This is a genomic window from Vibrio sp. TH_r3 (assembly GCF_033101115.1).
In the GTDB taxonomy this organism is placed as follows: domain Bacteria; phylum Pseudomonadota; class Gammaproteobacteria; order Enterobacterales; family Vibrionaceae; genus Vibrio.
The window spans coordinates 1-115343 of the sequence record NZ_JAWMPW010000003.1; the positions used below are offsets into that span (position 1 = coordinate 1).

Here is a 115343-nt window from a genome sequence, read left to right on the forward strand (position 1 = left end):
AAGTTGTTTTCGTGCGGTCGTCATGGTGATCCTCATGCGTTTTGTACCACGATAACAAGATGGGTCTTGAAAGAAAGTTGAACGTGTATAAATTGAACAAGCTTGACAGAAACTCAGTCGTTTTCTCATACTATTTGGTGTGTGTCCTTGTTCTAAAGCTTTGTTTTATCCAGGCTAGGGGGTTTGGCTCGACATCGAATGGGATATCCGATATAAATATCCAACTATATCAATGAGTATTTACTCTAGGTTGATTTTTCATGTACTTGAGTTGTTTTCAGTCGGTACTGAAATAATTAATTCAAGCAGAACATCGAGTAGCAAATAACTACTAGAGTAAATAACGGACTATAAACTATCAGGTTATTATGGAATCAGACTATCTCGCTATCAACCTTCGCCTTTTATGCAGTTATGTCGGAAGCGTTGCAGAGTGTTGCCGCAAGATAGAAATTAATCGGCAGCAATTTTCTAAGTATCTTAATGGCAATACTCAACCTTCAATGCAGAGTTTACGCAAAATTTGTCACTATTTTGGTGTCGACACTGAAGAAATTTATCTTGATCCTGAACAGTTTAAAGCCCTGATATCGAGTAAAAGAAGCGCGCTTCTTCCTCATGGTGTTGTTGATAATTCTCCGCAAGGCGAACGATACTCTCAGCATTTGAAGAACATGATTCATCAATCTAGCGATTCTTTGCAACGCTACCTTGGCGATTACTACTACTATTATATGTCGCCTTCCTATGATGGATATATCAGTAAAGGTTTTGCTCGTATAAGCATGAAAGATGGTATTGGTTATTCTCATTTCTATGAAAGAGCCAGTCCTGAGCAAGCGATGTTGGAAAGTTATGAAATTGGCAAATTCGTTGGTATGGTTTTTTTACTTGGTGAGCGGATTCAAATAGTAGATTACAGTGTTCATTGTCAACGAGCTGTGTCGCAAACGATTCTTTACGGAGCAACCAAGGGTAATGTTGAGCTGTTATCTGGTTTAACAATGGGTATTCAAGGTAGAAGTTCGAGGATACCGTTTACTTCTAGAGTCGTATTTGAAAAGCTAAACGATCGAACTTCATTAAGGCATAAGCTGAAAGGTGTGAAACTGCTAAAAATTGACAGTAAAGATGTTTCTTCGGCTGTATTATCTCGACTCACTTCAGATAGCAGTATCCATAATGCCCATATTTTTACCGCGGCAGAGAATTTTTAACTTATAACTTCTAGCCATTAAGGTGCGAGTAAATAACCACTGCGGATAGTATTGTTACCTGCAATATTTCCAACTAACATTCCTGCTGTTGCTGTACGACGGTTGGTTCGTGAATACACTCGTCCTGCTTGTGTTACTTTAATTAACTCGATCTGATCAGTGATCGGGTTAATCACTTCAGCAAAAACTTGGCCGGCTTCTACCCATTGGCCTGGTTGTACTTTCAATACCAGTAAACCGCCTTGAGAGGTAGTAGGAGTTTCAACAGATGAAAGGTCGCTACTTGGCGCTTGGTCTTTTGGCAGTTGCACATCATTGCCAGAAAGAATACCGAGTGTTTGCAGATACTGTAAAATAGCCGAGCTGTCTGTGTCTGCATAATCATCAGTGACGTCACCTTGACCCCGTAATTCAATCGTCGCTCCAATAGATCCTTGAGGTACTTGGTTGCCAAACTGGTTGTGGAGGCGTTGCCAAACTCTATCAAGGCTAGAATCAAATGGTTCGCCACCGGTATCATCGGCCAACAAGTTAACATTACAGTCCATAAGTCGAGCCAAGGGTTCAATCGCTGGCCAAGAATAATACGTGCTGTAAATGTGTAGCATGGCCTCAAAATCGCAATGTAAATCGAGCACAACGTCAGCGTCGCAGCTTAAAGATTGCAGTGTTTTTTGCAGTGAATGCAACTCGGTTTTAACTGGCCACTGCTCTAACGCATTGTTAATTTCTTGGCGAATAAGATGTTTATTTGCTTCAAGATCATCGCTTAATTTATTTTCTACAGCTGTGCTCACTGTGGAAAAGGTATCGTAATAACCTCGATTAAAATTTTGACCGTGTTCTAGTTCGTATCGACCTAGCTGTACATCCATCAAATGTTGGTTCTGGCCAATAGGATTCGCTACTGGAACCAGAACCACTTCACCAACGAGCAATTGTTGAGATTCGAGTCTTTTCAATTGTTGTTTTAGTTTCCAAACAACTAGCATACCTGGTAGTTCATCCGCATGGAGCGAAGCTTGAATATAGGCTTTCTTTCCTTGTCCTGTAGGTCCAAAATGGAAGCTATCCAGATAGCGCTGTGTCCCAATAACAGGTGAAATTAGAGGGGTTTGTTTATGTTGCATGGGCAATCTCGTTGTATGTTAAGTATTTGATCTAAAAAGAGCATTATTTTTTGTACAACACTAAATCGCCAAAGTACTTACGCTGAATTTTGTCGAATGTTCCATTGGCTCGGATTCTTGCTAATCCTTCATTCATAAAGTTTTCCATTTCTTTATCATTTTTACGAATGGCCACAGCTGAATCCGCAGGTAACAGCGCATCTTCGACTTTTAGGTTGGTAAAATCGCTGTGTTTTCCATCTTGGATAAAGGTGAATTGTGCTTGAATCATGTCTTGGAAAGAGGCATCGATACGGCCGTTAAGAAGATCGATGTAGATTGAATCTTGATCTTGATAGGTTTTTACTTCAACGCCATGGCTACCAAAACGTTCGCTAACGTATTCTTCTTGCATAGTACCCATTTGGACACCGACAACTTTTCCTTTTAATGCTTCAACTGTCGCGTCAAGGTTTGCGTCTGTACGGCTTAGCATTGAAGAGTACCCTGTCCAAACAATGTCGGAAAAGTTAACTTGTTTACGACGCTTTTCGGTAATACCGAGTGATGAAAATACTATATCAAATTTACGACCTTTCAGTCCGAGAATTAAGCCGTCAAAATTGAAAGATTCCCACTCACATTTTCTATTCATTTCTGCGCAGATAGCATTACCAATATCAACTTCAAACCCTACGATTTCACCGTCAGCAGTGACTGATTCGAAAGGAGGATAAGTTGCGTCGGTAGCAATTCTAATAGGTTTGTTGTTGGCTAATGCTGTTGTTGATAACAAAGAGGACAACACAACAAGTAATAAACGAGTTCGTTTCATTATTTCTTCCATGATTAAGTAAATGGTCAGTTAAGTATGCACTTTCACTTTATCGTACAGCCGATGATGAAGTCTATGCGTGCTCTGCATACAAAACGCAGCTAGTTGTTCTTTTCTAGCATCAACTAGCGTCACATTAATGCAGAAGCGCGAGTTTTTATGTAATGAACGTATTGAATTTGTGTTTGAAAACAAAGGGCGATGCCCTTTGTTCGAGATTGGATATTGTGTTGGAAGCAGATTATTACAATAAACGGAAGTTAGAATGGCACTAAATCGGGGTCTTTTGCTAAACCGCATTGTCCAGTTAAATTGGTCAGTAAAGTTACGTCATTACTGTCTAATTCAAAGTCGAAAATATCCATATTGGAGTGCATTCTCTCAACCGTTACACTTTTAGGAAGAGGCAAGAAGCCCATTTGTAAACTCCATTTTAGTGCTATTTGAGCTGGGTTTTTCTGATATTTATCAGCAATCTGTTTTATGACTTCATTTTCAAAGATCAAGCCTTGAGCTAACGGACTATAGGCTTCTAACAACATGTCATGTTTACGGCAAACTTCAACGGTTTCATTATCAACGTCGCCTGGACACAGTCTTATTTGATTAACTGAGGGTAAAATAGTTGCGGTTTTTAGTAGTTCAGCAATATGATGAGACCGAAAATTACTGATACCGATCGCTTTGATTTTTCCTTGAGCATAATAGGATTCTAGCGCTCTCCATACTTCACTATTCCTATGTTGCCATTGATCTCTAAATCTTTGGGGGCTTGGCCAGTGGATCAGCACCAAATCAAGATAATCGAGGCCGAGATGAGATAATGATTCATCTAACGAGTTGATAGTGTTGTCAAATCCATTAATTGAGTTCGCTATTTTAGTGGTAATAAATAACTCTTCACGCGCTACGTTGGCAAGTTTAATCGCTGTGCCAACGCTTTTTTCATTTCGGTAGCTTTGCGCGGTGTCGATATGTCGATAACCTAATTGAATTGCCTTGGTTATGGCTTGAGCGCCAGATTCATCATCAGGTGTTTGAAAGGTTCCATATCCCAATTTTGGTATTTCGATATGGTTGTTTAACGTGTAAGTTTTACTCATGTAACCAATACCTCTATTTGTGCTCATTAACGATTTTAGTTGACATCACGTTAACATATTATTCATTTAGAAGTGAGTTGTTTGGTACAGTTATAGAAGTGGATCATGAAAGTAAACCACGTAAGGCGTAACTAAATCGTAATCATATAAACAACTGAATATTATGTATTATTGTTCATTTAGAAACTGAATAGCACTTTTGCTATCAATAACTCCCACATAGTTACCTTCGTCATCAATCACTGTCCATGGAAAAGCCAGATTGTTGCGTATTTTCTCATGGATCTCGCCATCATTAATGCTTTCATGTACTAGTTTTAACTTCGTATCCATCATTGCACTGGCACTTTTGGTTAGTGAACGATAATCTTGCATGGTTTCTCTATCCGTTCCAAGTGATGGTGTGGCGTGCAAATTGTATTGTTCGCGGGTTACAATCCCTACGCATTTTTTATCGACCACGACAGGTAAGACAGTAAAATCGCTAGTATCGAACAGCTCTTTAATCTCGTGCAAAGTGTTACGTGGAGATAACATTGGAGGGTAACTAATCAATTCTACCTCGACGACATCTAGGTCGACTAAGTCTTTGATTTTGCTTTTCATATTGATATCTGAAGATAATTGCTCGATTGGCATCGGTTTTTCAAAGTAAAACCCTTGTAAATAATCTACTCGAAGTTCTTTTAATATATTCACTTCTTGAATGCTTTCGACACCTTCAGCCACGACTTTAACGTCAAGAGTATGAGCAAGGTGGGTGATCATTTTCACAATATAATAGTTATTCGAACCAATAGTCAGGTTGGTAATAAAGTCTCTATCTATTTTAAGTAAATCGAAGTTACCATCTTTAAGATAAGAAAATGAAGAATAGCCTGTCCCAAAATCATCTATGGCCACATTTAACCCTTTTTTCCTTAATTTAAACAGTAAATTACTGTCTTTTTGTTCACTATTAAAATAGGCACTTTCTGTTAATTCGACTGTTACGAAAGGAAGATGATGAATATGTTTTTTAAACACGAACATCAAATCGTTGAATAATCCTTTAATAGGCTTATCAGAGTTTAATGACACGTTAATGGTAATTTCGACATCGGGGCCAAATAGTTCGACTAATTTATCTCGGCTACTTAAGGCTTTATCTGCCATAGTGAGATCTAAAGCGGAAATAAGGCCAAGATCTTCTGCTACCTGAATCATATCTTGAGTATTCAGTATTTGATCATCTTGTCCTTTAAATCGACACAGGGCTTCTAGTTTTTTTACTTCCCAAGATTGGGTGCAAATGATTGGCTGAAAGAACACTTCAATTGTTTTATTTTCTACCGCGTCTCGAATTATCTGTTCTTGGATTTCTCGAGTTTTGGCTTTTTCATGTAAAGCGCGGTTAAAAAAACAAATATTGGTGTTGTTAGACGAATGCTTTTCATACATTGCTTGCAGTGAATGTGATAATAGTCTTCGTTCGTTATTTGCATCCATGCCAAGTACCGAAACGCCAATGGTACAGTCACCCATTTTTTTAAATACTACATTATCAACTCTTTGTTTTATGGTGTTGAACTGTTTGCGTATCGCTTCAAATATAGAAAGAGAATGAGGTTTATCCTTACTTCGTGAATAGGTAATCGCAATACTAAATACCGATTTTTTTAAAAAACCTGCTGAATAATCATTTTCATGGTAGGCCAAGGCACTGGCTAATTGCTTTTTGTGCTCGAATTCTTGTGATTTTTCAAAATTTGGCACAAATGAAACAACCATTAACCCTTGAGTTTCATCTAAATTTTTTAGAGTATCTTGCAAGTTTATAGAGAACTCTTCTTCTCCGGGTAATTGTGTTAGTAGTTCAATTCCTCCATGCTCTACGCCAGCAACTCGATACAGTTTATTGGACAGATCTTGTGTCATGCTTAAGTAGTATGTGTTGTTTCTAATAGAAACAATTTTTTGTATGAGTAACTCTTGTGGCGAGATATTACCCGATTTAGATTTACTTAAAATTAATCCGGACCAAGAACCTTGACTATGGATTTTTTTCCACATGTCTTGGAAGAAAACAGTGCCATGTTTATTGGCGTTGAAAATAGACGTTTTTTTGCCAACTAATTCGTCGATTCGATAGCCAGAAATTTTTTCAAATAACGTGTTACAAGCAATAATCCGTGTTTCGTCATCGGTAATGAGAACGCCGTGATGTTTATTTTCAAATAACTGATGAAAAAATGACGATAAGTCTTCTTGTGTTGGTGATAAAAACAGAGGCATCAATACGCCTGCTATAAGGTTTCCCGACATTTGTTTTATAGTGAGAACACTTAAACTAACGGAAGCGTTATCGGTAGAGATGAATACTTTAATTGGTTCTGGATCTTGTCCACCCAATATTTTCTTTAACATGCCGACAATGGATTTTTTATCTTGTTCTGAAAACAAATCTAAAAATTCGTCAATATTGCTTATATCGTTAGCCATCAGAAGCACTTCTTTCAATGCATCATTGTCAATACTGAATACATTGGAGCCAGTGTGCCAAGTAAAAGAAATTTCTCTTTTATGACGAAAACCTACAAGTTTGTCGGTAGTAAGGTTAGTGTTTGACACCTTTCCGCTCCATTTAAGCTATTGATATACATTATATTGTATATTATATAACTAATTAATATACAAGGAATAATATAAGTTCTATAGAACTATCTTAATAAACAAGAACCCAGTGTTAAGTGTAGAGCGTTGGCTATAATCTTGTAAAGTACAGGTAAAAACAATATTCAATTTGATGCTTTTTTAATCTTGATGCACCTAACAAAAATATGATTTTATCTGTAATGATCTGCTAACTATTGATTTTACACAATATTGAATAATAACAAATTAATAACCTTACTTTGACAACAATAAAATAATGTCAAAAGGAAGCTCATATGAATAAAAACCACCTTCTTGCATCATTGCGGGCACTGGTCTGTTTTGCGCTTCGTAAATGAAGTTAAAAGTCAATCAACCTGACAATTAAGTGAGGTGAGTAATGTTTGGCGAGCATGGGCCACACGAACTTGGTTTAGCGCACTCGGCAACCAAATGAGATGATGATGAATATCGTGGGTAGCAACTGGAGAAGGTATCTCAACAATCTCTTTTTTGGCTATTGACTCTCGGCATAAAAATTCAGGGATAACCGACCAACCAAAACCTTGAATTAATAACTTACGAAGGGCGCGTAAATCTTTACTGACCAGTGATGGAACAAGATGCTCCGCGCTTATTTTATTTTTTACCAACCAACGTTCGATTAAAGTAAGCTCTAAATTGTAAGCCAACATCGGCTCAGCTCTTATCGCTTTGGCAAAATTGCTGGCCGAAGTTAGTCTCTCAGCCACAGCAGGAGAAGCAACTGGTAGCACTCGGCTAGTGTATATTTTTTCGCTTTTTAAGCGGCTATCTACAATCGGATGTGCCGATACCCCTAAATCACAATGTCCTTCGAGCAACATGCTCGTGACTAAGTCAACATCGCCAGAATGCATTCGAACTTTCAATCCCGATTGGAATAGAGGTAATAATTTTTCAGTCAGTACCTCAGAAAGAAAACCTGCGTCACCAACAATTTGCAATACACCCGAAATATTCATCGATCGCGCTCTAACTGATGCTAGTGCTGCTTCGGCTGCATCCAGTTTGTCTCCGATATCCGTAGCTAATTCGTTAGCAATAGCAGTGGGTTTTACCCCAGATGGCGAGCGTAAAAATAGTGGACGACCAATGACGACTTCAAGACCTGAAATATGTTGAGATACAGCAGGTTGAGTTAAGTTTAATGAACGAGCCGCACTGCTTATAGAACGTTGACGATACACTTCAATAAAAGTTCGTAATCGAGATAGGGACATACTCTAACCATAAAATTATTTATACCCTATGCAAATTAGCATTATTACCTTTTAAAATCTAACTACATCATTATGTTGCCGAAAATAACATATTGTGTGTTTTATAAATTAAGAGTTTGTTATCTGTGTTGCTCATAAGTCATTCGAATTCAAATATGTAAAGGTGTACACATAATTACGGTGCTTAACATTGGCGATTAAGGTGCTTGGTTTGAATGAGTGTAGGCATGCTTTTTGGTCAACAAACGTGTGTATAAAAAGCGATGTGTTATGGATGGACTGATAATGAAATTTTCGGAGTGCTTCATTCATTATAGTCGTTATTGAATCAGGCTGTTGAGAACAGATAGTGATGAATAAATTGATAAAGGGTTTCTATGAAACGTGACATATACGCGTATTTCACCACGATTGTATTGATTGCAGCGGTTGGTTTTAGCGTTTTTTTGGTGGTAAGTGATAACCGTATTCCATTCACTACCCAAGCAACGTTGAAAACGACTGCTATCGAAGTAACGCCAGAAGTGAGTGGTTACATTAAAACTATTTTTGTCGCCGAAGGGGACAAAGTGTCTGCTGGTACGCCATTGATACAGCTTGATCCAACGGACTATGAGATAAACAAGCAAAAAATGGATGCTGGAGTATTAAAATCGAAAGCGCAGTGGCAGTTAGCTAAACGGCATTTAACGAGACTGCAAGCGTTGTATAAGTCTAAATCGGTGAGTAAAGAAGTACTCGATGATGCAGAGAGCGCAGTGCAAGATGCATACAGTTCTTTACTTATTCAACAAGCAGAACAAAAGAAAGCTCAGAGAGATCTAGACAAAACGCTTATTATCGCAAAACAAGCAGGAATAGTAACCAATTTGTCTTATCGAGTCGGAATGTATGTTACTTCAACCTCGCCTGTGATTTATGTGATTGATCAAAACAGTTTTTGGTTGGCGGCTGATTTTACTGAGAAGGGACTGTCCTCGTTAAGTGCCAATCGGCAAGTGAATATAGTTTTCGATGCCGATCCAATGACAGTACATCAGGGCCATATAGTTTCGGTTGATTCAGCCATTCTCTCGGGCGTATCGCAGACTAACCAGTTAGCTCAGGTTGACGATGAAACTCGATGGATCAGACCACAACAAAAGATACGCGTACGAATTTCGCCCGATATAGAACCAGGTACGTTTGTTGCGGGTAGCAGAGCCAGTGTTATGGTTCGTGATAACTATGCGATCTCCGATACTTGGATGACGATGTTAAGCTGGATGAGATATATCTACTAATGTATGAATTGAGCCGCAAGACACTGATTATTGTATCGTGTCTCATGTTGAGTAAGATCTTACATTTAAGCATTGGTGTTTATATTGTTCTGTTCGCTATTATTTTAGCGAACATGAGTTACTCCAAGCATATTCCAGATTTAATTAAACTGCTTATTCCATCGATAACCGCAGCAATTGGCGCCGCGTTTTTCAATGAATTTTTTTCCACTCATCCGTTTATTATTTGGACGGGATGTATGCTCTATTTTGATCACGTTCGTCGACGTGCAATAACTAATATGCATATCCGTCAAGCTACGTTACCGTTGTTTATGATTATCTTTGTGACCACGTATCACAATAGTAGTGATTATAGCTTGTTGGTGCCTACTTTTATCAGGGACATATTGGTTAATACTTTGGTTGCGGTTTTAATAACCAGTTTTATCAACCACATCATGCCTATAAGAGCTAAGGTGATTAAACCGACAATTGTTTTCCAACCTGTTACTGGAGCCGATAGATTAAAACTGTTGTTACTGGTCGGGGGCGGTTTGGCGTTTATTATGATCAACGAAGTGACGAGTGCGGTATTTTGTTTAGTGCCATTAGTAACGTCTGCTATGCAGTCTACGCATAGAGAAATGAAGAACCACTCACTCGAAAAAATATTGTCACAAACTGGCGGATGTAGTTTGGCGATGATAGTGTCTATGATCTATTCAGGTACAGAAATTAGTTTGTTTAACTACTTTATTATTTCGTTTGTATTGGTTTATGTGCTGTTGTTTTTGGCCCATTACTCAGAAGTAAAAGAACGCGCCATTCATGCTGATGCCCTAATGGGTTTTCTTATTCCATACCAATTATATGTAGCGGGTAATTCCAGCACGTTTGGATTGAATTCTATTGCTCTGCGAGCAGTGGAACTGTTCATTGTATTAGTTATTATCTATGTTGTAGCGCATTGGCTTGATTTATTAGGAAAAACACCATCAGCTGAAAGTCAATAATCTCTACTATATGAACCCCACTTACTGCCTGATATAAGGTAGTATGTTATCCATTGGTGAAAAAGTCATTTTCACAGTAATAGACGACACATCAAAACATAAAGGGAGCATATGTTAGATAAACGCAAATTTTTTATTGGTGGTGAATGGGTAGAACCACTAAAACCGAATGATTACGATGTCATTGACCCAACCACCGAGCAGCCTTGTGCGGTCATTTCTATGGGCAGTAGTGAGGATATTCATCGCGCAGTTTCCGCGGCCAAAGATGCCTTTCGTGACTATAGCCAATTGAGCGTTGCGGATCGTTTGTTATTGCTTGAACGTTTGCTTAGTATCTATCAGCGTCGTTATGACGAGATGGTGCACATCATCACTCTTGAGCTTGGTGCACCCACTACTATGTGTGCAGAACAACAAGCGCATACGGGTATTGGTCATTTACAAGGTTTTATCGATGGGTTGCGTCAGTTAAAAAGCAGAGAGAACCTAGCGAATGGCGATATATTATGCCGAGAACCCATTGGAGTTTGTGGTTTGATTACACCGTGGAACTGGCCTGTAAATCAAATGGCTCTTAAAATTCTGCCAGCGTTGGCCACCGGCTGCACCTGTGTGTTAAAGCCGAGTGAATTAACGCCTCTCAGTGCTATGCTTTATGCAGAAATGATCGATGAAGCAGGGTTTCCAGCCGGTAGCTTTAATTTGGTCAACGGTGATGGGATCAATGTAGGCTCGGCTCTTACTGGACACAAAGATGTTGATATGATCTCTTTCACTGGTTCAACGAGGGCTGGGGTAGCAATTAGCAAAAATGCAGCCAATACGGTTAAGAGAGTGACATTAGAATTAGGTGGAAAATCGCCTAACGTGCTGTTTGAAGATGCCGACCTTGAGACCAGTGTAACAAGAGGTGTGTTGACTTGTTTTAACAACACCGGTCAATCTTGCGATGCCCCAACTCGCATGTTGATTCAACGTTCAGTTTATCAACAGGCGGTTGCTATAGCCAAAGCGGTGGCGGCCGAAGTAGCAGTCGGAGACCCGAAACAAGAGGGCGACCATATTGGACCGTTAGTTAGTCAAACGCAATTTGATCAAGTACAAAGCATGATTGAAGTGGGGGTATCTGAAGGAGCGACGCTTTTGGTTGGAGGAACAGGAAAACCCGAAGGTTATGAAACAGGGTATTTTGTTAAACCGACCGTTTTCGCAAATGTGAACAATAGCATGCGCATTGCGCGTGAAGAAATTTTTGGACCAGTATTGGTTTTAATTCCGTTTGATGATGAATCACAAGCTATTGATCTTGCGAATGATAGCGATTATGGATTGGCAGCTTACATAGAAACACAAGATAAACAGCGTGCAGAAAGAGTGGCCGCGCGTTTACGAGCGGGAATGGTCCATATTAATGGTGGCGAGTTACGTTATGGCAGTCCATTTGGTGGCTATAAGCAGTCTGGTATTGGCAGAGAAGGTGGCTTGATTGGCCTTGAGGATTTCATGCAAGTGAAAACTCTGCATTACCCTGACTAAAATCCAGAAGAATAATCAACTGAACACATGGTATTTTCAAATTATTTATCAGAGACAATTATTATGACAAACGACTGTCCGGAAATGTCCTTTCCAAATAAAATTTTCCGAGGTTCTCAATCGTTGGACCAATTAACAAGTATTGCTGAGAAATTAGGCAAACGGGCGTTTATTCTTGGTGGTAATAGAGCATTGCAAGCAGCACTACCGTTGATGAATAAAGGCTTAGAAACGATTGATGTTGTTCAAAGTGTGAATTATGGTGGGGAATGCAGTCAAAATAATATCGATGTACTGACCGGCTTAATTGAGCAACATGAGGTTGACTTTATTATTGCAGTCGGTGGAGGAAAAGCGTTAGATACCGGCAAATTAGTGGCCGAACAAGTTGGGCTTCCCATTGTCACTATTCCTACCATTGCGGCGACTTGCGCAGCAATCGCCACGGTGTCGATCTTGTATGATAACGATGGACAGTATCTGGATTTTTGCATGTTAAAAAATGCGCCAGATTGTGTCATTCTTGACCCTCAACTTATCGCTAAAGCCCCTGTAAAATGGTTATCGGCTGGGTTAGGGGATACGTTGGCCAAGTTGTATGAATATAGAGTGGTATCGAGCAATAATCCGGCGTCCAGTTTAAACATGTCAGCATTTAGCAATAGCCAATTGTGTTTCGATGTAATTTCTCGATTTGGTCCAGATGCGTATCGCAGTGTGCTAGAAGGTGAGACTTCTTTTGCTCTGGAACAAGCCATGGATGCGATTTTTATTTATGCAGGGTTCACTTCTATCATGGGTGTGGGCAGCCATGTGGCGGCGGCACATGGTTTGTATAATGGTTTTACCATCAATGATAAAACGCGTCACTTTGGGCATGGTTTGTTAGTTGGTTATGGCAATCTGTGCTTGTTAGCACTGGAAAATAGGGACGATAGTGAGATACTTGAAGCTATCCAACTAGCGAAAACATGTGGTGTTCCAGTGACCCTATCAGAAATCGCAGAGTTAAGTGAGACTGAACTGAATCAGATTATTGATGCCGCAATTGAGACGTCAGATATACAAGACATGCCTTTTGTTGTCACCAGACAAGATATGTTGCTGGCAATAAAACGTGTCGATACGCTTGCTTACAGCGTATTGATGGCTGAGTAAAAGCGATATTTAGAATAAAAAGCCAGCAGAAATAGTGACTCCTGCTGGTTTTTTCAATAAACGTTTATTAACCAAATCTTTCTAGAGTTAATAGTTAATAGTTAATAGTTAAGAGTTAAAAGCTAAGCCTGGTTTCTTCAGATATATAAATGAGAGAAGGACCATCAATAGATTTTGCTTTTAGCAGAGTGTCAGTCATATTTTCGGCATTAGGCTGATAAACCACCCAACCACATGCTTTTGCGACTTGTGCTAGATCCGGCGTATAGATATCAACGCCACTCAAGGGAATATCTTTATCTTGCATATAGTCTTTTATTTCGCCGTAGCCATTATTATCATGTAGCAGCATAACCACTTTCGCTTTGCTTTCCATGGCAGACGCCAGTTCACCCAGACAGAATTGTAATCCTCCGTCACCGGTAATAGCGATAACATGTTCTTCGCTCGCAATACTCGCACCAATTGCCGCTGGTAAACCATAGCCTAACGTACCAAACCCAGTAGCAGAGCAAAAATAACCGCCAGGACGACTTGCTTCGTAGCCCATAATTGCGGAATAGGTAATTTGGGTAGAGTCACCCACCACTGGCGAATTAGGAAAGTGTTCGCGTACGATTTCCAGTAGCCGTAAATCACCTTGAGCCGAGGCAGGAAAAGCGTCCCTATCTCCACGAGCTTGTGCGGCTCGATGTTGGCCATTATTTGGTTTTCGTTCCGATAATGTTTCTATTAGACTCATGACAGTCTCTGCTGCATCAGCGGTAATTCCGACATCGGAGGTTAGGTTTCTATTTAGCTGCGTTGGGTCAATATCGACTCGAATTAACGTGCCTGTTATTTTAAATCCACCATCATCACACCAATCATAATCCGTCGGGCCCATTTCGGTACCTAACGCTAATACCACATCGGCGTTACGCACCAATTCACGTGTTTGCGGGTAAGATGGCGAGATAGGCACCGCTAATGGATGCTTGATAGGCATCAAACCTCTAGCATTGGTGGTCATAACAACGGGCGCATCCAATTTTTCGGCTAACAGACGTAAATTAGATTGTTTCGCGCCTCCTCCGGCTAAAATAACAGGTGAACTGGCTTGATGTAACAGTTCTATCGCCTTGTTAAGTGGAGCTTTGGCTGGAGCGGAAGGCATTAATAGCGGCTTTGTTGCCAGAGGTAAGTCGGCTACTTTTTCGAGTAAAACATCCAATGGAATCTCGATATGAACCGGTCGCGGACGGCCACATTGAAAAATGGCAAAGGCATCGTCGAGTGCTTTCTCCAACTCAGCTGGATGATGCACTGTTCGGCTAAATGCGGCGACGCCGGAAACCAATTCACTTTGATTAGGCAGCTCATGTAGCCAGCCTTCTCCCGAGCCCATTTTTCCATGTGCGTTTACGCTTGATATAACCAGCATTGGAATCGAATCGGCGTACGCTTGTCCCATGGCGGTAAGAATATTGGTCATGCCAGGCCCTGAAATAATAAAGCAAGCCGCGGGTTTTCCGCTCGAACGCGCATATCCATCGGCCATAAATCCAGCCCCCTGTTCATGACGCGGCGTAATATGACGAAGCCCACTCTGTGGTAATCCTCGATACATCTCAACGGTATGAACGCCAGGAATCCCAAATACGCTGTCGATACCGCGTTCAACCAATAATGCGGGCAAGCGTGCGCCTAATGTTACATATTTTTGTGCCATTTTTTCCCTTTACAAGAAGCGAAACGACTCGTAAATAAACAAATACGAATCAGTTGTGTCTGTTATTTGTCCTTAAATTGATCAAATGTTTACATTTCACCACGATGATTACCACTCATAAGAGAAACTGTGATTGATAATCCTATTATTAGAATTGAAATGATTTTATTTACAAAAACAGTTTAATTACCTTGAGCCTGATTTTATTTTTACAAACGCTATTTTAAAAAAGCACCTTACTATACATCAATCTAAAAAGTAAAAGCAGATAAGTTACCCGAGCCGAATAATAAATTTAGTTTGAACAAAAATAATTTGAGCTCTAACATTCTGCTCTGTAATATAACCGAGAAATTGTAATATATGGATATTAAAAGGAATAACTATGAAAAGGACAGTACCTGTACTTGCGCTGTTAGCCAGTTTTGGCGCTCAAGCAGAAGAGTGTGGCAGTGTGACCATCGCAGATATGAACTGGAACTCAGCCAGTTTAATTGCCAATATTGATCGATTTATACTCGAACACGGTTTTGATTGTGACGCTGAAATCATTCCAGGTGATAATGTACCAACCACCACTTCTATGATTGAGAAAGGCAAGCCAGATATCGCACCAGAAGCATGGACAAATGCGATAAAAGATTCGATTGATGCAGGGGTAGAAGAAGGACGTATTAAGCTAGTAGGTAAAGCTTTATTGGAAGGGGGGCAAGAGGGTTTTTGGGTTCCCGGTTTCTTAGTTGAGCAATACCCAGAATTAAGCACAATCGAAGGTGTTAAGCAGCATCCTGAATTGTTCCCTCATCCAGAAAAACCAGACGTTGGTGCGTTATACGGTTGTCCTGCGGGTTGGCGGTGTCAGACAACTAATAGCCAATTGTTTATTGCTCTTGGCTTAGAAGAAGCTGGATTTGAACTTGTTGATCCTGGCTCAAGTGCGGGCTTATCAGGTTCACTGACCAAAGCACTTGAAAGAGAACAAGGTTGGTTTGGTTACTATTGGACACCAACGCCAGTGATGGGTAAGTACAATATGGTCAATGTTGATTTTGGTACTGGTATTGATGAAGACGAGTACTTTAACTGTTTGACTCAAGAAGATTGTGAAAACCCTAAAGCGTCTATGTATCCTCGATCGCCTGCTTATACCATCGTGACAACGTCATTTTCTCAGAGTCATCCGACGGTAGAAAAGTACTTGGCTAAGCGTGGCTTTACCACCAAGGATTTGAGTAAATTACTGGCATGGATGGAAGATGAACAAGCGGGTGCAGAAGATGCTATGTACTATTTCCTCAACAATTATCCTGAAATATGGAAACAGTGGTTATCTGAATCGGTAGCAGAAAAAGTGTCCAACCAGCTATAACTATTATTGGTAATTAACGCTAGCTATTGAAAAACAAACCGTTCAGGTGAAATAAAAGGGTAATGTTTCCATTACCCTTTTTTAGTTATTTATGGTTATCTTTGTTAGCCATAAGACTTACATCGCGGCTTTCTTCGCTTCTTGGATCCACGCATCAAACTGTGCTTGGTGAGCTTTAATCCAACCATTGGCGTGCGATTCAATATCACTACTTGAATTATGTCCTTTGCTCATCATTAAGTTTTGAGCACTCACATCATTAATGTTCATTTTCATAATTTCAAACAGTTTTGCTGCCGCTGGGTTTTCTTCAGCAAATTTCTTATTGGCAACAATTCGCATGGTATTCATTTCAAAGCCATAGTTCTTGCCGTTTGAAAGCGTTGTATCCACGTCTTTACGATCGCCCGGTAATGAAGAGTATGGAACTTCGAGCCATACCACGTCTTTGCCTGGGACTAATACACCACTAACCCAGTACGGTGTCCAAGTATAATATAAGATCGACTCGCCTTTCTTATAGCGAGAAATGGTATCGGCGATAATAGCTGCATAGTTACCTTGATTGTGCGTGATGGTGCTTTCTAGATCAAACTCAGCAAGTTGATGCTCAATAACACCTTCACAACCCCAGCCAGGGTTACAGCCAGTTAAATCCGCTTTACCATCGTCATTAGCGTCGAATAATTTAGCTAACTCAGGATCTTTTAGTTGACCAATGTTGGTAATCCCATATTGCTCAGCGGTCTTTTTATCAATTAGGTACCCTTGAGCTGCACCACTGATATAGGTACCTTTACGATAGAATTTTTCATCACCACCCGCTGCTACGTATTTGTCTTCGTGCAATGGAGCCCAGTTAACTGCTAGGTAGGTTGCATCGCCAGCAGCGATAGAGGTGTAACCGACGTTATAATCAACTTCTTTGGTTGGGTTAACATCGTAACCCAATTGCTCTAGCGCTTTATTGATAACAAGGGTTTGGAACGTTTCTTCTGCTACAGTAGACTGAATAGGCTGAATTGAAATACCTTCTCCAGGAAGTTTTTCTGCTAAAACTTGTGATGAAAATAACGTACTCATCACTATCCCTGTAACCAGTTTCTTCCGCGAAAGGTTCATTGTTTTTCTCCTGTGTTGTTCAGTTGAGATGTATTTGATTTAGGTTTAAGACGTAATAATAGCGAGACAGGTCCATGCTGATACCAATGAGTTTTATTGTCTGCTAACTTATCTCCGAGTGCTTGAGTGACTCGGTCTAGTAGAATGGCTAAAATAACAATGCCAACACCACCAATAGCAGCAAGCCCCATGTCTAGGCGACCAATTCCTCGTAATACCATTTGGCCTAAGCCACCTACCGCGATCATCGAGGCGATTACCACCATAGAAAGTGACAGCATAAGCGTTTGGTTTACCCCTGCCATAATGGTTGGCATCGCCAACGGCAGTTGAATTCGATACAGCATTTGCTTTGAACTTGCGCCGAACGAGTGTCCTGCCTCGATAAGTTCTTCCGGTACTTGCTGAATACCTAAAATTGTTAAACGAACCACGGGAGGAAGCGCAAATATAATGGTTACGACTACGCCAGGAACATTACCAATACCGAATAACATCACAATTGGAACTAAATAAACAAAGGCTGGCGTGGTTTGCATGGCATCGAGCATTGGTCGTACGATTCTGGCGGCATTTCTACTGCGTGCAAGCCAAATACCCATGGGGAGACCAATCAATAAACAGAAAAATACTGAGGTCATGACTAGAGCAAGAGTGGTCATCGCTTGTGACCATGCGCCGATTAAACCGATGACGAGCATAGAGACAAAGGCGGAGATGCCTAATTTTAACCCGGCAAACTGCCACACAATAAGGAACAACAGCATCAACATTAATGGGGCCGGAGTAGACACAAGTGTTGTTTCAAATGATGTTAAAATAAGATCAACAGGGACGCGAATTGCCTGAAAAATAGGACGTCCATGCTCGACCAACCAATTTAGGCTGGATTCAACCCAATTATCTAATGGAATAACGGCATCATTAAAAGGCGACATCCAATCAAAGCTGGCGGCTTCAACTGGTGCATCGTTCAGCCATGCTGAACCAGAATCAACGGTTTCTGGGGTGGCGGTGGCCCATGGATCACTGGCTGGTTGTTCTGTCGTAGCCCATGGGTCACTATCTGCTTGTTCTGAACTAGCCCAAGGGTCGTTATTTGATGTTTCTGAAGACATGTTTTATTCCCTGTCGAGTACTTGTAGTAAACGTGTTTTTGAAATTACGCCGTAATAGTTATTCTGATCATCGATGACCGGAACTGGACAAGGGCTGTCCGCGACGTTAGAAATGAGATCATTAACTAACATTTCTGGGTTAATAGAGGTGACGCCCTCTAATTGAGCGCTGATCAGGGAGCGCTTTTCTTTATAAGCCTGTTGCAATGATTCTATTGAAACCACACCAGAGAATTTGTTTGACTTATCAACAACAACCCCATACTCGTAATCGGTATCAATGAGCATTTGTAATGCTGAAGCGGGTCCGTCATGCTCTGATTTTTTAAACACTACACCCGGACGTTTTTTAGCCACATCTTTTGCGGTTAAAACGGTCGATACATCAACGCCTTTAAAAAATGAGCTAACATAATCGTTGGCAGGCTTGTGTAATATTTCGTCTGGTGTACCTACTTGGACAACATTCCCTCCTTGCATAATGGCGATTCGATCACCAATACGCATGGCTTCATCTAAATCATGAGAAATGAAAACAATAGTCCGTTTATCATCATTTTGTAGGCGAATAAGTTCGTCTTGCATCTCTGTTCTTATTAACGGATCTAATGCTGAAAATGCTTCGTCCATTAACAAAATATCAGGGTCACAGGCTAAGGCTCTAGCTAAGCCAACACGTTGTTTCATTCCTCCAGACAGTTCATCCGGAAAAGAGTCACTGTGTGTGCCCAAGCCTACGCGCTCTAGCGCAGATAATGCGGTTGCAGAACGCTGTTCTTTTTCGACATGAGCAAGTTCTAAACCAAATGCGGCATTCTCCAGTACCGTCATATGCGGCATCAATGCGAAATTCTGGAAAACCATGGAAATATTGTCTCGGCGAACTTGGCGCAGTTCAGTGTCGGATATGCTAGCAATGTCGTTACCACGTAATAACACACTGCCTCTTGTTGGTTCAATCAAGCGGTTTAGCAACCTGACTAAGGTTGATTTGCCTGAGCCAGATAAGCCCATAATAACGAATATTTCGCCTTCATTAATGGTGAGAGAGACATCGTTAACCCCTACAGTTAACCCTGTTTTCTCAAAAATTTGGTCTTTATCAAAATTTTTTTCTAGTAGGGGAAACGCCATATCTGGCTTCTCTCCAAAAACCTTGTAGAGATTTTTTACTTCTAATATTGGTGACATCCAACGCTTCCTTATGCGTACTTATTTCACATATTGATTTGATGTGTAATTATTCGTACTCTAACGATATTTGTTTGAATGTTCAAGCTGTGAATTGTGGTTTAAGTATGTCGTTCTATATAATTTTATTTAAATACAATTAGTTACTGTTAATATTTCAAGTAGAGTTTTTACGTAATATTTATACTAATTAATATTATGGTTAGATATCAAACAGATTTATATGACTAGTAAGTGACGTTAGAGTGAACGTTTAAGGAATTAATTGTTAGAAAAAAATAACGCTAGCAATATAATTTAGCGGCTAGCGTTATGGAGGACAAAATGTTTTATGTGGAGGTTGATTTGAGAAAAATGTTACAAAAATTTAGACTTTAGGTAATTAACATAAGGAGTGATGTCTTCTGAATCTATTCCCATTGATGTTAATAGTTGCTTTCTCGTTTTGCTGCGGCCATGGTTCCATATTTGTTGAGTGAGTTCATCCTTCAACGGATGAATATTTCCTTGTTTGACGGCTTGAGTAATATCTGGCTGATGGTTATTGAGCGAATTCATTACTTGAGCTGCGGTAATATTACCGATGGTGTAAGTTGGGAATGAACCGATATAGCCTGTTGACCAATGTATATCTTGCAACACACCAAGCCCATCGTTAGGGACTTGAATACCTAAGTCACTCTCTATCGATTCGTTCCATAGCGCAGGTAAATCGGCAACCTCTATGCTGCCTTCCATTAACGCCATTTCTAGTCGAACTCTCAGCATAATATGCAGATCGTAGGTTAATTCATCCGATTCGACACGAATCAGGCTAGGCTTGGAATGGTTAATCGCTTTGACAAATTCCTCTTTGGATACATCGCCTAGTTGACTGGAGAAATAGCTTTGCAACAGATCATAATGATTGTCCCAAAAACCTTGTGAGCGTCCAACGTGGTTTTCAAATAGGCGAGATTGACTTTCATGCATGCTGAAACTGGTCCCACCAACGGCATAAAGACCACGTAAATCAGTCGTAAATATACTGCGCGTGAAGTTAGGTGAAATGCCCATTTCATACATAGCATGACCGATTTCATGTAAGGTACCGAAAATCGATGATGGTAGAAAATTCTCAGACCAGCGTGAGGTTACTCGAACATCTTCACGGGTAAAGCTAATTTCAAATGGGTGATTAGCGGTGTCAATGCGTCCGTGGTTTAGGTCGTAACCAAGAATATTGGCCAACTCGTGAGAAAAGGCTTTTTGAGATTCAACGGGAAAATGTCGCGTTAAAAAATCGGTTCTAGGTGCATCAGCGGCATGATTTTTTTTAATGATTGGTAATAATGCTGAACGTAAATTGTCAAATTTTTTACTGATACTTGCTGAGGTTTCTTCCGGCTCATATAACGATAGCATGGGATCATACGGGTGCGCAGCGTCAAATTGTGCCGATAGCTCTCGGCTCATTTTTACCGTATTTTGCAAGTGGGGTTGAAAATGCGCAAAATCGGATTTTTGTCGGGCTTCTTGCCACGCTTGGCCACTAATTGCGGATTGTTCCGCCTGCTTCATAAGTAATTCAAGAGGAATTCTTTTGTGGTATTCGATGGCATCTACCACCTCTTGTGCTGCTTTAGTTTCTAGTTCAGAAGCCGAAGTGGCAAGGATATTATGGGCTTGTTCTTCCAAATAAGGGTCGATGATTTTTTCTCGGGCTATCGCTTGTAAACTAGCGATTTGATTGCCTCGAGTTGCCGCGCCTCCTTTGGGCATTATCACACGACTATCCCAAGTCAGTAAGTTGACACTACATAAAATATCGTTAATCGTGGCGACGCGTTGGGTAAAGTTGTTCATGTTCATCCTGATTATTTATTAAGTACGTGACATGCGAATCGACGGCCATCAACCGTCGTGGTTTCTGGGTACTGTTTCGAGCATATAGGTTGCGCAATTGGGCAACGCGGGTGAAACGCACAACCGCTTGGCGGAGAAAGAGGAGAAGGAATTTCTCCAATCACCGGATTAAACTCGCCTTTTTCTTTGCCTAGTTCTGGAATTGCACTGTAAAGCGCTTGAGAATAGGGATGATAACGTTGTTTGTGCAGATCTTCTGAGCCAGCAAGTTCCACCATTCTACCCAAATACATAATCGCGACACGGTCACAAACATGCCGTACCACTGATAAATCGTGACTAATAAAAATCGCGGTCAAATTCAGTTTTTTGCGTAAGTCCATAAATAGATTCAGTACTTGTGCTTGAATCGATACATCTAAAGACGCCACCGCTTCGTCAAACACTAGAATATCGGGTTCCATCGCCAAAGCACGAGCAATGGCGATTCGCTGTCTTTGCCCGCCAGAAAATTGATGAGGGAATCGATTGGCGTAGGAAGGGTTTAAACCAACCTGTTGCAATAGTTCTTGGACTCGGTTTGCCGCATCACTTTTGTGTATGATGCCATTTTTTACTGGACCTTCACTGATTTGTTCACCAATACGCATTCTAGGGTTTAAGCTCGCAAACGGATCTTGGTGAATCATTTGTACTTTGGTGGTGGCTTTTACTACTCGGCCATCGCGAAATTGAGCGACTGGTTGACCGTTTAACGTTACGTTGCCATCAGAAGGCGTGTAAATACCGGAAATAATACGACCAAGTGTTGACTTACCGCAGCCCGATTCACCAACGATACCGAGAACTTCGCCTTTTTTAACTTCGACTGATATTTGCGATACCGCATGAACCGTGTCATTTAATGGTTGTTTGGTGATTCGACTGACTAATCGGTCGATGGCATTACTGGGTAACGTAAATCGTTTCGATACGTTATCAATTTTTAATATGATGTCTTCCATGATATCTCTCCTGACTCAGTTAATGACGTGATGGCAGCGAATATAGCCCTGTGCAGAAGTCTGTGCTGCTGGCTGAGTATTACACTGATCAGAAGCCAGGTGGCATCGTGGTTTAAAGGCGCATCCTTCAGGTAAATTGGCTAAAGAAGGTGCAGAGCCTGGAATTTGCGGTATTTTGCTGCCGGGTTCATGTAGGCTAGGAACAGATGCTAATAGCCCTTGAGTGTATGGATGTTGTGGGTTGTTGATAATATCGCGTGTATCGCCAGATTCGACAATTTGACCCGCATACATGACTGATACTTTATCTGCTAGCGACGACACGACAGAAAGATCGTGCGATACCCATACAATGGCCGTATTGGTTTCATCGGCTAAGCGACGTACTTCCGATAAAATTTGACCTTGAATGGACACATCTAATGCGGTGGTTGGTTCATCAGCAATAATCACTGCAGGCTCGTGCAACAAAGCGATGGCGATAGCTACTCGTTGTCGCATTCCGCCCGATAGTTCATGAGGGTACGCATCTAATCGCTCTTTTGCTGCAGGAATACCTACAATTTCAAGTACTTCTTGTGCGCGTGCTAAAGCTTGTTTTTTTGACATCTTTTTGTGGACTTGAATCGCCATGGTCATCTGTTTACCAATTTTTAAAACTGGATTTAACGTCATCATGGGATCTTGGAAAACCATCGAAATGTGTTTTCCTCGCATTTTTCGAACTTCTGCTGCCGACATAGCAAGCAAATCAATGCCATTGACCAGTACTTGTCCGTGAGTAATTTCACCGGGTGATTCAATTAGATTTAAGATCGAAAAGCCAGTAACGCTTTTACCTGAACCACTTTCTCCAACCAAACCCATAATTTCACCCGGTTGAACGGAAAAGCTGACATTATTCACTGCTGTGACGTTCCCTTCCGAGGTATTAAAGCAGGTGGTTAATTCTTTTACTTCCAATGCATGTTGCATTACTTTGCTCTCCTTGGGTCGAGAATATGTCTAACATGATCAGCAACCAAATTGATTGCTATGATAATTATCATTAGCGCAATACCAGGGAAAATAGATAACCAGTAGCGATTGGTATGAATATATTTAAAGCCATTTGATATCAATGAACCAAGAGAAGGTTCAGTGATAGGGAGACCGACACCTAAAAACGATAGTGTTGCTTCCAATGCTATCGCACCGGCAATTTGTACCGTCGCTACTACAATTAACGGAGGTAAAATATTAGGCAGCATGTGTTTGAACAAAATATAGTTGTCAGGCAATGGCGTAGAGCGTGCGGCTTCAATGTAATCTTTGCCTCTTTCTGCTTTGGCTGCACCATGAGTTGTCCTTGCAAAGTAGGCATACTGAGCGATCACAAGTGCGGTTATAATTTGGAAAATTCCTTGTCCCAATGCGGAAACCAAAACCAAGGCAAGTAACATAGCAGGCAAGGCCAACTGAAGATCGACAATACGCATTAATATAGCTTCTACGCGACCACCGAAATAGGCAGCAGTTAAGCCAATTAATATTCCTATGCTTAATGCAATGATTCCAGATGTTAGTCCGATAGAAAAACTGGTTTTTAAACCGTAAAAAATAGCCGAAAGCATGTCTCTGCCGACATTGTCGGTACCTAGAACATGGTAATACCCACCGGTGCCTATTTTTCCTGGTTGCAGAAAAGCGTCGAACCAGTTTAGGTTGGCCAAATCATATGGGTCTTGAGGTGCAATGAAAGAAGAGCCAAAGGCAAGGAACATTAATACAACGATTAATACTAGAGCACTTACCGCTAGCTTTGATTTGGCAAATTCTTTCCAAAAGGCTTTAAGCTGTTTAGTTCTTGATGATTCAGCAGAGGCTTCGCTTGAAACAGTACTGGTTTGAGAGTCAATTTTAGTAGCATTCATGATTAACTTTTCCCTTTTAATCTAATTCTTGGGTCTAATTGCGCCTGAATGATGTCTACAATCAAGTTGATTAAGACAAATAAAATGACGACAAAAACAAGGTAAGAAACCATAACGGGTCTATCGAGCTGTTGAATTGAATCAATAATTAACTTACCGACACCAGGCCATGTAAATACGCTTTCAGTCACAACCGCGAAAGCTAATGTAGAGCCGAGTTCTAAGCCAAAAACGGTAACAATAGGAACGGAGATATTTTTAAGAATATGCTGCGAAACGATTTGAAAATCTGACAAGCCTTGAGCACGGGCAAATTTGACATAGTCGGAGCGCATTGCCTCAATCATGCCTGTTCTTGCAAGTCGAATAAGTAACCCTGTTTTAAATAAAGAGAGATTGATTGCTGGCAAGATAACGTGTGACCAGCCGTTGCCAGTGAAGAGCGATGAAGAGAAACCTAGAAATTCACCAATTTCGCCTCTGCCTCCAGAGGGTAAAATACCTAAGCTAACGGCGAAGGTCATGATTAAAAGCATGCCTATCCAGAAAGTAGGGACAGAGAACCCGATGACAGAAAATGCCATAATACACTGAGCTGATTTGGAATCCGGTTTGTAACCTGCCCACAATCCCGCTGGTATACCAATAAATATCGCAATAAGAACAGAGACAAATACCAGTTCGACAGTTGCACCTAGGCGAGAAAAAACCAGTTCAGTCACAGGAATGTTATAGATCATAGACGAACCGAGATCGCCGTTAAACACGTTACCTACGAAAATAAAATATTGATGCCAAAGAGGTAAATCAAAACCATATTGCTTAATCAGTTGCTCTCTGATTTCCTGTGTCGCGCCAGGATCAATCATAACGTCAATTGGGTTACCAATTGCGTAAACACCAACAAAAACGATGACGGACATTGTAAATACAACACCGATGGCTTGAAACAGACGCATGATTAAAAAGCTAAACATATTAAAATCACTCCATTGAATATGTTAAAGCCATACAACGATTGAGTTGTATGGCTTTGGCTTATAATAATTATTTAGAGGTAATATCGTACGCCAATGTTTCTTGGTCTATACGTGGAGCAAAAGAGAATTTGCCTTTCTTCGCTGCCCATACCACTTGTAAATTGATAGTTGGAATAAGCGCACGATCTTCCATCGCAACAAAAGAAGCTTGTTCATATAAAGCTTTACGCTTATCGCTATCTAACTCGTTAGCACCTTGGGTGAATAAGTCATCAAATTCTGAATTTGAATAACCAGTTCGGTTGAAGTTACCGAATCCTTGTTCTGGATCTTTGGTATGTACCAGTGCGCCATAGGTATAAGCTGCTTCGCCTGTAATTGTGCCCCAAGCAGACATTTGCATGGTGTATTCTTCTCTCGCGGCCGCTGGGAAGAAAACCGTACCATTTAATGCTTGTGCATTAACCGTCAAGCCAAGTCGAGACCACATCTGTGCTAACGCTTCACAAATAACTGCATCGCCAGGAACTCGGTTATTGGTACATGTGAAATCAACTTCGAAACCATTCGGGTAGCCAGCTTCGGCAAGCAATTCTTTTGCTTGTTCGATATCGTATTGCTTTTCACCTAATTCATCAGAATAACCAAAGAAACCTTCTGGCATCAGCTGATTAGCTGGACGACCGAGGCCTTCCATTACAATATCAACTAGAATGTCACGGCTGATCGCTAGATCAAGTGCTTTTCTAACACGTAGATCTTGCAGTGGGTTACCTTCGACTTCTTTACCATCCACTTTAATTGGTTGTGGTTCTTCATCTTTTACTGATGGCGCAATATTTAAAATATAAACAGAATCACCAACAACGGTATCCCATTTTGGCTGTCCTTTAAGAGCCAGATAATCAGAAGCAGGTACGTAGTTAATAAGGTCAACTGAACCTGATTGAAGTGCCGCTACACGCGCAGCGTCGTCTGGTATCTCTTTACGGATAACCGTTTTCCATTCAGGTGCTTTACCCCAATAATCGTCATTTCTTTCTAAAACCAATGACCCTTTTGGCTGCCAAGAAACAAATTTGTAAGGGCCGGTGCCAATTGCTTTCTCTCCGCTATTAAAGTCAGCGTTACGAGCTTTATCACCCGTTTCAGAAGGGACAACAAAAAGACGAGTGAAATCGTTAGGTAAAGAAGGAGCAATGACCTTAGTCGTGATATGAATTGTGTAATCATCAATGATATCAACTTTGTCTACGTACTTAGTGTAAAGCGTCATTGACATCGGGCCAGTCGCGTAAGAAATCCTCTCGATAGAGAATTTTATATCTTCAGCGGTTAAATCGGTTCCATCATGAAACTTAACGCCTTGACGTATTTTAAATTCCCATACTTTCGGGCTAATTACCTGCCAACTTTCTGCTAACCCTGGTTGTAATTGTAACTTGTCATCAACACTGACAATCGTTTCATAAATGTGTTTGAGTGCCTCAGCTTGGGTACCCAATGTTGACCAATGGGGATCAATAGAATCAGGTCCAGCGCGAAGTCCCAATACTAACTCACTGTCTGCTGCGTAAGCACTGGTACCAGCTAAAGACAAAGCACACAAGATGCTAGCTGAGACTAATTTCAAGCTTTTGTTACATATCATATTACACTTCCTTTTGATTATTGATAATTAAGTCCATATATCGTCACACCACATGTAACAATATTATCCTTGATTGAGCAAGTGCAAAGTAATTTATTTAAATTTATATTTTGTTTAATATTTAGACTTTAATTTTTTAATTAAGCTTTAATTAACGAGTATAAAGTATTTAAATCTATTATATTCTAGTTATTTGGATTTATTATTGTTATTTTATTGTTTTTTAAAATTAATTTTATGTTAAATTTTTACATATTTGTTTGATTTTTACGCTTGTCATTAGTAATAATGTTACTGTTAAGATAACAATTTTACCTGTTGGGTAACAATATAACGTACGAATGTTGATTTGCTTCATGGTGAGATTACTCTGTTATTGTATACTTCATGATAACAATTTGGATTTTTCGGCATCTATTAGACGCAGTGCTATTTATTAGATTAAGTGTTAGTTGTTAGATGTGTTGCCACTTACTAGATTAAGCCGTAATGATTAGATTAGATGATACATACAACAGAATCACATCTGTGTGACTTAGGATTCATATGAAACATTTAGAAAATACAATGGATTTAATTGACTCGATTGACTCGCAACTAGAAGTGCCGTTATCCGTACAGCTCAGAGGTGTCATTGAATATGGTATTACTTCTGGTGAATTAAAGCCGGGTTGCAAATTGCCGACCATTCGTATGATCGCCAGTCGAACTGGTATGTCACCTGTGACGGTTAGTAATGTGTTCGCCAAGTTAAAGACAATTGGTTTACTTGAATCAAAAGTCGGCGCTGGGACTTATGTTGCAAATTACAAGATAGAGGCTGATCAAAACGCCTTGCTAGAGATTGATAAAAAGATTGAAGAATTACTTAAATTAGCTAAGAAAGCGGATATTGAACCACATGTTATTTCGACTCGATTGTTTCTAATGATGAAAGCCAATCCTAAAATAAACATTATGATTTTAGGCATCTTTCCCAAGCAAACACAATATTATTTAGATGTAATTAAAGACCATATTTGTAATGAGCAGATCGTCTTTCATAGCAGCACAGTCGATCAAGCGAAAAATAATCAAGAAGCCTGTATTAACTACGTTCTTGGCCCTATTAATGTTAATCAGCAAGCAAAAGATATGTGGCCAAATGCAGAGTTTATTGCATTTAACTTGATCCCAAATCAACAAACTCGCATTGCTTTAGCGTCAATTGACAGCAATGCAAAAGTGACCGTGGCTTCGTATTTCTCAAGTTTTATCAGTTTTCTAAAAACGAATATGAAAAAATTTGCCCCTCACGTTAATGACATCAATTTCGTGCATCACGTTCCGGGAGAGCTCACCAATAAATCTCACGGTTGTGACGTGCTTATTTATTCTACGGGTGTTGATATCACTCAAGAAAAGTTATCTAAAAATGTTGTTCATTTTGAATATCAATATGTACCCGATATGAATGATTTAAATAAACAACTCCACTCAAGAATGATTTTATAAAAATATAGTAAAGGACTCTTATATGCTAGTTTCGCAATCGAATTGGATGCAAATTGAACAATATTTAGAAAACAATGATGTGTGCATATTGCCGCTTGGTAGTACCGAACAACATGCTTATCTAAGCCTGTCGGTCGATTCTATTCTGTCAGAAAAAGTGGCGCAAGATGCAGCTGAACCTCTAGGTATTCCAGTGTTTCCCGCCATACCTTACGGGATAACGCCTTATTTTATGGATTTCCCAGGCACTGTTTCTCTTAAATTGCAAACCTATGCGGCACTAGTTAATGACGTATTAGAAAGCTTATATAAAGTCGGTTTTAGAAAAATTCTTATCATAAACGGGCATGGTGGAAACACGCCAGTTATGCCAGTAACAATGGAATTTATGGAAAGTCACAGCGACGCCACTATTCGATTTCATGATTGGTGGAAAGCACCAAAAGCACTCGCGTGCATTAAAGAAATTGACCCAATTGCCAGTCACGCAAGTTGGATGGAAAACTTCCCATGGACACGGTTAGAAGGCGTAGAAATGCCTGATGAACAAAAGCCTTATGTGGATTTTTCTAAGTTGCGCGACCGTGATTCAGCAGGAGTACGTAAGCTTATTGGTGATGGTAATTATGGCGGATACTATCAACTTAGTGATGAAAATATGGACAAGCTTTGGGCTGTTGCCGTGGATGAAGCACGCGAATTGTTAACCGGAGATTGGAAATGAACAACCAACAACCGATATTAATTTGGGGCGCTGGCGCAATTGGCGGGGTACTCGCCGCATATTTAGCTCGTGCTGGTAAAGAAGTGCATGTAGTTGATATTGTTGAAGAACATGTGGAAAAAATAAACGCACAAGGACTTGATATTCAAGGTCCAGTTGATGCGTTTAACCAACCATTGAAAGCGTTTTTGCCTTCACAACTTAGTCAGAAATACGATTGCATTATTTTGGCGGTTAAAGCCCATCATACTGACGGTGCTGTTGATATGTTAACGCCTTTTTTGTCAGAAAACGGCTTTGTCGTGTCGGCGCAAAATGGCTTGAATGAGCATGTTATTGCCAAAAAAATCGGGGCAGAAAAGACATTAGGCTGCTTTGTTAATTTTGGTGCTGATTGGCTTGAACCTGGCGTTATTTTGTACGGTAATCGAGCGGCGATTGCGATAGGTGAGCTAGATGGTTCGATTAGCCAACGTGCAACAGATGTACACGCTTTATTCTCAATTTTAGAACCTGATTCGGTTTTAACCGACAATATCTGGGGCTATTTGTGGGGCAAGCTAGGCTATGGATCACTGCTAATCTGTACCGCGTTGACACCCGATTCGATGTCAGATGCTATGGCGAAAGAGGCGCATTATGAAGCGTATGCATCATTGGGCCATGAAGTTATGGTACTCGCTAAAGCACTTGGTATTAAGCCTATGAGTTTTAATGGTTTTGAGTGTGATGCATTTTTAAGTAAAGATCCCATCGCTGTACAACAATCATTAGACCGGATGGTTGTTCACAATCGTAAAACGGCAAAGACACACTCAGGTATTTGGCGTGATTTAGCGATAAGAAAACGTAAAACAGAGGTGGATGCGCAAATACAATCCGTTATTGACCAAGGAGAACGTTTGAACATCCCAACCCCCGCTTTATCGAGTTTAGTTTCTCTTATTAATGCTATAGAAAACGGTCATCGTGAACAAAATTCTGAGTTAGTCGATGAACTGATTTTGACTCTAAATCACTAAGGAATGGTGAAATGATTTTTGATTTTTCAGGGAAGACCTTTATCGTCTCTGGTGCAGCGCAAGGTATTGGCGCTGCGACCGCGCGAAGTTTACAGCAAGCAGGCGCAACGGTTGTTTGTTTGGATAGAGACGGCGAAGGATTAAAGCAATACGCAGAACATTTATCGGTAAACTCATCATCTACAACCCCATCATCTTTAACTCCAGAGTTTGATTGCTACACCGTTGAATTAAGTGAGCAAAGCGAAGTAAAAAAACTGGTCAAAAAACTGTATGAAAAATACGCAATAATCGATGGTTTCGTGAATGCGGCTGGTGGAGTGTGTGGTCAAGTAGGTCAACCATTAGAAAATGTTGAAGCGAAAGCATGGCAAGCTATTTTTGATGCAAATTTACATACCGCATTATGGATGTGTCAGGCATTAACGCCTCAAATGAAAGTGGCTGGTAAAGGCGCGATTGTGACGATTTCTTCTGGAGCAGGTTTGAGGCCAAGTTTGACCGGTATTCAGGCGTATACCTCGGCAAAACATGCTCTTATTGGTTTTACCAAACAGTTAGCTCAAGAGCTTGGGCCTCATGGAATTTGGGTGAACTGCATTGCACCAGGTTTTGTATTATCTAATCCTTCTACATTAAAGCAATGGCAAGTATTAGGAACAGAAAAACAGCAAGGCATGATAGACAATATCAATATGCGTCGTTTAGGTTCGGGACAAGATATTGCCAACTCGGTGTTGTTTTTGCTGTCCGAACAAGCAAATTGGATCAGTGGCCAAGTTTTATCTGTTGATGGAGGTCATCGATGAGTGAAGCACATGAATGGGACGATCCAACATGGCAGGGATTAGTTAATCAAGTCCGTGCTGGTCGTTCATTACTTCCAAGAAAATGGCCTAATGGTGCCAAATGTGCCGTCGCAATAAGTTTTGACAGTGACCATGAAACCAATGAATTGAGAGACGGAGCAAAATCGGTATCTCGTTTAAGCTGGGGAGAATACGGTTCAAGAAAAGGCATTCCTCGTATTCGGTCTGTATTGCAGCAATATAACGCCAAAGCGACATTTTTTGTTCCTGCTGTGTCCGCATTAATCCATCCGCAAGAGCAGATTGAATTACATGCAGAAGGCCATGAAATAGCGCTTCATGGGTGGATTCACGAAAAAAACACCGAGCTAGACTATGTGACCGAAAAAGCGTTACTTATGAAAGCATCAGATACACTTACCGATCTGATAGGCAAAAGGCCGGTTGGAATGAGAACGCCATCATGGGATTACAGCAAAAATACCTTACAAATTGCCCGTGAAATGGGGTTGCTGTACGACAGTTCTTTATTTGCAGACGATGATCCATACGAAATTATACATAACGGTGAAAACACCGGGATCGTCGAATTACCTGTTGAATGGATAAGAGATGATGCACCGTATTTTTTAATGAATCGTTTTGGTGCTCAGCGTCCTTATACTGCACCCACTGATGTATTGGATATTTTTACACGAGAGTTTGAAGGTGCTTACGCTGAGGGCGGATTATTCCTACTAACCATGCATCCTCATATCATTGGTTACCGCTCTCGTATTTTTATCTTGCAGCAACTACTGGACAACATCACATCAAAGGGCGATTGCTGGATAGCAACGCATGAAGATATTGCTAATTACTGTTTAAACGAGCACAAATAAGGGAATAATAATGACATACGCATTAGCGATTCATGGTGGTGCTGGCACAATTGATAGAGCACAGTTAACACCAGAACTTGAAAAACAATATATTGAAGGACTACAAAAAGCGATAGAAGCGGGAGAAACGATTCTAAAAAATAATGGAACAGCAATGGATGCTGTATGTGCTTCGGTTTGTGCACTTGAAGACCACCCTCTATTTAATGCGGGCAGAGGTGCGGTATTTACCAGCGATGGGACCCATGAAATGGACGCGGCTGTGATGGACGGGAAAGACCAGAATGTTGGTGCCATCGCCGGTGTTTGTGGCCCGAAAAATCCTATTTTATTGGCTAGGAAAGTGATGGAACAAACAGATCACGCTTTTATTATTGGTGATTCATTACATGATATAGCGCAGAGCAACCAACTAGTAATGAAACCTAGTGACTATTTCTTTACCCAAAAACGTTGGGATGCACTGCAAGAAACCTTGCTACTACAAAAGCAGGGTAAGGTGTCCGATGATCCTGCAGTACGTCACGGAACAGTAGGCGCGGTTGCATTGGATAAAGATGGCAATGTAGCAGCAGCGACATCAACCGGTGGAATGACCGGAAAACTGCCTGGTCGTGTAGGTGACAGCCCCGTAATTGGTGGTGGAACATTTGCTAGTAATGGTACTTGTGCGGTTTCGGCGACAGGTTATGGCGAGATTTTTATGCGCTTTACTGCGGCGGCGGATGTTTCATCACGAATGCGCTTTTTGGGTGAGGATCTAGGTTCAGCAGCAACCCATGTGGTCATGGAAGAATTGCTACCTAATGACGGCACTGGTGGTCTAATTGCCGTAGATAACAAAGGTAATATTTCTATGCCATTTAATTCTTCTGGGATGTACCGAGGTTCAGTGAGTTCAAAAAGTGACATGATGGTTGCTATATTTTGATAGTTTGTGGTTGGATTCAAAATAATAAAAATTAAAAAACTTCACTTTAAGAGAGGCGAGTAATATCCTATTCGATCACGAAAGTAATTGATCGAATCGCTAAAATTTTTGCTCAATAAACGTTCATTTTAAAAGATAAGTGAACGTTTATGCTTATATTTAAGTCTGTATTTATAATTATTTTATATAGTTAATTTGTAAACAGAGAAAACCTATGCCAGACCACAAGCACCTTTCTAACGTTTTTGTCCAAACTTTAGAACAATCGATTGACGGCGTTATTGTTATTAATTCTAAAAATATCATTATTTTATACAATAATTCGGCTGAACGTCTTTGGGGCTTTTCTAAGCAGGAGGTTATTGGCAAAAATGTTAAAGTGCTTGTTCCCGATCATATAAAACCGAATCACGACAATTTTGTGAACGCCAATAGAAAAACTGGCGTGAATAAGATAGTTGGCACTAGTCGAGATATTCAAATAGTACGAAAGGATGGCTCTTTGCGTTGGGGGGCCTTCTCTATTTCTAAAGTAGAAGTAGATGGGGAGATCCTTTACACCTCATTTGTAAAAGATGTCACCGAGTTAGTTGAACAAAGAAAACGAATAGAATTACTTTCTCTTGTAACCGATAAAACTGACAACGCTATTTTTATCACTGATCAGGACTGGAAACTTACTTACATCAACCAAGGATTTAAAACGATCTTTGGTTATGATGAAAGTGAAGTGATAGGGCGTTCTCCCATTGACATCCTTGCTTATCATTTTGACTCAAACAAAGTGGTTAAGATAAGAGAAAACCTTATTTTGGGGAAAGCAATTAATAGTGAAGAACGCATTACCACTAAAGATGGAAGAGAATTGTGGTGTTCAGTTATGGCTAACGCAGTGTTTGATAGCTCCGGTAAATTCTCTCATGTAGTGACTATTTTATCCGATATTACCGCGACAAAATTATATGAAGTTCTTCATGCTCATATTTTAAACGCCATTGCTCGAGATGAAGCCTTAGCGGTCATTATGGAAGAAGCTTGCCAAGAGGCGATTAAAATTAGTCACGGTATTATTCCGGCAATTTTCAAAGCGGATGAAGAGGGTAAATTACACCTTCTAGCCTGTTCTGGGTTGTCCGTCCAACATACCATTGAACTGCAAGATATAAATAAATCAGCTGAGCTCGGGAGTATTGGTACCTGTTGTAGCGAAGAGACTCTGGGTTCTGAATTTGGAAGGCGGAAGGAAGCCACGTGGTGTGAGTTTACCGATGTGACTTACTGTTCCGAAATCCAAAGTTGTTGGTCGACGTCGATAAAAGGAAAAAACGGTGAAATTATAGGAGTCATAGCATTTTATCGTAGAGATAACCAAAAACCTAGCGATATTGATTATACATTGGCAGATGTGCTTACGCCTGTTTGTGGGCTTGCTATTGAACGAGAAAGTCATCGACAAAGCATACGACAACTGGCCTATTATGACAGCTTAACCCATTTACCTAATCGCAGTTTATTGCATGCAGAAGCGGAGCAGGCAATTAACGTAGCTGCACAAAATAAATGTAAATTAGCCGTTCTATTTTTGGACCTTGATAGACTGAAATACATTAACGATACTTATGGGCATCCTGCTGGTGATGCGTTTTTGCAGGAAATCGCGGCAAGAATAAGCAGGAAATGCGAAAACAGCGATTTTTGTGGCAGATTGTCTGGTGATGAATTTGTCATTGTTGCGCAAAACAAAAGCATGGATGCATTAAATAACTTTATCGAAGAGCTAAGGCTAGCGATAGCGGCATCATACAAGGTTGAGAATACTCAAATCTATCCGTCGACAAGTATTGGTGTCAGTATTTATCCAGATGATGGTAACGATATAGGCACGTTGATTCATCGCGCTGATATGGCAATGTATCAAGCAAAAGCATTAGGCAAAGGGCGTTTTGCCTTTTTCAGCCATGAGCTTAATAAATTGGCTCAAGATCGACAAGAATTAGAAGAAGAATTAGAAAAAGCAATACAAGGCAATCAACTAGAATTTGTATATCAACCACAAGTTAAAATGCAAGATGGAAGCTTGCATGGTGTGGAAGCTCTTGCCCGATGGGTACACCCTAAGCTTGGTTTTGTCTCTCCGGCAACATTTATTCCATTGGCGGAAGAGTGTGGACTGATTGGTGCATTAACCTACTGGGCATTAAAATCCGCTTGTAAACAGATGTCTATTTGGCGAAGTAAAGGCGTTCAAGTGCCATCTGTATCCGTTAATTTATCACCGTTAAATTTTCACAATAAAGAATTGTGTCATTTAATTATGGCTGAATTAGGCGCTAATAATTTGCAACCTTCAGATTTGATTTTAGAGCTGACAGAAGGCGTATTTTTAGATACCAATCCCAACACGATGAAAACGCTGTATGAAATCCATGACAAAGGAGTTTGTTTTTCAATTGATGATTTTGGTACGGGTTATTCTAGTTTAAGTTATCTAAGAAGCATTCCGATTAAAGAACTGAAATTAGATAAGAGTTTTGTTACAGACATAGAATCTAGCACGACTAGTCAAGCTCTCAGTCAGGCGGTTATTCAAATAGGTGAAAGTCTTAATTTGGATGTAGTCGCAGAAGGTATTGAAACCGAATCTCAATACAATATTTTAAAAGAGCAGGGGTATCATGTCGCGCAGGGGTATCTATTCTCTAAACCACTTAAGCCTTCTGAAATAGAGACATGGTTAAATAATAGAGTTTAATTATAAACCAATAGCAGTGGCTGAGTGAGAGGGGGAAATATCGTGATTCAAACCTATATCTACAAAAAGCAGGTAAAAATTAGGTGATTTACGCGACAGTTTCCGTATATTTCTAATTATTCTTGTCTACTGTCAAAACTGCTCATACACGCACACTATTAATAAAACTAATGATTAAAGCTATGTGGTAAATAATCGTAACATATTGTTAATTATTTAGACTTTAGTAAAACGAATTGCGTCCCAACTTCTATTTTTTAGTATTTATGCTGTCAATGAAGGTGGTTAGATTGCGAAACAGCATGTATATTAAATGAAAGAAAATCTTATAGAACTAAAATTTGTATAATAAATGGTCAGTGGCGAGGTTTTTATGGAAGATAGTTGTCTCTTTATATCCGAGTCAGCGAGTGATGCTAGTATTGACACATCAGTTATATCATGGAAAGTATTGAGTGTTGAAGATGATCTGAATTATCAGCAATCATTACTTTATGGTTTGTCTGACTTGGTTGTTCATGGGAAACCTGTTGAGATATTAACCGCAAACTCTGCAGCTTCAGCAGCAGAAATGTTGGTAAAACATGATGATATCGCTGTTATTTTACTCGATGTTGTCATGGAGCGAGATGACGCGGGGTTACGGTTGGTTGATACTATTCGTAATGTGCAAGGTAATGAGGCGGTTCGGATTATTTTATTAACTGGGCAACCTGGTTCGGCGCCACGCCAATCTGTGATGCAAGAATATGACATCGATGAATATTGGAATAAAGCTGAAGTTGATCATGACCATTTAAGTACGATCGTTACCGCTAATTTACGTACTTGGCAAACACTACGCGAACTGAAACAGAGTTACTTGGGATTGCAGATGGTAGTGGATGCAGCCCGGAGTTTAAGTAGCAAATACGATTTTGATTCTTTTACCCAAGTTGTACTCGCTGAAATTGGACGAGTGATTGGGGCGAATTCCAAAGGGATAGTTTGTGTTATTCAACATATTAATGAGACGTCAAGTGTTATAAAACAAGCTAGGATCGTAGCGGCAAGTGGCAGTTCAGTCAATCTAGTGGGCCAAGACTTCGATATAGAATCGCAGGGGACATTTGGTGACATTTGTAAGAAAGCTCTACAATTACGCGAGCACCAATTTGGCGACAAATTTTCTGCACTCTACTTTAATGGTGATGGTAAATTAGCCGAACATTTCCTGATACTTGTTAATAACGATACGCCTCTCTCTCCTTTTCACATCAACTTACTAAATTTATTCAGCGAAAATATTAATAGTGGTTTTACAAAAATCTCACTTATTAGCCGCCTTAACCAACTTGCATACCAAGATAGTGTTTTAAAAATACACAATCGTAATTGGTTGCAAAGAGAATTGGCTAACATGACGGATGAGGATAAAAAGAACAGCGAACTATTGATTCTTAATTTAAATCACTTTTCTTCTAATGTGCTTGTGTTTGGTGAAGAGCATGCGGTTGATATTATTAAACAATTGTACCTAACTATTCAAAACATGAGTTCTGAGAATAGCTTTATTGCTCGAATTAGGACCGATGCTTTTGTTATCCTATGTACCAAAGGAGAATCGCTTGATAGAAAAGCACTGAAAGCTTTAATTGAACAGCCTGTGATAGTTAGAGATGTTGCCCATAACCTTGAGATCAATATTGCTCGGATGGATATGCAGCTACTTATTGGCATTCCGCATGAAAAAATCCTTTATCTTGGCTTAAGCTTATTGCAAAAAGCGCAACAAGAGTGCATTTCTATTATTGACTACCACCCTGATCATTTTATTGATATTACGGCAGAATCATTATTAATGAATGAGTTGCGTGAAGCTCTTGGTAAGCATGAGTTGTTTATCGTCCTTCAACCAAAAATTGATCTTGCGACAGATACGGTTGTTGGGTTCGAAGCTCTATTGCGCTGGATGAAACAAGGCCAATTGATTTCTCCCGAAGTATTTGTTCCCGTGGCAGAGCAGTCGGGGTTGATTAACCAGTTGGACAGTTTTGTGTTTGAGCAAACACTAGAAGCAATTGATAAGCTAAAAGAGTTAGGTTACGAATATCCAATATCGTTTAATACCACTTGTTCAGACCTCAGAGATCAGGCATATCTTGATAAAATTATCTGTGCGATAAAAGAAAAAAGAGTGGATCCCGCTCTACTTGAACTTGAAATAACCGAATCACAAGCAATGCTAGATTATGAGCAGATGAACCCTATATTGATGAAATTGAGAGCGTTAGGCTTAAATATTGGATTAGACGATTTTGGTACGGGGTATTCTTCACTGTCGCACGTTTCTCGCTTGGCCGCGACATGCATAAAAATAGACCGTAGTTTCGTGATGAATATTGAAATGGATGAAGCGAGTTCTCACGTTGTCGATATGATAATGAAGTTAGCCGATCAGTTTGGTTTTACTGTTATAGCGGAAGGAATAGAAACACAACAGCAGAAAGATATTTTAATTCAGCGTGGTTGCCGATATGGACAAGGATATTTATTTGCCAAACCAATGCCATTGCATGATGTAATTGTATGGCTAGATAATTACAACCTATCAGTTGACTAATCGTGTATGAAAGATATTAGCAAGCTTCCTAGAGTATGGTTAGGTAAATTCACAGCTGTGCTTATCGGATTGATTACGTTAACTATAGTTTCTGGAAGTGTCTTTTATCAATATCGATTAGATTTATTACTTACACCAACCAAGTTTGAACATGAAGCAATTCTTAATGATAGTTTAGCGACGTTTAATCGTGCGTTAGGCGACATGGGTAATAGTATTACTTGGTTATATAAAACGCCCACAGTTACTCAAGAGCTTGAACAAGATAGTGATCAGCTACATTTTAATACTGCCAAGTTAGCACAGATATTTGCCGTGTATGGTGAAAGCGTCGGTTCCCTGTTGCAAGTACGTTGGCTTGATAATAAGGGACAAGAAAAAGTGCGAGTAGATGTAAAAAACGGACAGAGTACAGTTGTCTCTGAACGATTTTTGCAAAATAAGATGACCCGTTACTATTTTAAAGAAACTATGAATACACCGTATCCGATGGTTTACTTCTCTCCAATTGATCTTAATATTGAAAATGAAGTTATCCAGACCCCTTACCAACCGACTATTCGTGTGGGTTTGCAGACAGGCAATGGCGATTCAATGCGTAAAGGTGCACTTATTCTAAATTATGACCTTATTAATTTATTCAATCAATTTCGCCACATTCACCGTGGTCAAACTCAATTAGAAATTATAGACCAATCCGGCTTTTGGTTGTTAAACCCCGATAAGAATAAAGAGTGGGGAGGTGATATTGAACAATATGCAAATAACTTATCGGTGATTGATCTTAAGCTTTGGCAGCATACGCAAGAAAAACATGAATCAAACGCTGTTCTTATCGATAACCAACTAATAAGTTATCGCCGTACTGATATAACCAGCGATAATAGTCAAAATAATGCCATTTTATTTATGGCTTTAACGCCGCCAAGTGTCATTAAAGATATAACTCGCTCTGCGTTTTACCAAACACTAATATTGGTTTGTTGTATTATTTCTATTGGTGGCTTTATTCTTTATCGTGATATGAAGTTTCAGCTGACTTTATTTAGTCTAAATAAACAACTAATTGCTGATAAAAATCAATTAAAAATTAATAACCAAAAGATGACAGAGTTATTAGAGCAGCAGCACCAACTTCAAGCAGATCTAGTCAAATCGGAAAAACTATCGGCATTAGGAATGATGGTTGCTGGTGTCGCTCATGAGTTAAACACGCCCATTGGTGCATCAATATTAGTCGTGTCAAAACAATGCAATAGTCTTAATAGCCTGCAAGAAAAATTAAACTCTGGATTAAAAAAATCAACCTTACACCAATATATACAAAATAATGCTGTTGGACTCGATTTGCTTGATACCAATTTAAAGCGAGCGGCTGAACTGATTCGTAGTTTTAAGCGTTTAGCGATTGATAGAGCGAAAGATGATGTGATCTCTTTTGAATTGGAGCAAGTCGTTGATGATTTAATTCGCTCTTTGTTTCATGAAGCAAAAACACAGCAAGTAGAGATAGTTTCACAAATAGAAAAAGACTTAACTCTTACCAGTCACCCTGGTGTGTTGTCACAAGTTCTGCAAAATTTAGTTATTAATTCACTTACCCATGCATTTAAAGCCAACCTAGGAGGAGAGATAACCATTTGTGCAAAAATGGTTCAGAATAACTTCGTTGAAATTGACTTTACAGATGATGGTCGTGGCATATCGACTGATATACTACCCAAAATATTCGAGCCATTTGTTACAACCAATCGTTCAAATGGTAATACCGGTCTTGGATTACATTTTGTGTCCCAATGGGTAGATAAGTCATTGCAGGGCACAATAAGTGTCGAGTCAAAATTAAATCATGGAACTAAATTTAAATTAGTCATTCCGCTAGATATTTCACCAATACTGCCTTCTGACTAAATAAAATAATTAGACGCTATGAGTTTTTCCGTATGATTATATCAACTTTGAGAATAAATTTGGGAAATGTGATTTATTTATTACTATTATGTCTTTATTCTAGTAATTTTGATTAATGGAAAACTTTAATAATTCCCTATGGTTAGAGTGGTTTTTCTTTATGCGTCAGGGAGTTTTATCAAAAGTCGTAAGGAATTATGAAAATTCAACAGCACTTCAAAAAACGTTACCTTAGTTATTGGCTACCTCTCTTGGTGGGCATTGTCACTACCCTGTTGGTAGCGTGGGTGCTTCATTTTCAAAATGAATATCAAATAAAACTTTACACAAATAATCTTGCCAATAATACTGAAAAATTAATCGCTGAGCGCTTCCAGCATTTTGAATATGGGTTGCGAGGCGCTCGCGGTACTATCGTCGCGGTAGGTACAGAAAACGTTACTCGCAAGCAGTTCGAAAATTATATTTATAGTCGTAATATCGAACAAGAATTTCCCGGAGCAATAGGATTCGGTTTCATACGGCGTGTTTCTCCAAGTCAACAATCTGCTTTTATAAACAACGCCCGTGAAGATGGCGCTCCTGATTTCAATATTCGATTTTTAACTCCACACGACACCGATCGGTTTGTCATACAGTATATTTATCCTCTTGATAAGAATAGGCAAGCAGTGGGGCTTGATATAGGCTCTGAAATAAATAGGCGTTCTGCTGCTTTATCTGCGGCGAGGGATGATGCACCGTACTTAACCGCACCGATTACATTAGTTCAAGCCAACAAAAAACCCCGTAAAGGTACATTAGTTCTGTTACCTATTTATGCTGATAACGTTCTTCTGAATACTGATGAAGCGAGAGAAAAAGCAGTGGTAGGTTGGTCTTATGCGCCTTTGGTTATCGATGGCGTGTTAGATGGTCTTGGTAGTTTGAATGATGATGCTTTTATTACTTTAACTAATAAAACAGAAAAAGATCCTTTTTATCAATCAACAAGCACAGCACTGGGTTACTCATTTAATCATACGGTTGTACGTGAAGTATTTATCTTAGGGCAACACTGGAAGATGGAAATATCACCTTCCAATCAAATGCTTAATCAAATAAGGCCATGGAATATTGGTGTTGCGGTTGTTGTCTGCTTAGGCATGACCTTTGTTACACTACTGACTATTAACTTCTTCAGAGCTAACCGATTAACTGACGATGAAAAACAGCATGAAAAAATTTATCAATTCAGCACTCAGAGCTTGTTGATATTTTTTGCTACGCCTAGATTCAAGCAGATGCACAGACTAGTTTTACTGTTTTTTACGTTAATTCTGGGGGTTTCATGTTGGTTAATTGTAAAAAGTCATTTTGTAGAAATAAATGATGATCTCTCAAAAAGTGATGAGTCAGTGGTTTCTGAGTTGAATAATGTTGTCAGTAAGTATCGGAAAGACGTGCTCTTCTTAGCGAACTCTTCTGCTATACATGTTTTAGAAAAATTAGAAACTGATACTGAGTTAACACTAAATAGTAAACTCGAATCACAGGTCGTAGATCAACTCGAATCTATCAAATCACAACAAAATGATGAGTCATTGAACCATTGGAATGAACGGTTGGCTGATATTTTTGAAGCATATATGTTGTCTAATATCAACGTTTATCAAGTTCGTTTTATCGAAGCTAATGGCAACTGGATGGAGCGAGTCAAAATACAGCGTGTAGGTGACGACCTTGAAATGATGACGGGAGACAAACTGCAATCTAAAGCCAGCGAAGCGTATATAACGTCAACGGTTCTGGCCGGCAAGGGAAATGTTTTTACATCTGACATGACATTGAATAGAGAGTATGGAAAAATTGAACGCCCTAGTCGACCAATGTGGCGTTTTTCTACTCCTGTTTTTCTTTCTAATGGTGATGTGTTTGGTATTGTTATTATAAATGTTGATGCCAGCAGTATTTTACAGTTGCTAGAGCAAAATATAACTATAAACACGAACTTGTATATGACTAACAGTGAAGGGGACTTTTTACTTCATACTAATAAATCTAGAGCATTCACTTTTGAATACGATAATCCTCATCGCTGGCAAGATGAGTTTCACCTATTGCCTTTATTTAAACATATAAAATTTTCTGACATTAACGGTTATTCTGGTGATACCGGTAATGTATTTGCAAAACACAGTATTTTTTCTTTTCAAGAAAATACGAGCGATCGCTTTTTTAATATATACAGCACCACTTCTTTATTTTTAGTTGCTCGGCATATCGCTATGCAACTAGGTGTTATTCTAGCGGTACTTCTTTTTGTCAGCTTAATCAATATAGTTATACAATATTGGCTTTGGTTAAACGATATTATTACTCAAAAAGATAGCTTGAATGCACAGCGAGAAGAGCAGAGGAATAAAGAATTTAAGCGGTTTAAAGGTTTATTAGAATCAGCACCAGATGCAACCATTGTGGTTGATGAGCATGCCATTATTCAAATGGTTAATGTTCAAGCGGAGAAACTTTTTGGATATAAGCGCAGTGAATTAGAAGGCGAGTCTATTGATAAATTGCTTCCTATCCAAAAGAAAGCGCTATACATAAAACAGTTAATAGAATACATACAGCAACCGCAGCAACACAGCGGGTCGAATAGAATTAAGGTTTCGGTCTGCGGTGTTAATGGAAGGCCCTTTCCCGCGGAAGTGAATTTTAGTTCGGCTGACTTGGACGGTACGTTGCTAGTGAATATTTCGGTTAGCGATATAACAGAAAGGTTAGAACAAGAAGAACAGCTTAATATTGCGTTACGTGATGCAGAATCTGCAACGGAAGCAAAAAGTGCATTTTTAGCTAATACAAGTCATGAAATTAGAACCCCATTAAATGCCATTATTGGTTTAGGCTATTTACTAGCGGAAGAGCAACTTACTTATTCACAACAACAACTTGTGGCTAAAATTCAAATTTCAGGCAAGTCTTTACTCGGTATAGTAAATGATGTTTTGGACCTTGCTAAAATAGAAGCAAATGAAATGCAGCTTGATGAAATTCTGATGGATCTACCGGATTTTTTCGACGAAGTATCTCTAGTTTTTACCAGTCAAGCTGAAGAGAAAAATCTGCAATTTAAGCTAGATATTGATCCAAACTTGCCAGAAAAAGTCATAGCAGATAGCGTTCGCTTGCAACAAATTCTCTCAAACCTTCTGAGTAATGCACTAAAATTCACCTCGAAAGGGAGTGTTTCTCTTGCGGTTAAGGTAATACCAGATATCGATGTATCCACTGCGCACGGTAGTGTAGTGGAAGAATATGTAAGCATTCGCATTTCAGTGACCGATACAGGTATTGGCATACCAGAAGAAGTACAAGCCCGCCTATTTAAACCCTTTGTGCAAGCGGATAATAGTACCGCACGTAAATATGGTGGTACGGGGTTAGGTCTTTCAATTGTGTATCAATTAGTTGACTTGATGGGCGGAAAACTTGGCGTTGAGAGTGAGGATAACGTAGTTCAAAATGTAGTGAGGGATAGCGGGGATAACGCTTATAGTAGTGATGACAAGAGTTACGATGGCAGGGATTACGAGGACAGGGGTTACGAGGACAGAGGATATGAGGACAGTGTTGGAAGCACATTTTGGGTAGAATTACCGCTTAAAATTCAGACATCTAAACAGTTGGAGTTGGAAGGACAAACAACCCATGTTCAAAAATTATTTGTCTTAATTGCTGAAGATGAGTCGAATACTCAAAGCCCGTTGCAATCTATGGCCCATGCGCTTGGTTGGCGATCTCAGAACGTTCGCACCTGTGACGACTTGACCGAAATCTATACTTCACGCAGAAATAGCAAACTTAGACCTCCCGATGTATTAATAGTTAATTGCGATGGTTCTATTGACGAGCGTTTATCCACACTCAGAACTGTTGCTTCTGAAACCGGACGTCAAAATTTTTCCGCTGTTCTGATGGTGTTAGATAATCCTCAACGTAAAGCAGAGGTAGAGGCACAAGATCAAGAACAATGGATTACTGGGTTCCTTACTCAGCCACTCAATTCATCTTCATTATTTAATGCGGTAAACGACGCAGTTGCTAAGCATTCAGGAAACTCTAAACGTGTATTAGAGTCAACTCGTACCGAAGCTGTCGATGTCCAATGGTTAGCTGATATGCAGATATTGGTGGTTGACGACCATGCTATAAACTTAATGGTGATTAGTAATATCTTGGAGAAGAATGGCGCAAGTGTGCAAAAAGCAAATAGCGGTGAAGAAGCCTTATCTTTACTCGCTAGCTCTTCAGCTTATTTTGATGCGGTATTAATGGATATTCAAATGCCTGGCATTGATGGCCTAGAAACGACTCAACGCATTCGACATGATTTAGGTCTGACCTCTTTACCCGTGATAGCACTTACTGCAGGAGCACTATTGGAAGAACGAAACCGTGCGTTTGATGCTGGCATGAATGACTTTATTACTAAACCGATTACGCCATCGGAAGTGATTAATGTGTTGCGAAAATTGGTTGGAAGCCACAAAGATAACGCCGATTTAAATTTACCTGCAGAAGAATTAGCGTCAGGAATAAATGAGTGGCCAAATATAATTGGACTGAATATCAATAGAGCTAAAGAAATGTTGCTTTATGATAAGTCATTGTTTTTGAGAACATTAGATACCTTAGTGTCCGATTACTCTGATCTAGCAGTAAGGCCTAAACGTAGCATAGATTATCCGGAGTCCAAGGAATTACGTTTACAAATTGCCTCGCAAGCCCATAAACTCCGCAGTGTTTCCGGCACAGTTGGCGCAGAAAAAATACAACAGTTAGCAGAGCAAGCTGAAAATGCTTTGCGTACAGAGGATAAACCAGCGTATAAAATCTTAGATGAATTGGCGTCGGAATTACAAACGCTCGACATCAATTGTTCTGATATTTTGAAAGCATGGCAACAAGAACAACTCGATATAATGGACACATTATCGAAGCGCGATATGGTGCCACTTGACATTGAAACGGTATCGCATATTTTAGGGTTGTTAGAGGTGCAGGATATGAGCGCTTTGGATGAATTTAATCAATATAGTGGTTCCTTTAGAGAAGCTATAGAAGATGAGCACTTTTTCGAGCTCCAGGATAGCCTGATAAAGCTTAATTATAAGAAAGCTATTGTTATCCTTTCTTCTCTTAAAACCAGCATGATGGCAAGATAATCATATGATTAATATAAATAGTGAACTTGCGGATATTTTAATTGTAGATGACGATAGATCGGTTGTTATCGCGCTTAATAAAGCATTACAGCCAATAGGTCGAATTCGATTCGCTTCTGATGCCAATCAAGCCTTCGAAATGATTGCTCAAAGTCCTCCAGATTTGATTTTACTCGACGTAGAGCTTCCTGACATCAATGGATTGGAAGTGTGTTCTATTTTAAAACAACGCAGAAAAACAAAGGATATTCCAGTGTTGTTTATTACCAGTCATACTGAAATCGACTTTGAAGAGAAAGTTTTCGATGTCGGAGCTGCTGACTATATTGTTAAGCCATTAAACCCAGTTGTGGTGCTTGCCCGAGTTCAAACTCATTTGAATTATCAACGAGCTATTACTTTACTTACTAATCTTGCGAGTACTGATAGCATGACCGGTCTAGCCAATCGCAGAGCTTTTGATGAGCGGCTATGTACCGAGTTCAAACGTTGTAAACGTGATAAAAGTGCGTTGACTGTAGCAATTTTAGATATCGATCAGTTCAAAAAATATAATGATCACTTTGGTCATCTAGAAGGCGATGAGTGTATTCGCATAATCGCATCAACGCTAGAAAAGCATGTTCGCAGGCCTGCCGACTTTGTTGCAAGATATGGTGGAGAAGAGTTTGCTTTAATTCTGCCCAATATAGATTCCAATGGTGCACAGGTTTTTCTTAACGAATTATTGAAAAGTATTACGGATTTGAGCATTGTTCATGCTCCTAGCTCTATTTATGATGTGGTTACCATTTCTATAGGCTTTAGTTCTTGTTTGTGCTGCAGTGATGAACTGGATATTAAATCATTTGATGGCTGGGCATTGGTAGACTCTGCTGATTCTGCTTTATATGAGTCTAAGCAAAACGGTCGAAATAAAGTAACCTATAAACCGGTTACAATCGATTTGGTAACCGATTAATTAAACGTCATCTTATTTAAATAGAGGCATACGGAACGCCTATTCTATTAATAAAACCCATATGTATTATTCTTATTAAATCAGTTATTTTAATTAGAGATTAAAATTATTAATTTTACTTATGTGATGAGGCATTTTATCGTAGTTACACTCCAGCAACAAATAAAGCATAGTAACGATAAAACACTTAAATCACAGGATAATAATGATGGCTGCAATTACAGACTTAGATATTTTATTAAAATCTATGTCACCAGAACTTATTGATGGAAACTACGTTTTTTGCACGGTTAATGGTCCATTATCCGATTATCTAGCAATGGAACCGATTGCCACGTTTCGTGAACAAGAAGGATTAACATTGGTTGTTAAGGAAGAAGTGGCGACTGCAGGTCAGTTAGAGTTTGATGCCGTGTTCAGCTTAATTACCCTTTCGGTGCATTCCAGCTTAGAGGCGGTGGGTCTGACGGCTGCATTTGCAAACAAACTATCTTCATACGGTATCAGTGCCAATGTTATTGCAGGTTATTACCATGACCATATTTTTGTGCAAAAAGACAAAACAGAGCAAGCTATGAGTGCACTAAAAGAGTTTGCTTAGTTTTGACTGCCGGTTTAGCAACGTTTAACCAAGTAGGCGGCTTGACAATACAAGCTATTAGCTATTCACAATAGCTAATAGCGCTTTCAGATACGATTATTTCTAATCAGTGCTCTTTTGATGTTTTTACACATTTTACCGAAGGTATATAAATCAGCAAAGGTAGGAGATATACCTCTGTTTATTTGATGTTGCCAATAGCCGATTTCGGAATCGACCATTTCCATCAGTTTTTTTGGGCAACCGATGCAGGTATTGTCTGGACCGCATTTGAAGGTATCTTCTCGATAAAGCGGAAATTCAATTTTTACCGCATCTATAATCTGCTGCATTGCGGTTATTCTATCTGGCTTTTTAGACATCACAACTCCTCTGAGCGACCGAACTTCATGTATCAATGTTCGTTATTATATTCGCCTTTAAATAAAAAAATCTATCCCTCCAAATAGTTAGCTGTTCACGCTAAGAGTATGTTTGTTATTATTCAGTGAATAGATGAGTCATTAGCTCTGTGCCCATAGAATAGTTGTGCCCGTATAGCTAGATAGCTATAGTAGGCAACTTATTTCACAAATATAAGAGCTGATAAGTGAGACATTGCGCTTGATCACCTTAGTAACTTAGTTGGGAATTCATCATGGTAAAAACGCGCATTTTAATCTCTGACTCCACAAATCCTTGGTTCAATTTAGCAGTTGAAGATACCATTTTTCGTTCCATGCCTGCGGATCAACGCGTGCTGTTTTTGTGGCGTAATGCTGATACGGTTGTCATTGGTCGCGCTCAGAATCCATGGCGTGAATGTAAAACCGAACAGATGGAACAAGATCAAGTTAAACTTGCACGCCGTCAAACTGGCGGTGGCGCCGTATTTCATGATTTAGGTAACACTAATTTTACTTTTATGGCAGGCAAGCCAGAGTATGACAAAGTTATTTCTACCGATATTGTGTTACGAGGTTTAGCCAAACTAGGTATTAACGGTGTCGCTAATGGACGCAATGACTTAGTGTTGGAAGACGAGGCCGGTATTCGCAAATTTTCGGGGTCTGCTTACCGGGAAACACTTGATCGCGGCTTTCATCACGGAACCTTACTACTTAGTGCTGATTTAAATCGTCTTGGTGATTATTTGAATCCAGATGAAAAAAAATTAAAAGCAAAAGGGATCACATCAGTTAAATCACGCGTCATTAACCTCGACACGGTTAAGCCTGACATCAACCATTCTCAGGTATGCGAGGCGATAATGGCCGCGTATCTTGAGCATTATCAAGCCTCTGTTGAAATTGAACATATTTCTCCAGAACATTTTTATGATCTGCCTGGGTTTGAGGAGAAATTTGCCTCGCAAAGCAGCTGGGATTGGAATTTTGGCCAAACACCACCGTTTACTCACAAGATTGATGAACGGTTTACTTGGGGGGGAGTGGAGATATTGCTGGATGTTAAAAAAGGCACAATTGAACAAGCCAATATTTTCAGTGATATGCTTGACCCTTATCCTATGGAGCAGTTAGCTGAACAATTAATTAGCACTCAATATAAGAAAAATGAAATTGAATCTTGCATCGATAAGTTAGCTGGAACACTGCCTCAGTATCAAGAGCAGCTTGGTGATGTTAAGCATTGGTTTATTGGGCAAGTTGATTAACAAGGCAAGTTTGATCAGTAAGACAAGCGATTTACAGGTAAGTTGATTAACAACATATGGTGAGTTTTTATAATTAATGACTATGAAAGCAAATTATTCTCTTGATGATTTACGTTGTTTCTGCGCTATAGCGAAACTCGGTAGTTTTAAAAAAGCCGCCGCATGCCTTAATATGCCGTTGTCGACGTTGAGTCGTCGAATACAGCAATTAGAGAGTGATTTGCAACTGAGATTACTCAATAGAGATGCACATAGAGTGACTCTCACGCATATTGGTAACCAGTATTACCACCGCTCTTTTGCTTTATTCGATGAACTAGGAAAAATAGGCCAGCAGCTGCATCATGAAAAACATCAACTAAAAGGTAAAATTAGAATAACGGCACCGATATATTTTGGTCAGCAATTCCTAAAATCTATTTTTTACGATTTCTTATTACAATATCCAGAAATACAATTGGATTTACGTTTTTCCAATAACCTAATAGATATTGAAGAGCAAGAAATTGATATCGCGTTCAGAATCAGGAATCGAAAGTTAGAGAATTGGGTTATTCGCCAACTGAAGTACACCCGCAACATATTATGTAGCCATCCCGATCTATGTTTAGACCATGTACAGCACCCTAACCAGTTGCACGGTGTTGAAAAAGTCGTTTGTGAGAAACTACTACCCTGGCAATTAGAAAATTGCACCACCGGAGAAACTTATAATTACCAGCCGCAGCAGCATATTAGGTTAGAGATCGATGAAGTTCTAATGATGACTCAAGCCGTTGCAACAGGGATTGGTATTAGTTACATACCCGATTACTTAGCGTTACCTAGGATTGAAAAAGGGGAGCTTAAACGCGTTTTGCCTGAATGGCAAAGTGCTGAACAGTCGTTTGCAATGCTTTATCGAGACCGAGAAAACCTGCCACTTCGAGTAAAATTGTTAGTTGAATATGTACTGCAGAGATTATCCTAACCCACTGCAGTACCTATTTATTGCTATCATAACGTTTATAGCTAATCTTATGTTTATAATTAACAACCTTGTTTCGAGTTAATTAGTGGAATTACTGGCTTAAACGTAATATGACGATACCGATCAGCGCAGCAGTTAAGCCAATCACCTCTTGGCGACTAAATGCGTCTTTCAGAACAACTCGAGTATACAATAAGATAATAAGAATATTCATTGCCGAAATAGCAGACACTAAGCCTGTTGTACCAAGTGAAAACGCCGATAGGATAGCGACCATACCTGCGACATTGGAAAGGCCTACAACCATTCCACAACCAAATGTCTTAGTATCTGACCAACGGGGGCGGGAATCGTGAATATTACTGGTGTTTAATTTCCTTTTTTGTAACCAGTTAATTGCAAATAATAGACTACCAAAACCAAACATAAGCGTTAACGTAGCAAAAGTATCGGCCTCAAGTCGTGTCGATTGCTTGCCCAATAAGTCATTAAACGCAAAGAAAAGTGCCGCAAGTAATCCCCATTGAGCGCCCTGTAAATTACGAAACGAAATGTCATTAGAATAACGTATTGTGTATAGCCCAACAAAAATAATACTAAAGCCGACTAGTTGTTGAGTGGTGAGCGTTTCGTCCCAAAACATAAAGGCCAGTAATACGACAAATAATGGTGGTAACCCGGATAGAATACTAATAAGAGAGGCTTTACCAACAGAGAAACCCTTGTGTAAAGCAGAATTCGCCGAAAAAGAAGCGAAGCCCATGGCGAGCCCAACAATAACATCGGACCATGTATACCATTGTTGATTGAGCAGATACATTCCAATGGCACTACAAATAAAGCCGACAAAAAACACACCAAATAACATCAGATTACGGTCTAGATTTTTTTGTGATGTCCATTGATACATTATTCCTCTTGCACCAAAGAACAAAGCAGCTAACAGAGCATATACAATCCACATAATTAATTACTATTCCTTATATTAACGTTGCAGTTGAATCAATAGCTTAGATGATTAGTACTATTATTCTGCAAAACAGAACCGCTAGTATATTTTATTTAACAACATAAGAAACCGCCGTAAATGGGATAACTAATACCAATAATGGGATTAATGTTAGTTTCTGTAAAAAATGAATCGCAGTGCTGAGAAATAGTCACGGTTTGAAGAGTTTTCTCACTTCGTCAATAGCGAGGGTAATGTTATAGTACGGCGATGTAAAAAGGATAAACTTAAACAGTTCGCAGATGGAATTTAATAGACGCGATTTATTTGGTTGAGACTAGGATTCGAATAATGAAATATTTAGTAACAGGAGCCGCAGGCTTTATTGGTAGTGCAGTTGTTGAACAGTTAACAGCACAAAATCATGACGTTGTCGGCATTGATAATTTAAATGATTATTATGATGTAAACCTAAAAACAGCTCGGTTAGCAAGAATAGAACACGCAAATTTTCGTTTTATTCAAACCGATATTGCTGATAGACAAGCGATGGAAGCCTTGTTTAGCGATGAAAAATTTGACCGTGTTATACACTTGGCTGCTCAGGCTGGTGTACGTTATTCAATAGAAAATCCACATGCTTATGCCGATTCCAATCTGGTTGGTCATCTGAATATACTGGAAGGTTGTCGTCAAAATAAAGTGGGTCATTTAGTTTATGCCTCATCCAGTTCAGTTTATGGTTTGAATGGTAAGACGCCATTTGCGACCACAGATACGGTTGATCACCCTGTTTCTCTTTATGCTGCTACTAAGAAATCGAATGAACTCATGGCGCATAGCTATGCTCATTTGTATGATATCCCGACTACTGGTTTAAGATTCTTTACCGTTTATGGTTCTTGGGGACGCCCAGATATGGCACCATTTATCTTTACTAAGAAAATACTGGATGGTGACACGATTGATATCAACAACAATGGCGATATGTGGCGAGACTTCACTCATGTTGACGATATTGTGCAGGGCGTAGTTCGTATAGCGGATGTCTTACCTACTCGCGATCCGTCATGGACAGTCGAAACAGGCTCACCAGCAACCAGTTCTGCTCCCTATGCGGTATACAATATTGGTCACGGTTCGCCTATTCGATTAATGGACTTTGTTAAAGCTATCGAAGATGAGTTAGGTATTGAAGCGAAAAAGAACTTCCGCGAAATGCAACCCGGTGATGTTTACCAAACGTATGCCGATACAGATGATTTGTTTCAAGCATGCGGCTACAAGCCTAGCGTGACAGTCAGTGAAGGTGTAGCAGAGTTTATTTCATGGTATCGAGATTTTTATAATAAATAACGAGTTAGTCAATATAGTAATCCACGATATAATGATTACTGGATAATATAAAGATGACATTCTACATCAAGTTAAGCTATGCTTATTGATGCTCATAAAGAGTTAATTAAGTTGCGTATAAGGATATAAATTATGAAAAAAACGTTATTAGTTATGGCTGTTCTTGCTGCTGCTCCTTTTTCTAACGTGGCGCTAGCTGATCAAGATATTGGTTGTGGTCTAGGTTCTATGGTGTTTGCTGGCCAAGAAGGTAAAGTATTTAAAGTACTTGGTGCAACCACTAACGGTACATCTGGTAACCAAACCTTTGGTATCACATTTGGTACTCTAGGTTGTGATGGCACAGGCCCAGTGACCTCTTCAGAAAAACTAGCGATGTTTATCGATGGCAACATGGATAATTTAGCTCGTGATATGGCAAAAGGTGAAGGCGAAACATTGTCTACGTTAGCCGCTGTATGGGGTATTGAAGAAGCGGATAAATCTGAATTCAACGCTGTTGTACAACAAAATTTCTCTGAAGTGTTTAAATCAGAAAATGTGACTTCTGATGAAGTTCTTGTTAACTTAAACACACTGATCGCTAACGATTCAGTACTTGCTGACTACCGTATTTAATAAAACGATTTTAGTACTTTTAATCTTTGTTGATCACATCAGTATGTTAAGTGCTCCAACGGGGCACTTTTTCTTTTGTTTATTTTTGATATAAATGAACATAATATAGAAAACTTCAATAAACCATCACGGTATATCATGATATCTTCGCTTTTTGGCCGCCTTGTTTCATTGTGTTTTTTACTACCATTTTCTGTTTCTGCTTTCAGTGCTTCTGTCACTACTATTTCTGTTTCTAATACGTCTGAGATTAACGCGCCTAAGGTATTTGACCACAACAAACAAAACATTGAACAGTTAGCCAATCACTCTTACTGGTTGAAGTTAAACCACTACTTGGATAAACCGATTCGTGGGCCAGTAAGTACCATTCAACAAGGCGATTTTTTTCTTGCTGCGAATGGGAAAACATCACCTTATTCTGAACTCGTTGCCAGCATCGAAGCGTTATACCATCCCGATATTGACATCGCGACTGCAGCGCAGTGTAAATATCCTGCCCGTTATACTTGGCTAGAATCGCTACAGGGCAGGCAAGCGCAACTTAACTGTCCCGAATTAGAAGAGTGGCGTGATGTGATTGATCCTGAAGGATTAACACTGGTGTTTCCTACCGCTTTTATGAATAACCCTTCTTCAATGTTTGGCCATACATTATTACGTGTTGACGCCAGAGATCAAACTCGTCATAAAGAGTTGGTCGCCTTTGCCATTAATTTTGCTGCCGAACCCGAAACACAAGATAACCCCGCTTTATTTGCAATAAAAGGCTTAATCGGCAGCTATCCGGGGCGGTTTTCGGTTGTACCATATTATCGAAAAGTTCGTGAATATAACGATATGGAATCGAGAGATATTTGGGAATACAAACTCAACTTGTCTCAAGAGGAGGTAACTCGAATATTGCTGCATTTGTGGGAGTTACAAAGCGCTGAGTTTGATTACTATTTTCTTGATGAAAACTGTTCTTACCAACTGCTTGCGTTACTAGAATTAGCCAATGATGACTTATCACTTATCAGTGACTTTCCTTTGCAAGCAATACCGTCTGATACGGTAGACACGTTAGCCAATAATAATCTTTTACATGTGCCGAAGTACCGAGCTGCATTTGGTACACGTTTATTACATCAAGCAAATCAAATTGAACCAAGTCTTTTTGATGCGGTAGTGCAGGCAAAAACAGGTGAGTATCCAAAAGCTGAAAAGTATACACCGAGCGAACAAGCCGCAATTCTTGAATTAGCGTACGAATGGCTCAATTTTGAATTGTACGACCAAGCATTAGCACGAGATCCTGCAGCCAAACAACTGACACAGTTGTTGATACAACGTAGTAAAATTAATGTCCCATCTCCATTTTCATCGGTGCCGGTTCCGGAAGTCTCTCCCGAAAAAGGGCACGGTTCCGCTCGGGTTGGTCTGGGCTTGCAAACGAATAAACAGATAGCAGACAAAGCAACATTTGAATGGCGCGCGGCTTACCATGATCTTTTTGATTCGCAAGCCGGCTTTATTCCCGGAGCGCAAATTAGCTTCCTAGATACTCAGTTGAGTCTTGATAAAAATGATGAAACTCGTCTTGATAAGCTTTATTTATTGGATGCAATGGCACTTGCACCCAGTAATCAGGTGTTCGATAGTTTGGCTTGGAATATACGTACTGGATTTGATCGCCGTCTTACCGATGATAAGCAAGCCGGACGAATCTTTGTCCAAGGTGGCACAGGAAAAGCTTGGGGACGTTCCGATGGCTTACACCTTTACACCTTGTTCTCAAGTGAGATCAGCCATGGTGAACTGACAGATTATGATATTACGCTAGGCCTAGGTGTCGAAGCGGGAATACTGTACCAAATGACTCATGATCACCGTATTGGGTTGCAAGGCAACTATTTATCTTTATTCGATTCAAAGGTAAAGCAGGACACGGCAATGACTGCTACTTGGCAATGGACTTTGAATCGACAGGTCGCGATTCGTAATCAAGTTCAATACCAACATTGGTATAAAGAGGATATTTCCGCCAAATTTACCGCTTATTTCTATTATTAAGTGGTCGGTTTGTACTTTCATAATAAATTATTTTATCGGTGAGCATTTTAAATCTGCGTTAACTAGATTTAAAGTGTGATTAAAATCACATAAGTATTAGGTTTGGTCAATTGATGCCTGATACATGCATTAAGATACATAAATTCAATTGTAATATTAATTTTATCAATGACTCATACTCGACTTACCTGGCTACTTGTTAGCTTAATTTTATGTGGTTTTATTATTACCAGTTTTGTGAGTTATCAGGTTGCACACGAAACATTAGAAGAGCAAATAAAGCAAGACTCTCTGCCTCTCACTAGCGATAATATCTATTCAGAAATACAACAAGATCTTATACGGCCAATTTTTATTTCTTCCTTGATGGCTCAGGATACGTTTGTCCGAGATTGGACGTTATCAGGTGAAGTCACTACCGACAAAATCGTTCAATATCTCAACGAAATAAAGCAACAATACGGAACCGTAACCAGCTTTTTTGTGTCGGATAAAACCCGAAATTATTACCATTATAGTGGTATTTTGAAGCAAGTTTCGCAAGACGATCCTGATGACGCTTGGTACTTCCGAGTAAAGTCACAGGATCCTGGAATAGAATACGAAGTGAATATTGATCAAGATACCGCCAACAGAAATGATATTGTGGTTTTTGTGAACTACCGAGTGTACGATTTTCAGCGTCGATTTATGGGAGTGATTGGTGTCGGTCTTAGCTCAAATGCTGTTGCGGGGATTATTGAAAAATATAAGAAACGCTATAATAGAGAAATTTATTTTATCAATGAATTGGGCGAAGTGACGCTGCATGGCTCGCAACCATTTAGTTTTAACACTATTCAAGAAAAAGAGGGATTGCGATCGCTGGCAACACAGATTCTTACTACACCCAGTATGAGTGGCTCTTATTCTGCTGAAGGCGATGAGTTTTATATTAGTAGTCGCTGGGTAGAAGAGTTTCAGTGGTATATTATGGTTCAGCAAAAAGATACCTTCGATAAACGCAGCTTTATTACCACGTTGTTAAAAGATTTTTCTTTAAGTATTGCGGTCGCATTTCTTGTTTTATTGGTGATCCATTATAGTGTCAAAGGCTATCAGACTCGGCTAGTTAAGATGGCTCATACCGATAAATTGACAGGTATATCTAATCGTCAAGCATTTGATGATATTGTGGTTAAAGAATCTAAATTGAGCAACCAATCGGGCAAACCACTGTCAATTGCGCTGCTGGATATAGACCATTTTAAATCGGTTAATGATAGTTACGGTCACCAAATTGGTGATCATGTACTACAGCGTGTTGCTCACGCTTGTCAATCACAACTAGAAGGTCTTGGCCATATTTGTCGCTGGGGAGGAGAAGAGTTTATTATTCTTTTGCCCGATTGTAATGTAGAGCAAGCTATCACAAGCTTAGAAAAACTCAGACTAACAATAGAAAATCAATCGGTTAAGCCAAAGGTTACCGTGAGCATTGGAGTGGTAGAGCGGCTAGGAAATGAAAATATAGATTCATTGGTGCATCGGGCAGATATTGCCATGTATCAAGCGAAAAAGAATGGACGTAATCAGATTTTCAGTGACAATGGCTAAGTGTATCTTAAATATCGACCAACAGCAGGGTGAGGGAAATTATGTTAAAAGTGTTAGCGCTTGATTTAGATGGAACAATATTAAATAGCGATCATAAGATCCACCCTGATGTTAAAGCCGCGATCATCGAAGTAAAACAATCTTGCCATGTTGTACTAGTGACAGGACGCCATCACACCGCGGTTAAGCCGTATCATGCAGAATTGAATTTAGATACGCCGGTAATCTGCTGTAATGGCACCTATATTTATGATTTCGTTAATGATGAAATCGTTTCCCAAAACGCTGTACCACATAACATAGCCAAACAGTTTCTAGAATTAGCTGAACGTAATCAAATGAAAGTGGTGCTATATGATACACATTCCATGGTGTATTCACGTATTAATTCACCGGATTATATTGGTGCCATGCAACGTTGGGCAGAGAATTTTTCGACGCAAATGCAACCCATGATCCGACCAGCCGAATCGCTACAGCAACAAATTGACGCCGCTGAGTATGTTTGGAAATTCGTGATTGAAGGCGAACCAGAAGCGATAGAGCTTATGCAGCAGTCCGAGCTCGTTACTGAGCATTTTTCGGGTGAAAAATCATGGTCAAATAGAGTGGATTTTGCTTTAAAAGGCAATAATAAAGGAATACGTTTAGCTGAATACATCGGTCAAATTGGTTATCAACCGAATCAAGTTATGGCGGTAGGCGATAATCACAATGATATTTCGATGCTAAAGCTCGCTGGATTAGGTGTCGCAATGAAAAACGCGGATGACGCAGTAAAAAATATCGCTGATTTAGTCTGTGATAGTGATAATAATCAAGGTGGTTTGGCGGATCTTATCCGTGACAGACTCAAGTGATTTTTGGAAGAATTAGGGATGAGTTCAACCGAAATTACTACTCAACAACATGAACATACAAGCAAGGAGCTAAGTTATGCGTGATTCAATTTGTGATGTGCCCGGAATTAAGGTTGGACACGCTCAAGACGACATAGGTGGAACAGGATGCACCGTTATTCTGCCAGATAATGCCGCCGTTTGTGGCGTGGATGTCGCTGGTGGAGGTCCCGGAACGCGAGAAACCGATGCACTCAACCCCGTCAATTTAATTCAAGGAGTGCATGCCGTGTATCTTGGTGGTGGCAGTGCTTATGGGCTGGCCGGGGCAGACGGTGTAATGGCATGGTGTGAAGAAAACGGCAGAGGTTATGATGTGGGCGTGGGGGTTGTTCCCATTGTTCCTAGTGCCGTGCTTTTTGATTTGCCAGTTGCGGATTATCACGCTAGACCAGATAAGAGCATGGGGTATCAAGCCTGTGTAAATGCTAAAACTGACGAAACTCGTTGTGGCAATGTAGGAGCAGGAACGGGGGCGTCGGTCGGTAAAACGAAAGGCATGGATCTGGCGATGAAAGGTGGGTTAGGGACCGCGAGTATGACCTGCAATGGCATTGTTATCGGCGCGATTGTGGCAGTAAATAGTGTAGGTGATGTTATTAACCCTATGTCTGGAGAGATTATTGCCGGTGTATTGAACGACGATAAATCAGGGTTTGCAGGAGCAATGAATGTTTATAAACAATTGCTCGGTAGTGGCGATGAATCTAAGGTCACTGCATCTAATACAACCATCGGTGCCATCGCAACCAATGCTTCTTTGACCAAAGCTCAAGCCACCAAAGTATCTATGATGGCGCATGATGGTTTTGCTCGTGTGATTAATCCTATCCATACGTTACACGATGGCGACACCATATTTACTTTGTCGACTGGGGATAAAAAAGCTGATGTTTCTATGCTAGGCGCATTGGCTGCTGAAGTCATGGCTACTGCGGTCATTAGAGCGGTAAAAGCGGCAGAAACACGCTATGGAATTAAGGGCTTAGGCTAGGGTTTTATAGTTGGGTGAGTGTTAACTTATTAATTGGCTGTTTATTATTTTAAGCGACAAATCATTCTAGATATTGATTAATGATAGAGTACGGATTTTACATAGCTTAATTGTTATAAATAGCGAACAGGTTGATAAGTTAACACTCACGGTTTTATGCACGGTTTATGGTCGCGCTTTGGTTTAACGTATGCTGATTAGAGCTCTGGCCAATTAGTGATAGCTCCGCGCCAGTTTTCATACGCTTTTGCTAGCGCAATTACTTTTAAATCTTCAAATTTTGCGGCAACAATTTGTAAGCCTATCGGCATTCCACTTTTCGAAAAGCCACAATTAATAGAAGCAGCGGGTTGTTCTCCCATGTTCCAAGGCATAGTGAAAGCAATATGTTCAAATGGCTTTTGTGGATCATTGGTAGGGGACGCCCAATCGGCTGGATAAGAAACATTCGGGTTAACAGGGGATAAAACTGCGTCAACTTGAGTAAAAATATCGGCACAAGTGTTACGCATTTCCATGGTGCCATCGAAGCCTTTCACGACATCAAGAGGGTTGGCATCGCCACCAGTTTTTGCCCACTCATAAATATAAGGTAGGATAAGTTTCCGTTTCTGCTCAGGTAACCCTAGCATGGTATTCCAGAACCGAGCTCGCCAAAATACGTCTAACCCATCAAGCTGTTCGCGTTTTAATATTGGACCTAACTCAATAATTTCCGCACCCTCGGCTTCAAATTGCTTGGCGGCTTGAATGACCGCTGCTTTTACTTCTGGTTCTGGGTCTATGCCACAGCCTGCATCTAGAATTAAACCAATTTTCATACCGCGCACATCTGCCGCTGGAACGTTCCATTGTAAATTCTCATACTTAACAGAAGTGGCATCGCGATGATCAGGACGAGAAATGGTTGGCATAACCATGATGGCATCATCAACCGTACGCGTCATTGGGCCTGCTGAACGGCCAGTATAATAAGGATAAATTGGGATACGACCTAATGTTGGCTTAAAGCCAAATAAGCCAGTCCAACCTGCTGGTAGGCGCACCGAACCGCCGATATCTGTCCCGATGTGTAATGGGCCTAATCCTGCGGCTGCGGCTGAGGCTGCGCCGGCCGACGACCCTCCGGGATTTTGAGTTAAGTCCCATGGGTTGCGGCTTAAATGGTGAAAGGTGGATAGTCCTGAAGAAAGCATGCCGTAGTCTGGGCAGGTCGTTTTAGCAAAAATAATGGCGCCATCTTCTTTTAAACGAGCGGCGGTGGGAGCATCTTCGCTTGCAGGAGTTTTATCACTGGCAGCCGTGCCTAAAGGAATAGGGTCGCCTTTAGTGGCGATGAGCTCTTTTACCGTTACTGGAACGCCATCTAATGGGCCAACTGTTTGTCCTTTGTGCCAACGAATGGTCGACTCTTCTGCTTGCTGTAAGGCTTGTTCTGGTTTAAAAGCGTACAGCGAGCATATTTTAGGTTCGATTTTTTCAACTTGGTTTACTAACCAATGCATGTACTCTGATGGACTAGTACTGCCATCTTCATAAGCTTGTACAAGAGCGCGAGTATTGAGTTTAGAGAAATCAGTCATATTTTTAACATCCATATTAAATTAAATAACTTGGCGACCTTTTCGGCCTATGGTATCCAACGTTAACTCAGCAGAAAGAAGACGTTTGGTGTAATCTTTGCTTGGATTATCCAGTACTTGCCTAACGGGACCTGCTTCTACGATTTTGCCTGATTGCATTACCGCAACACTGTCACAAATTGCATCGACTACGCCAATATTGTGCGTGATAAACAGCACAGAAATACCGTGGGTATCGCGCATCTTCAGAATCAATTTAAGTATCTGTGCTTGAACGGTAAGATCGAGTGCCGAAGTCGCTTCATCTGCAACCAATAATTTAGGTTTGGTGATGAGTGCTCGGGCTATTGCGATACGTTGACGCTGTCCACCAGAAAATTCGTGTGGATATTTGTCCATGTCCGCAGCCGATAAGCCAACCTCTTCCAGTAAAACACCCACTCGTTCACGTAACGCTTTTCCTTTAGGTGCGTTTTTTTCTAGGTGCAAAGGCTCTGCAACTATTCGGCCTATTTTATGCCGAGGGTTGAGTGAGCCGTAAGGATCTTGAAAGACCATTTGAAAGTTGGCTCGCATGCGACGTAAATGGGCGGCTCGTTGAGTGAAGATATCCCAATTTTCGAACAAAATGTTGCCCTCAGTGGGTTTATCTAAAGCCATTACAATACGGGCTAAAGTTGATTTCCCCGATCCACTTTCGCCGACCACACCTAAGATTTCGCCTTTATTAATCGACAAGTTGACATCATTTACCGCTTTAACTGTGGTATTGCCAAGCTTGAATTCTCGTGTGAGACCAATGATCTCTAGTAATTTTGAGCTCATATTTTGTCTCCTTAATTGGCGGATTCTGCTGTGAAGTCACTACGAACAGAGTCACTACGAACCCGTCTAGGTTGTGCATCGATTAATTTACGTGTGTACGCATGGCTTGGTTGACGCAATATCTGTTCAGTCTCTCCTTGTTCTATCTCATCGCCTCGATACATCACTAGCGTTCGATCGGCAATGCGGGCGATTACCCCTAAATCGTGAGAAATTAAGATCAATGCGATACCGAGTTTACTAACCAAATCGTCTAGAATATCGAGGACTTCTGCTTGGACTGTCACGTCTAGTGCTGTAGTTGGTTCATCGGCGATAAGTAAATCTGGTTCCAGTGCCAGTGCAATAGCGATCCCGACACGTTGTCGTTGGCCCCCTGACATTTCATGCGGATAAGAATGAGCTTTTCGCTTTGCATCAGGAATCTTAACCATTTCTAGTAGTCGAATAACTTCAGCATTGGCCTCTGAGCGACTAATATTACGATGCAGTCTCAATCCTTCTGCTATCTGACTGCCAATTTTCATTGCTGGATTTAATGCGGTCATCGGTTCTTGGAAGATCATCCCAATTTTAGACCCTCGCAATGCGCACATCTGTTGTTCTGATTTTGACAATATATCTTCACCATTGAACAGAATCTGACCGGAAGCTTGTGCGGTTTTTGGCAGTAGTCCGATGGTTGCTAAGGACAACACTGATTTGCCAGAACCACTTTCTCCGACTATTCCGAGGGTTTCTCCTTTAGCAAGAGAGACATTAATTCCGTGTACGACTTCGACTTGTTGGCCATTGTCGTTGTTAAACGTGACTCTTAGGTCTTTAATATCAAGCATCATGTCGATTGTTTCCGTCTCGGATCAGTTAAATCTCGTAGTCCATCACCCAATAGGTTTAGTCCTAGTACGGCAATACAAATAACTAAGCCAGGGACAAAAACTAGATGAGGAGCAGTTGAAAGATAGGTTTGAGCATCGGCTAGCATACGGCCCCAACTTGGTGTTGGAGGCGCAATACCTAGACCGAGAAAGGACAGACCTGCTTCGGTCAAAATACCAAGTCCAGTCTGGATAGAAATTTGCACGATAATTTGTGCAGCAATATTTGGGATAATGTGTTCAATGGTTATTCTAACATGGCTCTTTCCTGCCATACGTGCCGCGAGTATGTAGTCTCTAGCCCAGATCTGTAGCGCAGCTCCGCGGGTTATACGAGTGAAAACCGGAATCATAAACAGGGCTATAGCCACAATAATGGTTACTGGTCCGCCACCCAGTATGGCTGCCAATAATATAGCAGATAGAACTGGTGGAAAAGCAAATAGCACATCGTTGACTCGCATGACTAATGATTCGAATACACCACGTTGTGATGCTGCGGTTACACCGAGTACCGTGCCAATAAATCCACCAATGGCGATAGCAGAAAAGGCGATACCAAGTGAGACCCATGCTCCAGTCATGATCATGGATAATTCGTCTCGACCAAAATGGTCGGTACCTAGTAAAGCGTCGGCTCCAGGCGGACTTAATCGGTTTGTGATGTTAATTTGTGTTGGGTCAGCAGGTGTCCAGAAAAGACTTAAAATAGCAGCACTGACCAAAATAAGCGTGATTAACCCACCAATAATCAGAGACCAAGAATAGTGTTTCATTATCTGCTCCTCAAGCGCGGGTCTAGTATGGTATAGAGTGCGTCGACGATGAAATTAACGCCCATAACAATGGCGGCAAAAAATAACACAACGTTTTGAATGACAATTAAGTCTCGTTGCGCTAAAGCTTGATAGGCTAGCGTACCCATGCCAGGTAAGTTAAATACGTTTTCAACTAACACTGCGCCAGCAATCAATACTGATATTTGCATGCCTAACATGGTTACAACAGGAATGAGTGCATTGGGCATCACATGACGCCAAAGCACGTGACTAGGAGTGGCACCTTTCGCTCTTGCTGTTCGAACGAAATCCTCGTTGATGACTTCAAGTACCGCCGCGCGCGTTACTCGAGTGAGTACCGCCGCTTGTGGTATAGCCAGCGCAATCGATGGTAAAACCAATGCTTGTAAGGACAGCGCAACGCTGGTGTCCCATCCGGGAAAACCGCCTGAAGGAAACCAGCCAAATGTGAGTGCTATACCTAAAATTAACAGTAAACCTATCCAAAAATTTGGTACTGCGATACCAATTTGAGAAAAGAATGAGGCAAAAATATCAACCGCACTGTTTGGTTTAGCTGCCGCCAACACACCTAAAGGAACCGATATAACGACTGATAACATAATCGCAATGGCGGTCAACGGTAGCGTTACCGCAAGGCGTTCACTAATGAGTTCTGAGACTGCGGTGGAATAGGTATAAGAGTTACCCAGATCACCTTGCAATAAACCGACTAACCATACGCTGTAGCGAGTAAGAAGAGGTTGATCTAAGCCTAGTTGGGCTCGGAGCGCCGCTAAGGTATCGGGTTGCGCCGACATACCTAAAATAATTTCAGCAGGATCTCCAGGAACGGCTTCCATGATCAGAAAAATGACGAAGGAAACGATAAGCAAGGTTATTAATAACCTGGAAAAAGAGTGAGTAATATGCCGCATGTATATTTTTATCCTTGGGCTCTAGTCTATTGTGAGCATTGCTTTAGTTTGGCGACCAGTTTGTTGGTTATTTGAGGTTGATCGGTTCTCTCTCCACTTGCTATCTCAAGTAGAAAGAGAACTCACGACTCTGTTTGATCGATACTCTAATAAGGATTAGTAATTCGAACAATGATTAGTCATTCGTATAATCAGAAGTCATTCGCATAACCACTAGTTACTCCAATAAACGTCGGTTAGGTCATTGGAAGGAACAGGTTCATTAGTCCATAACCCTACTAAGTCTTTTTTCCAAATACCGATTTTAGGAAAAGCATATAGGAATAGGGAAGGCACATCATTTGCCAGTATTTTCTGCGCTTGTTGGTAGCCAGCAATTCGATCTTCTTCTGTTGTCGAGTTGGCAATATCAGCCATCACTTTGTCGAAATCCGGATTACTATAATTAAAGTAGTATGGATTTCGAGCATAAATACCAATATCAAGCGGTTCGGCATGGCCAATAATAGTCATATCATAATTGGTATCTTTAAATACATCTTGTACCCATTTAGCTGGAAACTCAGAGGATTCAATGTTCATTGTGACACCAACCATAGAAAAATAAGCTTGCATAATTTCAGCTGCTCTTTCGGTATATGGGCGAGTGGGTACTTTCATAGTGAAGCTGAAACCATTTGGGTAACCCGCTTCGCTGAGCAGTTGTTTCGCTTTTACTGGGTCATAAGAATAAACGTTAGTAAGATCTTGATATCCAGCATCCGACGGTGAGTAATGGCTTCCTAATGGTTTACCTAACCCTTCGCTAGTTGCATCGATAATTGCTTGGCGATCAGTGGCTAACATTAAAGCTTGGCGAACACGAATATCATTGAATGGCTTTTTGCTGTTGTTCATACCAGCAATCACTTCCATACTGGTTGTGCCGATTACTGTCTCGAAAGCACTATTATTTTTAAATTGGCTCACAAGCTCCGGTGCACTAAATTCTGGCATGGCGTCAATCCCACCGGAGTTAAGTGCTGCAGCTTGCGCTTGTGGGTCACCAATAAAGCGAAACGTTACTTTGTCTAGCTTCGCCGCGTCACCCCAATAATCAGTGTTTTTAACCAAGGTAACTTGGTTGCCTCTTTTCCATTCGGCGAAGCGAAATGGACCGGTGCCGATAGGGTTAGTCGAATTTGATGCTTCGCTGGATGGTTCTACCATTACCGCAGCAGGGAAGCCTAACCAATAAAGTAGGTCGGAAGACGGGGTGGAAAGTTCAACAACCAAGGTATCTGAATCGGGAGCCGTAACTTTTGTTATCGTTTTGTAGAGCGATTTTTGTGGATTAATTGAATCGGCCGACAATAATCTGTCTAAAGTGTATTTTGCAGTTTTAGCACTAAATTCGATGCCATTCTGAAATTTAACATTATCTTGCAGGTCAAAAGTATAGGTTAGCCCATCTTCAGAAATAACCCAGCTGTCTGCAAGTTCAGGTTCAATATCGCCGTCTTTGTTTATTGTTACTAATCCTTCAAATAGATTTTGCCAAACCACTTGACCAATAGCCACAGGTGCAGCCGTTGTTGGATCGAGACCGGATGGTTCAATACTCATACCGAGAACGAGGTCGGTACGCGAGGCTGCGTTTACCGTGTTGCTTGCAAGCACACCGATAATTACAGTGGCTAAAAAAGAGCGAATATTACAAGTCATAAATTGGATTCCTTTCCGAGGGTTTATAAAACATGTCATTCTGTATGTCTACCATGCCCGATAATTAAGTGTAAATGCAATGATATTTATTAGTACACAGTGAAATCAAAACCGTAACACTAAAAATAACGCTTGTTACCGCTAATCTTGGCGGTGGTTGGTGAAAAAATTTTTTTAAAAATGAATTCATCTGTGTTGAACGATATGCGGTAAGTTTGGTTACTTAATCAGTTTTGTTATGCATAGAACGAGCCTGAGCGGGTAAAAATTCTTCTAGAAAATCGGTTAGCTTGGCTGCTGCAAAACTAGGCGCAACATTTTTCGCGCGGCTTATTTGCAGTTCTGTAGATATCACGGACTGTGGCTGAAATGGTCGAACGACCAGATCATGCGAGTCTATCTCACGGATAACCGACATTGCAGGTAAAATAAGTACGGCCGCTTGACGTAAAGCTAACTCTTTTTGTAACTCTAATGATGAGGTGGTAAAAGTGGGTTCTACAGGTTCTAACCCTGCTTCGCGTTGACGTTTCTCAAATGATCGCCGAATACCAAACGATTTATTTGGCATCGCGATTGGATATTGACGAATGTCGTCTAAGCTGATTTCGTCGTGCTTGGCCAATGGATGATCGACCGAAACCACGACTTCGTGGTAAACGGGAAATTTAAAGCGAATATCCATGAGTGGATCAGAAGATGAAAACATAGTTGCCGCGATATCAGTATTACCGTTGATAACGGCATTAACGGCTTCTTCTGCAGATGAAACGGTGACCTCAATAGAAACCGCAGGGTACAATTTATAAAATTCAGCCAGTGCAGGGGCTAAAATTGTATTAATGGCTGCACCGTTGATATGAATAGAAACACTGCCTCTTTTTAAACCTCTTAAATCATCGATCACCTGTTTGGCATTTTCTAAATCGCGAATGATGTTTTTAGAATGTACAGCGAGCGACTCACCTGCGGCCGTTAGCATAATACCTCGTGCACCTCTTATCAGTAGTGGTGCGCCAACATAATGCTCTAAGTTTTCAAGTTGGCGTATAACGGCAGTAGGCGACACTCCTAAATTCTCTGCGGCTTGTCGAATGGAGCGAGAATTAACCAGTTCATTAAAATAGGTGATGGCGTGTAACTTCATTGCTGCGTTCCTAATGTTATTTTTAGCGATCCCAGTTTATTTAATGACCACAGCTGTTTTTAAACCGGTTCGTCGTTGCTTTTAACTTATTCCGAATTTACCGTTATTTCACCTGCTTGACTTAAATTTAATCGCTTTTGTATCAAAATTAATCTGGGTTCTACAGCCACACTTCTATGGCCTAGCAGTCATAGTTTGGCCGTTTTACGTATGACGAGTCGCTGATTAATCGTGGTCGATAAACTGTTCTATAACTTCTCGGTCGTAGCCTTTAGAAGCAAGATTTAGCTGTATGGTATAAGGTTGTTTCGCGTGTGTTTCGCCATCTTGTTCGACTTGTAAGAGTTCGACTAGTTTTCCGTGCTGCATTACGGCAATTTGTTCACACATGTAAGAGACAACAGCTAAATCGTGGCTAACTAACAAGTAAGTTAACGATAATTCACTGCGTAGTTGCGACAGTAGATTTAAAATTTCGGCTTGTATTGATACATCCAGTGCAGAAGTCGGTTCATCTAACAGTAAAATCTCCGGTTCTAAAATTAGAGCGCGAGCAATAGCGACACGTTGACGTTGTCCACCTGATAGTTGATGCGGGTAACGAAACCTAAATTTGCTCGGCAAGGCCACTTGGTCCATAACGGTATTTATTCTGGCATCGGTATCTTTAAAACCATGAATAGCTAAAGGTTCGGCGAGTATTCTATCGATGGTATGTCGGGGATGAAGTGAGGCATAAGGATCTTGGAAAACCATCTGTACTTTTTTGTAAAAGGCTTTATCTCGTTGAGTGGCAAGCGGTTTTCCTTCAAGTAGCATTTGTCCAGCGCAAGGCTGATTTAATCCTGCTAGTGCTCGTAAAATAGTCGATTTACCGGATCCTGATTCGCCTACCAATCCAAAGGATTGTTGAGTGGGAACACGAAAAGAGACGTTATCTACCGCTTTAACTTGGTCGTCACCTGTACCAAAATGGATGGATAAATTGTCTATTTCTATTGCAGAGGTAAGTAGATTTTTTTGTGGTTTAATGCTCATACTAAGTTGCCCTGTGCATCTAACGAGCTGTTTAGCCAGTTATCTTTGCGTTGTAATGTTGCCAAAGGTTGTCCTTTAGTTGCGTTGCTCGGTAGGCAAGAGAGCAAACCTTTGGTGTAGGGATGTTGTGCTTGATCGAGTTTATCCGCTTGAATTTCTTCTACGATCCGTCCTGCGTACATCACCAAAATTCTATCGCAGAAACTTGCGACTAAAGGTAAATCGTGTGAAATCAAAATAAGCCCCATTCCGCGCTCTTTTACTAGATCGTCCATAATGGCAAGCACTTGTAATTGTACGGTTACATCTAGAGCCGATGTAGGTTCGTCTGCAATCAGAAGATCTGGACTGGATAGCAACATCATAGCAATCATGATACGTTGTCCCATACCACCTGAAATTTCATGTGGATAGGCGTTAAAAACGCGCATAGGGTTTCTTATTCGTACTGCTTCAAGCATGTCAATACAACGTGTAATGGCTTGTTTTTTAGATACCTTCATCTGTATTTGACAAGCTTCGATCATCTGCTTGCCTATTGTCATTACCGGATTAAGTGAATATTTTGGATCTTGCATGACCATTGAGATGCGCTTGCCACGAATTTGACGATAATCGCGCAACGACAGGCTTTGCAGATCAACACCATCAAAAACTAATTTACTGGCGCTAACTTGGCCTGAACTTAAGCCTAAAATGGCTCTTCCGGTTTGTGATTTTCCCGAACCTGATTCACCAACGATGGCTATTTTTTCGTGTCCCATCCTGAAAGAGATATCTCGAACCGCTTTGACCGGACCATGAACAGACGGAAATTGTACATTTAGATTTTCAATTTCAAGTAATTTATCGCTCGAACGTTTGCTATCGTCCATTAGTGCTGCCCTCCTGATTTTGGATCTAACACATCTCTTAAGCCGTCGCCGAGTAAATTAAAGCCGAAAGCGACAATAAAGATGACTAATCCAGGGAAAGTAGCCAGCCACCAGTAATTTAAAATGTAATCGCGACCTTCTGCTATCATCGCACCCCATTCTGGAGTGGGCGGTTGAGCGCCTAAGCCCAAGAAACCGAGCCCTGCCGCCGTTAATATAATACCTGCCATATCTAACGTGACTCGCACAACTAATGAGGACAGGCATAACGGCATAATGTGGCCTGAAATTAATCGCCAGTGACTGGCTCCTTGTAGTCGAGCGGCGGCTAAGAAATCGGAATTTCTTATAGTAAGGGTTTCAGCTCTAGCAAGACGTGCGTAAGCTGGCCAAGAGGTGATTGCGATAGCGAAGATCGCCGATTCAAGCCCTCTGCCAAGTGCTGCAGCCAATGCAAGCGCTAAAACTAATTTCGGGAATGCGAGAAAAACATCGGTAATACGCATTAATACAACATCAACCCAGCCACCGAAATAGCCGGAAACTGTACCAATAACAAAGCCTAAAATTGGCGCGGTGAAAATAACAATACCAACAATGAGTAACGTTATTCTGCTACCAATGATTATACGACTGAATACGTCGTTTGCTTGGCCGTCGGTGCCAAACCAATGTTCGGCTGAAGGCGGTTGAAAACGTTGTGCTTTTAGTGCGTCACCGGTCAAGCCACTGGTGATGCCTTCTGGTGCGATATAGGGAGCAAATATCGCCATTGCAATTAAGGATAATACAATGACAAAACCTATCATGGCTAAGGGATTACGAAAAAATCGAAGCCATCCTAAATAGCCACGGCCCATTGCAGCTTGTATTCTAGAATCTGGGTTTTCGGCTAACAGCCAACCTTTTAACTCAGTCATTATAGCGAACCTTATAAGTACTTCTATTAAGAAATACTCAAAAAATATGTGTTGTTATCTGGCTCTTGGGTCAAAAATTTTATAGAGCAGATCAGAGGTTAAATTTAAAAGTATAAAGACCAATCCGACCACAATTGTGCCACCTAAAACCGCGTTCATATCTGCGGCCAATAAGCCGTCAGTGATATAGCGACCTAGTCCTGGCCATGAAAATACAATTTCTGTTAGCACCGATCCTTCTAATAAGGTGGCGTAAGTCAATGCAATAACTGTTATTAATGGAACGAGTGCATTGCCTAATGCATGCCGCCAGATTATGGCTGTCTCAGATACACCTTTTACTCGCGCAGTCGTAATATATTCTTGTTGGAGTTGGTCTAGCATAAAGGAGCGAGTCATTCTGCTTAGATAAGCGACGCTGTAATAAGAAAGGAGCGAAGCGGGCAGTATAATGTGAGAAAATGCGTCTTTGAATGCATCCCAGTCGCCGGCAATCATGGTATCAATTAACACCATATTGGTGACTTTAGGTAAAGTGTATTCATACATCACCCCAAGTCGTCCCTCTGGTGCTGCTACCCAATCTAAATGTTGATAAAACACGACAATACCCAACATTGCCAACCAAAATATTGGCGCACTATGACCAACTAAACCTAAAAACCGGACTAGGTTATCTGGCCATTTATTTTGTTTAACTGCGGCGATTACCCCCATGGGAATGCCGAATAAAATACCAAAAAAAGTGGCCAATGTTGCCAGTTCTAAAGTGGCAGGGAAGTAATTGAGTATATCATCTGTTACTAAGTTAGCGGTGCGTACCGATGTACCAAGATCACCACTCACTACTCCTTTTAAATAGTAGATAAACTGCACCACTATTGGCTTGTCTAAGCCCATTTCGGTATACGTTTTTTGGTACAGTGCTTCGGGCGCTTTGTCTCCAATAACGGCAATAACCGGATCGGTTGGCATTAACCGACCAATAACAAAGGTAAGTAACAGTAAGCCCAAAAAGGTCAACGCCAGCATGCTAAAGAAATGCACAAAGGGTTTGGCTTTTTTGGCATAAAAAGAAGAAAAAAAGACGGCCGCCAAACCGTCTTTAGCTTTGGATGTCTTCATTATTTTTTCACAACATCTTTATATGAATTACTATCAAACGATGGCCCTAGAACGTAACCGTCAATATTGGCACGAACGCCAGCCACTTCTTGCTCTTGCATTATGAAAGCAAAAGGTGCGCTTTGTTGGTGCTCTTTTTGAATAGCTAGGTACATTTCAGCACGTTTGTCTGCGTCGGATTCAACCAGAGCGGCTAAGGTATCTTTAGTCATCTGCTCTGGTGCATAAGCATTACGCCATGCCACCGGTTTTGACTTCGCGTCATCGCTATTATCTAGGTTTTTAGCAAAGGTATCGGCGTTAGTATGCGGGTCTTGATAATCTGGTCCCCATGCACCAAAGAATAACTGGTGTTTACGTGCACGATACACGGTCAATACTTGTTTTCCATCCATAGGAACTAAGTTAACTTTAATCCCTGCTTTAGCAAATGTTGTTTGAATAGATTTAGCTGTATCAATACGAATGGTATTGTTTCGTACAATTAACTCTACTTCAAAACCGTCTGGATAACCTGCATCTGCTAGTAGTTGTTTGGCTTTGTCTATGTCAAGTGAGAATGGTTGATCTTCTAGAGCTCCAAGGAAACCTTTTGGAAGGAAAGCTTGTTGAACTTGACCACGACCTGCCCAAACAGTGTCTTCTAATCCTTTGTAATCGATTAAATATTTAAGAGCCTGTTGAACTTGAGGTTTAGCTAAAATTGGATCTTTTAAGTTCATTGATAGGTAATAAAGCGTTCCTTTACCTTTCTTCAGTAACTTAACGTCTTCACTGTTGCTCACGCTTTTCAATTGCTCTGTCTCTAAGTTACGAGCAATATCAAGATCACCTTTTTCAAGCAGTAATTGCTGTACTGATGATTCTGCGATATGACGGATAAATACATTGTTGACTGCTGGTGCTCCGTCCCAGTAATCTTTGTTAGCACTTAGTACCACGATTTCTGATGGTTTCCACTGCTCTATTTTAAAAGGACCAGAACCGGCATAATTGGTGCGTAACCAAGCGAAGCCCATATCTCCATCAACTTCATGCTTCATTACTTCCGCTTTATCTACGATAGAAGCAATGGTGGCAGAAAGACAATATAAAACGAAGGTAGGTGCATACGCTTTATCCGTTTCTAAGGTTAATGTTTCTGCATCGACTACTTTAATTTTATCTTTGACGTTGGCTTCGGTTAAGCCAAATTGGCTTAGAATGAACGCGGGTGTTTTGTTTAAGATGATGGCACGTTGTAGTGAGAAGGCCGCATCTTCAGCTGTCATTTCATTGCCGGAGGCAAATTTTATTCCTTTGCGCATTTTAAAGGTAAACAGTTTTCCATCTTCACTAACCGTCCAACTTTCGGCAGCAACACCGAATATTTTAGACACATCATCCGGATCATAGCCGATCAAACGGTCATAACTATTACCGACAATTTCTGCACCGGAAAATTCGAATACTTCCGCGGTGTCTAGGGTGATAATGTCGTCAAATTGCCAACCAACCACCAATGAATCTTTAGGTGTCGCTGCGAATACGGTCGATGTTGCGAGTGCTAACATCAAGCTGGCAGTACCGGCCATGCGACGTGCTTTGTTTAAAAATAATTTCATACTATCTCCGAAAATATAAATTCCATGTAATTTTCTAGCGCTATTTACGCTGAAAGATCTGTATCTACTTATTTGCTTATCTATCTATTTATTTACTCAACATATATTTATCTACTCATAATATTTCTACATCCTGATGAAATGTCTGAGTATTCAAACCGTCACTCATGTTTAATCGAGTAGGCTTGATAAGTTATTTGAGTGTTATTACCTCCAAATCTGTTGTGCTAAATTGCGCATATTGTTGCCAAAAATCGCCTCTATATGCGCTTGTTTATAACCCATTGCTGTGAGTAATTGCGTCATTTCTAAAAATCGTTCAGGCGGTGCATATAGTAAGTTTAAAAAACCGTCACTAGCGTTATCATAACCATATTCTGGTGGCCACCAATGACTAACATCTAACCCTTCTGGGCCTTTATCTAAATGGCTATCATAGACAAAATCTAATCCTAAGCCGACATGCTCATAGCCTAAAAGTTGTACTAGATAATCTATCGCTTCAACCATACTTTGTGCGCTGGCTTGCGGACAATTAAGGAACCGAGAGACACCGTTAATACATACTACGCCACCGGTAGTGGCACAGGCTTTTAGTTGGTCGTCATAGTAGTTACGGTTGTGATCTTTCAGAGCCCTAGGGTTACCGTGGCTAATGATTACTGGTTTAGATGAGTATTCAAAAATGTCCATACTCGTTCGATAACCAGTATGAGAGACATCCATAAACATTTTATTGGCGTTGATGGCATCGACAATGGCTCGGCCTTTTTGGGTTAATCCTGTATCTGTATCGTGGCAGCCACCAGCCAGAGAATTGCTGCGGTTATAAGCAAGGTGTACTTGCTTGACGCCGAGTTCGGCAAATAGGGCGACCATTGCAGGACTCTCGCATAAAGGGATCCCTCCTTCTAAATCAAAAGATACCGCTAGTTTTCCTTCTCGTTGCGCTCGTTCAACGTCTGAAAAATCATTGACTTGGACTAAAAAATCCAGTTCATCTATGCGTTTTCTAAAACCTGCGATGATCTGGATAATCTCGGATAATGGATTAAAGTCCATGCCGACGTTAATAGAAATATAGTAGGCACCACAATCGATATGACGTTGCAGTGAAGCTAAATTGTATTCTGCAAAGAGAGGCACACATGTATGTGCATCCCAAACTGGCGTCCTTGTCAAAGCGTTCTCCTAGTACAAACTTAAGATGTTGTGAATAAAGACAATTCACTGTATTCATTTGAGGCAGCTTGTCTAGCTAGCTAAAACCGTGCCGCTATTAACCATAGATTAAAAAATACTATAAAACAATGAGTTAATTTGAAGTTCTTGTCATTTATAAAGAGTGGCGTATGGTTTACTGTGTGTTATAAATGTGCTCTGCACGAAAAAAGTGCTTTGAATACAATGATTTTTAATTCGTGTGATAATTTTAATTTTGGCTAATAAGTGTACGATTTTGTGAAGTGTATCGGCAATACTGTGTGTTTCTCCGTAGCCGTTTAAAGATGGTTGCTAACGATTAGTTAGCACGATAAATAATCGTTAGCAGCAGTATAGTTATCGACAAATGTGCGGCACTTAGATGTGTTTTTGCACATTAATTGTGCGTTCGCACCATCTCGATTTGAAAAACACAATTTATCAAGATATTTCCTTGAAACCGTACTAGTTTATTATTCTATTATTTTTCTTTTTAATAGTTAGTTAGGCTAAATAATAAACTTATTTAGTGTTTGTATGAATAATTTTCTTGGTTTTAAATCATATAAATCTAACTGGCATTGAACTTGCGATTGCTTTACTTATAAACAGGATGTTATGTGTTGGATGTTGCCTGTATTGAAAAGAGAAACATCAATGCAAAAGGTGGTTCAAAGAGGGATACATGAACAAATTAGATGACGAAAAGTACGTACAGTTTGTCAAAGTTAAAAAAAGTTATGATCTACATAACCTTGTAGTAAAAGAATTTAACTTGAACATTCGCAAAGGAGAGTTTGTTACTCTTCTCGGCCCTTCTGGTTCAGGAAAAACAACGTGTTTAATGATGTTGGCTGGATTTGAAGATGTGACTAGTGGTGAAATATTAGTTAATGGTGAGCCGATAACTAATGTCGCGCCTTATGATAGAAACATTGGCATGGTGTTTCAGCACTACGCTCTTTTCCCTCACATGACAGTTGAAGAAAACCTTGCTTATCCTCTTAAAGTGCGAAAAATTCCTGCTGCTGAAATTGAGTCTCGTGTTGCGGAATCACTCGCTTTAGTTGAACTCGAAATGTTTGGTAAACGTTATCCGGGGCAATTGTCCGGTGGACAGCGTCAGCGTGTTGCGTTGGCTCGCTCACTAATTTTCGAACCTTCAATTGTGTTAATGGATGAACCTCTTGGTGCGCTGGATAAAAATCTGCGTGAACAGATGCAATTCGAAATTAAACGCCTGCACGAAAAAATTGGTTTTACTGCTATTTACGTAACACATGATCAAACCGAAGCATTAACTATGTCTGATCGCATCGCTGTGTTCGATGACGGTGTCGTTCAACAATGCGCCAGTCCAGACGAGCTATATGAGAAACCTGCTAACGCTTTTGTCGCCGATTTTATCGGTGAAAATAATCACTTACCCGCCATCGTGACTGGTTTAGACGGTGAGTACGCAGAGCTTCAACTTGGTGATGGTAGTATTTCTAGTGCGGAAAATGCAATAAACAGTGTAAGGGCGCTGGCGATAGATCCTCCAGAAATAGGAGAAGCTTGTATTTTGACCGTTCGCCCAGAAAACTTGTTTATTGGCGATCATGCACAAGCCAATGCCAATAGTATTGAGGCGAGTTTTATTACTCAACTCTACGTTGGCGATTTTATTCGTTATTTTTTCTTATTGAGTGACAAAACAGAAGTTATGTTGAAAGTGCTCAATGATCATCAAGCTCCACGTTTTAAACCTGGCGAAGTAGCTAGGCTAACCTGGTCAATAGACGACGGGTTAGCGCTAAAACCTTAACCAAACCAACTTAATGGACTAAGAAGGAATTACTATGATTAGAACAACGACCATTGCCATGTTGCTCGCGAGTGCACTGAGTGCAAATGCAGTTGCCGAACAGTTGACGGCGGTATCTTTTGGTGGCTCATATGGAGCTGCTCAACAAAAATATATGATTGATCCTTTTGTTGAAGAAACTGGCCATAAAATTTTATTTGAAGATTATTCTGGTGGTATTGCTGAACTAAAAGCTCAGGTTGAAAGTGGCAATGTACTTTGGGATGTAATCGACGTTGAAGTAATCGATTTGGAGCGTGCCTGTTCTGAAGGATTATTAGAACCATTCCCTATGGATACATTACCAGATGGAGCTGACGGCACTCCGGCAATGGACGATTTTAATAAGGAAGCGTTAGCTAACGAATGTGGCGTGGGTAATATTGTCTGGACAGTTTTATTCGCTTACAACAGCGCGACAATTAAAGGTGGGGAGCCTACCAGTGTAATGGATTTATTTGACACTGAAAAATTCCCTGGTAAACGAGCACTTCGTAAACGTCCACAAGTAAATATGGAATGGGCTTTGATTGCAGACGGCGTACCAAAAGAGGAAGTGTATGAGGTACTAGAAACGGATGAAGGCCAGCAACGTGCACTAGATAAATTGGCTTCAATAAAAGATGACATCGTTTGGTTTGATTCATGGTCACAAGCTCCTCAATTGTTAAACGATGGCGGGGCAGTGATGGTTCAATCTGCCAACGGCCGTATTTTTAATGCAATTCAAGCGGAAGAGAAACCATTTGAAATGGTTTGGGATGCTCATTTATACGATTTAGATGTTTGGGCGGTTGTAAAAGGAACAAAACATAAAGCTCTAGCTGAAGAGTTTATCCGTTTTGCAACTGGTTCAAAACCGTTATCAGGTATGCCCGATATCGCATACGGCCCAACACGTCAATCGTCGTATGAGTATGTGGATAAAGATCTAATTCCTAAGTTACCGTCTTCACACTTGGATGAAGGTTTAAAAGCGTCAGGTATTTTCTGGGCTGATTATGGTGAGTCTCTAGGTGAGAAATTTAATGAATGGTTGTTGAAATAAGCCAGTAGTTAATTGAAAAAGGAGTTATGAATGTCAGCACAACTTAATTCGCAAGAGAAAGCGCATTTTCAGAAACAACTGAAACGAAAGAAACTCAAGTTGTTAGCATTTACGTTACCACTTTTGTGTTTTGTCCTGTTGGCATTTATCGCTCCGATTGCCACCATGTTATATCGCAGTGTTTATCATCCTACGGTTGCACAATTGATTCCGCAGACTTTAACTGCAATGAAAAATTGGGATTCACAACAAGGTGATTTACCACCGGGCTCGACGATTGCGATTTTCAGTCAAGAGCTACAAACATTAGCTAATGAACGCCGCTCTGGTAAATTAGCTGAAGAGTTGAACAGGGCAGTACCGGGTTCATCTAGCTTGATTAAATCGTCTTCTCGTAAGTTAAGAAGGATTCCGGTAGAAGAGTTAGCCAATGGCAATGGTGAACAACTGCTTGCTATGCATAAAAAGTGGCATAATCCAGATTTATGGATTTCGATGGATCAGTTTGGTGGAGCTTGGACAGATAGATTTTATCTCACTGCACTGGATTTAGAGCGAGATATTGCCGGTAATATAGAGGCGCGGGATACGCAAATTTACCTGAAATTGTACTGGCGTAGTCTGCGTATTGCGTTAACTATTACTTTATTTACCGCTATTCTTGCATTCCCACTTTCCTATTTTCTGGCTCAGGCTAGTTCAAAAAAAGCCAATACTTTAATTGTTTTTGTATTATTACCGTTTTGGACTTCTTTGCTAGTGCGAACCACATCTTGGATTGCATTATTACAGACCAACGGTGTAGTCAATTCCACCTTGCAGTTTTTCGGTATAATTAATGACCCGTTGGAACTGCTTTACACCGAATTGGCTACGGTGGTATCCATGACCCACATTCTTTTGCCGTTCATGATTTTGCCACTCTACAGCGTAATGAAAAATATTGATCCGAGTTATTTTAAAGCGGCACTATCTCTGGGCGCTAAGCCATTTCCCGCGTTTTATAAAATATATTTCCCAATGACATTCCCTGGTTTAAGTGCTGGTGCGCTATTGGTGTTTATTATTTCTATTGGCTACTACATTACTCCAGCACTGGTAGGGGGGACTGATGGTCAAATGATCAGTAATATCATCGCGTTCCATATGCAATCATCTAATAACTGGGAATTAGCTGCAGCGTTAGGCAGTTTATTATTGGTATTGATTGTGCTGCTTTATTGGATTTACGACCGCAGTGTCGGCGTTAAAAATATTAAATTGGGGTAAATTATGTCACGTTTTCCAAGCTATTATTCACCAATGCAAAAACTGGGTTCGCTGAGCCTCTCGTTTGGCGCTTATTTAGTGTTGGCATTTTTGATGTTGCCAATATTAGTTATCATTCCGCTATCATTTAATTCGGAACCGTTTTTCTCTTTTACTGAAGGAATGTTAGCACTTGATCCTGATGCTTATTCAACTAAGTGGTACCAACAGATTTGGCAGGATGAAAAATGGGTCTTAGCAATAAAAAATAGCTTTCTTATTGGGATCGCTTCAACCATTGTAGCGACGGTATTAGGTACGCTTGCCGCGATTGGCATGAGTAATTCAGATATGCCTTTCCAACGCGCAATAATGGCATTGCTTTTGTCACCTATGATCGTACCTTTGATTATCACCGCAGCTGGCATGTTTTTTTTCTACACACAACTTAATTTAGCTGGGACTTATCTTGGGGTAATTATAGCGCATGCCGCTTTAGGTACACCGTTTGTTATTATAACTGTTAATGCGGCGTTAGCCGGTTTTGACCATTCTTTGGTGAATGCGTCATTAGGTATGGGAGCAAAACCAGGTTACACGTTTTTTAAAGTGATCATGCCTTTGATTCGTCCTGGTGTGATTTCTGGTGGGTTATTTGCGTTTGTGACATCGTTTGATGAAGTTGTCGTCGTTCTTTTCCTTGCAGGACCGGAGCAACGTACTATTCCACGCCAAATGTTTTCTGGCTTACGTGAACAAATTAACCCAACTATTTTAGCTGTTGCGACGCTCTTGGTGGTGTTATCTATGTTACTTTTATTAACCATTGAATACTTACGGGCTCGCTCTGAAAGTATTCGCTTGGGAGAAAAGTAGCGCTTTGATTTATGGATATCGGGTTGGTTCGTTGAGGCTGTCTACTTAGGCGTGAACCTATTAGCAGATTCGGTCTGACTAGTATGGGCTGCTTGTTTAGATTGACTTTGCTGCGTTTCAATCTCACTGATTAGGTTTAGCCGATAGTTACGCACTTCGTTGTCTTCAAACTTTGCATCAAGCCATATGGTGACCAGTTCGATAGCCAATGTTTCACTTGTGGTTAGTGCGCCAAGGGCAAGAACATTAGTATTATTATGTTGCTTTGCCTGTTTGACAGTATAAGGATCGGTTCCAATGGCTGCTCGAATTCCATTCACTTTATTGGCACATATCGACATACCTACACCAGTCCCACAAATCAAAATACCTAATTCCGCGTCATTTTGATTGATCAAGTTAGTTACTTTAGTTGCATATAAAGCAGAATGCGTGCGAGTTTTATCGTTAGTACCAACATTAATAATATCATGGCCAAGTGATTCTAAATGAGAAACAATATGAGTTTTTAATGCGAGCCCTGAATGGTCATTACCGACGGCGATTATCATACGGTTTCCCCTCTTAAATGTAACAGTTAGTATTTTGTTAACAGTTAACGATCTTTGAATTAATTGACTTGCACTTGGTTTCGGCCATTTCTTTTCGCTTGATATAGAGCTTCATCCGCTTTTTTTATGACATCTTCAATTTTCACGGGTTGTCCTGGCCAATGCGATAAACCAGCAGAAACAGTGATATGACCAACTGTAGGAAATGTGTGTTGCTCTATTTTGTTTCTCAATCGTTCAGCGATATTAGTAGCGACTTCCAGGTTAGTATTTGCTAAAAATAATAAAAACTCTTCACCGCCATATCGACATACGACATCTTCTTGTCTTGCTTCTTCTTGCATCGCATATGAAATTGCTTTAATAAGTTCATCGCCTGCATCATGGCCAAAAGTGTCATTAACTTGTTTGAAGTAATCGACATCTACTTCTAGTACCGAAAATGGTACATCGTATAAAGTTAATGATTTCATTGCCTGATCTAGGCCTCTTCTATTCAATAAGCCCGTCATTGAGTCGGTGTGGCTATCGTTATGAAGTTGATTAATAGTGGTAGACATAATACTGAAGGCTTTGACTAAAGTACTTTTAAGGTGAGCAACCTCAAAATACCAGGGATTAATGTGATTCAGATCGTTTTTAGTATTGCCTTGTTGTTCAAAGCTTTTAACTGCACTAGCAAGTTGCCAAAGTGGTTTAGAAATGAAAATAGCGGATACCCATATAAAAATAAAGGTAACCAGTACCACTGGTATCAGTTCTTTAATGACATTTAAAATTTGTTGGTTAAGTTCTGCGAGTGTGACTAATCTATCTCGTTGAACAATTACTCCCCAACCAGAACTAGATACAGGAGAAAAACCTGCAAGCATATGTGTACCAGAAGAGTCGACCAGTTCCAACGCACCAGCTGTTCCTGTATCAACCGTATTTACAGCTTGGTTAACTTCAACTGTTTGCCCTATTTTATCGACGTCCGGGTGATAAATAATCGTTTTGTTTCGATCGACCACATAAAGGTATGTACCATCTGCATAACTGTGTTTGCCTAGAATAGTCGATAAAATATTTTTTTGTTCTAAATAAATAGTCCCCGCGACATATCCTAAATAAGTCCCTGTTGGCGAAAAAATAGGGTGTGAAATACTGATTAGGTAATTACCAGCAATAGAGATGAATGGGTTAGTTACAAGTGGTTTTTTTTCGGTCAATGACTGCAGAGCATTGTCTGATGAAACCTGTATCCCTTTGATTTGGATAGTTTCTGGTGAGACTGAAATAATTTTACCCAGTGCGTTGACGACAACAACAGAGTTGAAGGTTTGCGTTTGCTGACGCAGGCGATTGGTTTCTTGTTGCAGGTAGAATTCATCATTCATTCTTGAGGAGAGCGTGCTAGAAGCGTATTTCAATTGTGATTGAGCGGATGCAATAAAGGTGTCGGTCATTTGAGCCATTTTTTCTGAATATACTTTATTGGATTCTAACGTGTTCTCTACGATTAAATCACCTTCAACTTTATAGATAGAGTACAAAGCATTAAGTAGGGTAATTACAACGCTAGCGATTGCTAACAAAAGAATAAGCTTACGTAAATTAAGTCTTATTTTAAGGTGTTGAAACATAAATAGGGAAAACCTTGTGATCATTTACTTATTTACAATTTGTATGTGAACGTTGCATCTTATACTCAATTTCTATCAATGTATAATTCAATCAATTGATAAGTAGTACTATGACAATTGATACATTGTTAGTAAATATATTAATTAAAGCTATATTTATCTAACGTCTATTGGTAATCTTTATCTTTACTAAGCTATTGAAAAAATGAAATTTAAGTTAGTTTTTTTAACTTAAAGTAGCTTTGCAGTGAGATATACATTGTATAACGAATAATATAAATAAACAGTCTGTAGGTTTGAAAATTGGGACATAATTGCCAGAATTTGTCTTAGTTGACCTAAAATATTAGTTGCATATGAAAGATCGAGAAAACAGCCATTATGAAAAAATTCAGGTTACAAGTCATTATAGCGATCAGTGCCATCGTCATAGCAACAATTTTGACGATTGCTTCATTAGATTTTTTTGCATTTAAATCTGAAAGTGTTCAATTGAACAAGCAATTATTGCGTGAGAAAAATATTGCGTTAAAAGAAAGGCTTATTGAAAAGTTTGATAATTATCAGTTAATGTTGTCTTCGGTGAATACTCAAAATGATGAGCTAGAAGATGGGATGTTGCCTATGGATGTGCGCTTGCAATTGCAAGCTTTAGACAATATTTTTCACGGTGGGAGCAATGGGGTCTACTTAGTTAAAAAGGATGGCTCTCTTTTTAGCAAGACGGGAGAAAAATTAGATATTAATGTAAAAAAACTTCAGCGTGATTATTACCAAGCAGTATTTGAAGATAACAAACAATTCTATGTTTCAGCGCCTTACATTGCAGCCATCAATGGTAAAATCGTAATGGGGATTGTGTATAAGTTAAATCAAGACACAGCAGTGCTTGCTAGTATGCATTTGGAAACGGTTTTGGGGAGCATTGCCAATAGAAGTGATATGTTTTTATATTCTGCTGATGGCACTATCATGCTTGCGCCTTATCCTGATCTGTTAGGAAAAAATGTGTATGCTGAACGACCTTTTTTCAAACAATTTACTCCTGAAATGCCAGAATTATCTTATACCGCGAACATAAATGGGGAAGAAGTTGATTTCACCGCATTTTGGGGTAATTTGGAAATAAATGGTTGGGGGTATGTTGCTTATGTTGCAGACGACATTATTGCACAAGGAGCAAGTAAGCAAATAGTTTCTTCGTTACTAGTCGGTATCATTTGTCTAGTTTTGGCGGTGATTATCTTACTTACCATTCTTAATAAATTAGTAATAAAACCAGTAGGCGGAGCACCAAACGAAATCGCTGCACTTATGGAAAAAATGGCAAAAGGCGACTTGAAACAAAATTTACAACGTAGTGAGCAAGATTCTGGTATTTATTTTTCTTTGGTTAATTTGTCTGACCAGTTATCTACTTTAATAAAAGACTCACATAATATTTCAACAAATGTATCTTCTGCTTCTCAGGAACTTAATGCTGTCATGACCGAGACATTGCAAAACGTTGTACATGAACAAGCACAAATAGAACAAATCTCCACGGCAATTAATGAACTGTCAACTACATCAATGGAAGTAAGTAATAAAGCGATGTTGGCGGAAGAGCAAACCAGAAAAAGTCACAACAATGTAGAAAATGGTAAACAAACGTTAGAACAAAACATTGCACTCACTCATAACATAAATGAGTCGGTGACGAGCACGGCGAAGATTGTTGAAGAATTAAAAGAGTTTGCTGAAGAAATTGGTACGGTAACAGAAGTGATAGATAGCATCTCAGAGCAGACTAATTTGCTTGCTTTGAATGCGGCGATAGAAGCTGCACGAGCAGGTGAAGCAGGACGTGGTTTTGCAGTGGTTGCTGACGAAGTACGTAACTTAGCGTCTAAAACACAACAATCAACAGTTAATATTCAAGAAATAATTAGTAAATTGCAAAGCCAATCAGAAAAAGCCAATACCAATATGGTGCAGAATGTCGAGCTAATTGAAGTGTCTGTCATGTTGGCGGATAAGATAAAGGCGTCGTTTGAAGATATTTCTATGGCGGTAGAATCGATTTCAGAAATCAATGAACTGGTGGCAACGGCGTCGACCCAACAGCACAGCGTTACTGAGGATGTATCAAGAAATACTACTCAAGTATTCGATTTAGTGCAGCAAAATGTGTCAGCGGTCAATCAAACCTTACAAGCATCAGTAGAGTTAGCTCAGCTTGCTCATACTCAAGAAGAGCAGTTGACCTATTTTAAGGTTTAAGAGGTAGCATAAAAGCCATGGTTAAAAGCTAACAATAAGCCGTGGTTTTTATAGCCATATTTTGCTAATCGCTGTTTCAGGGTGAAAATGAGTGAGAATTTGTGCTTGCAACAGTTCTGCTGTTGCAATTGCATCGGTTAATGCATCGTGAGGTTGATAGCTTGGCAGGTTATAACGTGCTCGGCTATTCGCCAGACGAATAGAAATGGCTTGTTTTTTTCTGAACCAGTTAGAAAACGTGTTTGATCTTTTTTGTACAATATTTGCTTCTAGTTGCATGGTATCCACGATCGGAAAAATAATGCCTTCATTAATTAACCCTCGTAGGGCCGCATCAATAAAGTCGCGTTCAATCCGACGATAATGTACCACTACTACTTTGCCCGCTAGTTGAGCTAACAACTGTTCTAATATACGTAATAAATCTGGCGCGCCTTTTAAATCAGAATGCGTAATACCATGAATGATTATCGAATCTTCTTGTAGTTTATCTTCAGGTGTAACCAGCCAGTGTTTGGCTTTGCTACATGTAATACGCTCAATAGTAAAGGGGACTAAGCCAATACTAATGATGCTGTTTTGTTCAGCATCTAACCCTGTGGTTTCAAAATCTAAAGCAACAAATTCAATATCTTTTAGCATAGTGTGCTCAGGATAAGTACTGGCGTTGTAAAAATTCGTTAGTCGGCTATCTTTACTTTCTTGTGCTTGGATTTCTAAAAATGCTTTCCAATTTAAAATTTGGTGGTTATTGAAGGGATGCATAGATTACCTCTTCATACTGTTTGCATTGTAACGATATTTCAAGAAATTCTGAGCACTGCTTAACACCAAAAATGCGTCTTTTAAGTTGCGTCGTTCGAAGTCAGACATATTCTCTGGTTCTATGTTGTTATCGGGCTCTTGATTCGCTTCAATGTCCAAGGCTTGATGATGAATGCGAACGAGAGAGATAAATTCCATTGCATGTTGTAGATCTTTTCCTTTGGATGGAGGTAAGATGCCCGCTTCTATAATATCTTCTAGACGGTCAAATGAGTTTTGCGACTGGGATCCAATTGCGAGCGCATGGACACGGATAAGATCACCTAGCGGTGCCGTTCCTCTGCGTTTTAAATTAATTGAGTTGTTATGACGACCATCTTTTTCCATCACAAAGTTCTTAAAGAAACCAAGAGGTGGAGTTCTATTTAAGGCGTTTCTAGCAAGGCAAGCGAGAAAGTGATTGTTCTTTTTCGCTTTTCTCAAAATGAATGCGTTTAATTGCTCTGCCCACTTTTTCCGTCCGTAAACGCCATTCAAATCAAAGAAAATAGAGCAATTGAGTAGTGTTTGTGGGCTTGGATTATCGATCCAATCGGCAAAACAGTCTTCCCATTGTTGGTGAGTTTTGCGGTATTCTGGATTGGTGGCCATAATATTACCTGTACAATAACTGTAGCCGCAGGCATCTAAACCATCGCAAACAAAAGTGGCTAAATCTTCAAAGTACTTGCCATGCAATGATGGCTGGTATTGGTTATCCAGTATAATGGCGTTATCTTGATCGGTAACGATTAGTTGTTCATCTCGTGCCATGGAACCTAATGCTAAGAAACAGTACGGGATAGGTGGCGGACCTAATTTTTCTTCGGCTAATTCTAGCAAACGTTGTTTGAAGCTTCGTCCTATTTCGGACATCGCTCTCCCGACCATATGCGAATTGGCGTCTTCATTGATCATGCGAACAAAACAATCTTTCAATTGGCCAGAAAGTAACACTAAATCGTCGATACTATTTTGCTGGAAAATACTGCTCACAAATAATAAGCTGTTTTGAGATTCATAACGAATAATATCAGTGACTTCAATTAAACCGATCGGCTGTTTATTTTTTAAGATTGGTAGATGATGGACGTTATAACGAAGCATCAACAGCATAGCTTCGAAAATATAGGCATTATGATCAAGAGAGATAAGTTCGGTGGACATAATATCTGACACTGGAGTATCAACGCTTAAGCCTTGAGTGATTACTTTAGCGCATAAGTCTCGTTCAGTGATAATGCCAACAAAACTATCACCACCTTCATCGGTAAGATTAGGATCATTGATTAATGCCGCAGAGACGTTATTTTCTGTCATTAATTTTGCAACGTTTTGCACCGATGTGGTGTCGGCCAACATCAACGCGTCACCGGTTAATAAGGTTTTTACTTTCGAGGTTGTGAGCGAATTGGGGTTATCATTGTTATCTTCCACCGCTTGTTGTAAGCGAATACTGCCTTCTACTTCAACGAAATCAGCAAAGGTATCATAGCGTTCACAGAAATCTTCGAAGATGCTTTCAGGGATACAATATAAAAGAGTATCTTTAATCGACTTAGCTGGAAAACGGACTTTTTTATTGGTGAGCAGCCCCATTTGACCGAACAAGCCACCTTGATCAAGACGGTTATATAGTTCACCTGTACGGCGAAATATTTCAACTACGCCACTGCGAATCATATAAAGGGAGTGTATCTTATCGCCGAACTCGATGATCATGCTATCCGCTCTGAAATAGGAAATTTCGACGCTATTTGAAACTTCGATCAATGCTTCTTCAGGCAACTGATCAAAAGGTGGGTATTGGCTGATGAAGTTGCGAATTTCCAGTAGCTCGACTTCCATAATTGACTCGATATTGGCGATAGATAGGTTGGCAATAGTATAAGTCATCTGGGGGAGAGTTGCAGCTAGGTGGTGTGTTAGATAGTAGTAAAAAATAGCCATGCCAAAGATTAATTTTTGTTAGTATGGCGAATAATTTTGTCAACAGGTGAACTTTTATGAGTAATAAATCAGTAGTTAATGAGATAGAGGCAAATCAAACAATATTGTTTGATATTAATGAAACCGTGTTGAACCTTGATAGTCTCAAGGCAAAATTTAAAATGGCCTTTGGTGACGAGCAGGTAACGGCAACATGGTTTTCAATGTTACTGCACTCTTCTACAGTTTGTATTTTGACTAAAGTTGATACTGATTTTGCCACCTTAGCAAAGATCAACTTACAGATTATTGCTTCACGCCGTGGAGTGACGTTATCACAACAGATGAGCCTGGATATATTGAATGGTTTTGCTAGTCTCAGCGCACACGATGATATGGTTGGCGCATTAAAGACTCTGCGTAATGCGGGTGTGAAAACAGTGGCCTTTTCTAATTCGTCTTTAGCTTTAATCACGGCACAAATTACTAACGCAGGCTTAAGCGAGTATTTTGATGATATTGTGTCAGTAGAACAAACGGGTAGTTTTAAACCCGATCCTAACGTTTATAAGTTTGTTGCCAATAAGCTTAACCAGCCTGTACAACAATTGCGATTAGTGGCAACTCATGATTGGGATACCCATGGTGCTTTGTCTGTGGGCATGAAGGCGGCGTATATTAATCGATTAAACTCACTTTATAATCCACTCTATTTACAACCCGATATTGTCGCTAATACCATGGATGAAATTGTGGCGGAGATTTTGCGCACCTAAACAAAGTAATTGACATGCGTACAAGCGGATAAGCGTTCGGGTTAAGCATGTAGGTAAACCTCTTACATTTATCATCCGAACGCGTTTGAATATTTATTTAACTTTTTGATCTTTATGTTTATTTGTCTTTTTGGTTCCCTATTTATCTAAACCGCCCAGACATAAATATTTAATTTCTAGATAATCATCTAAGCCGTATTTTGACCCTTCGCGCCCGCTACCCGACTGTTTTACACCACCAAATGGTGCGGCGGCGTTAGAAATAATGCCTTCATTAATGCCAACGATGCCAAATTCTAACTTTTCAGCCACCCGCCAAATCAAGCCAATATCTCGAGCGTAAAAATAAGCCGCGAGGCCATATTCAGTGTCATTGGCCATTGCGATGACATCTTCTTCATTATCAAAAGCAATAATAGGCGAAACAGGGCCAAATATCTCATTGCTTGCGATTGGCATATCGTTAGTTACGTTGGTTAAAATCGTCGGTTGATAAAAAGTATCACCAATTTGACTGCGTTTACCACCTAGAACCAAGTTAGCGCCGGCAGAAATTGAATCCTTAACTAAGGTGTCAACATTATCTACCGCTTGTGTTGAGATCATTGGACCGATATTAACGCCGTCGGTTAAGCCATTGCCCATGGTTAATTCTTCAACCGCTGCGGTGAATTTTTTAGTGAACGTTTCGATGACATCTTTTTGTACAAATAAACGATTGCTGCACACGCAAGTTTGGCCGGCATTGCGGTATTTTGATATTACTGCGCCTTGTACCGCAGCATCGATATCAGCGTCGTTAAAGACAATAAAGGGCGCGTTGCCACCCAGTTCCATTGACACTTTTTTCACCGAAGTCGCGCATTGGCTGATGAGCGTTTTGCCTACCGCGGTGGAGCCTGTAAAAGTAAATTTAGCAATATCGGGATGTTGAGTTAATACTTTACCAATACCTTGTGCATCTTCGCCAATGACAACGTTAAATACTCCCGCAGGAATACCCGCACGTTCAGCTAGTTCTGCCATTGCCAATGCAGACAGTGGGGTTTGTGTGGCAGGACGAACCACAAAAGTACACCCTGCAGCTAATGCGGCCGCGGCTTTTCTTGTGATCATTGCATTAGGGAAATTCCATGGCGTAATCGATCCAACTACACCAACAGGTTGTTTGATTACGATAATGCGTTTGTCACCAGATGGCGCCGGAATAGTATCGCCATAAATGCGTTTGCCTTCTTCAGCAAACCAATCCAAAAATGCCGCACCGTAAGCGATTTCACCTTTTGCCTCCGCTAGAGGTTTCCCTTGTTCCAAGGTTAAAATACGTCCGAGGTCGTCCTGATGCTGCATTACTAAATTAAACCAGTTTCTCATTAACTTAGCACGTTCATTGGCAGACTTAGAAGACCACATCTTTAGAGCTGCCTTGGCTGAGGTAACCGCCAGTTCTGCATCTGCTACACTGGCATCATCAACTTGAGCAATTATGTCGCCAGTGGCGGGATTCGAGATCGAAATTTTTGCGTCATTAGTTTGCCAATGACCATTTATATAAGAACAGTGTTTAACGAGTGTTGTATCTTGTAAACCTACTGATTTATCTAGAAAATCGATTGACTCAACTGGCAAATTTGTTGGTTTAATCCTGTCCATCCTTAACCTCTATTGATTTGTTTCTAACCTTGATAATTCTCTAATGGCGTAGAATAATTGATTGAATACAAAGTATACTCATTATCCTGCAAGCTGCCTTTTTTGATTTAGTTAACTTTTTACTCGAGTTAATTTTTTGATTGGATGAAGAATTCGGCAAACCATTTCATAACTACGCTTGAATCTGGTTCAGTTTGTAAGCTAAGTTTGGCTTTTTCATATAGTTCGTCAGAAATCAGGTCTCTTTTCTTGTCTAATAATTTTTGTTCAAATTCCACCGAAAATTCAGGGTGTCCTTGTACTGTTAAAATATGTTGCCCTTTACTGAACATATAATACGGGCAGAAGTCACTTGAAGAAATAAGCTGAGTAGACGGGGGAAGCTCGGTGACTTGATCTTGATGGCTAACCAGCAGGTTTAGTTGAGTTTTGTTCGGAGTCATCCATGTTGGATGTTGATGAACTTGGTTCTCACTGACTCCAAGTCCCCAACCTTTGTTTGATTTTTCGACTTTACCACCAAGGGCGATACTAATCACTTGGTGACCGAAGCAAATTCCAACTAAAGGTTTACGTATTTGGTCGCAGTACTTAATCCACTCAATTAAATTATGTACCCAAGGTTGATCGGAATAAGCGTCGTGGGTACTGCCGGTTATAATATAGCCTTGGCAGTCATCATTTTGTTTGGGCAAATTTTGTTGGAAGGCATCATATTGTTGATATTCGAACTGACCATGAGGCGAAAGGGTCGCCATTATCATATCTGCAAACTCGCCAAATTGTTGTGACAAAACGGGGTCAAGCTTGTCGCAAACTATTATACCTATTTTCATTTATAAACCTCATCCATGAAGTTGAAATCAATTAATTTTTTGAATGACAAATACCATTGTGATTCAATATACTTTACATTAGTATGGAATTTAAGCTAAAACATACATTAAATGCAACTTATAATTAACAGTTGCTAACAGTAAAGCGGCTAAGGTAGGACTCCTAAGCTAAATATCTCTACTCGTGTACCTAAAAGCTTGGTATTGAAACGATTATGTACAACGCTTTGAGCCACGAATTGATGGGTATAAATCAACATTTAAAGGGAATTTATGAGTAATCAAATATGGCTAGAACGTGCAAAGCAGTTGTCATTTTCGACTAAAGCATTGATAAATGGTGAGCTAACTGACGCAATAAGTAAAGAGACATTTGCTTGTATTAATCCTGCTGATGGTCAATTACTGGCAAATGTAGCTCGTTGTGATCAGCAAGATGTCGACATTGCAGTAGCGGTTGCCAAACGTGTTTTCGATAGCGGAGTTTGGTCTGGACTCGAACCTTCGGCGAGAAAGGCTATTTTATTGAAATTTGCTCAACTTATTGATGACAACGTCGAAAAATTAGCTTTGTTAGACTCGCTAGATGCAGGTAAGCCAATTAACGATACTTTGGGTTATGATGCTCCAGCAACCGCTCGTTGTATTGCATGGAACGCAGAAGCCATTGATAAAATATATGATGAAGTCGCTCCTACAACGTCAGATGCGTTGGCATTGGTAACACGTGAGCCCCTGGGTGTTGTCGCAGCTATTGTGCCATGGAATTTTCCATCGGTAATGGCATCGTGGAAGATCGGTCCAGCACTTGCAGCGGGTAACTCGATTATTGTTAAACCGTCTGAAAAAAGTCCATTGTCAGCTATTTTTCTAGCAGAATTAGCGTTGCAAGCTGGTATACCTTCTGGGGTATTTCAAGTGTTACCGGGATTTGGTGGCGAAGCGGGTCAAGCGCTGGCTCTACATGCTGATGTGGATTGCATTACCTTTACTGGATCGACAGCCGTCGGCAAAAAATTGCTGACATTTGCAGGCGAATCCAACTTAAAACGCACCTTTATGGAGTGCGGTGGAAAAAGCCCGCATATCATTTGTGCTGATGTGAAAGATCTTGATAAAGCGGTCGCAACTGCTTTAAGCGCAATTTGTTATAACCAAGGTGAAGTGTGTACGGCAGGTTCTCGCCTTCTGGTTGAACGAAGTATTTATCAATCAGTGGTAGAAAAACTCGCGCAAGGGGTAAAAAACTGGCAGCCAAGTCATCCGTTAAGCACGGATACTTCGATGGGGGCGATTATTGATAGTCAGCAAATGGAACGCGTGCTTGGTTATATAGAAATCGGTAAAAATGAAGGGGCGAAGCTATTATGTGGCGGTTCTCGCGTTTTATCGGAAACTGGCGGATATTACATTCAGCCAACGATATTTACTGATGTCAGTGCAAGTATGACGATTGCAAAAGAAGAGATATTTGGTCCTGTGTTATCGGTTTTAGTCTTTGATTCGCTTGAAGAGGCAATTTCGATTGCCAATGATAGCGAATATGGTTTAGCCGCGGGGATTTGGACTAACGATATTTCTAAAGCCATTCGTGGTTCTAGGGCTTTAAAAGCGGGCACTGTGTTTGTTAATAACTGGGACGGTGGAGATATGACTATGCCGTTTGGTGGTTTTAAACAAAGCGGTAATGGTCGTGATAAATCATTACATGCAATCGAGAAATACACAGAATTGAAATCAACATGGATTGAACTTGATTAATGACAATGAGTTTTATGTAGTGAGCCGCTCGAATAAAGTCGAGCGGTTTTTGGGACTGTGATTTTGGTTTGTTGCGATTGGCCTTGGTTTGGTGCGATGGCTAACTTAGTTAATATTAGAACGTGGCAGGCGTTGCGGCACTAATTAGTTCGCATTCGACCTTACCTTTATTTCTGAAGCGATGCGGTTGTCGAGTTTCAAAATAATAAGAATCACCAGGCTTAAGAATTTGGGATTGATTACCAACAATAACCTCTATTTCTCCCCTTAAAACGATACCGCCTTCTTCTCCTTCATGTTGCATGAAGTCTGTACCTGTATCGGCACCAGGTGGATAAATTTCGCGTAGAATAGCCAATTTCTTATCACTTCTTTTACCGCCGACAAGCAGCATACTTATGACATTATCGCCGATATCCACTAGCTCTTCCGCTGAGTAGAATATCTTGTCTTCAGCTTCTATATTGATGGTGAAAAACTCGCCCATGGAGATTGGGATCGCGTCCAAGATTTTCTTGAGAGAGCCAACCGAAGGGTTGACCTGATTTTTTTCGATTTGAGATATCATCGCATTGGTAACACCACTGAGTTTCGCAAGCTCTCGTTGTGAAATGCCTTTTATAGTACGAATTGTTTTCAGTTGTTTGCCTATGTCCATTCCAATTTCCCAAGTTTGTAATAGTGCTACTCTGGTTAAATTATAGCGCTACTCTGGTTAAATAGAGCAGCGCCATTGTTTACAGAACGGTATTATGACGTAGCGTTGATCTCCATTCGGCGCTTTTTCTCTGCCTTCGCCATCAACCACCAGCCTATAAAGGACGCACATGATACAATAAGTACCATTAAGGTTGCTAGCGCATTTATTTTAGGGCTTATACCTAAACGAACACTTGAAAACACCACAATAGGCAATGTTGTTGAGCTAGGGCCAGACACAAAACTTGAAATCACTAAGTCGTCTAAAGACAAAGTAAAGGCCAATAGCCATCCTGCTACCAAAGACGGCAGAATCATTGGTAACGTAATTTGGAAAAATACTTTCCAAGGCGGCGCACCGAGATCCATTGCCGCTTCTTCAACTGACCGATCCAATTCTTGCAAACGTGAGCTAATTACGACCGTTACGTAGGCGGTACAGAAGGTAACGTGAGCAATCCAAATGGTTAACATGCCGCGTTGTGCAAACAGATCAATAAACTGACCGAGAGAAATAAACAACAGCAACAAGGACAAGCCGGTAATGACATCTGGCATAACCAAAGGCGCGGTGATCATAAAAGCAAAGCTGGTTTCCCCTCTAAACTTGCCAAAACGCTTTAAGATGAAAGCTGAGATAGTGCCAAGTACAACCGCAGCTGATGCGGCAAGCACACCAACCGTTAAACTGATTTTCAGGCCGTTAATTAGTAGGTCATCTTGGAATAATTCGCTGTACCATTTAGTTGAGAAGCCAGACCATACAGTGACGAGACGGCTTTCATTGAAAGAGTAAATGATAAGGATAACAATCGGTAAATAGAGAAAACTAAAAACCGACCCTAACATTATCCATTTCCATTTGTTGTTATAAACTGGTATTGAATTCATTATGCTGCCTCCAATTCACGTTTTTGGTAACGATGGAACCAGACAATTGGTACCATTAGAATCAGTAACATGGTTATTGCTACCGCAGAAGCGACAGGCCAATCACGATTATTGAAAAATTCTTGCCACAATACTCGTCCTATTAATACCGAATCAGGCCCACCAAGTAGTTCTGGGATAACAAATTCACCCACTGCGGGAATAAATACCAACATTGATCCTGCAATAATTCCGGCTTTGGTTAACGGTATTAATATTCGAATCAACACAGTAAATGGTCTCGCTCCTAGGTCGAGTGCCGCTTCAATGAGCGAATAATCGACCTTCATTAATGCCGTGTAGATAGGAAGGACCATAAAGGGTAGGTAAGTATAAATAATACCGATATAAACAGCGGTATCGGTATGCAAAATATGCAGAGGCTGATCAATAACACCGAGCCCCATTAAGAAATTGTTTAACAGACCGTTGTTTTTAAATATGCCGATTAGCGCGTAAATACGAATTAAAAAACTGGTCCATGAAGGTAGAATAATTAACATCAGCAAAACATTGCGCGTTGCTGGCGTTGAGTGAACAATCGCCCACGCTGTCGGAAAGCCGATGAGTAGACAAAGTACAGTTGAAATAAAGGCAATTCGGAGTGACATTAAATAAGATGAAGCGTATAGACTGTCTTCTATAAGATAGAGATAGTTGCCGATATTGATAAAAAACTGTAACTGTTCGTCGACGATAGCAACCAGATCGGAGTAGGGTGGGATGGCAAGCTCTGCCTCTGCTAGACTTATTTTGAATACAAATAAGAATGGTAGGAGAAAAAAAAGTAGTAACCAGCTGTAAGGTATCGCCATAACCAAATAACGCGAAAACGGAATATTTCGAATAGAATTAAGTATCTTCATATTGTTAATACCACCCCACTTTCTGTTTCCCAATATAAGCTGACTGGATCATTCCACGTTGGCATTCCCACTCTGTGCCGACTAATGTTTTGTACCGATACCACCACCAATTTATTGCTTGGTAAGCGGACATGGTAAATTGACTGGCTGCCTATATACGCAATGTCTTCCACAATGCCTGAGCAACTGTTAGTTTGACTTAATGATTCGGTGCATAGATATATTTTTTCTGGGCGAACTGCAACCATCAATTCAGTTCCAGGCGTAGCAGAAAGTCTGCGATTGAATACAATTGGTTTATCTAAATCGGCGCACTGAATCGTTGAACGGTCATCGGTACTGCTGGCTAAAGTGCCGTCGAAAATATTGACTGAACCAATAAACTCGGCGCAATAGCGTGAATTTGGTGATTCATAAATAGAGTTAGGTGAACCAATTTGAACAAATTGACCCTTGTTCATAATAGCGATGCGGTCAGCCATGGTCATCGCTTCTTCTTGGTCATGCGTGACCATTACGCAGGTAACGCCAACTCGCTCAAGAATGTCGACGATTTCGAGTTGCATTTTTTCACGTAAATTTTTATCTAATGCACCCATTGGTTCATCAAGTAGCAACAATATTGGTCGTTTCGCTAAACTTCTTGCAAGCGCCACACGTTGCCTTTGCCCACCGGACAGTTGATGAGGTTTACGATTGGCGTACTCAGTCATATGAACCAGTTCAAGGAGTTCTTCAACGGTCTTTTTAATTTCTACTTTAGAAAGGCTTTCCTGCTTTAGACCAAAGGCAATGTTATTGAATACGGTCATATGAGGAAATAGGGCGTAGGATTGGAACATCATATTGACTGGGCGACGATAAGGCGGAATATTGGCTAAGTCTTCCCCACCAAGAATGATTTGGCCTGAATCGGGTGATTCGAATCCGGCGAGCATTCGCAGTAGTGTCGATTTCCCACAACCAGAACCGCCAACTAGTGCGCATATTTCACCTTGATTAATGGTGAGATCGACGTTGTCGACAGCGGTATGGCCGTCAAATGTTTTGGTTAATCCTTTTATTTGTAACAGTGGTCTGTTCTGTTTTCGTACAGCCGTTGGTTTTTCAATAGTGTTCTCTACACTATCTGACGTGGGTGAGTCTGTGGTTATTGTCGTCATATATGTCCCTATATAAAACCTGTCCGTGTAAACACTTTTCTACATATAACTATGTTATTTTCATAAAACTATACTGTTTAAAATTGACTATTTTGTTGTGGTATAAATACGTTGTTCTAATGTAAATAAACTGTCTTGGTATAATGCTATTTCTATCTAATTAAGCGTTAACGATTTGATAAAATTATGCTGCGATTGACGGTCATTTTAATTAACTAGCGCTCTAATTAACTAGCGCTCTAATTAAGTAAAGCTAGAGCGCTAATTTTTAGCTGACTAGTTTCTAACAAACTCTGTCCATGTGCGCGTGATCACACGAGAAACCTCATTCGGTAGCATTTTGCTACTGTACAGTTTTTCTTGAACTTCTTCGGAAGGATAAATACCAGGGTTATCAAGGATTTCTTGGTCAAGAAACTCACGTGACGCGGTATTTGCATTGGCGTACCAGACGTAGTTACTGATATTAGCCATTACTTCTGGACGCAATAGATAATTGATAAATTTCATCGCATTATCTGGGTGTTTTGCATCTTTCGGTATGGCCATTAAATCAAACCATGCGAGCGCCCCTTCTTTTGGAATATTGTACGCAACTTCTACACCGTTCTCTGCTTCTGCTGCTCGGTCAGATGCTTGTAGAACATCACCAGACCAACCGACGGTTACACAAATGTCACCATTGGCTAAGTCATTGATGTATTGAGAAGAATGAAAGTAGGTAATGTAAGGTCTGACTTGTTTTAGCAGTGCAAGTGCTTCTTTGTAGTCATCGCTATTTCGTGAGTTAGGATCTTTGCCAAGATAGTTTAACGCAGCCGCTAGGATTTCTGTTGGTGCGTTTAAGAATGCTACGCCACAGCTGCTGAGTTTTTCCATGTTTTCTGGTTTAAACACAAGATCCCAACTGTCTACCGGGGCATCTTTACCCAACGCTTGTTCAACTTTGTCTACGTTGTATCCAATACCTGTTGTACCCCAAAGATATGGGACAGCGTAAGCATTTTTAGGATCGACTGTTTGCTCTAAAACTGACATCAGCTTGCTATCTAAGTTGCCATAGTTGGTCAGCTTATTTTTGTCGAGTGGCATGAAAGCACCCGCGATTACTTGACGACCAAGAAAGTCATTGGATGGAACAACAATGTCAAAACCAGTCTGTCCAGATAAAATTTTTGCTTCTAGTACCTCATTGGAATCAAACACATCATAGACTACTTTTATACCTGTTTCTGCTTCAAAGTCCTTGATAGTGTCTGCTGCAATATAATCCGACCAGTTATAGATATTAAGTACTTTTTCTTCTTCAGCAAAGACAGAATGTGTTGTTGTCGCCCCCATAATTCCTATTGCTAATGCTGTTGCTAGGTTTTTCTTTAACATAGTTAATCTCCAATCCTTGGGTATGTTTATGTTTTGCTAGGCTTTTAAAGTTATAATCAACTTATAAAGAAGCCAGAGTTAAATCGAGTGCTTGTTTTACTCTTTCAATAAGCAGATCAATTTCAGTTTCAGTGATAATTAATGGTGGGCTCACTATCATCGTGTCGCCAACAGCTCGCATGATTAATCCGCTTTTTAGGCAGTTTTCTCGACATACTGTGCCCATTTCCATCTCTTTTTCGAAGCGCTGATTGGTGGTTTTGTCAGACACCAATTCGATTGCTGCTACCATTCCTTTTGAACGAGCTTCGCCAACTAGAGGGTGGGCTGACAAGCTCTGCCATTTCTGGTTAAAGTAAGGAACGATTTTCTCTTTTAGTGTTGGAATGATACTTTGTGATTGCATCTGTTTGATATTGGCGATAGCCACAGCGCAAGCCGCTGGATGACCAGAATAAGTAAATCCGTGTGCAAATTCTGAATCGACATTTTTGAGTACTTTGGCGACGTCATCATGTACCATCACTCCACCAAGAGGTAGGTATCCCGATGTAATCCCTTTTGCCATACACAATAAATCAGGTTTGATGTTATAAGTGTTACTGGCAAACCACTCACCTGTACGACCAAAGCCACAAATCACTTCATCTGCAACCAATAAGATTTCATATTTATCGCAAATACGTTGAATTTCTGGCCAATAATTTTCTGGTGGGATAATAACGCCACCGGCACCTTGAATAGGTTCTGCAATGAATGCTGCGACGTTATCTTCACCTAACTCAAGAATTTTTTCTTCTAGCTGGCGTGCTCGTTCGAGACCGAAAGCTTCAACATCGCCATCTGTACATTCAGCAAAACTATAGGGTTGGTCAATATGCACAATATCCGGAACCAGACAGCCTGTTTGTTGGCGCATAAAATCCATACCACCTAAACTCGCGCCCGCGATAGTACTGCCGTGATAGGCATTTTTTCGGCCAATAATGACTTTTTTGTCTTTCTTACCCAAGGCGTTCCAGTAATAGCGAACCATGCGAACCACAGTATCGTTACATTCTGAACCTGAACCAGTAAAAAAGACGTGATTCATTCCTTCTGGGGTAACTTCTGACAGCAGTTTAGCCAGTTTTGCGGCTGGTGGATGAGTGGTTTGGAAAAACAGATTGTAATAAGGCAGTGTTTTCAGCTGCTCGGTTGCGGCTTCAATTAATGGTTCGCAGTTGTAGCCTAAATTTACGCACCACAAACCAGACATGGCATCGAGAATTTCAAATCCTGTTTCATCATAAACGTATATTCCTTCGGCTCTTTCTATCATTCGAGCGCCTTTAGCGTTTAACTCGTGATAGTTACTAAAAGGATGAAAACAGTGTTGCGCATCGTATTGTACTAATTCAGACATAATAACCTCCTTATCCTTACACATTGAGTAGTAAAAACTCTCTTTCCCATGAGCTAATCACTTGGAAAAACGTTTGGTATTCTTTGCGCTTGATGGCAACGTAAGCAGCAACAAAACGTTCACCCAGAATTTCTTTTAGTTCATCGCAGTTTTCGAGCAGTCGCAGTGCTTCTTCAACGGTACGAGGAAGTTCATACGGGTCTTGGCTGGTGTCCTCAGTCGCAATGTCGGTCGGCTCTAATTCTTGTACCATGCCTAGATAACCACATGCGAGTGACACAGCCATTGCCAAATAAGGATTGGCATCCGCCCCCGCATAACGATTTTCTATTCGACGAGATTTCCCATCAGATACAGGGATCCTTAACCCGACTGTCCTGTTATCTTCACCCCATTCTAAGTTTGTAGGGGCTGAGTCACCGAACACTAGGCGGCGGTACGAGTTGACGTTAGGTGCGAAAAATGACAAGCCAGCAGGTGTGTATTTTTGCAGACCCGCAATATAGTTGTATAACGCTTTACTGTTACTGCCATCGGGATTGCTGAATAGATTATTACCATCTTTGTCGAGTATATTTTGATGGATATGCATCGCCGAACCAGGTTCGTGCTCCATCGGTTTAGCCATAAACGTTGCATAAACGTTGTGGGTAAGAGCGGATTCTCGAACCGTACGTTTGAAGAGGAAAACTTGATCGGCGCTTTCTAGTGCTTCGCCGTGATCAAAGTTGATTTCCATTTGAGCCGCACCTGATTCGTGAATGAGTGTGTCGACTTCTAATTCTTGAACTTCACAAAAGTCATACATATCTTCAAATAAAGGGTCAAACTCATTGACGGCATCAATACTGAAAGATTGTCTGGCAGTTTCTGGGCGACCATTACGCCCGACAGGTGGTTCTAATGGGTAATCCCAATCGAGGTTTTGTTTCACTAAGAAAAACTCTAGCTCTGGAGCGACGATTGGCGTCCACCCTTTATCGTGATAGAGTTTTAGAACTCGTTTGAGCACACTTCGCGGTGCGATACCAACCAAATCCCCACTTGCGTCATAACAGTTGTGGATGATTTGTGCAGTCGGTTCTTTTGCCCAAGGGACAAAGCGAATGGTTTGTGGGTCTGGCTCCAAGATCATGTCTTTTTCGGTGAGGTCGATCATGGTGTCATCGTCGGGCCAGTCACCAGTAATGGTCTGAAAAAATAAGCTTTCTGGGAGTCTCATCCCCTTATCTTTCAAGAATTTATTGGCAGGAATAATTTTGCCACGAGCATTACCAGTTATATCTGGGATAAGACATTCAACTTCGGTAATGTTATTTTCGAGTATCCATTTTCTGATTGTGTCCATATTTTTCAGCCGTTTTTTTGTCAATAGTTATTTGGTAACTATGTGAGGCTCTCCGTAGTCTCACTATTCTAGAAATGCCACAAAACCAATATTCATGTCAATCATTTGTTAATTATTTATTGCTTATTTCGCTATTTTTTAAGAAATTAGTCTGTTTTGTATCAAAATACTTTACATTGATGTGGTTTTTTTACTAGTCTGTTTTTTGTTCGATATGAGAAGGAAGTCATAGATGACATATAAAAATAGTAAATGGATGACCGAAGATAGTATTGCAGATGTAGAGCTGTTTATTGCGCAACATCCAGAAATAACAAGTATAGACTTGATTCTTTTTGATATTAATGGAATTGAACGAGGAAAACGAATTCCAGTGTCTATGTTGGAAAAAGTGGTGAGACATGGCGTTTGTATGCCAGCGTCGGTATTCGCATTGGACATTAATGGTGAAACCGTTGAGGAAACAGGGTTGGGATTTGCTCAGGGCGATTCTGATCGTGTTTGTCGTATTGTAGATGGAACGCTGACGGTAATTCCATGGAAGCCCGGCGTTGCTCAAGCAATCATCACCATGTTGGATCAAAATCAGGTGGATGGCTTTTTTGCTGACCCCAGACAAGTGCTCAACAAACAGTTGATAGAAATGGCAAACAAAAACTATTTCCCGTGTGTTGCGGTTGAGTTTGAGTTTTATCTGCAAGATCTTGAGTTAGATACAGACGGAAAACCACAGCCGCCGTTGATGCCGAATAGTCAACAGCGAATGGAAAAAACCCAAGTCTATTCACTTGAAGAGTTGGACGAGTTTCGTGGTTTTATCGACGAAATTATTGCTGCATGCGAAATTCAAAATATTCCCGCCGCTAATATTACTGCTGAATATGCACCTGGTCAGTTTGAAGTAAATTTGAATCACAATCTTGATGTTGTTCAAGCATGCGACCAAGCCATGGCGATGAAGCGAGTGGTTAGAGAAGTGGCGAAAAAACATGGCTTTAAGGCTAATTTTATGGCGAAGCCCTATCGTGAATATTCTGGTAGTGGTTGCCATGTTCATATCAGTGTGTTTGATGAAAACGGGTTGAATGTGTTCAATCACACCCCTGAAATATTGAACTATTCGATTGCTGGTATCTTACAATATATGCCAGATACTATGGCTATTATTGCCCCCAATGCCAATTCGTATCGCCGTTTTCAACCTAATATGTTTGTCTCTCTTTGGCCGAACTGGGGATGGGATAACAGGACAGTCGCTTTACGAGTGCCTGCCGATACCGGTCAAAATAGACGTTTAGAACATCGTATTTCTGGTGCGGACTGCAATCCTTATTTAGTTATTGCGGCTATTTTGGCTACGATGCAAGAGGGGATAGAGCAACATATGGTTCCTTCTGAACCAATATCGGGTAATGCTTACGAGCTTGAGGGAAGTAATTTCTTGCCTCAGTCTTGGCTGCATGCAATTGATAAGTTTCAATCCAGTGATGTGTTATACCAAAGATTGAGCGCAGAGTTTTGCAATGTGTACCAAGAAAATAAACGCAGTGAGCAGCAGAGCTTTTTTTCGCAAGTTTCTTCATTGGATTATGAATGGTATTTGTAAAGAACAGAGATGTTTTGTAAAGGAATAAATGACGTTGTTAAGGATAACAAACAATGAAACAGCAACATGAAAATTCATATTATGCACACAGTGCCAATCAGCAATTTGATTTTCCACAACTTCAAGGCGAACAAAAATTTGATGTGTGTGTGGTTGGCTCTGGAATTACCGGAGTAGCTTCTGCATTAGAGTTAGCTAAAAAAGGGTACAAGGTAGCCGTACTAGAAGCTAATCGAGTCGGATGGGGGGCGTCGGGTCGTAGTGGAGGACAAGCTATATTTGGCTGGGCTAGCGAACAACATTCTTTAGAAAAAATGGTCGGTAAAGCGGATGCCAAGCGACTTTGGGATATGAGCGTTGAAGGCTTAGCGATTACTAAAGGCTATATTGCCGAACATAATATTGAATGTGATTGGCGAGATGGCATGGTGCATCTTGGTGTTAAAGCGCGCCATGATAGAGAGTTGCAAGAATGGCTTGAAAATCTGCATACAGACTATAATTATGATTCGCTAGAAATATGGGATAAGAATAAAGTCCGTCAGCATATCGCGAGTGACAAATATACCTCAGGTATGTTTGATTCTAATAGTGGTCATCTACATCCACTGAATTATACATTAGGTCTGGTCAAAGCAGCCAAAGAAGCAGGTGTGCAGTTTTTTGAAGACAGTGCCGTAGAAAGTATACAACATGGAAACCCTGTTAAACTGTCTACAGCAAAGGGTCATGTTATTGCTAATCATGTGGTGCTTGCTTGTAATGCATATATGAAAGGACTTGAGTACTCGATCGAAAATAAAGTGATGCCAGTGGGTACATACGTTTGTGCTACGGAACCATTGGGTGAAGAGATGTCGATGGCGTTAATGAAGGATCATATTGCAGCTTGTGATATTAATTTTGTTTTAGATTATTTTCGCTTTTCTGGCGATCATCGAATGTTATTTGGAGGTAAGGTTAGTTATTCTGGGATTGAGCCTCGTAACCTTGCTCAGACCATGCGAGCTCGCATGGTTAGCGTGTTTCCACAGTTAAAGGATGCAAAAATTGACTGTGCATGGGGGGGGAATGTTGCCATCACTATGAACAGAGCCCCGCATTTTGGTCGAATTAAACCAAATGTATATTATGCTCAGGGGTTTTCTGGACATGGTATCGCCGCTACGGGGTTAGCTGGTAAATTGATGGCAGAAGCGGTATCTGGAACGGCAGAAAGATTAGACGTTTTTGAACGAATACCTCACCTACCTTTTGTTGGTGGTAGGATGCTTAGAACGCCTGCCTTGGTGTTAGGGATGGCGTATTACAGATTGCGTGACTTACTTTAATAGGCACAAAGGTTCAGAGAGTATCTGAACCTTTTGCCAACAAACATCTGAGCCTTTTATTAACCAGTATTCTTTTTAATAGTCAGTATCACAGGCATTTAGGCGACTTTTCTGCTATTCGCTTCTTTTTGGCTTGCCATGTAATCATTAAAGGTTCCGTGGAAATTAATCAATTTATTATCTTTAATGTCAATAATGTGAGTAGCCAGTGACGAGACAAACTCTCTATCGTGGCTAACAAAAATCAGTGTGCCTTCAAATAATTTCAAGGCCTGATTTAATGCTTCGATTGCTTCCATATCCATGTGATTGGTTGGTTCATCCATTATTAGAACATTAATATCTAACATCATCAGTTTGCCAAATAGTAAGCGATTCTTTTCTCCACCTGAGCAGTTACGGGCTTTTTTGTTGATGTCATCTTCAGTGAATAGAAGGCGGCCCAACATGCCTCGTATCATTAAGTCGTTATGCTTGGTTGAACGCCATTGCGACATCCATTCAAATAGTGATAAATCGTTATCAAAGTCTCGATTGCTATCTTGTGGACAGTACCCAATAGCGGCATTTTCAGACCATTTGACCACACCTTGATTATGAGCCAGCTCTTCGACTAAACAGCGCAGTAAAGTGGTTTTACCCACGCCATTTTCTCCAATAACCGCCAGTTTGGCGCCAGCTTCAAGAATCAGGTTGCCACCTTCAAATAAAAGTTGATCGTCAAAACCGTGTGCTAACTCTTCTAAAATGAGTGCTTGTCGGTGCAGTTTTTTGCTTTCATCAAAGCGCAGCGATGGTGTCATTCTGCTGGATGACTTGACTTCATCGAGTGATATTTTTTCTAATTTTTTTGCTCGTGAACTGGCTTGTTTTGCTTTAGAAGCATTCGCACCAAAGCGGTTAACAAAGTCTTGCAACTCAACCATTTCAGCACTTTTCTTGGCATTACCAGCGAGTAATTGTTCTTGTATTAGGCTTGATGCTTCGAGGAAATATTCATAATTGCCAGGATAAATTCGCAGCTCACCGTAATCAATATCGGCCATATGAGTACAAACGGTATTTAGAAAGTGTCGATCATGGGAAATAATGATCATGGTGCACTTACGTTGATTAAGTTCACCGGCAAGCCAGTTGATGGTATGAATATCAAGGTTGTTGGTTGGTTCATCAAGCAGCAAGATATCAGGATTAGAGAACAATGCTTGGGCCAACAGAACACGCAACTTTCGACCAGGGGCAACTTGGCTCATTAATCCAAAGTGATACTTTTCTTCAATACCGGCTTCGAGTAAAATTTCGCCCGCGCGACTTTCTGCACTGTAACCATCCATTTCGGCAAATTCACTTTCTAATTCACCTACTTTCATGCCATCTTCTTCACTCATTTCAGGTAGTGAGTAAATGCGTTCGCGTTCTTGTTTTATTTCCCAGAGTTTAGGATCACCCTGAATTACAGCATCGATTACCGTGTATTGTTCGAAAGCAAACTGATCTTGACTCAGTGTTCCGACTTTTTGTCCTGGAGTGATGGATACGTTACCTGAGGTCGGCGCGAGCTCTCCACTTAGGATCTTCATAAACGTTGACTTGCCACATCCGTTTGCACCAATTAAACCGTAACGGTTTCCGTTGCCGAATTTTGCGGAGATGTTTTCAAACAATGGCGCAGGGCCAAACTGCATGGTGATATTTGCGGTAGAGATCAATGGAATTTCCTAGATAGTCATGACTGGATAACAAGAAGAGTAAGGCTTGTATTTGAGGTCAGCCGTTTATGTGGCTGAAACAGCGGCGCATTATACAGAATAATCTGTTTAAATGTCGAGCAAGCATTGAAACTAAATATTATTACCTTTCTCTTAAAGTATTGGCGATGATGTCAGCGATCCGTTTGAATTCTTCTAATTCTTCTGTACTTAGGTTTTTTTGTATTTTTTCTTGCACATCGCGTTGCGTGTCTGCGATTAAGTTTGCTAATGATTTCCCTTGTTCGGTTAAAGATAAAAGCTGACTGCGTTTGTCTTGTGGGTTGGCTACTTTAGTGATCCAATTTTTATCTATCATCTCTTTGATTAATCGAGCAATTTGAGATTTATCTCGTGAGAAAAAACTCGCTATATCATTAGCGGTACAGACGGTATTTCTATCGATAAAGGTTAGACATTTTACATGCATTGAATGTAAGCCTATATCAGTGGCATTAAGCTTAGAACGCATAGTAAGTCGATACAAATGCATGATAGTAAAAACAGAATCTGAAATAGATACATTATTCATAACTAAATCCTTAATTATAGTTGACATTATCAACTAACTTCTAATATAGTAGACTTTATCAACTTACTTGTTGAGTTTCAAGTTTAAAGGAAATGCCAGTGAAACCTAAAGCTCCCAATTTACGTCCCGTTCATGTTGCTAGTATCAGCGATCTGTCTCCACATTTACGCCGTATCGTTGTAACAGGAGAAAGCCTAAAGGATTTTCCAATTGGTTTGGAAGGTTCTTATGTTAAAGTTGTGTTGCCACAAGATGGCGACGATGAGCGTAAGATGCGCTCTTATACGATCCGCCGTTTTGATAAGACAACTAAGCGATTAACGCTCGATTTTGTCATTAATCTTCATACTGGGCCTGCAACCAATTGGGCAAAAAATGCAAAGGTTGGTGACCCAGTGGCGATAGCTGGACCTGGTCCATTAAAAATGACTAATTACGATCACCATAGCTATTTATTGGTGGGAGATATTACCTCGGTTAATGCGATAAACGGGTATGTTCCTCGATTTAAATCCAGTGCAGATATTCGGGCGATTATTTCGGTGCCCACTCGAACAGATATTATCCAGATGGATTACCAAGATGCCGATAATACCATCTGGTTTATCGAAGATGAGGCAAGCGTAACGTTAGAGCAAGTTGTGATTGAAACTGCACAAAATATGGCAAAAGACACACACGTTTTCTTAGGGCTAGAAGCAAGAACTATTCGTTCGCTTAGGCCAGTTTTGCAACAAGAAATAGGATTTGATCGGCTAAATGTATCGGCGGTAGGGTATTGGAAAAGAGGGGTCGATGCCGATCGTTTTGGTATGGAAAAGAAAAGCAATCCGTTGTAGAAATTTTTGCTCGTCAAGTTTTACTATATCTATATACTGATGACATCACTTAATCTGAATGGTGGCTGTTGTATGTCAAAAACGAGTAAGATAATAAATGAAGATAAGTTACTAAAAAAAGCGTTAGAAGTTGGCAGTAAAATGGCAAAAATGCAGGGTTACGAATTGTTTAATCAAAGTTCCTCGGCACAGATTAAAACAAAAGCATTGTATTTGTTTTTAGTTGAAGTTCGCCAGATTACCCCTTTACCAGATGATAAACTGGATGGAAAAAATATTAAGAAGCGTTTAGCACTGTGGATTCATAGTGCACTACCTGATAATGATCCTCTCAAATAGTCTCATTCTTTAAGTTTATCTTGGCTACTAATTACTCAGGCTAAGATAAACTACCTAGCCTGAACTCCGAATGAACAATTCAGATTAACTCGCCATTATCTCTGCCATTTCAAGCAAGGCTTGCTCTATATATAATGTCATTTTATCGAGATCAGCTTGGAGTTTGGTTCTGCTGGTCATATTAAAACAGATAGAATTATCGCGAACAAAATATCTAATCCCAAATCCGTGGTCAACAATTGGTCCGTAACCCGCTAGTTCAACCCCGTATTCAGAGGTAGTGCTTGTACAAACCACGCTCTCTGTTAATGCTTGATACCCTTTATCACTAAACAGTGTCGGTAGTGTGTTAATACCCAGCTCTTCACCTGCAAGTTGGTAACAATATTTCAGAGCAAGTAGGTGAGTGTGAACCCCTTTCCCTTGTCGGCATTCATTCGCTCGAGCAGTGTGTTTTCGTGTCGCTTCAACTAACGCTTTCGCGGTTGTTTCTTGGCTGCTATCGTTAGATTGAATGTGTTGAATAAAGGCTAATGATTCTGGTGAAACGGTGTACAACACGTCAATTCTTCCATCAAGAAAAGTTCGGGTCATTACGGCTTCATAGGCACTATAACACTGGCCGTATAACTTATATTCTGCCAATTGTAGAGCAAGTTGCACGAAGGCATCTGGGCTGACTTTGAAGGTTTTGATTTTCTGCTTGCCAAAATAATCAAAGTCCAGAATACAGGTGTGGGTATTAGTAATATGCGTGTGAAATGCGGGTATGGCCGATTGGATTTTTTGATGCAAATGGTCATTTAAATCGAAGAGTAATGATTTGGTTTGCTGTTTTAACAAATCGTCTGAAGGTAGACATGTTAGGTTCGTTTCAAATGAGATGGTATCAATGGTGTCATAGATATGAGCGATTAGTCGTAACATGACAGATCCATCTACCCCGGTGTGTTCGAAGTTGATGCCTGTTTTACCATTTTTAAACACTATAAACTGCAAAGACTTATCAAAAAATCGGTCTATTCCGCTGCCATGTAAACACTGTTTCGATATATCGATCAGTTGTTCAGGGCTGTTTTGATCTAGACATATTGCAAATGCCGCCTGTTCTATCTGTTGCATTTTTTCTACATTATCGGCTGATAAATCTAACAGCTTTGTTCTTGTTTCTGCCCAGTCATCTCGGTTTAAGGTGGTTAATAAACCGAGATTTTGTCCTTGTTGAGTGTTGGAGAGAATACGCTCTAACTGTCGTTTAATGCTCGATGCTGATTGGCGGTTTCCTTGGCCATCTAGTATATCTACTGTGAAAATAGATTGATTATGCAACACGATAATATGTTTTTTTTCTGAAAATACGTGAAAGTTATCGGTTGTTTGGCAAGGTATTCGAATAGAAGAAAATAAATTCTTGTATTGATTCATGCAAAGGGGGCTGGTTTTTTGCCTATCCGGTGTGAGCTGTTTGTTTTCGAGTAAGGCGATAAAATCATAAACAGTGCTTATGAGCGCGGCAGCAATGTGAGCCTGAGAGCAGCGTTGTTCATCTAGTTTGCTTTTTAGATAATAGAAAACGTTACTGTTAATGACTAATGGTGAGCGAGATTGCAGATACAGGTTTTGCCAAGCTGGTGCTGACCAGTTGCCAACTGGCTCTGTTTCACTCCAGTGATGAAGTTGCTTTTGTAATTGCTCTCCTTCAGCTCCAGGCTCAAGAAACTGCTGAACAACTTTGTTGGTTTCGATGGCTTCTTGTTTAGTTAACAGAGGTTTAGACCATTCTATAAATTTGTAACATGTGTCACTTAATTCGGGTACTGGCATTTTAGGTAATGACGTTTGACCGCTAAATGTGCTTCCCATTGGTCTGTTAAACTCCTAGTAATGGACGCTATTTACTTACAAAAATGAGCTTGATTGCTTTTATGTTTTTGAGCAAATATATGGCTTAGATAATATTTTGTTTAGAAAATATGGCGTTTAGAAAGTTGTCGTCGAAAAAACGAGACATCGAAAAAGACGGCTTCTATCCTAAGTATCACAGAGTGATTTGTCTATATATAACCTGAATGGTTGGCATATTGCTATGCATTGAGTGGTTTACGACAATAATCATATTGTAGTAAACCACTATCTTACGCTGATTTTGGAGTATTTTTGGGTATGGATCATCGCTTTAACCAACAAGCGATTAAAGCACTTTGTTGCTAAGATGATCGATTTTATGATTTGTTGAAAACAATATTAAAGGCTTCTCTTGCCATCATTAGTTCTTCGTTTGTGTTGATTATTGCCAGTTTTATTCGAGAATTTTGTGTATGGATAAAGGTTTGTTTTGCTTGGTTTAATTTTTCATTAAGCTCAATACCGATACCTTCTAGGTCTTTGCACACAGCGGCGCGGATGTAATCTGAATTTTCTCCAATGCCTCCAGTAAATAGTATGACATCGGCACCACCCATCTGAATTAAGTAAGAACCAATAAAATCCCTAATACGTTGAACGAAAATATCTAATGCTATTTGAGCTCTTTCATTACCTTGTTTGGCGGCAGATTCAACTTCTCGGCAATCGTTCGATATACCAGACAAGCCAAGAAGACCAGATTTGCTGTTCATTATCTGGTTCAGATCGTCGATACTCAGATGGTATTTTTGGGTTAAAAAAACCAGAATTGAAGGGTCAATATCGCCACACCGAGTCCCCATCATTAAACCTGCCATCGGTGTAAATCCCATCGAAGTATTGACAGAATAGCCTTTATCAATAGCGCAAATACTCGCTCCACTGCCTAAATGACAACTGATAATTTTCAGTTCTGATAATGGGTAGTTCATTTGCTCAGCACAAACTTGGCTGACATATTTATGGCTTGTGCCGTGAAACCCATAACGGCGGATATGGTCATCTTGATAAAAATGATAGGGAATAGCATACAGAAAATGTTTCGGTTTGATACTTTGATGAAACGAAGTATCGAATACTGCAATTTGTTCTATATCGGGTAATTTAATTGCCATAGCTTTAATAAAGGCGATGTTGACCGGATTATGCAAAGGAGCTAATTCTATTAGCGTTTCTAATTGTTCTATTACGTCATTGGTTATAGAGACTGATTGGGTAAAATTTTCACCGCCGTGTGCCACGCGATGGGCGACACTTTTTATCTCTGCTATACAGGAAATTGCCTGATGATATTTCAATTGCTCAAGCAAGAAGTCAATCGCTTCATGTGGGGAATTTAACTCAATATTCTCCTGACGATGGCGTTTATTGTCTGTTTTTAGAACAAACTCTGCGTCTTCTTTGCCTATTTTATCTATCATCCCTTTGGCGAGTAATTTCTCGCTTGGCATAGAATACAATTGAAACTTTAATGTTGAGCTGCCTGCATTAATTGCTAATATCTTATTTTCCATAATGATGTTCTATTCCCAATTTAAAAATTGTCTTAATTGAATAATGCCTGTGTTGTTATACGCAGAAGTTGATAAAACGATTGAGGCTCCTGCATCGATAAGTTGCTGTGTAATTAGGTGTGCTTCTTGTTCGGTAATGACATCCGCTTTGGTAATAATACCAATAACACGTTTGTTGAATGCGGTAGCAAACTGAGGAGCAAAAATATTGTGTGGATTATCGGCACACTGCACTAATGCGATCACATCAGCATCGTAAGAAGCATTAATGAGTGCACTGTACAATCTAGGGTTCTCTAAGTATTCCCCAGGTGTATCGATAGCACTGTGGGAAAACTGCATTGCTTGAGTTTTTTGGTATTCAATAATTTGATTATTCAAACTCTGCAATAATGTCGTTTTACCACTGCCACTTCGGCCAATTAACATCAGCTTTTTAGGTGGTACTAGTGTGCTAGGCGCTTCTTTATGCGACCTCTCTGTTTTGGAGGCGCTATCTGTTTTGGAGTAGCTATTTGGCTTCGACGCGCTTTTCGTCATATATGAATTGCCGATCATGTACGAGTTAACGGACAGGTGGTAAATTTCATCATGTCACCTAATGTGTAGCTAACCTGTTTTAATGCATATTCCACTGCGGAAACATCGCCCGTAAACACTACAGAACCGGTGAAGCGATCAACGAAGCCTAATTCAATTGCACCGGATTTTGTGGCGATATCGCCCGCAATTATTGCCGCTTCGCTCGGTGTGATCGTCAGAATACCAATGGCGTTGGTTTCGCAATTTAATCCCATTTTTTGATAAAGCGCTTTGTTGGGATTAGCAATTAAATGTACTAGCGTAATCTGTTTACCTGGGACATATTCTTGAACGACTCTATCTTTCTCTTCATTCGCCATGGCTGGTTCCTTTATTGCCTAGTTATAAAACATGCTGCCATAAGGCTTTATCTGGTTTTGCTATACAGCTATTCTGTACCAATAGACCTTTACTTCCGGCGCTATTTGACGCCTCAGTGACGGCGGTTTTTATGTCGGTTATCTCGCCGTTCAGCACCATGTAACATTTACCACCAATACCGAACGCCATGTGAATTCTAGCCAGTTGGACATTCGCGGCTTTTACAGCAGCATCAGCAGCAGTAATGCAGGCACCAACACTGTACGTTTCTACAATACCGATGGATTTTTTATTACCGATTTCATTTACACCACTTAATGCAGGAAGAACAGATGCATGAATGTTGGCAATTACAAAGCTGTCTACAATTAGATGTTTACCTGCGTGAACACCATTATCGACTGCTTGTTTGATTGCACCAATTTCCCCGCCGACTAAGGCAATGTATTTACCTGGGCAAATAGTTTTAGCGATTAAAAGTTCTACATTTGAGCTAGTGAGCATGACATCGGTGACTTCAATGCCTTTAGCAATGCTACTCAGTTCTACTAATCCAATGGCGTGATGCATGAGTTACTCCCTTGTTATTGTTATATCGGAATCAGAAATCTGGCTAACTACACCAGTAATGCTAGAGTGAATAGACACACCCAATGCGTCATTATCTGCAGTTGCGATGCACTGTTCTGCTTGTACGTGTTCGCCTACAGTGACGATAGGATTGGAAGGCTTTCCTATGTGTTGCTGCAAAGGAATGGTGACCTTGTCTGGCGACCAGTTGAGTGATTGTATTGGTGCATCTTTATTAAATTCTTCTAAATTAAGCCGAGCGACCAGACGTTTTGTTGGTAACATGCGATAAGTCATCATCGGGTCTACCTCGCGGAGTTCTCCTTCATATTTAGCGCCTTGCTGCCTAAATTGTTTTTTAAGCATTTGGTTTACTCGCATAGGTGAAATTTCAACCGGGCATGCGTAAGCTTCACATATTCCGCATTCGGAACAGGTTAACGCGGAAAGTAAAATAGAGGGCTTACTGACTTTTTCATAGCAGACTGCTTTAACTATTTCACTTGGTGACAATTCATGACCGATAAGATGTCTTGGGCAGAGCTCGGTACACATTTTACATTGCTCACAAACATTACGCGCCATGGCCATAATTGATTGTAGAGTTTGTTGTTGACGCTTAATGATTAAGTGAGTGCTGGGAAGAACAAGTAATCCGCCAGTGGTTTTTGTTACTGGTTTATTGAGATCATCTGTGATTTTTCCCATCATAGGACCACCAACAATAAAGGCTGGATTTGGTATGGTTACGCCTCCGGCCAATTGCAAAGCTTCTGCCAAGGTGATACCTATCGGTGCAGTAAAAGTAATCGGATTAGCAACGGCACCATTGACGGTTAAGGTACGCTTAGTGACGGGTTTATTGTGCTCTAATGTATCGGCTAGCTGGATTAAAGTTTGTACATTATTAACCAATACTCCAATGCTAATAGGTAAGTCACCGGCTGCAACTTGTCTACCAGTAGCGAGCCAAATAGTAATCACCTCATCACCAGCAGGATAGATGTCTGGTAAAACATGGATGCGAATATTATCCGGTAACAATGGCGTCAGAGCTGACATGGCCTGTTGATATTTTTCTTTTAAAGCGATGATGCCTTCTTTAGCCCCAGTCAATGCCATTCCATATTGCAATCCGCGTATAAGCTTGCTGGCTTCTTGGACCATTAATTGTTGATCAACTTTAAGCATGGGCTCGCATTCAGCAGCATTAACCAGGAATATTTCTGCTTTTGCTTGTAATTTGACGTAAGTAGGAAAACCAGCACCACCTGCTCCAACGATACCTGCGTCACGTACATTTTGGAGCATGGTTTGTTGATCAGCCTTGTGCAAAGTGCTTGATACAATAACGTGATTTGATGCCTTAACGTCTGTAGGCGAATGTAATGTTTCCATTATAGAATTGCCTCTAATATTTTTTTGATGTCGTTATCTGTTGTTGGGCATGGGTTGGTTTCAATCGTACTGTCAGCAAAGGTTGCTTTAATTATTGCTGCTTGTTTCTCTCTCATCATTTTGTCGTTAATGCCCATTTTTCGTAACGACGTTTTGATATGTAGTTTCACCATTAACTGTTTGATTTGATAAATTAGTTGATTGACTGCGGCCATATCGTTAATTGATTTCGGGCAGAGTTGGCAGAGTTTGGCAACTCTGGCATAACGTTTTCTGGCACGAATGTTTTTGGCGTTGTGTCGAATGACGTGAGGAAGCAAAATGGCATTAGCATGACCATGTGCTATGTGAAACTGACCACCTAATTGATGTGCAATAGCATGGTTTAACCCTAAGCCAGCTTGACTAAAAGCCATGCCTGCCATGCTAGATGCGTTGTGTACCTTTGTTCGTGTGGGTATACAAGAACCGTTAGTATATGCAGTAGGAAGATATTGAAAAATATTGTAGATGGCTTTTTCTGCTAGTGCGTCTGCAAAGTCGTTTGCCTCTAATGATACGTAGGCTTCTAGGGCGTGAGTTAATACATCCATGCCAGTGTTTGCTGTTATATCATCGGGTACGCTAACGATTAATTCGGGATCTAAAATAGCAATGTCAGGAAAAATACTGGGGTGAAAAAGCGGGTATTTGATACCTTTTTCTTTGTCACTGATAACAGTAGCAGAGGTGACTTCTGACCCAGTACCGCTGGTTGTAGGTATTGCGATACAACATTCAAGAGGTAAATGGTGGTTTTGTTCAACAAAAAATCGTATTGCTTTGGCGGCGTCTATGGCCGAGCCGCCACCAAAACCGATGATGATATTTGGTTGTACTTGTTGTAAGTCAGCAATCCCTTTTACAATAGTGGTAATGTCGGGATCTGAGCTAATATCAGAATAAACGAATAACTCGTTATCGTTATCTAGCATTGACTTTAGTCGAGTGAACAGCGGACTGGTTGCTAAAAAGCCATCACAAACAATCCATATTTTTTTGTGAGTGAAGCGTTGCAAGTATTCAAGACTTGCAACACCGCTATATACTCTGGTTTTAACCGAAAATTTCTTCATCATCCCTTCTCAACGTTGTTAGTAATGACAACGCTTTTTAGTAATTAACGGATTGAAAATCCATTTTGCAATACGCAACGACGCGAACGCGCAAACGATTTTGCCGATGTGGTTCCTTCGCCTGTTGGGGTCGCAATTGTGAAGGTGGTAAAGCTTTCTGCTCCTACACCAATACCACTGTAAGATGGTCCATTTTTAACAAAAATAGAGGTTTGCATTATTTGTGCGGCTTTGTTTAAGCGAGAGACATTCTGCGAATGCATAATCGCAGTATGATGTAAGCCATTTTCTACCGTTAAAGAGAGTTCGAGTCCTTGGTCAAAGTCTTTGACTCTTACAATTGGGATAACAGGCATAAGCTGTTCTTCTATAACAAATAAATCATCTTTTTCTGTTTCTAATATAATCAGCTTCGGTTCTTTTTCTGGGCAATCTATCCCAGCAGCGGCCAAAATAGTCGCGGGGCTTCTACCGACTAAATCTTTGTTTACTGCTCCGTTTAGAAAGCAAATATTACGCAAGCTTTCAATTTCACTAGCTTTAGATATTAAATGGGCATCAAACGATTGCATTTGTTGAATTAACTGATCAGCGACTTGATCAACGACAATAACTGATTTTTCGGCAATACAAGGGACGTTATGGTCTAACGATGCACCGGCAATAATACTTTTTGCTGCATGAATGATTTCTGCTGTTTCATCAACTAAGCAAGGCGGATTTCCTGCTCCTGCACCAATTACTTTTTTGCCGGTTTTCATTGCAGATTCAACTATGGCAGGTCCACCGGTCACGGCTAATAAAGCGACACCTGGATGATTCATCATCTCTTTAGTTGCTTTGAAACTAGGTTGTTTAATAGTGACGATTAAGTTTCTAATTCCACTGGCTTTAAATGCAATTTCTTCCATTTTACTGATCAGCCATAATGAGACGATTTTGGCTCCCGGGTGAGGAGAAAAATAGACACTATTACCCGCGGCAATCATACTAATGGAATTGTTGATGATGGTTTCCGTTGGGTTGGTACTTGGTGTAATTGAACCTATCACTCCATACGGAGAGTATTCGTATAACACCATTCCATCATCACCGGTCAAGGCTTGAGTGGTTAGATCTTCTATACCGGGCGTGTTTTCAAGCGCGGCTTGATTTTTTAGAATTTTGTCTTCTGTGTTACCCATCCCTGATTCCGCAACCGCATCGGCCGATAACTTGGCAATGATAGGTGCAATTTCTTTGCGAATAGCGGTAATAATTGCACTTCGAGTTTTTAATGGGCTTTGGTGGAATCTTTTAAATGCTTTTGTCGCGGCCATTATCGCTGTGTCGACATCGTCAAACAGTGCATACGATTCTGAGGATGAACTTTCGACATGGCTTGCCGTGGTGGCAGCCAGTTTTTCAGTTAAAATATTGCGTACTATGGTCTCTAATTCAGTGTTGTCCATTTTTTAGTTTTCCTCTAAATCTAAATTTTTAATAGCGGCTAATGCAATGTCCACATCTTCAGCCACTGTCCCGCCACTAATACCAATGGCTCCAAGTAATTCCTTGCCGCTGTACAAAGGAATGCCACCTCCAAATGTGATGATTTTCCCATCACACATACTTTCTAATTGGTAAAGATCGCTTCCCGGTTGAACTAATTCTGATAATTGATGGGTTGCGGTTTTTAGAGCGACAGATGTATAGGCTTTTTTCGGTGCCAATTCAGTGCTCACTAACAACGCATCGGGCATACGGTAGGTCATAATTAAATGACCATTATTATCGACTACAGAAATGACAACAGGTATCGCGAGTTTCATTGCTGCATCAACGGCTTGTTTCATCATTTGATGCACGTGGGCAAAGTTGAGTTTCATGGTTGGAGGCATAATTGGTTCCTCACTCCGCTGTTGTTGATCTTGAGTTTGTGCGCTGCTGGTAGCTTGTGTTGATAACGTCGTTGCTTCTAGGTAGTGGTTTACAATTTTGTTGATCATTTTTTTATTAACGTCGAGCTGATCTTCATGGCGAGCTAAGGCATAAAGAAAATCCGAAAGGCGATTAATATATTTGAGTACAACAGGGCGTACCGTTTGCAATTGAGCAAGAGAAACCAGACGTCTTTCTGCTCGTCTAGCAATGGTCCGAGCATAATGGAGCCTACTGCCAGATTCAGAACTACCAGGTAATATAAAACTACGTACTGGAGGTAGAGCTGACATACAACGATCTATCGCTTTTTCCATTTGCTCAATATCGCTATCTTCGACTATTTTTTGATCGGTTTTGATAGCGTTCTCTTTTGCTGTGGCAATCTCGGCACCTAAATAGAACAGTTGATGCTGAATTGACTCTAGCAAGGCGATATTGTCACTATCTTGCACCGTCTTGCTGGCTAAACTAATACAAGAGTTTAATTCATCGATGGTCCCGTAAGTTTCGACTTGCTCATCCGATTTATTGACTCTTACACCACCAACAAGTGATGTTGAACCTGCATCGCCTTTTTTTGTATAAATGCTCATTACAACTTACCTTTATTGCTCATCTTGATAGCTAACCGAATCGACAATGCCAATAATGGCAAGATCGACGGCTTCTGAACCGTTGTCTTGAATAAGTCTTGCTGATGACCCGCGAGTGACAAAAACCAGTTCACCTTCTCCAGCGCCAACACAATCTGCGGCTATTTCATCTGACCATTCCGGATTGGATAGTTTCGTTTCATTTCCATTAATACGGCGTACAATCAGCAATTTTCTGCCGATCAACGATGGCGTTTTTTGGGTTGAAACAATTGAACCAACGACTTTTGCTAATTGCATGAGTAGTTACCTCACTTTAATCAAGTGAATGTTTTTCTGAATAAGAATATCTTTGGCGAGTTGCGTCACTAGTATGTTGTGAGGAGCAACCAGCCATTTACCAGAAAATGTGATGACCTGTTGGTAACTAATTATCGAGCCTGTTTCTAAGCCGATGGGGTTACCAAGTTGGTCGTATAAATGAACCGGTAAAACCGACAGTTTCTCTAGTGGCAGGGAAGAGAGCAATTGCTGATGAAGACTGATTTTTAGCGTTAAGCCATAAGAAAGAGCTTCATACACGCTTTTGACTGCTACATTGTTTTCTCCACTATGCCCATCGGCTAACTGTTGAATAAACAGCATGTCAGGAAGCGCAATAAATAGTGTGCCGTATTGAGTATAAACAGAAGTTGGTAACCCTTGAGCTAGTTGATGTGTATCCGTTTTGTAGGTACTTGAACCGCGTTGTGTTAATACGGTAATGACGGCATCAACGATTTTCTCGATGTCAAAATTATTGATATCAAAAGTGCTCATAGTTACAGGGTTAATATCGAGCTCACTACTGGCCACTTACTTCACCTCTATTCTTTTATTAGGACAGCAAACGCTTCACTGTTACCAAGATCTGCTGCATTAGCTTCATCTGTATCAATATGCATTTCTAGTGTGAGTTCTGGATCAACACGTATTGCTACATCATCGAAAATAGCTTTTCGTAATGTGCCTTGAATCGCAATTTTCACAGAATCACCATTTGAAACACCATAAATCAGCGCATCTACTGGCGACATATGGATATGACGCAGGGCGATAATGGTGCCTTGTTGTAGCGTTACTTCACCGAATGGGCTCACAAGCCGCACGCCAGGGGTGTCATTGAGTCGACCAGATAAACGAAGCGGGGCTTTTACGCCAATACTTCTTGCATCGGTGGCCGAAAGTTCAACTTGTGTTGCACTGCGTAAAGGGCCTAAAACTCGTACGCGTTCGATACAGCCCTTAGGACCACATACAGTTAATGTTTCTTCTGCCGCATACTGACCTGGTTGAAGTAAGGTTTTTTTTACGGTTAAATCGTTACCTGGA

At 40.4% G+C, this 115343-nt stretch carries 94 protein-coding genes (1 of these 94 running past the window's edge); 37 read left to right on the forward strand and 57 right to left on the reverse strand.

What is annotated here, in order from left to right:
- Positions 1-368: 368 nt before the first annotated feature.
- Complete coding sequence (locus R3X26_RS04105; protein WP_317715942.1) at positions 369-1217, forward strand: helix-turn-helix transcriptional regulator; 849 nt, start codon at positions 369-371, stop codon at positions 1215-1217.
- Between the two features lie 17 nt (positions 1218-1234).
- Here the strand turns inward: R3X26_RS04105 and R3X26_RS04110 are convergent, their stop codons facing one another.
- The 5 genes from R3X26_RS04110 to R3X26_RS04130 form a co-directional block, all read right to left on the reverse strand.
- A complete protein-coding gene (locus R3X26_RS04110; protein ID WP_317715943.1) occupies positions 1235-2347 on the reverse strand; it encodes a M14 family metallopeptidase in 1113 nt (370 codons plus the stop codon).
- 43 nt (positions 2348-2390) lie between these two features.
- On the reverse strand, positions 2391-3161 hold the full coding sequence (locus tag R3X26_RS04115; RefSeq protein WP_317715944.1) for a transporter substrate-binding domain-containing protein: 771 nt from the start codon (positions 3159-3161) through the stop codon (positions 2391-2393).
- A gap of 260 nt (positions 3162-3421) precedes the next feature.
- Positions 3422-4264: an aldo/keto reductase gene (locus tag R3X26_RS04120; protein WP_317715945.1), complete on the reverse strand. Its 843-nt coding sequence runs from the start codon at positions 4262-4264 to the stop codon at positions 3422-3424.
- Positions 4265-4432: 168 nt separating this feature from the next.
- The gene (locus R3X26_RS04125; protein WP_317715946.1) at positions 4433-6874 is read right to left on the reverse strand and encodes an EAL domain-containing protein; all 2442 of its coding nucleotides are present in this window, start codon (positions 6872-6874) and stop codon (positions 4433-4435) included.
- Positions 6875-7266: 392 nt separating this feature from the next.
- Positions 7267-8160 carry a LysR family transcriptional regulator gene (locus R3X26_RS04130; protein WP_317715947.1) on the reverse strand — a complete coding sequence of 298 codons (894 nt, stop codon included), beginning with the start codon at positions 8158-8160 and terminating at the stop codon, positions 7267-7269.
- 377 nt (positions 8161-8537) lie between these two features.
- On the opposite strand from R3X26_RS04130, the gene R3X26_RS04135 reads away from it, so the two are divergent.
- From R3X26_RS04135 to R3X26_RS04150, 4 genes are all read left to right on the forward strand, one after another.
- A complete protein-coding gene (locus R3X26_RS04135) occupies positions 8538-9443 on the forward strand; it encodes an efflux RND transporter periplasmic adaptor subunit (RefSeq protein ID WP_317715948.1) in 906 nt (301 codons plus the stop codon).
- A 44-nt stretch (positions 9444-9487) separates the two neighbouring features.
- Positions 9488-10438: a DUF2955 domain-containing protein gene (locus R3X26_RS04140; RefSeq protein WP_411572388.1), complete on the forward strand. Its 951-nt coding sequence runs from the start codon at positions 9488-9490 to the stop codon at positions 10436-10438.
- 111 nt (positions 10439-10549) lie between these two features.
- A complete protein-coding gene (locus R3X26_RS04145; RefSeq protein WP_317715950.1) occupies positions 10550-11977 on the forward strand; it encodes an aldehyde dehydrogenase family protein in 1428 nt (475 codons plus the stop codon).
- Between the two features lie 63 nt (positions 11978-12040).
- Complete coding sequence (locus R3X26_RS04150) at positions 12041-13135, forward strand: iron-containing alcohol dehydrogenase family protein (RefSeq protein WP_317715951.1); 1095 nt, start codon at positions 12041-12043, stop codon at positions 13133-13135.
- A gap of 115 nt (positions 13136-13250) precedes the next feature.
- On the opposite strand, the gene R3X26_RS04155 is transcribed toward R3X26_RS04150, so the two are convergent.
- Positions 13251-14846, reverse strand: a complete 1596-nt coding sequence (locus R3X26_RS04155) for a 5-guanidino-2-oxopentanoate decarboxylase (protein WP_317715952.1) — start codon at positions 14844-14846, stop codon at positions 13251-13253.
- A gap of 385 nt (positions 14847-15231) precedes the next feature.
- Here R3X26_RS04155 and R3X26_RS04160 point away from each other — a divergent pair, with 385 nt between their 5' ends.
- Positions 15232-16215: an ABC transporter substrate-binding protein gene (locus R3X26_RS04160; protein ID WP_317715953.1), complete on the forward strand. Its 984-nt coding sequence runs from the start codon at positions 15232-15234 to the stop codon at positions 16213-16215.
- A 117-nt stretch (positions 16216-16332) separates the two neighbouring features.
- Here R3X26_RS04160 and proX read toward each other — a convergent pair whose 3' ends face one another.
- The 9 genes from proX to R3X26_RS04205 form a co-directional block, all read right to left on the reverse strand.
- Positions 16333-17337, reverse strand: coding sequence for a glycine betaine/L-proline ABC transporter substrate-binding protein ProX (proX, locus tag R3X26_RS04165; RefSeq protein WP_317715954.1), 1005 nt, complete (start codon positions 17335-17337; stop codon positions 16333-16335).
- Entirely contained in the window at positions 17334-18455 is a 1122-nt protein-coding gene (gene proW / locus R3X26_RS04170; RefSeq protein WP_317715955.1) for a glycine betaine/L-proline ABC transporter permease ProW, read from the reverse strand. The genes proX and proW overlap by 4 nt, the downstream gene beginning before the upstream one ends.
- A gap of 3 nt (positions 18456-18458) precedes the next feature.
- Positions 18459-19646 carry a glycine betaine/L-proline ABC transporter ATP-binding protein ProV gene (gene proV, locus R3X26_RS04175; RefSeq protein WP_317715956.1) on the reverse strand — a complete coding sequence of 396 codons (1188 nt, stop codon included), beginning with the start codon at positions 19644-19646 and terminating at the stop codon, positions 18459-18461.
- Positions 19647-20003: 357 nt separating this feature from the next.
- Complete coding sequence (locus R3X26_RS04180; protein ID WP_317715957.1) at positions 20004-21491, reverse strand: carboxypeptidase M32; 1488 nt, start codon at positions 21489-21491, stop codon at positions 20004-20006.
- An 11-nt stretch (positions 21492-21502) separates the two neighbouring features.
- Positions 21503-22495: an oligopeptide/dipeptide ABC transporter ATP-binding protein gene (locus R3X26_RS04185; protein ID WP_317715958.1), complete on the reverse strand. Its 993-nt coding sequence runs from the start codon at positions 22493-22495 to the stop codon at positions 21503-21505.
- Between the two features lie 15 nt (positions 22496-22510).
- Positions 22511-23470, reverse strand: coding sequence for an ABC transporter ATP-binding protein (locus tag R3X26_RS04190; protein ID WP_317715959.1), 960 nt, complete (start codon positions 23468-23470; stop codon positions 22511-22513).
- Positions 23470-24408 carry an ABC transporter permease gene (locus R3X26_RS04195; RefSeq protein WP_317715960.1) on the reverse strand — a complete coding sequence of 313 codons (939 nt, stop codon included), beginning with the start codon at positions 24406-24408 and terminating at the stop codon, positions 23470-23472. Before R3X26_RS04195 ends, R3X26_RS04190 begins: the two co-directional genes overlap by 1 nt.
- 2 nt (positions 24409-24410) lie before the next feature.
- Entirely contained in the window at positions 24411-25385 is a 975-nt protein-coding gene (locus R3X26_RS04200) for an ABC transporter permease (RefSeq protein WP_317715961.1), read from the reverse strand.
- A 70-nt stretch (positions 25386-25455) separates the two neighbouring features.
- Positions 25456-27039, reverse strand: a complete 1584-nt coding sequence (locus R3X26_RS04205) for an ABC transporter substrate-binding protein (RefSeq protein WP_317715962.1) — start codon at positions 27037-27039, stop codon at positions 25456-25458.
- Positions 27040-27585: 546 nt separating this feature from the next.
- Here R3X26_RS04205 and R3X26_RS04210 point away from each other — a divergent pair.
- The 12 genes from R3X26_RS04210 (at position 27586) to R3X26_RS04265 (ending at position 46937) form a co-directional block, all read left to right on the forward strand.
- The gene (locus tag R3X26_RS04210; protein ID WP_317715963.1) at positions 27586-28533 is read left to right on the forward strand and encodes a GntR family transcriptional regulator; all 948 of its coding nucleotides are present in this window, start codon (positions 27586-27588) and stop codon (positions 28531-28533) included.
- A gap of 22 nt (positions 28534-28555) precedes the next feature.
- Positions 28556-29257: a creatininase family protein gene (locus R3X26_RS04215; protein WP_317715964.1), complete on the forward strand. Its 702-nt coding sequence runs from the start codon at positions 28556-28558 to the stop codon at positions 29255-29257.
- On the forward strand, positions 29254-30279 hold the full coding sequence (locus tag R3X26_RS04220; RefSeq protein ID WP_317715965.1) for a 2-dehydropantoate 2-reductase: 1026 nt from the start codon (positions 29254-29256) through the stop codon (positions 30277-30279). The genes R3X26_RS04215 and R3X26_RS04220 overlap by 4 nt, the downstream gene beginning before the upstream one ends.
- An 11-nt stretch (positions 30280-30290) precedes the next feature.
- On the forward strand, positions 30291-31088 hold the full coding sequence (locus R3X26_RS04225) for an SDR family oxidoreductase (protein ID WP_317715966.1): 798 nt from the start codon (positions 30291-30293) through the stop codon (positions 31086-31088).
- On the forward strand, positions 31085-31969 hold the full coding sequence (locus R3X26_RS04230; protein ID WP_317715967.1) for a polysaccharide deacetylase: 885 nt from the start codon (positions 31085-31087) through the stop codon (positions 31967-31969). Before R3X26_RS04225 ends, R3X26_RS04230 begins: the two co-directional genes overlap by 4 nt.
- 10 nt (positions 31970-31979) lie before the next feature.
- Positions 31980-32900 carry an isoaspartyl peptidase/L-asparaginase family protein gene (locus R3X26_RS04235; protein ID WP_411572389.1) on the forward strand — a complete coding sequence of 307 codons (921 nt, stop codon included), beginning with the start codon at positions 31980-31982 and terminating at the stop codon, positions 32898-32900.
- 214 nt (positions 32901-33114) lie between these two features.
- Positions 33115-35652: an EAL domain-containing protein gene (locus R3X26_RS04240; RefSeq protein ID WP_317715968.1), complete on the forward strand. Its 2538-nt coding sequence runs from the start codon at positions 33115-33117 to the stop codon at positions 35650-35652.
- A 373-nt stretch (positions 35653-36025) separates the two neighbouring features.
- On the forward strand, positions 36026-38254 hold the full coding sequence (locus R3X26_RS04245; protein WP_317715969.1) for an EAL domain-containing protein: 2229 nt from the start codon (positions 36026-36028) through the stop codon (positions 38252-38254).
- A gap of 6 nt (positions 38255-38260) precedes the next feature.
- Positions 38261-40165: a HAMP domain-containing sensor histidine kinase gene (locus tag R3X26_RS04250; protein ID WP_317715970.1), complete on the forward strand. Its 1905-nt coding sequence runs from the start codon at positions 38261-38263 to the stop codon at positions 40163-40165.
- A gap of 197 nt (positions 40166-40362) precedes the next feature.
- Positions 40363-45375: a CHASE domain-containing protein gene (locus R3X26_RS04255; RefSeq protein WP_317715971.1), complete on the forward strand. Its 5013-nt coding sequence runs from the start codon at positions 40363-40365 to the stop codon at positions 45373-45375.
- A gap of 4 nt (positions 45376-45379) precedes the next feature.
- Positions 45380-46336 carry a diguanylate cyclase gene (locus tag R3X26_RS04260; RefSeq protein WP_317715972.1) on the forward strand — a complete coding sequence of 319 codons (957 nt, stop codon included), beginning with the start codon at positions 45380-45382 and terminating at the stop codon, positions 46334-46336.
- A 208-nt stretch (positions 46337-46544) separates the two neighbouring features.
- Complete coding sequence (locus tag R3X26_RS04265) at positions 46545-46937, forward strand: ACT domain-containing protein (protein ID WP_317716199.1); 393 nt, start codon at positions 46545-46547, stop codon at positions 46935-46937.
- Positions 46938-47023: 86 nt separating this feature from the next.
- Here the strand turns inward: R3X26_RS04265 and R3X26_RS04270 are convergent, their stop codons facing one another.
- The gene (locus R3X26_RS04270; RefSeq protein ID WP_317715973.1) at positions 47024-47299 is read right to left on the reverse strand and encodes a hypothetical protein; all 276 of its coding nucleotides are present in this window, start codon (positions 47297-47299) and stop codon (positions 47024-47026) included.
- A 275-nt stretch (positions 47300-47574) separates the two neighbouring features.
- Here R3X26_RS04270 and R3X26_RS04275 point away from each other — a divergent pair, with 275 nt between their 5' ends.
- Together R3X26_RS04275 and R3X26_RS04280 are read left to right on the forward strand one after the other, a co-directional pair.
- Positions 47575-48591, forward strand: a complete 1017-nt coding sequence (locus R3X26_RS04275; protein WP_317715974.1) for a lipoate--protein ligase — start codon at positions 47575-47577, stop codon at positions 48589-48591.
- A gap of 76 nt (positions 48592-48667) precedes the next feature.
- On the forward strand, positions 48668-49561 hold the full coding sequence (locus R3X26_RS04280) for a LysR family transcriptional regulator (RefSeq protein ID WP_317715975.1): 894 nt from the start codon (positions 48668-48670) through the stop codon (positions 49559-49561).
- Positions 49562-49652: 91 nt separating this feature from the next.
- On the opposite strand, the gene R3X26_RS04285 is transcribed toward R3X26_RS04280, so the two are convergent.
- The gene (locus tag R3X26_RS04285) at positions 49653-50525 is read right to left on the reverse strand and encodes a DMT family transporter (protein ID WP_317715976.1); all 873 of its coding nucleotides are present in this window, start codon (positions 50523-50525) and stop codon (positions 49653-49655) included.
- 336 nt (positions 50526-50861) lie between these two features.
- Here R3X26_RS04285 and R3X26_RS04290 point away from each other — a divergent pair, with 336 nt between their 5' ends.
- The 6 genes from R3X26_RS04290 to R3X26_RS04315 all read left to right on the forward strand — a co-directional run bounded on the left by R3X26_RS04290 (position 50862) and on the right by R3X26_RS04315 (position 58028).
- Positions 50862-51866 carry an NAD-dependent epimerase gene (locus R3X26_RS04290; protein ID WP_317715977.1) on the forward strand — a complete coding sequence of 335 codons (1005 nt, stop codon included), beginning with the start codon at positions 50862-50864 and terminating at the stop codon, positions 51864-51866.
- Between the two features lie 132 nt (positions 51867-51998).
- Complete coding sequence (locus R3X26_RS04295) at positions 51999-52484, forward strand: DUF3015 domain-containing protein (RefSeq protein WP_317715978.1); 486 nt, start codon at positions 51999-52001, stop codon at positions 52482-52484.
- A gap of 138 nt (positions 52485-52622) precedes the next feature.
- Complete coding sequence (locus R3X26_RS04300; RefSeq protein WP_317715979.1) at positions 52623-54539, forward strand: DUF4105 domain-containing protein; 1917 nt, start codon at positions 52623-52625, stop codon at positions 54537-54539.
- A gap of 168 nt (positions 54540-54707) precedes the next feature.
- Positions 54708-56135, forward strand: a complete 1428-nt coding sequence (locus tag R3X26_RS04305) for a sensor domain-containing diguanylate cyclase (protein ID WP_317715980.1) — start codon at positions 54708-54710, stop codon at positions 56133-56135.
- A gap of 41 nt (positions 56136-56176) precedes the next feature.
- Positions 56177-56995, forward strand: a complete 819-nt coding sequence (locus R3X26_RS04310; protein ID WP_317715981.1) for a Cof-type HAD-IIB family hydrolase — start codon at positions 56177-56179, stop codon at positions 56993-56995.
- 76 nt (positions 56996-57071) lie between these two features.
- The gene (locus R3X26_RS04315) at positions 57072-58028 is read left to right on the forward strand and encodes a P1 family peptidase (RefSeq protein ID WP_317715982.1); all 957 of its coding nucleotides are present in this window, start codon (positions 57072-57074) and stop codon (positions 58026-58028) included.
- 197 nt (positions 58029-58225) lie between these two features.
- Here the strand turns inward: R3X26_RS04315 and R3X26_RS04320 are convergent, their stop codons facing one another.
- From R3X26_RS04320 to R3X26_RS04380, 13 genes are all read right to left on the reverse strand, one after another.
- Positions 58226-59611 (reverse strand): amidase, encoded by a 1386-nt coding sequence (locus R3X26_RS04320; protein WP_317715983.1) that lies wholly within the window; start codon positions 59609-59611, stop codon positions 58226-58228.
- A gap of 21 nt (positions 59612-59632) precedes the next feature.
- Positions 59633-60436 (reverse strand): ABC transporter ATP-binding protein, encoded by an 804-nt coding sequence (locus R3X26_RS04325; protein ID WP_317715984.1) that lies wholly within the window; start codon positions 60434-60436, stop codon positions 59633-59635.
- 11 nt (positions 60437-60447) lie between these two features.
- Entirely contained in the window at positions 60448-61275 is an 828-nt protein-coding gene (locus R3X26_RS04330) for an ABC transporter ATP-binding protein (protein WP_317715985.1), read from the reverse strand.
- On the reverse strand, positions 61272-62090 hold the full coding sequence (locus R3X26_RS04335; protein ID WP_317715986.1) for an ABC transporter permease: 819 nt from the start codon (positions 62088-62090) through the stop codon (positions 61272-61274). The genes R3X26_RS04330 and R3X26_RS04335 overlap by 4 nt, the downstream gene beginning before the upstream one ends.
- Complete coding sequence (locus tag R3X26_RS04340) at positions 62090-63031, reverse strand: ABC transporter permease (protein ID WP_317715987.1); 942 nt, start codon at positions 63029-63031, stop codon at positions 62090-62092. The genes R3X26_RS04335 and R3X26_RS04340 overlap by 1 nt, the downstream gene beginning before the upstream one ends.
- A 213-nt stretch (positions 63032-63244) precedes the next feature.
- Positions 63245-64735, reverse strand: coding sequence for an ABC transporter substrate-binding protein (locus tag R3X26_RS04345; protein WP_317715988.1), 1491 nt, complete (start codon positions 64733-64735; stop codon positions 63245-63247).
- A 223-nt stretch (positions 64736-64958) separates the two neighbouring features.
- Entirely contained in the window at positions 64959-65882 is a 924-nt protein-coding gene (locus R3X26_RS04350) for a LysR family transcriptional regulator (protein ID WP_317715989.1), read from the reverse strand.
- Between the two features lie 225 nt (positions 65883-66107).
- The gene (locus tag R3X26_RS04355; RefSeq protein WP_317715990.1) at positions 66108-66920 is read right to left on the reverse strand and encodes an ABC transporter ATP-binding protein; all 813 of its coding nucleotides are present in this window, start codon (positions 66918-66920) and stop codon (positions 66108-66110) included.
- Positions 66917-67795: an ABC transporter ATP-binding protein gene (locus R3X26_RS04360; RefSeq protein ID WP_317715991.1), complete on the reverse strand. Its 879-nt coding sequence runs from the start codon at positions 67793-67795 to the stop codon at positions 66917-66919. Before R3X26_RS04360 ends, R3X26_RS04355 begins: the two co-directional genes overlap by 4 nt.
- Positions 67795-68715 (reverse strand): ABC transporter permease, encoded by a 921-nt coding sequence (locus R3X26_RS04365; RefSeq protein WP_317715992.1) that lies wholly within the window; start codon positions 68713-68715, stop codon positions 67795-67797. Before R3X26_RS04365 ends, R3X26_RS04360 begins: the two co-directional genes overlap by 1 nt.
- 54 nt (positions 68716-68769) lie before the next feature.
- Positions 68770-69840 (reverse strand): ABC transporter permease, encoded by a 1071-nt coding sequence (locus R3X26_RS04370; RefSeq protein WP_317715993.1) that lies wholly within the window; start codon positions 69838-69840, stop codon positions 68770-68772.
- Complete coding sequence (locus R3X26_RS04375; protein WP_317715994.1) at positions 69840-71444, reverse strand: ABC transporter substrate-binding protein; 1605 nt, start codon at positions 71442-71444, stop codon at positions 69840-69842. The genes R3X26_RS04370 and R3X26_RS04375 overlap by 1 nt, the downstream gene beginning before the upstream one ends.
- Before the next feature lie 207 nt (positions 71445-71651).
- Positions 71652-72626, reverse strand: coding sequence for a dipeptidase (locus tag R3X26_RS04380; protein WP_317715995.1), 975 nt, complete (start codon positions 72624-72626; stop codon positions 71652-71654).
- A 706-nt stretch (positions 72627-73332) separates the two neighbouring features.
- Here R3X26_RS04380 and R3X26_RS04385 point away from each other — a divergent pair.
- The 4 genes from R3X26_RS04385 to R3X26_RS04400 are packed head-to-tail and all read left to right on the forward strand — an operon-like array spanning position 73333 to position 77665.
- Positions 73333-74454 carry an ABC transporter ATP-binding protein gene (locus tag R3X26_RS04385; RefSeq protein ID WP_317715996.1) on the forward strand — a complete coding sequence of 374 codons (1122 nt, stop codon included), beginning with the start codon at positions 73333-73335 and terminating at the stop codon, positions 74452-74454.
- Between the two features lie 34 nt (positions 74455-74488).
- Positions 74489-75541 carry an ABC transporter substrate-binding protein gene (locus tag R3X26_RS04390; protein WP_317715997.1) on the forward strand — a complete coding sequence of 351 codons (1053 nt, stop codon included), beginning with the start codon at positions 74489-74491 and terminating at the stop codon, positions 75539-75541.
- A gap of 30 nt (positions 75542-75571) precedes the next feature.
- The gene (locus tag R3X26_RS04395) at positions 75572-76810 is read left to right on the forward strand and encodes an ABC transporter permease (RefSeq protein ID WP_317715998.1); all 1239 of its coding nucleotides are present in this window, start codon (positions 75572-75574) and stop codon (positions 76808-76810) included.
- A 3-nt stretch (positions 76811-76813) separates the two neighbouring features.
- On the forward strand, positions 76814-77665 hold the full coding sequence (locus R3X26_RS04400) for an ABC transporter permease (protein WP_411572390.1): 852 nt from the start codon (positions 76814-76816) through the stop codon (positions 77663-77665).
- Between the two features lie 41 nt (positions 77666-77706).
- Here the strand turns inward: R3X26_RS04400 and rpiB are convergent, their stop codons facing one another.
- Entirely contained in the window at positions 77707-78216 is a 510-nt protein-coding gene (gene rpiB / locus R3X26_RS04405) for a ribose 5-phosphate isomerase B (protein ID WP_317715999.1), read from the reverse strand.
- Between the two features lie 59 nt (positions 78217-78275).
- Positions 78276-79841, reverse strand: coding sequence for a sensor domain-containing diguanylate cyclase (locus R3X26_RS04410; protein WP_317716000.1), 1566 nt, complete (start codon positions 79839-79841; stop codon positions 78276-78278).
- 381 nt (positions 79842-80222) lie between these two features.
- On the opposite strand from R3X26_RS04410, the gene R3X26_RS04415 reads away from it, so the two are divergent.
- On the forward strand, positions 80223-82103 hold the full coding sequence (locus tag R3X26_RS04415) for a methyl-accepting chemotaxis protein (RefSeq protein WP_317716001.1): 1881 nt from the start codon (positions 80223-80225) through the stop codon (positions 82101-82103).
- 48 nt (positions 82104-82151) lie between these two features.
- Here the strand turns inward: R3X26_RS04415 and R3X26_RS04420 are convergent, their stop codons facing one another.
- Complete coding sequence (locus tag R3X26_RS04420; protein WP_317716002.1) at positions 82152-82868, reverse strand: 3'-5' exonuclease; 717 nt, start codon at positions 82866-82868, stop codon at positions 82152-82154.
- A gap of 3 nt (positions 82869-82871) precedes the next feature.
- Complete coding sequence (locus R3X26_RS04425; RefSeq protein ID WP_317716201.1) at positions 82872-84755, reverse strand: DUF294 nucleotidyltransferase-like domain-containing protein; 1884 nt, start codon at positions 84753-84755, stop codon at positions 82872-82874.
- Between the two features lie 158 nt (positions 84756-84913).
- Here R3X26_RS04425 and R3X26_RS04430 point away from each other — a divergent pair, with 158 nt between their 5' ends.
- On the forward strand, positions 84914-85612 hold the full coding sequence (locus tag R3X26_RS04430) for a haloacid dehalogenase type II (protein ID WP_317716003.1): 699 nt from the start codon (positions 84914-84916) through the stop codon (positions 85610-85612).
- A gap of 138 nt (positions 85613-85750) precedes the next feature.
- Here R3X26_RS04430 and R3X26_RS04435 read toward each other — a convergent pair whose 3' ends face one another.
- A complete protein-coding gene (locus tag R3X26_RS04435; protein WP_317716004.1) occupies positions 85751-87265 on the reverse strand; it encodes an NAD-dependent succinate-semialdehyde dehydrogenase in 1515 nt (504 codons plus the stop codon).
- A gap of 128 nt (positions 87266-87393) precedes the next feature.
- Positions 87394-88101: a glutamine amidotransferase-related protein gene (locus tag R3X26_RS04440; protein ID WP_317716005.1), complete on the reverse strand. Its 708-nt coding sequence runs from the start codon at positions 88099-88101 to the stop codon at positions 87394-87396.
- A 273-nt stretch (positions 88102-88374) separates the two neighbouring features.
- Between R3X26_RS04440 and R3X26_RS04445 the strand changes: the two genes are divergently transcribed.
- On the forward strand, positions 88375-89862 hold the full coding sequence (locus R3X26_RS04445) for an aldehyde dehydrogenase (protein WP_317716006.1): 1488 nt from the start codon (positions 88375-88377) through the stop codon (positions 89860-89862).
- A gap of 115 nt (positions 89863-89977) precedes the next feature.
- Here the strand turns inward: R3X26_RS04445 and R3X26_RS04450 are convergent, their stop codons facing one another.
- The 7 genes from R3X26_RS04450 to R3X26_RS04480 all read right to left on the reverse strand — a co-directional run bounded on the left by R3X26_RS04450 (position 89978) and on the right by R3X26_RS04480 (position 97656).
- Positions 89978-90520: a cupin domain-containing protein gene (locus R3X26_RS04450; RefSeq protein WP_317716007.1), complete on the reverse strand. Its 543-nt coding sequence runs from the start codon at positions 90518-90520 to the stop codon at positions 89978-89980.
- Positions 90521-90612: 92 nt separating this feature from the next.
- Positions 90613-91452, reverse strand: a complete 840-nt coding sequence (locus tag R3X26_RS04455; protein WP_317716008.1) for an ABC transporter permease subunit — start codon at positions 91450-91452, stop codon at positions 90613-90615.
- Complete coding sequence (gene potH, locus R3X26_RS04460; protein WP_317716009.1) at positions 91452-92357, reverse strand: putrescine ABC transporter permease PotH; 906 nt, start codon at positions 92355-92357, stop codon at positions 91452-91454. Before potH ends, R3X26_RS04455 begins: the two co-directional genes overlap by 1 nt.
- Positions 92354-93520 carry a polyamine ABC transporter ATP-binding protein gene (potA, locus tag R3X26_RS04465; protein ID WP_411572391.1) on the reverse strand — a complete coding sequence of 389 codons (1167 nt, stop codon included), beginning with the start codon at positions 93518-93520 and terminating at the stop codon, positions 92354-92356. The genes potH and potA overlap by 4 nt, the downstream gene beginning before the upstream one ends.
- A gap of 276 nt (positions 93521-93796) precedes the next feature.
- A complete protein-coding gene (locus tag R3X26_RS04470; protein ID WP_317716203.1) occupies positions 93797-94861 on the reverse strand; it encodes a polyamine ABC transporter substrate-binding protein in 1065 nt (354 codons plus the stop codon).
- Between the two features lie 103 nt (positions 94862-94964).
- The gene (locus R3X26_RS04475; RefSeq protein WP_317716010.1) at positions 94965-96308 is read right to left on the reverse strand and encodes an aspartate aminotransferase family protein; all 1344 of its coding nucleotides are present in this window, start codon (positions 96306-96308) and stop codon (positions 94965-94967) included.
- A gap of 16 nt (positions 96309-96324) precedes the next feature.
- Positions 96325-97656 (reverse strand): glutamine synthetase family protein, encoded by a 1332-nt coding sequence (locus tag R3X26_RS04480; protein WP_317716011.1) that lies wholly within the window; start codon positions 97654-97656, stop codon positions 96325-96327.
- A gap of 232 nt (positions 97657-97888) precedes the next feature.
- Between R3X26_RS04480 and R3X26_RS04485 the strand changes: the two genes are divergently transcribed.
- The gene (locus R3X26_RS04485; RefSeq protein ID WP_317716012.1) at positions 97889-99262 is read left to right on the forward strand and encodes a glutamine synthetase family protein; all 1374 of its coding nucleotides are present in this window, start codon (positions 97889-97891) and stop codon (positions 99260-99262) included.
- A 53-nt stretch (positions 99263-99315) separates the two neighbouring features.
- On the forward strand, positions 99316-100593 hold the full coding sequence (locus R3X26_RS04490; RefSeq protein ID WP_317716013.1) for an FAD-binding oxidoreductase: 1278 nt from the start codon (positions 99316-99318) through the stop codon (positions 100591-100593).
- Positions 100594-100691: 98 nt separating this feature from the next.
- On the opposite strand, the gene R3X26_RS04495 is transcribed toward R3X26_RS04490, so the two are convergent.
- Positions 100692-102302 (reverse strand): ABC-F family ATPase, encoded by a 1611-nt coding sequence (locus tag R3X26_RS04495; protein ID WP_317716014.1) that lies wholly within the window; start codon positions 102300-102302, stop codon positions 100692-100694.
- 142 nt (positions 102303-102444) lie between these two features.
- Positions 102445-102873, reverse strand: a complete 429-nt coding sequence (locus R3X26_RS04500; RefSeq protein ID WP_317716015.1) for a MarR family winged helix-turn-helix transcriptional regulator — start codon at positions 102871-102873, stop codon at positions 102445-102447.
- 92 nt (positions 102874-102965) lie between these two features.
- Between R3X26_RS04500 and R3X26_RS04505 the strand changes: the two genes are divergently transcribed.
- Complete coding sequence (locus R3X26_RS04505; RefSeq protein ID WP_317716016.1) at positions 102966-103712, forward strand: siderophore-interacting protein; 747 nt, start codon at positions 102966-102968, stop codon at positions 103710-103712.
- A gap of 72 nt (positions 103713-103784) precedes the next feature.
- Positions 103785-104051, forward strand: coding sequence for a DUF5062 family protein (locus R3X26_RS04510; RefSeq protein WP_317716017.1), 267 nt, complete (start codon positions 103785-103787; stop codon positions 104049-104051).
- 84 nt (positions 104052-104135) lie between these two features.
- Here the strand turns inward: R3X26_RS04510 and R3X26_RS04515 are convergent, their stop codons facing one another.
- From R3X26_RS04515 to R3X26_RS04570, 12 genes are all read right to left on the reverse strand, one after another.
- Positions 104136-105914, reverse strand: coding sequence for a choline/carnitine O-acyltransferase (locus R3X26_RS04515; RefSeq protein WP_317716018.1), 1779 nt, complete (start codon positions 105912-105914; stop codon positions 104136-104138).
- 359 nt (positions 105915-106273) lie between these two features.
- Complete coding sequence (locus tag R3X26_RS04520; RefSeq protein WP_317716019.1) at positions 106274-107470, reverse strand: acetate kinase; 1197 nt, start codon at positions 107468-107470, stop codon at positions 106274-106276.
- 9 nt (positions 107471-107479) lie between these two features.
- Positions 107480-108010 carry a EutP/PduV family microcompartment system protein gene (locus tag R3X26_RS04525; RefSeq protein ID WP_317716020.1) on the reverse strand — a complete coding sequence of 177 codons (531 nt, stop codon included), beginning with the start codon at positions 108008-108010 and terminating at the stop codon, positions 107480-107482.
- Between the two features lie 14 nt (positions 108011-108024).
- Positions 108025-108372 carry a BMC domain-containing protein gene (locus R3X26_RS04530; protein ID WP_317716021.1) on the reverse strand — a complete coding sequence of 116 codons (348 nt, stop codon included), beginning with the start codon at positions 108370-108372 and terminating at the stop codon, positions 108025-108027.
- 22 nt (positions 108373-108394) lie between these two features.
- On the reverse strand, positions 108395-108943 hold the full coding sequence (locus tag R3X26_RS04535) for a BMC domain-containing protein (protein WP_317716022.1): 549 nt from the start codon (positions 108941-108943) through the stop codon (positions 108395-108397).
- Positions 108944-108946: 3 nt separating this feature from the next.
- A complete protein-coding gene (locus R3X26_RS04540) occupies positions 108947-110341 on the reverse strand; it encodes an SLBB domain-containing protein (RefSeq protein WP_317716023.1) in 1395 nt (464 codons plus the stop codon).
- Complete coding sequence (locus R3X26_RS04545) at positions 110341-111459, reverse strand: 1-propanol dehydrogenase PduQ (protein WP_317716024.1); 1119 nt, start codon at positions 111457-111459, stop codon at positions 110341-110343. The genes R3X26_RS04540 and R3X26_RS04545 overlap by 1 nt, the downstream gene beginning before the upstream one ends.
- A 41-nt stretch (positions 111460-111500) precedes the next feature.
- Complete coding sequence (locus tag R3X26_RS04550) at positions 111501-112907, reverse strand: aldehyde dehydrogenase family protein (protein ID WP_317716025.1); 1407 nt, start codon at positions 112905-112907, stop codon at positions 111501-111503.
- A gap of 3 nt (positions 112908-112910) precedes the next feature.
- Complete coding sequence (locus tag R3X26_RS04555; protein ID WP_317716026.1) at positions 112911-113972, reverse strand: cob(I)yrinic acid a,c-diamide adenosyltransferase; 1062 nt, start codon at positions 113970-113972, stop codon at positions 112911-112913.
- 12 nt (positions 113973-113984) lie between these two features.
- Positions 113985-114272, reverse strand: coding sequence for a EutN/CcmL family microcompartment protein (locus R3X26_RS04560; protein WP_317716027.1), 288 nt, complete (start codon positions 114270-114272; stop codon positions 113985-113987).
- Positions 114273-114278: 6 nt separating this feature from the next.
- Positions 114279-114827 carry a PduM family microcompartment protein gene (pduM, locus tag R3X26_RS04565; RefSeq protein WP_317716028.1) on the reverse strand — a complete coding sequence of 183 codons (549 nt, stop codon included), beginning with the start codon at positions 114825-114827 and terminating at the stop codon, positions 114279-114281.
- 11 nt (positions 114828-114838) lie between these two features.
- Positions 114839-115343, reverse strand: partial view of a phosphate propanoyltransferase gene (locus R3X26_RS04570; RefSeq protein WP_317716029.1) — the 3' portion only. Its footprint extends 128 nt past the window's final position; only the last 505 of its 633 coding nucleotides appear in the window; its start codon lies off the right edge, out of view; it ends in the stop codon at positions 114839-114841.

Coding starts and splice junctions, on each gene's coding strand:
- R3X26_RS04105 (WP_317715942.1), top strand. CDS start 369: ATGGAATCAGACTATCTCGCTATCAACCTTCGCCTTTTATGCAGTTAT.
- R3X26_RS04110 (WP_317715943.1), bottom strand. CDS start 2,347: ATGCAACATAAACAAACCCCTCTAATTTCACCTGTTATTGGGACACAG.
- R3X26_RS04115 (WP_317715944.1), bottom strand. CDS start 3,161: ATGAAACGAACTCGTTTATTACTTGTTGTGTTGTCCTCTTTGTTATCA.
- R3X26_RS04120 (WP_317715945.1), bottom strand. CDS start 4,264: ATGAGTAAAACTTACACGTTAAACAACCATATCGAAATACCAAAATTG.
- R3X26_RS04130 (WP_317715947.1), bottom strand. CDS start 8,160: ATGTCCCTATCTCGATTACGAACTTTTATTGAAGTGTATCGTCAACGT.
- R3X26_RS04135 (WP_317715948.1), top strand. CDS start 8,538: ATGAAACGTGACATATACGCGTATTTCACCACGATTGTATTGATTGCA.
- R3X26_RS04140 (WP_411572388.1), top strand. CDS start 9,488: ATGTTGAGTAAGATCTTACATTTAAGCATTGGTGTTTATATTGTTCTG.
- R3X26_RS04145 (WP_317715950.1), top strand. CDS start 10,550: ATGTTAGATAAACGCAAATTTTTTATTGGTGGTGAATGGGTAGAACCA.
- R3X26_RS04150 (WP_317715951.1), top strand. CDS start 12,041: ATGACAAACGACTGTCCGGAAATGTCCTTTCCAAATAAAATTTTCCGA.
- R3X26_RS04155 (WP_317715952.1), bottom strand. CDS start 14,846: ATGGCACAAAAATATGTAACATTAGGCGCACGCTTGCCCGCATTATTG.
- R3X26_RS04160 (WP_317715953.1), top strand. CDS start 15,232: ATGAAAAGGACAGTACCTGTACTTGCGCTGTTAGCCAGTTTTGGCGCT.
- proX (WP_317715954.1), bottom strand. CDS start 17,337: ATGAACCTTTCGCGGAAGAAACTGGTTACAGGGATAGTGATGAGTACG.
- proW (WP_317715955.1), bottom strand. CDS start 18,455: ATGTCTTCAGAAACATCAAATAACGACCCTTGGGCTAGTTCAGAACAA.
- proV (WP_317715956.1), bottom strand. CDS start 19,646: ATGTCACCAATATTAGAAGTAAAAAATCTCTACAAGGTTTTTGGAGAG.
- R3X26_RS04180 (WP_317715957.1), bottom strand. CDS start 21,491: ATGAACAACTTTACCCAACGCGTCGCCACGATTAACGATATTTTATGT.
- R3X26_RS04185 (WP_317715958.1), bottom strand. CDS start 22,495: ATGGAAGACATCATATTAAAAATTGATAACGTATCGAAACGATTTACG.
- R3X26_RS04190 (WP_317715959.1), bottom strand. CDS start 23,470: ATGCAACATGCATTGGAAGTAAAAGAATTAACCACCTGCTTTAATACC.
- R3X26_RS04195 (WP_317715960.1), bottom strand. CDS start 24,408: ATGAATGCTACTAAAATTGACTCTCAAACCAGTACTGTTTCAAGCGAA.
- R3X26_RS04200 (WP_317715961.1), bottom strand. CDS start 25,385: ATGTTTAGCTTTTTAATCATGCGTCTGTTTCAAGCCATCGGTGTTGTA.
- R3X26_RS04205 (WP_317715962.1), bottom strand. CDS start 27,039: ATGATATGTAACAAAAGCTTGAAATTAGTCTCAGCTAGCATCTTGTGT.
- R3X26_RS04210 (WP_317715963.1), top strand. CDS start 27,586: ATGAAACATTTAGAAAATACAATGGATTTAATTGACTCGATTGACTCG.
- R3X26_RS04215 (WP_317715964.1), top strand. CDS start 28,556: ATGCTAGTTTCGCAATCGAATTGGATGCAAATTGAACAATATTTAGAA.
- R3X26_RS04220 (WP_317715965.1), top strand. CDS start 29,254: ATGAACAACCAACAACCGATATTAATTTGGGGCGCTGGCGCAATTGGC.
- R3X26_RS04225 (WP_317715966.1), top strand. CDS start 30,291: ATGATTTTTGATTTTTCAGGGAAGACCTTTATCGTCTCTGGTGCAGCG.
- R3X26_RS04230 (WP_317715967.1), top strand. CDS start 31,085: ATGAGTGAAGCACATGAATGGGACGATCCAACATGGCAGGGATTAGTT.
- R3X26_RS04235 (WP_411572389.1), top strand. CDS start 31,980: ATGACATACGCATTAGCGATTCATGGTGGTGCTGGCACAATTGATAGA.
- R3X26_RS04240 (WP_317715968.1), top strand. CDS start 33,115: ATGCCAGACCACAAGCACCTTTCTAACGTTTTTGTCCAAACTTTAGAA.
- R3X26_RS04245 (WP_317715969.1), top strand. CDS start 36,026: ATGGAAGATAGTTGTCTCTTTATATCCGAGTCAGCGAGTGATGCTAGT.
- R3X26_RS04250 (WP_317715970.1), top strand. CDS start 38,261: ATGAAAGATATTAGCAAGCTTCCTAGAGTATGGTTAGGTAAATTCACA.
- R3X26_RS04255 (WP_317715971.1), top strand. CDS start 40,363: ATGAAAATTCAACAGCACTTCAAAAAACGTTACCTTAGTTATTGGCTA.
- R3X26_RS04260 (WP_317715972.1), top strand. CDS start 45,380: ATGATTAATATAAATAGTGAACTTGCGGATATTTTAATTGTAGATGAC.
- R3X26_RS04265 (WP_317716199.1), top strand. CDS start 46,545: ATGGCTGCAATTACAGACTTAGATATTTTATTAAAATCTATGTCACCA.
- R3X26_RS04270 (WP_317715973.1), bottom strand. CDS start 47,299: ATGTCTAAAAAGCCAGATAGAATAACCGCAATGCAGCAGATTATAGAT.
- R3X26_RS04275 (WP_317715974.1), top strand. CDS start 47,575: ATGGTAAAAACGCGCATTTTAATCTCTGACTCCACAAATCCTTGGTTC.
- R3X26_RS04280 (WP_317715975.1), top strand. CDS start 48,668: ATGACTATGAAAGCAAATTATTCTCTTGATGATTTACGTTGTTTCTGC.
- R3X26_RS04285 (WP_317715976.1), bottom strand. CDS start 50,525: ATGTGGATTGTATATGCTCTGTTAGCTGCTTTGTTCTTTGGTGCAAGA.
- R3X26_RS04290 (WP_317715977.1), top strand. CDS start 50,862: ATGAAATATTTAGTAACAGGAGCCGCAGGCTTTATTGGTAGTGCAGTT.
- R3X26_RS04295 (WP_317715978.1), top strand. CDS start 51,999: ATGAAAAAAACGTTATTAGTTATGGCTGTTCTTGCTGCTGCTCCTTTT.
- R3X26_RS04300 (WP_317715979.1), top strand. CDS start 52,623: ATGATATCTTCGCTTTTTGGCCGCCTTGTTTCATTGTGTTTTTTACTA.
- R3X26_RS04305 (WP_317715980.1), top strand. CDS start 54,708: ATGACTCATACTCGACTTACCTGGCTACTTGTTAGCTTAATTTTATGT.
- R3X26_RS04310 (WP_317715981.1), top strand. CDS start 56,177: ATGTTAAAAGTGTTAGCGCTTGATTTAGATGGAACAATATTAAATAGC.
- R3X26_RS04315 (WP_317715982.1), top strand. CDS start 57,072: ATGCGTGATTCAATTTGTGATGTGCCCGGAATTAAGGTTGGACACGCT.
- R3X26_RS04320 (WP_317715983.1), bottom strand. CDS start 59,611: ATGACTGATTTCTCTAAACTCAATACTCGCGCTCTTGTACAAGCTTAT.
- R3X26_RS04325 (WP_317715984.1), bottom strand. CDS start 60,436: ATGAGCTCAAAATTACTAGAGATCATTGGTCTCACACGAGAATTCAAG.
- R3X26_RS04330 (WP_317715985.1), bottom strand. CDS start 61,275: ATGATGCTTGATATTAAAGACCTAAGAGTCACGTTTAACAACGACAAT.
- R3X26_RS04335 (WP_317715986.1), bottom strand. CDS start 62,090: ATGAAACACTATTCTTGGTCTCTGATTATTGGTGGGTTAATCACGCTT.
- R3X26_RS04340 (WP_317715987.1), bottom strand. CDS start 63,031: ATGCGGCATATTACTCACTCTTTTTCCAGGTTATTAATAACCTTGCTT.
- R3X26_RS04345 (WP_317715988.1), bottom strand. CDS start 64,735: ATGACTTGTAATATTCGCTCTTTTTTAGCCACTGTAATTATCGGTGTG.
- R3X26_RS04350 (WP_317715989.1), bottom strand. CDS start 65,882: ATGAAGTTACACGCCATCACCTATTTTAATGAACTGGTTAATTCTCGC.
- R3X26_RS04355 (WP_317715990.1), bottom strand. CDS start 66,920: ATGAGCATTAAACCACAAAAAAATCTACTTACCTCTGCAATAGAAATA.
- R3X26_RS04360 (WP_317715991.1), bottom strand. CDS start 67,795: ATGGACGATAGCAAACGTTCGAGCGATAAATTACTTGAAATTGAAAAT.
- R3X26_RS04365 (WP_317715992.1), bottom strand. CDS start 68,715: ATGACTGAGTTAAAAGGTTGGCTGTTAGCCGAAAACCCAGATTCTAGA.
- R3X26_RS04370 (WP_317715993.1), bottom strand. CDS start 69,840: ATGAAGACATCCAAAGCTAAAGACGGTTTGGCGGCCGTCTTTTTTTCT.
- R3X26_RS04375 (WP_317715994.1), bottom strand. CDS start 71,444: ATGAAATTATTTTTAAACAAAGCACGTCGCATGGCCGGTACTGCCAGC.
- R3X26_RS04385 (WP_317715996.1), top strand. CDS start 73,333: ATGAACAAATTAGATGACGAAAAGTACGTACAGTTTGTCAAAGTTAAA.
- R3X26_RS04390 (WP_317715997.1), top strand. CDS start 74,489: ATGATTAGAACAACGACCATTGCCATGTTGCTCGCGAGTGCACTGAGT.
- R3X26_RS04395 (WP_317715998.1), top strand. CDS start 75,572: ATGTCAGCACAACTTAATTCGCAAGAGAAAGCGCATTTTCAGAAACAA.
- R3X26_RS04400 (WP_411572390.1), top strand. CDS start 76,814: ATGTCACGTTTTCCAAGCTATTATTCACCAATGCAAAAACTGGGTTCG.
- rpiB (WP_317715999.1), bottom strand. CDS start 78,216: ATGATAATCGCCGTCGGTAATGACCATTCAGGGCTCGCATTAAAAACT.
- R3X26_RS04410 (WP_317716000.1), bottom strand. CDS start 79,841: ATGTTTCAACACCTTAAAATAAGACTTAATTTACGTAAGCTTATTCTT.
- R3X26_RS04415 (WP_317716001.1), top strand. CDS start 80,223: ATGAAAAAATTCAGGTTACAAGTCATTATAGCGATCAGTGCCATCGTC.
- R3X26_RS04420 (WP_317716002.1), bottom strand. CDS start 82,868: ATGCATCCCTTCAATAACCACCAAATTTTAAATTGGAAAGCATTTTTA.
- R3X26_RS04425 (WP_317716201.1), bottom strand. CDS start 84,755: ATGGAAGTCGAGCTACTGGAAATTCGCAACTTCATCAGCCAATACCCA.
- R3X26_RS04430 (WP_317716003.1), top strand. CDS start 84,914: ATGAGTAATAAATCAGTAGTTAATGAGATAGAGGCAAATCAAACAATA.
- R3X26_RS04435 (WP_317716004.1), bottom strand. CDS start 87,265: ATGGACAGGATTAAACCAACAAATTTGCCAGTTGAGTCAATCGATTTT.
- R3X26_RS04440 (WP_317716005.1), bottom strand. CDS start 88,101: ATGAAAATAGGTATAATAGTTTGCGACAAGCTTGACCCCGTTTTGTCA.
- R3X26_RS04445 (WP_317716006.1), top strand. CDS start 88,375: ATGAGTAATCAAATATGGCTAGAACGTGCAAAGCAGTTGTCATTTTCG.
- R3X26_RS04450 (WP_317716007.1), bottom strand. CDS start 90,520: ATGGACATAGGCAAACAACTGAAAACAATTCGTACTATAAAAGGCATT.
- R3X26_RS04455 (WP_317716008.1), bottom strand. CDS start 91,452: ATGAATTCAATACCAGTTTATAACAACAAATGGAAATGGATAATGTTA.
- potH (WP_317716009.1), bottom strand. CDS start 92,357: ATGAAGATACTTAATTCTATTCGAAATATTCCGTTTTCGCGTTATTTG.
- potA (WP_411572391.1), bottom strand. CDS start 93,520: ATGACGACAATAACCACAGACTCACCCACGTCAGATAGTGTAGAGAAC.
- R3X26_RS04470 (WP_317716203.1), bottom strand. CDS start 94,861: ATGGGGGCGACAACAACACATTCTGTCTTTGCTGAAGAAGAAAAAGTA.
- R3X26_RS04475 (WP_317716010.1), bottom strand. CDS start 96,308: ATGTCTGAATTAGTACAATACGATGCGCAACACTGTTTTCATCCTTTT.
- R3X26_RS04480 (WP_317716011.1), bottom strand. CDS start 97,656: ATGGACACAATCAGAAAATGGATACTCGAAAATAACATTACCGAAGTT.
- R3X26_RS04485 (WP_317716012.1), top strand. CDS start 97,889: ATGACATATAAAAATAGTAAATGGATGACCGAAGATAGTATTGCAGAT.
- R3X26_RS04490 (WP_317716013.1), top strand. CDS start 99,316: ATGAAACAGCAACATGAAAATTCATATTATGCACACAGTGCCAATCAG.
- R3X26_RS04500 (WP_317716015.1), bottom strand. CDS start 102,873: ATGAATAATGTATCTATTTCAGATTCTGTTTTTACTATCATGCATTTG.
- R3X26_RS04505 (WP_317716016.1), top strand. CDS start 102,966: ATGCCAGTGAAACCTAAAGCTCCCAATTTACGTCCCGTTCATGTTGCT.
- R3X26_RS04510 (WP_317716017.1), top strand. CDS start 103,785: ATGTCAAAAACGAGTAAGATAATAAATGAAGATAAGTTACTAAAAAAA.
- R3X26_RS04515 (WP_317716018.1), bottom strand. CDS start 105,914: ATGGGAAGCACATTTAGCGGTCAAACGTCATTACCTAAAATGCCAGTA.
- R3X26_RS04520 (WP_317716019.1), bottom strand. CDS start 107,470: ATGGAAAATAAGATATTAGCAATTAATGCAGGCAGCTCAACATTAAAG.
- R3X26_RS04525 (WP_317716020.1), bottom strand. CDS start 108,010: ATGACGAAAAGCGCGTCGAAGCCAAATAGCTACTCCAAAACAGATAGC.
- R3X26_RS04530 (WP_317716021.1), bottom strand. CDS start 108,372: ATGGCGAATGAAGAGAAAGATAGAGTCGTTCAAGAATATGTCCCAGGT.
- R3X26_RS04535 (WP_317716022.1), bottom strand. CDS start 108,943: ATGCATCACGCCATTGGATTAGTAGAACTGAGTAGCATTGCTAAAGGC.
- R3X26_RS04540 (WP_317716023.1), bottom strand. CDS start 110,341: ATGGAAACATTACATTCGCCTACAGACGTTAAGGCATCAAATCACGTT.
- R3X26_RS04545 (WP_317716024.1), bottom strand. CDS start 111,459: ATGATGAAGAAATTTTCGGTTAAAACCAGAGTATATAGCGGTGTTGCA.
- R3X26_RS04550 (WP_317716025.1), bottom strand. CDS start 112,907: ATGGACAACACTGAATTAGAGACCATAGTACGCAATATTTTAACTGAA.
- R3X26_RS04555 (WP_317716026.1), bottom strand. CDS start 113,972: ATGAGCATTTATACAAAAAAAGGCGATGCAGGTTCAACATCACTTGTT.
- R3X26_RS04560 (WP_317716027.1), bottom strand. CDS start 114,272: ATGCAATTAGCAAAAGTCGTTGGTTCAATTGTTTCAACCCAAAAAACG.